At 61.1% G+C, this 115,343-nt stretch carries 92 protein-coding genes and 1 tRNA gene (2 of these 93 running past the window's edge); 40 read left to right on the top strand and 53 right to left on the bottom strand.

Going from position 1 to position 115,343, the window contains the following annotated elements; translation table 11 throughout:
• The 14 genes from ACI2KB_RS11690 to ACI2KB_RS11755 all read right to left on the bottom strand — a co-directional run.
• Window positions 1-903, bottom strand: the 5' portion of a protein-coding gene (locus ACI2KB_RS11690) for an ABC transporter substrate-binding protein (RefSeq protein WP_404634585.1). The gene continues 117 nt to the left of window position 1, outside the view; 903 of the gene's 1,020 nt are visible here — the first part of the coding sequence; it begins with the start codon at window positions 901-903; its stop codon lies off the left edge, out of view.
• A 32-nt stretch (window positions 904-935) separates the two neighbouring features.
• The gene (locus tag ACI2KB_RS11695) at window positions 936-2,036 is read right to left on the bottom strand and encodes an ABC transporter ATP-binding protein (RefSeq protein ID WP_404634587.1); all 1,101 of its coding nucleotides are present in this window, start codon (window positions 2,034-2,036) and stop codon (window positions 936-938) included.
• Window positions 2,037-2,199: 163 nt separating this feature from the next.
• Entirely contained in the window at window positions 2,200-3,459 is a 1,260-nt protein-coding gene (locus ACI2KB_RS11700; RefSeq protein WP_404634589.1) for an aspartate aminotransferase family protein, read from the bottom strand.
• Window positions 3,456-4,520, bottom strand: coding sequence for a phosphotransferase (locus tag ACI2KB_RS11705; protein ID WP_404634591.1), 1,065 nt, complete (start codon window positions 4,518-4,520; stop codon window positions 3,456-3,458). Before ACI2KB_RS11705 ends, ACI2KB_RS11700 begins: the two co-directional genes overlap by 4 nt.
• Window positions 4,513-5,247 (bottom strand): SDR family NAD(P)-dependent oxidoreductase, encoded by a 735-nt coding sequence (locus tag ACI2KB_RS11710; protein WP_404634593.1) that lies wholly within the window; start codon window positions 5,245-5,247, stop codon window positions 4,513-4,515. Before ACI2KB_RS11710 ends, ACI2KB_RS11705 begins: the two co-directional genes overlap by 8 nt.
• Before the next feature lie 82 nt (window positions 5,248-5,329).
• On the bottom strand, window positions 5,330-6,010 hold the full coding sequence (locus ACI2KB_RS11715; protein WP_404634595.1) for a GntR family transcriptional regulator: 681 nt from the start codon (window positions 6,008-6,010) through the stop codon (window positions 5,330-5,332).
• A 91-nt stretch (window positions 6,011-6,101) separates the two neighbouring features.
• Window positions 6,102-9,731 (bottom strand): transporter substrate-binding domain-containing protein, encoded by a 3,630-nt coding sequence (locus ACI2KB_RS11720; protein WP_404634597.1) that lies wholly within the window; start codon window positions 9,729-9,731, stop codon window positions 6,102-6,104.
• 8 nt (window positions 9,732-9,739) lie between these two features.
• Complete coding sequence (locus tag ACI2KB_RS11725) at window positions 9,740-10,366, bottom strand: response regulator (protein WP_404634599.1); 627 nt, start codon at window positions 10,364-10,366, stop codon at window positions 9,740-9,742.
• Between the two features lie 381 nt (window positions 10,367-10,747).
• On the bottom strand, window positions 10,748-11,146 hold the full coding sequence (locus tag ACI2KB_RS11730; RefSeq protein WP_404634601.1) for a response regulator: 399 nt from the start codon (window positions 11,144-11,146) through the stop codon (window positions 10,748-10,750).
• Window positions 11,147-11,420: 274 nt separating this feature from the next.
• Window positions 11,421-12,752 (bottom strand): deoxyguanosinetriphosphate triphosphohydrolase, encoded by a 1,332-nt coding sequence (locus ACI2KB_RS11735; RefSeq protein ID WP_404634603.1) that lies wholly within the window; start codon window positions 12,750-12,752, stop codon window positions 11,421-11,423.
• A gap of 84 nt (window positions 12,753-12,836) precedes the next feature.
• Complete coding sequence (locus ACI2KB_RS11740; RefSeq protein ID WP_404634605.1) at window positions 12,837-14,000, bottom strand: EAL domain-containing protein; 1,164 nt, start codon at window positions 13,998-14,000, stop codon at window positions 12,837-12,839.
• Window positions 14,001-14,121: 121 nt separating this feature from the next.
• Complete coding sequence (locus ACI2KB_RS11745) at window positions 14,122-14,463, bottom strand: hypothetical protein (protein WP_404634607.1); 342 nt, start codon at window positions 14,461-14,463, stop codon at window positions 14,122-14,124.
• On the bottom strand, window positions 14,460-14,846 hold the full coding sequence (locus ACI2KB_RS11750) for a phage holin family protein (protein WP_404634609.1): 387 nt from the start codon (window positions 14,844-14,846) through the stop codon (window positions 14,460-14,462). The genes ACI2KB_RS11745 and ACI2KB_RS11750 overlap by 4 nt, the downstream gene beginning before the upstream one ends.
• Before the next feature lie 5 nt (window positions 14,847-14,851).
• Window positions 14,852-15,166: a YqjD family protein gene (locus ACI2KB_RS11755; protein WP_404634611.1), complete on the bottom strand. Its 315-nt coding sequence runs from the start codon at window positions 15,164-15,166 to the stop codon at window positions 14,852-14,854.
• A 355-nt stretch (window positions 15,167-15,521) separates the two neighbouring features.
• On the opposite strand from ACI2KB_RS11755, the gene ACI2KB_RS11760 reads away from it, so the two are divergent.
• The 3 genes from ACI2KB_RS11760 (at window position 15,522) to ACI2KB_RS11770 (ending at window position 18,271) form a co-directional block, all read left to right on the top strand.
• Window positions 15,522-16,730: an ammonium transporter gene (locus ACI2KB_RS11760; RefSeq protein WP_404634613.1), complete on the top strand. Its 1,209-nt coding sequence runs from the start codon at window positions 15,522-15,524 to the stop codon at window positions 16,728-16,730.
• A 173-nt stretch (window positions 16,731-16,903) separates the two neighbouring features.
• Window positions 16,904-17,989 (top strand): acyltransferase family protein, encoded by a 1,086-nt coding sequence (locus ACI2KB_RS11765; RefSeq protein WP_404634615.1) that lies wholly within the window; start codon window positions 16,904-16,906, stop codon window positions 17,987-17,989.
• A gap of 42 nt (window positions 17,990-18,031) precedes the next feature.
• Window positions 18,032-18,271: a glutaredoxin family protein gene (locus ACI2KB_RS11770; protein WP_404634617.1), complete on the top strand. Its 240-nt coding sequence runs from the start codon at window positions 18,032-18,034 to the stop codon at window positions 18,269-18,271.
• 15 nt (window positions 18,272-18,286) lie between these two features.
• On the opposite strand, the gene ACI2KB_RS11775 is transcribed toward ACI2KB_RS11770, so the two are convergent.
• Window positions 18,287-18,553: a hypothetical protein gene (locus tag ACI2KB_RS11775; RefSeq protein ID WP_404634619.1), complete on the bottom strand. Its 267-nt coding sequence runs from the start codon at window positions 18,551-18,553 to the stop codon at window positions 18,287-18,289.
• 442 nt (window positions 18,554-18,995) lie between these two features.
• Between ACI2KB_RS11775 and ACI2KB_RS11780 the strand changes: the two genes are divergently transcribed.
• The gene (locus tag ACI2KB_RS11780) at window positions 18,996-19,889 is read left to right on the top strand and encodes a pseudouridine synthase (RefSeq protein ID WP_404634621.1); all 894 of its coding nucleotides are present in this window, start codon (window positions 18,996-18,998) and stop codon (window positions 19,887-19,889) included.
• 145 nt (window positions 19,890-20,034) lie between these two features.
• Here the strand turns inward: ACI2KB_RS11780 and ACI2KB_RS11785 are convergent, their stop codons facing one another.
• Window positions 20,035-20,631, bottom strand: coding sequence for a cupin (locus tag ACI2KB_RS11785; protein ID WP_404634623.1), 597 nt, complete (start codon window positions 20,629-20,631; stop codon window positions 20,035-20,037).
• Window positions 20,632-20,860: 229 nt separating this feature from the next.
• Here ACI2KB_RS11785 and ACI2KB_RS11790 point away from each other — a divergent pair, with 229 nt between their 5' ends.
• Both ACI2KB_RS11790 and ACI2KB_RS11795 read left to right on the top strand, forming a co-directional pair.
• On the top strand, window positions 20,861-22,198 hold the full coding sequence (locus ACI2KB_RS11790) for a PQQ-dependent sugar dehydrogenase (RefSeq protein ID WP_404634625.1): 1,338 nt from the start codon (window positions 20,861-20,863) through the stop codon (window positions 22,196-22,198).
• 289 nt (window positions 22,199-22,487) lie between these two features.
• On the top strand, window positions 22,488-23,369 hold the full coding sequence (locus tag ACI2KB_RS11795) for a DMT family transporter (RefSeq protein WP_404634627.1): 882 nt from the start codon (window positions 22,488-22,490) through the stop codon (window positions 23,367-23,369).
• Window positions 23,370-23,383: 14 nt separating this feature from the next.
• On the opposite strand, the gene ACI2KB_RS11800 is transcribed toward ACI2KB_RS11795, so the two are convergent.
• On the bottom strand, window positions 23,384-24,271 hold the full coding sequence (locus ACI2KB_RS11800; protein WP_404634629.1) for a DMT family transporter: 888 nt from the start codon (window positions 24,269-24,271) through the stop codon (window positions 23,384-23,386).
• A gap of 87 nt (window positions 24,272-24,358) precedes the next feature.
• Here ACI2KB_RS11800 and ACI2KB_RS11805 point away from each other — a divergent pair, with 87 nt between their 5' ends.
• Window positions 24,359-25,693: a PLP-dependent aminotransferase family protein gene (locus tag ACI2KB_RS11805; protein WP_404635032.1), complete on the top strand. Its 1,335-nt coding sequence runs from the start codon at window positions 24,359-24,361 to the stop codon at window positions 25,691-25,693.
• Window positions 25,694-25,868: 175 nt separating this feature from the next.
• A complete protein-coding gene (locus tag ACI2KB_RS11810; protein ID WP_404634631.1) occupies window positions 25,869-26,552 on the top strand; it encodes an ATPase in 684 nt (227 codons plus the stop codon).
• A gap of 63 nt (window positions 26,553-26,615) precedes the next feature.
• On the opposite strand, the gene ACI2KB_RS11815 is transcribed toward ACI2KB_RS11810, so the two are convergent.
• The 3 genes from ACI2KB_RS11815 to ACI2KB_RS11825 all read right to left on the bottom strand — a co-directional run bounded on the left by ACI2KB_RS11815 (window position 26,616) and on the right by ACI2KB_RS11825 (window position 30,169).
• Window positions 26,616-27,269, bottom strand: a complete 654-nt coding sequence (locus tag ACI2KB_RS11815) for a DUF1345 domain-containing protein (RefSeq protein ID WP_404634633.1) — start codon at window positions 27,267-27,269, stop codon at window positions 26,616-26,618.
• A 140-nt stretch (window positions 27,270-27,409) separates the two neighbouring features.
• Window positions 27,410-28,753 carry a glucarate dehydratase gene (gene gudD / locus ACI2KB_RS11820; RefSeq protein ID WP_404634635.1) on the bottom strand — a complete coding sequence of 448 codons (1,344 nt, stop codon included), beginning with the start codon at window positions 28,751-28,753 and terminating at the stop codon, window positions 27,410-27,412.
• Between the two features lie 66 nt (window positions 28,754-28,819).
• Window positions 28,820-30,169, bottom strand: a complete 1,350-nt coding sequence (locus tag ACI2KB_RS11825; protein ID WP_404634637.1) for an MFS transporter — start codon at window positions 30,167-30,169, stop codon at window positions 28,820-28,822.
• A gap of 341 nt (window positions 30,170-30,510) precedes the next feature.
• Between ACI2KB_RS11825 and ACI2KB_RS11830 the strand changes: the two genes are divergently transcribed.
• Window positions 30,511-31,224: a FadR/GntR family transcriptional regulator gene (locus tag ACI2KB_RS11830; protein WP_404634639.1), complete on the top strand. Its 714-nt coding sequence runs from the start codon at window positions 30,511-30,513 to the stop codon at window positions 31,222-31,224.
• A gap of 262 nt (window positions 31,225-31,486) precedes the next feature.
• Window positions 31,487-32,572, top strand: a complete 1,086-nt coding sequence (locus tag ACI2KB_RS11835; RefSeq protein WP_404634641.1) for a CdaR family transcriptional regulator — start codon at window positions 31,487-31,489, stop codon at window positions 32,570-32,572.
• A gap of 146 nt (window positions 32,573-32,718) precedes the next feature.
• Here the strand turns inward: ACI2KB_RS11835 and ACI2KB_RS11840 are convergent, their stop codons facing one another.
• Window positions 32,719-33,924, bottom strand: coding sequence for a diguanylate cyclase (locus ACI2KB_RS11840; protein WP_404634643.1), 1,206 nt, complete (start codon window positions 33,922-33,924; stop codon window positions 32,719-32,721).
• Between the two features lie 297 nt (window positions 33,925-34,221).
• On the opposite strand from ACI2KB_RS11840, the gene ACI2KB_RS11845 reads away from it, so the two are divergent.
• A complete protein-coding gene (locus ACI2KB_RS11845; protein ID WP_404634645.1) occupies window positions 34,222-35,358 on the top strand; it encodes a glycerate kinase in 1,137 nt (378 codons plus the stop codon).
• On the opposite strand, the gene ACI2KB_RS11850 is transcribed toward ACI2KB_RS11845, so the two are convergent.
• Complete coding sequence (locus ACI2KB_RS11850) at window positions 35,359-35,616, bottom strand: DUF2790 domain-containing protein (protein WP_404634647.1); 258 nt, start codon at window positions 35,614-35,616, stop codon at window positions 35,359-35,361.
• 323 nt (window positions 35,617-35,939) lie between these two features.
• Window positions 35,940-36,659 carry a cysteine hydrolase family protein gene (locus ACI2KB_RS11855; protein WP_404634649.1) on the bottom strand — a complete coding sequence of 240 codons (720 nt, stop codon included), beginning with the start codon at window positions 36,657-36,659 and terminating at the stop codon, window positions 35,940-35,942.
• 142 nt (window positions 36,660-36,801) lie between these two features.
• On the opposite strand from ACI2KB_RS11855, the gene ACI2KB_RS11860 reads away from it, so the two are divergent.
• Window positions 36,802-37,623 (top strand): helix-turn-helix domain-containing protein, encoded by an 822-nt coding sequence (locus tag ACI2KB_RS11860; RefSeq protein ID WP_404634651.1) that lies wholly within the window; start codon window positions 36,802-36,804, stop codon window positions 37,621-37,623.
• Here the strand turns inward: ACI2KB_RS11860 and ACI2KB_RS11865 are convergent, their stop codons facing one another.
• Window positions 37,624-39,153 carry an MFS transporter gene (locus ACI2KB_RS11865; RefSeq protein ID WP_404634653.1) on the bottom strand — a complete coding sequence of 510 codons (1,530 nt, stop codon included), beginning with the start codon at window positions 39,151-39,153 and terminating at the stop codon, window positions 37,624-37,626.
• Between the two features lie 227 nt (window positions 39,154-39,380).
• Here ACI2KB_RS11865 and ACI2KB_RS11870 point away from each other — a divergent pair, with 227 nt between their 5' ends.
• Window positions 39,381-40,256, top strand: a complete 876-nt coding sequence (locus ACI2KB_RS11870) for a LysR family transcriptional regulator (protein ID WP_404634655.1) — start codon at window positions 39,381-39,383, stop codon at window positions 40,254-40,256.
• Here the strand turns inward: ACI2KB_RS11870 and ACI2KB_RS11875 are convergent, their stop codons facing one another.
• The gene (locus tag ACI2KB_RS11875; protein WP_404634657.1) at window positions 40,257-41,111 is read right to left on the bottom strand and encodes an NmrA family NAD(P)-binding protein; all 855 of its coding nucleotides are present in this window, start codon (window positions 41,109-41,111) and stop codon (window positions 40,257-40,259) included.
• Between the two features lie 114 nt (window positions 41,112-41,225).
• Here ACI2KB_RS11875 and ACI2KB_RS11880 point away from each other — a divergent pair, with 114 nt between their 5' ends.
• Window positions 41,226-42,131 (top strand): LysR family transcriptional regulator, encoded by a 906-nt coding sequence (locus tag ACI2KB_RS11880; RefSeq protein ID WP_404634659.1) that lies wholly within the window; start codon window positions 41,226-41,228, stop codon window positions 42,129-42,131.
• Window positions 42,132-42,152: 21 nt separating this feature from the next.
• Here ACI2KB_RS11880 and ACI2KB_RS11885 read toward each other — a convergent pair whose 3' ends face one another.
• Entirely contained in the window at window positions 42,153-43,970 is a 1,818-nt protein-coding gene (locus ACI2KB_RS11885; protein WP_404634661.1) for a monovalent cation:proton antiporter-2 (CPA2) family protein, read from the bottom strand.
• 212 nt (window positions 43,971-44,182) lie between these two features.
• Between ACI2KB_RS11885 and ACI2KB_RS11890 the strand changes: the two genes are divergently transcribed.
• On the top strand, window positions 44,183-44,371 hold the full coding sequence (locus ACI2KB_RS11890) for a hypothetical protein (RefSeq protein ID WP_404634663.1): 189 nt from the start codon (window positions 44,183-44,185) through the stop codon (window positions 44,369-44,371).
• Window positions 44,372-44,684: 313 nt separating this feature from the next.
• On the opposite strand, the gene ACI2KB_RS11895 is transcribed toward ACI2KB_RS11890, so the two are convergent.
• Complete coding sequence (locus ACI2KB_RS11895) at window positions 44,685-45,569, bottom strand: LysR family transcriptional regulator (protein ID WP_404634665.1); 885 nt, start codon at window positions 45,567-45,569, stop codon at window positions 44,685-44,687.
• Window positions 45,570-45,614: 45 nt separating this feature from the next.
• Window positions 45,615-46,613: a GTP 3',8-cyclase MoaA gene (moaA, locus tag ACI2KB_RS11900; RefSeq protein ID WP_404634667.1), complete on the bottom strand. Its 999-nt coding sequence runs from the start codon at window positions 46,611-46,613 to the stop codon at window positions 45,615-45,617.
• 351 nt (window positions 46,614-46,964) lie between these two features.
• Here moaA and ACI2KB_RS11905 point away from each other — a divergent pair, with 351 nt between their 5' ends.
• From ACI2KB_RS11905 to ACI2KB_RS11920, 4 genes are all read left to right on the top strand, one after another.
• Window positions 46,965-49,292 carry an FdhF/YdeP family oxidoreductase gene (locus ACI2KB_RS11905; protein ID WP_404634669.1) on the top strand — a complete coding sequence of 776 codons (2,328 nt, stop codon included), beginning with the start codon at window positions 46,965-46,967 and terminating at the stop codon, window positions 49,290-49,292.
• A 131-nt stretch (window positions 49,293-49,423) separates the two neighbouring features.
• Window positions 49,424-49,927 carry a sigma-70 family RNA polymerase sigma factor gene (locus ACI2KB_RS11910; RefSeq protein WP_404634671.1) on the top strand — a complete coding sequence of 168 codons (504 nt, stop codon included), beginning with the start codon at window positions 49,424-49,426 and terminating at the stop codon, window positions 49,925-49,927.
• 49 nt (window positions 49,928-49,976) lie between these two features.
• A complete protein-coding gene (locus ACI2KB_RS11915; RefSeq protein WP_404634673.1) occupies window positions 49,977-50,981 on the top strand; it encodes a FecR family protein in 1,005 nt (334 codons plus the stop codon).
• Window positions 50,982-51,089: 108 nt separating this feature from the next.
• Window positions 51,090-53,558, top strand: a complete 2,469-nt coding sequence (locus tag ACI2KB_RS11920; RefSeq protein WP_404634675.1) for a TonB-dependent siderophore receptor — start codon at window positions 51,090-51,092, stop codon at window positions 53,556-53,558.
• Between the two features lie 103 nt (window positions 53,559-53,661).
• On the opposite strand, the gene ACI2KB_RS11925 is transcribed toward ACI2KB_RS11920, so the two are convergent.
• Window positions 53,662-55,566 (bottom strand): sigma 54-interacting transcriptional regulator, encoded by a 1,905-nt coding sequence (locus ACI2KB_RS11925; RefSeq protein ID WP_404634677.1) that lies wholly within the window; start codon window positions 55,564-55,566, stop codon window positions 53,662-53,664.
• A gap of 239 nt (window positions 55,567-55,805) precedes the next feature.
• Here ACI2KB_RS11925 and ACI2KB_RS11930 point away from each other — a divergent pair, with 239 nt between their 5' ends.
• From ACI2KB_RS11930 to ACI2KB_RS11975, 10 genes are all read left to right on the top strand, one after another.
• On the top strand, window positions 55,806-56,288 hold the full coding sequence (locus ACI2KB_RS11930) for an MSMEG_0572/Sll0783 family nitrogen starvation response protein (RefSeq protein WP_062387355.1): 483 nt from the start codon (window positions 55,806-55,808) through the stop codon (window positions 56,286-56,288).
• Between the two features lie 203 nt (window positions 56,289-56,491).
• Window positions 56,492-57,469 (top strand): Nit6803 family nitrilase, encoded by a 978-nt coding sequence (locus tag ACI2KB_RS11935; protein WP_404634679.1) that lies wholly within the window; start codon window positions 56,492-56,494, stop codon window positions 57,467-57,469.
• Window positions 57,456-58,538: an MSMEG_0568 family radical SAM protein gene (locus ACI2KB_RS11940; RefSeq protein ID WP_404634681.1), complete on the top strand. Its 1,083-nt coding sequence runs from the start codon at window positions 57,456-57,458 to the stop codon at window positions 58,536-58,538. Before ACI2KB_RS11935 ends, ACI2KB_RS11940 begins: the two co-directional genes overlap by 14 nt.
• 26 nt (window positions 58,539-58,564) lie before the next feature.
• Window positions 58,565-59,125: an MSMEG_0567/Sll0786 family nitrogen starvation N-acetyltransferase gene (locus ACI2KB_RS11945; RefSeq protein WP_404634683.1), complete on the top strand. Its 561-nt coding sequence runs from the start codon at window positions 58,565-58,567 to the stop codon at window positions 59,123-59,125.
• Window positions 59,118-60,146: a sll0787 family AIR synthase-like protein gene (locus tag ACI2KB_RS11950; RefSeq protein WP_404634685.1), complete on the top strand. Its 1,029-nt coding sequence runs from the start codon at window positions 59,118-59,120 to the stop codon at window positions 60,144-60,146. Before ACI2KB_RS11945 ends, ACI2KB_RS11950 begins: the two co-directional genes overlap by 8 nt.
• Window position 60,147: 1 nt before the next feature.
• A complete protein-coding gene (locus ACI2KB_RS11955; RefSeq protein ID WP_404634687.1) occupies window positions 60,148-60,468 on the top strand; it encodes an MSMEG_0570 family nitrogen starvation response protein in 321 nt (106 codons plus the stop codon).
• A gap of 174 nt (window positions 60,469-60,642) precedes the next feature.
• Entirely contained in the window at window positions 60,643-61,929 is a 1,287-nt protein-coding gene (locus ACI2KB_RS11960; protein ID WP_404634689.1) for an MSMEG_0569 family flavin-dependent oxidoreductase, read from the top strand.
• A gap of 218 nt (window positions 61,930-62,147) precedes the next feature.
• Window positions 62,148-62,879, top strand: coding sequence for a GntR family transcriptional regulator (locus ACI2KB_RS11965; RefSeq protein WP_404634691.1), 732 nt, complete (start codon window positions 62,148-62,150; stop codon window positions 62,877-62,879).
• 132 nt (window positions 62,880-63,011) lie between these two features.
• Window positions 63,012-64,301 (top strand): MFS transporter, encoded by a 1,290-nt coding sequence (locus tag ACI2KB_RS11970; protein ID WP_404634693.1) that lies wholly within the window; start codon window positions 63,012-63,014, stop codon window positions 64,299-64,301.
• A gap of 66 nt (window positions 64,302-64,367) precedes the next feature.
• A complete protein-coding gene (locus tag ACI2KB_RS11975) occupies window positions 64,368-65,213 on the top strand; it encodes an amidohydrolase family protein (protein ID WP_404634695.1) in 846 nt (281 codons plus the stop codon).
• Between the two features lie 134 nt (window positions 65,214-65,347).
• On the opposite strand, the gene ACI2KB_RS11980 is transcribed toward ACI2KB_RS11975, so the two are convergent.
• From ACI2KB_RS11980 to ACI2KB_RS11990, 3 genes are read right to left on the bottom strand one after another with little or no spacing between them, the layout of a single operon-like run.
• Window positions 65,348-66,772 carry an efflux transporter outer membrane subunit gene (locus ACI2KB_RS11980; protein ID WP_404634697.1) on the bottom strand — a complete coding sequence of 475 codons (1,425 nt, stop codon included), beginning with the start codon at window positions 66,770-66,772 and terminating at the stop codon, window positions 65,348-65,350.
• Complete coding sequence (locus ACI2KB_RS11985) at window positions 66,756-67,922, bottom strand: efflux RND transporter periplasmic adaptor subunit (protein WP_404634699.1); 1,167 nt, start codon at window positions 67,920-67,922, stop codon at window positions 66,756-66,758. The genes ACI2KB_RS11980 and ACI2KB_RS11985 overlap by 17 nt, the downstream gene beginning before the upstream one ends.
• Entirely contained in the window at window positions 67,912-71,148 is a 3,237-nt protein-coding gene (locus tag ACI2KB_RS11990) for an efflux RND transporter permease subunit (protein ID WP_404634701.1), read from the bottom strand. Before ACI2KB_RS11990 ends, ACI2KB_RS11985 begins: the two co-directional genes overlap by 11 nt.
• 208 nt (window positions 71,149-71,356) lie before the next feature.
• On the opposite strand from ACI2KB_RS11990, the gene ACI2KB_RS11995 reads away from it, so the two are divergent.
• Window positions 71,357-71,767, top strand: a complete 411-nt coding sequence (locus tag ACI2KB_RS11995; protein ID WP_404634703.1) for a hypothetical protein — start codon at window positions 71,357-71,359, stop codon at window positions 71,765-71,767.
• 174 nt (window positions 71,768-71,941) lie between these two features.
• Here ACI2KB_RS11995 and ACI2KB_RS12000 read toward each other — a convergent pair whose 3' ends face one another.
• The 7 genes from ACI2KB_RS12000 to ACI2KB_RS12030 form a co-directional block, all read right to left on the bottom strand.
• Window positions 71,942-73,333, bottom strand: a complete 1,392-nt coding sequence (locus tag ACI2KB_RS12000; RefSeq protein WP_404634705.1) for a sensor histidine kinase — start codon at window positions 73,331-73,333, stop codon at window positions 71,942-71,944.
• Complete coding sequence (locus ACI2KB_RS12005) at window positions 73,311-73,994, bottom strand: response regulator transcription factor (RefSeq protein ID WP_404634707.1); 684 nt, start codon at window positions 73,992-73,994, stop codon at window positions 73,311-73,313. The genes ACI2KB_RS12000 and ACI2KB_RS12005 overlap by 23 nt, the downstream gene beginning before the upstream one ends.
• A gap of 180 nt (window positions 73,995-74,174) precedes the next feature.
• Entirely contained in the window at window positions 74,175-75,116 is a 942-nt protein-coding gene (locus tag ACI2KB_RS12010; RefSeq protein WP_404634709.1) for a formate/nitrite transporter family protein, read from the bottom strand.
• 186 nt (window positions 75,117-75,302) lie between these two features.
• Window positions 75,303-75,953, bottom strand: coding sequence for a bifunctional nicotinamidase/pyrazinamidase (pncA, locus tag ACI2KB_RS12015; RefSeq protein ID WP_404634711.1), 651 nt, complete (start codon window positions 75,951-75,953; stop codon window positions 75,303-75,305).
• The gene (locus ACI2KB_RS12020; protein ID WP_404634713.1) at window positions 75,953-76,918 is read right to left on the bottom strand and encodes a D-2-hydroxyacid dehydrogenase family protein; all 966 of its coding nucleotides are present in this window, start codon (window positions 76,916-76,918) and stop codon (window positions 75,953-75,955) included. Before ACI2KB_RS12020 ends, pncA begins: the two co-directional genes overlap by 1 nt.
• A gap of 169 nt (window positions 76,919-77,087) precedes the next feature.
• Complete coding sequence (locus ACI2KB_RS12025; RefSeq protein WP_404634715.1) at window positions 77,088-79,511, bottom strand: glucose/quinate/shikimate family membrane-bound PQQ-dependent dehydrogenase; 2,424 nt, start codon at window positions 79,509-79,511, stop codon at window positions 77,088-77,090.
• 322 nt (window positions 79,512-79,833) lie between these two features.
• The gene (locus ACI2KB_RS12030; protein ID WP_404634717.1) at window positions 79,834-81,261 is read right to left on the bottom strand and encodes an MFS transporter; all 1,428 of its coding nucleotides are present in this window, start codon (window positions 81,259-81,261) and stop codon (window positions 79,834-79,836) included.
• Between the two features lie 115 nt (window positions 81,262-81,376).
• On the opposite strand from ACI2KB_RS12030, the gene ACI2KB_RS12035 reads away from it, so the two are divergent.
• The gene (locus ACI2KB_RS12035) at window positions 81,377-82,696 is read left to right on the top strand and encodes an Nramp family divalent metal transporter (RefSeq protein WP_404634719.1); all 1,320 of its coding nucleotides are present in this window, start codon (window positions 81,377-81,379) and stop codon (window positions 82,694-82,696) included.
• 134 nt (window positions 82,697-82,830) lie between these two features.
• Here ACI2KB_RS12035 and ACI2KB_RS12040 read toward each other — a convergent pair whose 3' ends face one another.
• On the bottom strand, window positions 82,831-83,289 hold the full coding sequence (locus tag ACI2KB_RS12040; RefSeq protein WP_404634721.1) for a DUF2214 family protein: 459 nt from the start codon (window positions 83,287-83,289) through the stop codon (window positions 82,831-82,833).
• Between the two features lie 156 nt (window positions 83,290-83,445).
• Window positions 83,446-84,387 (bottom strand): D-alanyl-D-alanine endopeptidase, encoded by a 942-nt coding sequence (gene pbpG / locus ACI2KB_RS12045; protein WP_404634723.1) that lies wholly within the window; start codon window positions 84,385-84,387, stop codon window positions 83,446-83,448.
• Between the two features lie 277 nt (window positions 84,388-84,664).
• Between pbpG and ACI2KB_RS12050 the strand changes: the two genes are divergently transcribed.
• Window positions 84,665-85,225 (top strand): hypothetical protein, encoded by a 561-nt coding sequence (locus tag ACI2KB_RS12050; protein ID WP_404634725.1) that lies wholly within the window; start codon window positions 84,665-84,667, stop codon window positions 85,223-85,225.
• 98 nt (window positions 85,226-85,323) lie between these two features.
• On the opposite strand, the gene ACI2KB_RS12055 is transcribed toward ACI2KB_RS12050, so the two are convergent.
• Together ACI2KB_RS12055 and ACI2KB_RS12060 are read right to left on the bottom strand one after the other, a co-directional pair.
• Window positions 85,324-85,506, bottom strand: coding sequence for a hypothetical protein (locus tag ACI2KB_RS12055; RefSeq protein WP_404634727.1), 183 nt, complete (start codon window positions 85,504-85,506; stop codon window positions 85,324-85,326).
• 255 nt (window positions 85,507-85,761) lie between these two features.
• On the bottom strand, window positions 85,762-86,109 hold the full coding sequence (locus tag ACI2KB_RS12060) for a hypothetical protein (protein ID WP_404634729.1): 348 nt from the start codon (window positions 86,107-86,109) through the stop codon (window positions 85,762-85,764).
• 225 nt (window positions 86,110-86,334) lie between these two features.
• On the opposite strand from ACI2KB_RS12060, the gene ACI2KB_RS12065 reads away from it, so the two are divergent.
• Window positions 86,335-87,147 (top strand): shikimate 5-dehydrogenase, encoded by an 813-nt coding sequence (locus tag ACI2KB_RS12065; protein ID WP_404634731.1) that lies wholly within the window; start codon window positions 86,335-86,337, stop codon window positions 87,145-87,147.
• 58 nt (window positions 87,148-87,205) lie between these two features.
• Here ACI2KB_RS12065 and ACI2KB_RS12070 read toward each other — a convergent pair whose 3' ends face one another.
• Complete coding sequence (locus ACI2KB_RS12070) at window positions 87,206-87,886, bottom strand: YceH family protein (protein ID WP_404634733.1); 681 nt, start codon at window positions 87,884-87,886, stop codon at window positions 87,206-87,208.
• 117 nt (window positions 87,887-88,003) lie between these two features.
• On the opposite strand from ACI2KB_RS12070, the gene ACI2KB_RS12075 reads away from it, so the two are divergent.
• Both ACI2KB_RS12075 and ACI2KB_RS12080 read left to right on the top strand, forming a co-directional pair.
• Entirely contained in the window at window positions 88,004-88,513 is a 510-nt protein-coding gene (locus ACI2KB_RS12075) for a DUF1993 family protein (protein ID WP_404634735.1), read from the top strand.
• Window positions 88,514-88,715: 202 nt separating this feature from the next.
• Complete coding sequence (locus ACI2KB_RS12080) at window positions 88,716-89,873, top strand: MFS transporter (protein ID WP_404634737.1); 1,158 nt, start codon at window positions 88,716-88,718, stop codon at window positions 89,871-89,873.
• Here the strand turns inward: ACI2KB_RS12080 and nhaR are convergent.
• A complete protein-coding gene (nhaR, locus tag ACI2KB_RS12085; RefSeq protein ID WP_404634739.1) occupies window positions 89,870-90,766 on the bottom strand; it encodes a transcriptional activator NhaR in 897 nt (298 codons plus the stop codon). The two genes, ACI2KB_RS12080 and nhaR, sit on opposite strands and share 4 nt — an antisense overlap.
• A gap of 127 nt (window positions 90,767-90,893) precedes the next feature.
• On the opposite strand from nhaR, the gene ACI2KB_RS12090 reads away from it, so the two are divergent.
• The gene (locus tag ACI2KB_RS12090; RefSeq protein WP_404634741.1) at window positions 90,894-91,658 is read left to right on the top strand and encodes a TerC family protein; all 765 of its coding nucleotides are present in this window, start codon (window positions 90,894-90,896) and stop codon (window positions 91,656-91,658) included.
• A 73-nt stretch (window positions 91,659-91,731) separates the two neighbouring features.
• Here ACI2KB_RS12090 and ACI2KB_RS12095 read toward each other — a convergent pair whose 3' ends face one another.
• Entirely contained in the window at window positions 91,732-91,908 is a 177-nt protein-coding gene (locus tag ACI2KB_RS12095) for a hypothetical protein (protein WP_404634743.1), read from the bottom strand.
• A 217-nt stretch (window positions 91,909-92,125) separates the two neighbouring features.
• On the opposite strand from ACI2KB_RS12095, the gene ACI2KB_RS12100 reads away from it, so the two are divergent.
• On the top strand, window positions 92,126-92,821 hold the full coding sequence (locus ACI2KB_RS12100; RefSeq protein ID WP_404634745.1) for a peptidase C39 family protein: 696 nt from the start codon (window positions 92,126-92,128) through the stop codon (window positions 92,819-92,821).
• 210 nt (window positions 92,822-93,031) lie between these two features.
• On the opposite strand, the gene ACI2KB_RS12105 is transcribed toward ACI2KB_RS12100, so the two are convergent.
• Complete coding sequence (locus ACI2KB_RS12105) at window positions 93,032-94,315, bottom strand: NAD(P)/FAD-dependent oxidoreductase (RefSeq protein ID WP_404634747.1); 1,284 nt, start codon at window positions 94,313-94,315, stop codon at window positions 93,032-93,034.
• A gap of 206 nt (window positions 94,316-94,521) precedes the next feature.
• On the opposite strand from ACI2KB_RS12105, the gene ACI2KB_RS12110 reads away from it, so the two are divergent.
• Together ACI2KB_RS12110 and ACI2KB_RS12115 are read left to right on the top strand one after the other, a co-directional pair.
• Window positions 94,522-94,598, top strand: a tRNA-Val gene (locus tag ACI2KB_RS12110).
• Between the two features lie 350 nt (window positions 94,599-94,948).
• A complete protein-coding gene (locus ACI2KB_RS12115) occupies window positions 94,949-95,545 on the top strand; it encodes a serine protease (RefSeq protein WP_404634749.1) in 597 nt (198 codons plus the stop codon).
• Between the two features lie 15 nt (window positions 95,546-95,560).
• Here the strand turns inward: ACI2KB_RS12115 and ACI2KB_RS12120 are convergent, their stop codons facing one another.
• The 5 genes from ACI2KB_RS12120 to ACI2KB_RS12140 all read right to left on the bottom strand — a co-directional run bounded on the left by ACI2KB_RS12120 (window position 95,561) and on the right by ACI2KB_RS12140 (window position 113,790).
• A complete protein-coding gene (locus ACI2KB_RS12120; protein ID WP_404634751.1) occupies window positions 95,561-96,769 on the bottom strand; it encodes an HlyD family efflux transporter periplasmic adaptor subunit in 1,209 nt (402 codons plus the stop codon).
• Window positions 96,766-98,928, bottom strand: coding sequence for a type I secretion system permease/ATPase (locus ACI2KB_RS12125; protein ID WP_404634753.1), 2,163 nt, complete (start codon window positions 98,926-98,928; stop codon window positions 96,766-96,768). The genes ACI2KB_RS12120 and ACI2KB_RS12125 overlap by 4 nt, the downstream gene beginning before the upstream one ends.
• A complete protein-coding gene (locus ACI2KB_RS12130; protein ID WP_404635034.1) occupies window positions 98,925-100,358 on the bottom strand; it encodes a TolC family outer membrane protein in 1,434 nt (477 codons plus the stop codon). The genes ACI2KB_RS12125 and ACI2KB_RS12130 overlap by 4 nt, the downstream gene beginning before the upstream one ends.
• Window positions 100,359-100,435: 77 nt before the next feature.
• A complete protein-coding gene (locus tag ACI2KB_RS12135) occupies window positions 100,436-112,975 on the bottom strand; it encodes a BapA/Bap/LapF family large adhesin (protein ID WP_404634755.1) in 12,540 nt (4,179 codons plus the stop codon).
• Window positions 112,976-113,340: 365 nt separating this feature from the next.
• Complete coding sequence (locus tag ACI2KB_RS12140) at window positions 113,341-113,790, bottom strand: hypothetical protein (protein WP_404634757.1); 450 nt, start codon at window positions 113,788-113,790, stop codon at window positions 113,341-113,343.
• Window positions 113,791-113,859: 69 nt separating this feature from the next.
• On the opposite strand from ACI2KB_RS12140, the gene ACI2KB_RS12145 reads away from it, so the two are divergent.
• Complete coding sequence (locus tag ACI2KB_RS12145; protein ID WP_404634759.1) at window positions 113,860-114,243, top strand: MerR family transcriptional regulator; 384 nt, start codon at window positions 113,860-113,862, stop codon at window positions 114,241-114,243.
• Window positions 114,244-114,442: 199 nt separating this feature from the next.
• Here the strand turns inward: ACI2KB_RS12145 and ACI2KB_RS12150 are convergent, their stop codons facing one another.
• Window positions 114,443-115,343: the 3' portion of an aldose epimerase family protein gene (locus tag ACI2KB_RS12150; protein WP_404634761.1), read on the bottom strand. It continues 245 nt past the right edge of the window; 901 of the gene's 1,146 nt are visible here — the last part of the coding sequence; its start codon lies off the right edge, out of view; its stop codon occupies window positions 114,443-114,445.

The following is a 115,343-nucleotide window of genomic DNA, read 5'->3' on the forward strand; positions in this document are numbered from 1 at the left end:
GTTCAGCAGCGCCAGGGTGCCTTTGTTGGTCGGGCCGTAAGGGATGGTTTCCGAGAACACTTTCTGCTGCTCGGCCTGGCTGACGAAGGCGATGTATTGCTCGCCCACCGCCTTATGAGGCGATCCCTTGACGATGGCCCAACTGTCGAGGTCGTAGAGGCTCTGGTCCCAGACAATGTTGAAGGCGTGACCTTCGTTCTGGGCACTGGTCACGCGACCGTTGTAGGCGGTGGTCATGACCACGTCACCGGCCACCAGCCATTGCAGCGGCTGGGCGCCAGCTTCCCACCATTGAATGTCGTGCTTGATCACATCAAGCTTCTTGAACGCACGGTCTACGCCTTCTGGGGTCGCCAGCACGGTATACAGATCTTGCGGTTTCACACCGTCGGCGAGCAGGGCGATTTCCAGGGTGAATTTGGCGCTCTTGCGCAGGCCGCGTTTGCCGGGGAAGTTCTTTGTGTCCCAGTACGCGGCCCAGCCGGTGGGGGCAGTTTTCAGTTTATCGGCGTTGTAGGTCAGCACCGTCGACCAGAAGTACATGCCAATACCGCACTCACTGACGGCGCTTTTTTCGAACTGTGCAGGGTCGCCGATCTTGCTCCAGTCCAGCGGCTCGAACAGGCCTTCGGCACAGCCTCGCACAAGGTCCGGACTCTCCACTTCAACCACGTCCCAACTCACCTGCCCGGTCTCGACCATGGCGCGGATTTTCGACATCTCGCCGTTGTACTCTCCGGCCTGGATCGTACCTTTGCCGGTGGCGTTGAAGGGTTGGTAGAACGCCTTGTCTTGGGCGACCTTGGCGGCGCCACCAAACGAAATAACGGTCAACGGTTCAGCAGCACTCACGGGGCCACCGAGAGCGATCAGTACGGTCATTGCAGCGAATGGCTTGAGCATGGCGAATTTCCTGAGGCATCGAGGTTGAGGGTTTACGCAGGCAAGGCGTCCAGCGCTGATGCATCAGCGCTATGCCAGCAGACAGAAAGGTGGTGGCCTTCACACCAGACCGGTTGCATCTGGGCGATCGGGACCTTGACGTTGAAATCGTTGTTGTCGCCGACCTGCAATCGAATGCGCACGTGGTCGCCCAGGTAGATGCATTCTTCGATGCGGCCGGGCAGGCGGCTGTCATAACGGGTGTCGCCGTCGAGGATGACCCGCTCCGAACGGATCGACAGCGAAGTGCGGTTGCCTTTTACGAGACCAGGCGTGCTGCGGGCGAAGACCTGCTGACCGGCATCCAGCCTGACCTGGCAGCGTTCGGCGCCCAGCGAATCAAGGCTGCCGGGCAAGACGTTGGTGTCGCCCATGAACGTGGCAACGAAGGTGTTGGCCGGGCGCTCGTACAGCGCCTGTGGAGTGTCGACCTGCTGAATTACGCCATCGTTGAAGATCGCGACACGGTCGGACAGGGTCAGGGCTTCGGACTGATCATGGGTCACGAACACCACGGTCAGGCCGAGTTCGCGGTGCAGGCGGCGAATTTCCAGCTGCATTTGTTCGCGCAGTTGTTTGTCCAGTGCACCCAGCGGTTCATCCATCAGCACCAGCTTGGGTTCGAACACCAGTGCCCTGGCCAGCGCGATGCGTTGTTGCTGACCGCCAGAAAGCTGGGCGGGGTAGCGGTTGGCGAGGTCCGAGAGACGTACCATCTCCAGCGCCTGTTTGACCTTGAACTGGATGTCGTGGCGATTCATCCGCCGTACCTCCAGCGGGAAGGCCATGTTCTGGGCGACGGTCATGTGCGGGAACAGTGCGTAGTTCTGAAACACCATGCCGATGCCACGCAGATGGGCAGGGACGCTCTCGATCGCCTTGCCTTCCAGGTAAATCTTGCCTTGGGTGGGGCTTTCGAAACCGGCGAGCATCATCAGGCTGGTGGTCTTGCCGGAGCCTGACGGGCCGAGCAGGGTCAGAAATTCACCTTGCGCCACGTCCAGATCGAGGTGCTTCACCACGGTCTTGAAACCGTCGTAACTTTTCTCCACGCCCCGGAAACTGACAAAGGCGTCTGCGCTGCTATGGGTCATCTCACATTCTCCCCTTTAGCTTTTAAAAACATGATGCATCATGTTTAAAGCAGGAACTGTGCCACTGATTTTTGCGTCGTTATCTGCGTTGCTTTGGTGTTTTCGGTCGTTGCCGTGCACCGCCGCTGTGCCGTGCGCCCCAGTTCGGGACGCGCGGGCGGGTTCAGTGCAGGTCGGTCAGGGTCGCGTCCAGCCGCTCAAGCAACAGATCGGCGTGCTCACGGTTGAACACCAGTGGCGGGCGAATCTTCAGGACGTTGCCGCGCGGGCCGGTGGCACTGATCAACACCTGTCTGCGGCGCATGCCGTTGACCACGGCCGTTGTAATCTGGGTCGCCGGAGCGCGTGTAGCGGGGGAGTCGATCAGTTCGACGCCGATGAACAGACCTTGACCACGCACATCGCCGATGGCCGGATAACGTGCGGCAAGTGTTCGCAGCCCGTGTCTGAGGTATTCGCCAATCGTTTGTGCATTGGCTTGCAAGTTTTCCTCGCGAAGCACATTCAGCACGGCCTGGGCTGCTTTGCAGGACACCGGGTTGCCGCCGTAGGTATTGAAATAGCGCTGCTGGCGACCGAACACATCGAATAGCTCGGAGCGGCCCACCACGCCTGCGACCGGATGGCCGTTGCCCATGGGTTTGCCGAGGGTCACCAGATCAGGGATCACGGTGTCGCATTGGAAACCCCAGCGTTGTGCCCCTGTGCGACCGAACCCCGGTTGCACTTCGTCGGCGATATACAGCCCACCGGCTTCGCGCATGAGTTGTGCGGCCTGCGCCAACTCGCCGTTGACCGGGCTGAACACGCCGTCGCTGGAGAAAATGCCGTCCACCAGCAATGCGGCGGGTCTGATTCCGTGTGCCTGAAGGTCGGCCAGTGCCGACTTCACACTGTGCACGAAGGTGTTGCCCCGATACGCGTCCGGTGCATCCACCAGCCGTACATGAGGCGCGGTGGGCAAACCGGTGGCTAAAGACGGGGAAAGTTGGGCCAGCACGCTGGACACGCCGTGGTAGGCCCAGCGGGTGACCAGCACGCCGGTTCCGCCGGTCACGCACTGGGCAATGCGCAGCGCCAGATCGTTGGCTTCGCTGCCGGTGCAGGTCATGGTCAGGTTGTTCAGCGGCGCAGGAAATTCGCTGAGCAGGTCCTCCGCGTAATCGACGATGGACGGGTGCAGGTAACGGGTGTGGGTGTTGAGTTGCGCGCTTTGTTCGGCGATGGCCTGCACCACGGCCGGGTGGCAATGGCCGATGGACGCCACGTTGTTGTAAGCGTCGAGGTAGGGGGTGCCGTGTTTGTCGTACAGCCAGACCCCTTCGCCACGGACCGGCGCAAACGGTTCCTCATAGAACAGTCGATAACTGGCGCCCAATGCCTGTTGGCGACGGGCGAGAAGCTGGGTGGTGTCAGGGTTCACAGGGCCTCCGGTTTGCAAGCATCGATCAGGCTTTGGGTCAGCACGCCGTCCGGCAGGGCCATCAGCCGTTGCAGGTTGCGCCAGGTGACGGGCAGGTTGCGCAGCACATACTCGCGGTTCTGTGGGTAAAGCGAAGCGCGCCATTGGGCGATGGTGATCGCCATGGCCATGCGCATGGCGATCAGGTCGCCCAGTATGTCCAGCTCCTGCGGTAGCAGCGGGATGTGGGCGTTATAGGCTGCGATGAACGCCTTGATTTGCCACAGCGGATCCGGCGCGCTGGCGTCGAACTGATAGGACAGCGCAGTGCCCAGTTCATTGACCAGCGGCGCATGCAGTGCGTCGCCAAAGTCGATGATGGCGGCCACGCGGGTGCCGGTCTCGGGGTCGAGGATCACGTTGTGCGGATTCAGATCGTTGTGAATCACCTGGCTTCTGAGGGTGGGCAGCAATGGCTTGATCTGCGCCTCATAGCGGTCAAGGAGGGTGGTGACAAGCGGGCGTTGCTCATCGTCCAGGCAGTGCAGGTGCGGGCGTACACGCTCGGCGTGGCCCACGTCCCACAGCAGATATCGGTGGGCGGCGGGGTGATGAAAGCCGTTCAAAGCGAGGTTGACTTGTGCCAGCGTGCTGCCCAGTTGATGCATCAGCGCCACGCTGGGGGTGCCGAGATTTTGCGAGATGCCGTCCAGATAGCTGACCGTTCGCAACGTAAGGATCTGTTCCCCGACTTGCACCTTGGGTTCGAACGCTCCGGTGTGTGCCGCCAGCACGCGGGGAACAGGCAAGTGGTTGCCGTGCTGCTCGATGAACAACAGCGCCTCAGTCTGAAACCGCGTCACCTCGGAGGCTTCGGCCGGGTTCACGAACTTCATCACGAAGGCGCCACGGTCATCGCGGATCAGGAAATTCAGATCGCGCTCGCCATTGAGCTGCTTGATCGGACCTCTCAGACTGTACTGCGTCAGGGCGATCTCCTGCGCTTGCTGGAGGCTGACTTCCGGCACTTCGGTGGTCATGAGCTTTGTGCAATGGGGTGTCGATGATGCCGTCTCAGACATGCTGACCACCGTTGACATGGATTTCTGCGCCGTTCACGTAGGACGCACCGCTGGTGCACAAGAAATAGACCAGTGATGCGACTTCTTCGGGTTTGCCCAGGCGGTGCATTGGCACCAGCCGCTCGACCATCTCTGCGGTGCCAGGGGAGAGGATCGAGGTGTCGATTTCGCCGGGGGCAATGGCATTGACGCGTATGTCATGGCGTCCGAAATCGTAGGCCATTTCCCGAGTCAGCGCTGAAAGGGCAGCCTTGGAGGTGGAGTAGGCGGCACCCGCGAATGGGTGGACCTTTGTACCTGCGATGGAGGTCACGTTAATGATGCTGCCCTTGGCGGCTTTCAATTCATCGAACAGGCCTCGGGCAAGGAGTGCCGTGGAAAACAGGTTGACGTTGAACACCTGCACCCACGTCGCATAATCGGTTTCCAGCACACCCAATCGGCTGCCTTCCGGACCTTTGGGCGAGACCCCGGCGTTGTTCACCAGTGCGTCCAGTCGTCCTCCCAGCCTTTCCTTGATATCGGCGAGGCTGTCGCTGACGCTCTGGATGTTCTCCAGGTCCAGGTGGATGTGGTTCAGCAAGCCTTCAGCCCAAGGGCACTCGCTCACCCAGTCGTGCCGTGAAGCGGTAAACACTTCCCAGCCTGCTGCATTGAAATGCTTGACGGTGGCATGACCGATGCCTCGGCTGGCACCGGTCAGCAACAGCTTCTTTTTGTCGCTCATGAGCACACTCACTGATTGTGAAGTTTGATGCATCATGTTTTTTGTAAGTGCTCGGTGTCAATAGGGTAGAGCAAGGGGACGTTTATTCGCAGAGGGCTTCCTGACTGACGGCGATGAATTCGAGCATCTTCTGATTGCCATCAAGGATGTCGGTCTGGATCGCGTGCCGTGCCGCCGCCGGGTCCTGATTGCGCAGGGCGTGAAGCACTTCTTGATGGTGTTCGATGGCCATTGTCAGCGAGAAGTGTGCGTAAGCCTGGGCGATCAGGGGACCGGCGCGCATCCACAGGCTGTCAATGTAGCCACGCAGCACCGGCATGCGGGCGGTATCGGCGATGAGGAAATGGAAATCGCTGTTAAGGCGCAGCGCCTCGGTCAGGTCATTGTTGTTGATGGCTTCAAGGTTCAACTGAATGTTGGACTCGACACGTTGAATGTCCGCGCTGGTCGCAGTGCGGGCAGCCGTTTCGGCCCCGAGCCCCTCAAGGTTAAGACGCAGTGTGCGGATTTCCAGATAGGCGGCGCTGTCCAGCACCGGTACGCGGATGTCTTTCGGGGTTTTCAGCACCAGTGCCTTTTCCTTGGCCAGTTGCAGGATGGCATCCCGCACCGGCGTCACACTGGTTCCCAACTGGCTGGCCAGTTCGCGAATGCGCAATCGGTCGTCGGGCTTGAGCCCTCCCGTGATCAGCGCATTACGCAACTGGGCGTATACGTTGCTACCCAGATAGGTGTGATTGATGGCATCGAGTGGGTAGGACATGGTTCACCGAGAGGAGTAGGCATTTCTCGGGGGACTATACAACATGATGCATTAACCATTGAACCACCCGGACTGACGAGCGTTGTGCCGGTCAACGAGGGTTGTGCAATAGTGCCTGTTCCAACGTCAGCATGGCGGCTTTCAACGCCTGCGCACATTGCTCGATAACAGCTGCAGGCACGCCGTTGTCACACCCTTGTTCAAGCTGCGTGCATAACTCGATGACTTCGTTGGCGCTGATGATCCGTGCCGCGCCCTTGATCTTGTGAGCGATGTCGTGGATCTCCTGACGGTTTGCGCGTGCAATGACCTCGTCCAGTTCTTTCGCATCGTCTCGGCAACTGCTGATCAGTTGCGTGATCAGGTGTTCGATCATTTCCGGCCTGTCCCCTGTCAATGCCAGAATACTGTCCATTTCAAAGGGGGAAGGTGTCACGGTGGTCTCCTTTTTCGAGGGGAGGAGCGCGATGCGAGACAGGCGCTCGTTGAGGGCGGTCAGGCTGATGGGCTTGAACAGGCAGTCATCCATGCCCGCTTCGCGACAACGTTGTTTTTCCTCGGGTTGAGCGTTGGCGGTAAACCCCAGTATCGAGCAGGGCGTCTGCCCGATGTGGCGCTCGTGTGCGCGGATCGCCCGCGTCAGGTCGTAACCGTTCATCACGGGCATGTTGCAGTCCACGATGACCAGATCGAAATGCCGCGCCTGCCAGCGCTCCAGCCCCTGAGCGCCTTGTTCGGCCACTTCGCAGCGATGCCCGAGAAACTCCAGTTGTTGACACAGCAGCAGACGGTTGGCGGGGTGATCGTCGACGACCAGAATATCGAGTGCGCCTTCGTGGTCATCGGTAGGATCCTTCGTGACGGGTGTGCTGACCAGTGGTTCCAGTGAGGTCAGATCGAACGTCATCTCTACCCGAGTACCATCGCCAGGCTGGCTGTCGAGGGTCAGGGTTCCTCCCATCATCTCGCACAGGCTGCGGCAGATGACCAGGCCTAAGCCGGCGCCGGTTCGCGCCAGTTGCCCGCCGTGGTCGGCCTGGGCAAAGGGGGCGAACAACCGCGCCTGATCCTCGTGACTGATGCCGATACCGCTGTCCTGGATGACGACATATAGCCGAATGTGTTGGTCGGTGGCAGCGTCATCGGCCTGGAGCGTGATGCGGACCTGCCCGCTAGGGGTAAATTTGATGGCATTGCTGATCAGGTTGGAGAGGATCTGCTTGAACCGCAGTGGGTCGATCAGGACGTCGAGATTGATTCGGCTGTCCAGGTCCAGTTGCAGCGTCAGGCCTTTTTGACGCGCCAATCCGTCGAATACTCGGACCACCGACTCCACGAGTTGTCGCAGATTGGCCCGTTCGGGGCTTAGGGTGAGGCGACCTGATTCAATCCGTGCGATGTCGAGGATGTCGCCAATCAGTTCCAGCAGATCCTTGGCCGAGCTGTAGGCAACCTCGATGGCAGGACGGTCCAGTTGGCCCTGATCGGCGCGCTTGAGCGCCAGCTCCAGCATGCCGATGACAGCGTTCATCGGGGTACGGATTTCATGGCTCATGGTCGCCAGAAAGGTACTTTTTGCACGGTTGGCGTCGTCGGCCTGCTGCTTGGCCGTTTGCAGTTCCTCAATCAGTTGTCGGCGCTCACTGATGTCGATCCAGCCGCCGATGATGCCCTGTACCTTGCCGAGCGAATCCTTGAAAGGCAGGATCCAGTGGTAAATCGTCAGCGACCGCTCGCCGATGTGGAGAGAACGGTCGAGAATCAGTGGTTCCCCGTCGGCCATGACCTGGTGATAGTCCTCGACATATTCTCTGGCCTCCTGGGCATCACTCAGGACCCCATCGAGAATGCTTTTTCCGATCACCGCTTCACGCTGTGCGGAAAACGCGGTCAGGTAGCTCTCGTTGCACATTTGCAACAGGCCTTCGCGATCCCGGACGTAGATCGGATGGGGCGTGCCATTGACCAGCGCGCTCATGAACTCGAACTGATCGTTCAACGCCCGTTCGGCCTTTTCGCGCTGCTTGATCTGGCGCCGCATCCAGGCGTTCCATGCCAGCGAACCCAGCAGGAGCAGGCCGGCACCGATGACGATCTGATAGACCAGCAGTTGGTAATCCTGCCAGGCGCCGCTACCGGCGGGCATGTAGGTGCGCCAACGATTGTTGATGACGGCGAGGTCTTCCGGCGCAATGCTCGACAGCGCCTTGTCGATGATGCTGCTCAGTTCGGTGGCGTTGCGGGACGTCGCCATGGCGATTCGGGCAGGGTCACGGCCCACGGTGACACGCATTTGCAGCGTATCCTGCGCGGCACGGGAAGCGATGAAGTAGCTGGCGCTGAACAAGGAGGTAATTGCCCCTTCGACTCGTCCGTGGGCGAGCATGTCCAGGGCCTGGACGGGGTTGTCTACCTCCACGGGATAAATGCGCGGATGGTTCTGTTGCAGGGTTTCCAGGATCGGGCTGCCGAGGGTGAGCGCGACGCGTTTGCCTTCCAGTTGGTCCAGGTTGGACGGGCCTGAAGGTTCCTTGCGTGTCACCAGGACGAAGGCATTGTCCATGTAAGGGCGGCTGAAGCTGAACCGGTTTTCACGCTCGTCGCTGGGCACCATGGCGCCGATCAGATCGGCTTGCCCCTGATTGAGCCGATTCATCATGTCCGCCATGCTGGGTGCATGGCGGACGTCGAAGCGAAGTCCGGTTCGCAGCCGGATCAGGTCCAGAAGGTCGGCTGTCACGCCGCGAAAGTTGCCGCTGGCATCGAAGAAGGTCAAGGGCGCGTACGCGTCATTGATCACCACGCGAACGGTCGGATGCTGAGCGATCCAGCGTTCCTCGCGTTGGGTCAGTTGCAGTTTCTGATCGGTGAGCAACATGTCTGCACCGGCACCCCAGCGTTTGGAGATCGCAATGCGTTCTTCGATGGGGATGCCTTTGAGTACCTGATTGATGATGTCCAGGAGTTGGGTGTTATCGGCTTTCACGGCAAAACTGAACCCGTTGGGTTCGTGTTTGCCGAAGTTGGCCATCTGTACGTTATTCAGGTAACCCTTGCTGATCACATAGTGTGTCGAAATCGCGTCGCCCAGGAATACGTCGGCCTGATTGAATGCCACAGCGTTGATGGCGCTCTGAAATGAGGGGAACGTTTGAAGTCGAGCCTTGGGATAGAGGGTGCTGATCTCCTCGGGCGGAAGGTAATGGTAAACCATGCTCAGGCGCAGACCGTTGAGGCCATCATTCAGTCCGCGCGTTTCACCGGTTCGGGTCACCAGAACGGGCTGATCCACGGCGTAGGGTGATGAAAGCCTGATTTTCTGGGCGGCGGCTTCGTAGCCATTGGCACTGCCGAGCAGGTCAATGTCGCCCTTGAGCAGTGCTTCGATGGCCTGATCTCGCGTGTCGTAGCGCAGCACCTTGACTGGAAGATCCAGCGCCCGGGCGACGATACCGATGTAATCAGCCGTGAAGCCCTCGTAATCGCGACCGGTCAGGGTCATGTCGAACGGCGGATAATCCGGTGCGGAAGTGCCCAGAATCAATTCGCGCTTGCTGCGTACCCACTGCCACTGAACCCGATCCAGCGTCACCTCCATGTGCGCAGGATTGGAGCGGCTCAGCAGGGTATAGCGTTCGGTCGCACCGGTTTCTGCCTGAGCGCCGAGGCTCAAACATGCCAGTACGACCAGTGTCCCGTAGTCCTTTAACTCTTTCGGCATCCTCTTTCTCACACTAGCGAGTTGCGTTTTGCCATCTCGATAAGTTCTACCAACGTTCTGGCTTTCAGTTTATGCATCAGGCGAGTCTTATACGTACTGACGGTTTTGTTGCTGAGAAACATTCCCTTGGCGATTTCCTTGTTTGTTCGTCCTTGGGCGAAGAGCTGAAGGACCATCAGTTCACGGTCATTGACCAGTTTGAAACGCTCCAGCTCGCTGGGGTCGCCACCCTGATGTGCGGACGCACCCAGTGCCTGGCTCGGGAAGTAATTGTAGCCAGAGAGGACAGCTTTGACCGAACTGACCAGTTCGCTGAGATCTTCCTGTTTGCATACATATCCCGCGGCCCCCGATTGCATACAGCGTATTGCAAATAAACTGGGCGCCTGCGCTGTGAGTACCAGAATCTTTGACGGAAGATTCATGGCGTTAAATCGGGCCAGTACTTCGAGTCCGTCCAGTTTCGGGATGCTGATATCGAGAATGATCAGGTCAGGCATGCACTCGCGCACCATCTGCATCGCGTCCACGCCGTTATCCGTTTCGCCGACGATCTCGTAGTTTTCATTCTCGAGCAGCATACGGATCGCGAGGCGAATGACAGGATGATCATCGATGATAAAAACTGAGTTCATAATTCAATCCATAGCAGGCAGCGAAGAAGACGCGCACCTTATCCCAGAAGCGTGAAGGTGCACATGAGCAGAACGATGCAGTGGTTATATATAGGAAACATCCTACAAAAATCAGAGTATTGCCGTACGCCAATACTCGGCCCGTTCACTGAGTGTTTAAAAAGCGGCACCGATTCTGAGCGAAAAAAGTTATAAGATAAAGTGCGTTTATTTCGATTGGGAATATTCCTACGTTTACATCAGTTTGGTACTACACGTAATAAACGCGGCGTTTTTTTGATGCGATGAACCCTGCCGCTGCTAACGGCATTTTATTAGGAATAAAGGCATCATTAATTGTCGCGGTTGCATTGCAACTGGCTATGAGATGTCAGGCAGGACTCAGCAGTCACTTGGTGAGAATGAAATAAGCCGCAATAGTTCAAGTGTATTCAATGGTTTGCTCAGGCACCCCAGTAATGGGAGGCCTCTTTCGAACGCTTCCCGCTGGATATCGACCAATTGAGCGTCCTCAAGGCCACTGAGTAACACCGCTTGGCGTACGAGATTGCGTCGACTGGCGATCTCGATCAGTTCGATGCCTTTCATGTCTGGCAAACGCTGATCGCAGAGGAGCACATCGTAAGGCTGTTCGCTTCGCTCCATGGCCGTCAGGGCGTCCTCGGCATTCAGGGCGGGGGTCACCCGGTACAATCCGTGGTTGTTGAGCAGGATCTGCAATGCGATGAGCTGAAAGGGATGATCCTCTACCAGTAGAATTCGAAGCATGTCTTTGGGCATCGGCAGGTTCCAGGCGAGGCGAAAGGGCCGGGCGCTTGTGCAGGGTGAGGCGCTCGGCGTATGCAGTGAAGGGCGGCTGCTGGGCGGTTGACGGATGTGCCTGCGCCGCGATGGGACGGGCGGATTATTCGTTAGAGGCCCGGAGGGGGCGATAGGACTTGTCTTGGTCGCGTGTAGGACGTTTCTGAAGATGCTGTTTTCTTTTCCGGAAGCGCTGAAAAGAAAAGCCCGATCACCCTTGGGATTTCGGGCCTGTCGCATTAGGTAAATTCGCTCAGACTGGGCTTGAACGGCCGGTCATCTCTCGGGCCATCTCGCTGGCGTAGCTGTCGGTCATGCCTGCGATGAAGTCGATGACCCGCAGAAACGACGTGTGCAGTGGCCATCCGGGATCGGGCGCATTGTTCCCGAGCAGGTCCAGGATGCGTCGGCTCTTGAACGACGGGGTATGTCCGCCGTATTGCTCCAGTGCGGCACCACAGAACGCGTTAAGCAGGATTTCCAGCGTGGTGTAGGCGCCGATTTCGTGCAGCGTTTTGCGCTTGTCCTGAAAGATTTTCTTTCGCGCCATGTCCTTGGCGCTCAAGACACATCGTTTGGCCGGGCCGTGCATGTGCTCCACCAGATCACCCTGCAGGGTGCCGGCGAGCAAGGCGTCCTGTTGCTCGACGAAAGCCCGGGCGGCGGCATTGGTCAGGTGCTCGATGGCTTTGCCCCGCAGGATGGCGAGTTTGCGGCGACGAGAATCGTCTGGCCCGAGTTGGCGATAGGTGTCCGGCAGGTCGTCCCCCACCAGCCCCAGAAGCAGCGACTCGACCTCCGGGTAGTTCAGCAGCTCCATTTCCAGGCCGTCTTCGAGGTCGATCAGCGCGTAGCAGATATCATCCGCCGCCTCCATCAAGTACACCAGAGGATGGCGAGCCCAGCGTTGTTCTTCGATTTGCGGCAGGCCGAGTTTGGTTGCGATCTGTTCAAGAATGGGCAGCTCGCTCTGGTAACAGCCGAATTTATGCTTTTTGTAGCCCAGTGAGTCGGCGTGGCGAGCGGTCCACGGGTATTTGAGGTAGGTGCCGAGCGTGGCGTAGGTCAAGCGTGTACCGCCTTCGAACTGGTGATATTCCAGTTGTGTCAGCACGCGAAAGCCTTGGGCGTTGCCTTCGAAGTTGAGGAAATCATTGCGCTCGACGTCGTTCATCGCGTCGAGCCAGCCGCGCCCGGCAGCCTGCTTGAACCAGTTTCGGATCGCGTCTTCGCCAGAGTGGCCAAACGGTGGGTTGCCAATGTCATGAGCCAGGCAGGCAGACTGTACGACCATGCCCAGGTCACTGGGATCGCACCAGTCGGGCAGGGCACTGCGCAGGGTTTCGCCGACGCGCATGCCCAGCGAGCGACCGACACAGCTGACTTCCAGTGAATGGGTCAGGCGTGTGTGAATGTGATCGTTGCTGGTGACCGGGTGGACTTGCGTCTTGCGCCCGAGACGACGAAACGCACCGGAAAAAATGATGCGGTCGTGGTCCTTGTGAAACGGGCTGCGCCCGAGTTCTTCCGGGCTGTGCAGGGTTTTGCCGAGGCGCTCGCGGGTGAGCAGGGTTTGCCAATCCAAGGCCGGTACTCCATCGGGTGATTACTGGCCTAGCTTCCCGTTTAGCTCCGCGTGCTGCAAGCAGAAGATGTCGGTCTCGCGCCGTCAAAAGCCTGCAGCGTCAACGTCAATCAGCAGCAGGCGTTTGCCGTTGTCGAAAAACTGCCCTGCCGTCAGGCAATACTGGTTGCTGGTGGCATCACGGTAGGTGTTGGACAGCGTGAGGCGGCGCTCATGCCAGCCTTCGGCGAGCAGGTGATAGAAGTAGGGGCGCCATGACCAGTTGTGGCCCAGATAGCGGGTATCCGCGAGCCAGGCCCCGTTGCGCCACTCCAGATTGGGGGTGAGTTGGGTGCCGTGACGATCGCATTGATAGAAGCGCAGCAACCAAGGGTAGTCCTGCACGTCCGGCAAGTCGCTCAGCGGAGCTTCGCCCTCGGCCCAGCCTTGCAGCCGATGCATGAGCTGACTCAACTGCTTGCGCAGGTTCATCAGGCGCTCTCGTTCCACGACTTTCTGCATCACGTACCGGTCGCGTAATTCAGCGAAGCGGTCGACGAACGCGTCGGCCGCAAAAAAGTCCTGCTCGGCCTGGGCAAAGAGGAATCCCTGTACATAGCGCGAGCCGCACTCCAGCGCGAAATGCAGCTCGGCTTCGGTCTCGACGCCTTCAGCGATGATCCAGCAGCCGGTTTTTTCGGCCATCTGCGCCAGCGCCTTGACAACGTCGCTGCTGGGGCCGCCTCTGGCCGCGGCCTGAAACAGCCGCATGTCGAGTTTGAGAATGTCCGGCTGCAACGCAAGGACGCGATCGAGTTGGGAGTACCCCGCCCCAAAGTCGTCGATGGCGATTCGTGCGCCAGCTTCACGATAGCGAGCAACGACGTCGCTCAGGCGCTGGCTGTCGCCGCCCAGTTCGGTGATCTCGAACACGATACGTTGTGCGGGAATGCCATGCTGTTGCAACTGCTTGAGACTGGGCAGCGATTGGCCCGGACGCAGGCGGCTGATCCAACGTGGAGAAATATTCAGACTTAAAAACCAGTCGCTCGGTGCTTCGTGCAAGCGACTGAGCGCATCGTCACGAATCAGACGATCCAGGCGGCGCAGTTCGATGGCCGGGCGCTTGGGGTCAGCGAACAGGGGACCGACAGACAGCAAGCGACCGTCCTCCTGAAACAGGCGGCCCAGCGCTTCTATACCTGCAATACGGCCGGTGGCGGTATCGATGAACGGCTGAAAGCACGCTAGCGGTTGCCCATCGATCACATGGCCTCCTCAGAAATTATTGGCTTTGTTGTTCAAGCAAAAAAACGCGCCCTGACTCGGTGTGACTATCGAGTCAGGGCGCGGGCAGGTTTGTTTGCAAGAATGCAGCCAAATGGCCAGCTCAGGGGCGGCGACCGGACGTTTGCAGAATCAATCTAATGATGGGCATGAGGCTTGCGCTCAGTTTGATCAGCCGTGTGACGCTGCCGCTGCGCTTGCTGCGCGCGCCTTTACCGGTGAGAAATCCCAGCAGCGAAACGATACCGATCCCCCAGAGCGGCGCGTGTTTGATGCCCAGCGAGCCGGGGAAATCGTGGGCCATGCCGCGCATGCGGTGCAGAGGGCGCATCAGATGGGCGGATTCGTGACGAATCTCTTGGCGATGCATTTCCATGCGCAGACGGATCAGTGCCTTGCGCAACTCGCGGCGATTATGGGTTTGAGGCGAATCAGGGTGGCTCATGGCATCAGTCGCTCACGATCATTGGCCAGTTCTTCCAGGGTGGAATGAAACGGCGAAGATTCATCGAAGATCGCAGACCTCAGCCGCAGAGCGCAGAACAGCGCGGCCAAGGTATAGAACACGCACAGCCCAATAATGCCCGTCAGGCGGTAGCTGTCCCACATCACGATCAATAGCAATGCGGAAAGGCCGATGAGCAGAAGCAGGGCAAAAACCAGTGCCAGGCCGGCGAACAGCAACAGGCTGACGGTGCGGGCTTTCTGCTCTTGCAGTTCAATACCGAACAACTCGACGTGGCTGTGCAGCAACCCAAGAAACGCTGCACCCAGACGGCGCGGCGATGAGGTGTGATCGCTCTCGGACGGACCTGTTTCCAACGTCATATCAGTCAGCGCCTTGTAGCCAGCAGACCCAGCAGGAAGCCCACGCCAGCGGCGATGCCCACCGACTGCCATGGGTTGTTTTGCACGTATTCCTCGGTCGCGACCACCGCTTCCTTACCGCGCTCACGCAGGGCGGCTTCGGCCAGGGCCAGGGTTTCCCGGGCACGCAACAGGCTGTCCTGAATCTGGTCGCGCAGTTCATCGGCCTGGTCTCCGGCCAGAGACGCCGTGTGCGCCAGCAGTTTTTCCGTGTCTGCGACCAGTGTCTGGAAGTCTGCCATCAAAATGTCCTGGGCTTTCTCTGCTGTCGGGCGAGCCATGGTGTTCTCCGTAGGGGTGGCAATAATGGGTTTCGAGTATGGCCTATTAATGAAGGTTCATTCCAATTGCTGTAACAGATGACGGGAATGGCTGGTACAGGTTTTGCTTTGTAGTGGTGCGCCAGGGAGGCGGAGCGCTCCAATGCGGAGCGTGCATGTCGGCGAACACGCCGAAACCTTGATCTAAAACCATAAAACCGAGAAAAACGCCTAGGCGTTCAGCTTTTCTGCCTGTCTGTGTGCGCCAAATCGGTTCGCGCAGTCTCGTCTTGCGCCTGTTTGGTGCTTTTGTCGTGAGCGGTCAGAAGGCTTGTCCTGCTTTGGTGCTTTTCATCACTTGCAGGCCTGCCCGTCGATGGAAAATGTGCAAAGTGCGGTGGACACCTTGGTCCATAGCTCCAATACCCTGTTTATCCTGATCGGTGCTGTCATGGTTCTGGCCATGCACGCCGGTTTCGCGTTTCTGGAAGTCGGCACGGTCCGGCAGAAAAATCAGGTCAACGCGTTATCGAAAATCCTCAGTGACTTTGCTGTCTCGACCCTTGCGTATTTTTTCGTGGGGTACTGGATTTCCTATGGTGTCAGCTTTTTGCAGCCTGCCAGTGTGTTAGCCACTGACCACGGCTACGGGTTGGTGAAATTCTTTTTCCTGCTGACGTTCGCGGCGGCCATTCCGGCCATCATTTCCGGCGGTGTTGCCGAGCGCGCGAAGTTTGCCCCCCAACTATGTGCGACGGTGCTGATTGTCGCTTTCGTTTACCCGTTCTTTGAAGGCATGGTGTGGAACGGCAATTTCGGTTTTCAGTCCTGGCTGCTCAAGTCCTTTGGGGCAAGTTTTCATGACTTCGCCGGGTCGGTGGTGGTACACGCCATGGGCGGCTGGCTGGCCCTGGCGGCGGTGACGTTGCTCGGCGCGCGCAATGGTCGATACCGCGACGGCAAGTTGATTGCCTATCCGCCGTCGAGCATTCCGTTTCTGGCATTGGGGTCGTGGATCCTCATCGTCGGCTGGTTCGGCTTCAACGTGATGAGCGCCCAGACGCTGGATGGCGTCAGCGGCCTGGTGGCCGTCAACTCGCTGATGGCCATGGTGGGCGGCACGGTGGCAGCGTTGATTGTCGGGCGCAACGACCCGGGGTTTCTGCACAACGGCCCGCTGGCCGGACTGGTGGCAGTTTGCGCGGGTTCCGACCTGATGCATCCAGTGGGGGCGTTGGTGACGGGCGTGATCGCAGGCGCCTTGTTCGTCTGGTGTTTTACGGCGGCGCAAGTGCGCTGGAAGATCGACGATGTATTGGGTGTCTGGCCGCTCCACGGCCTCTGTGGCGTTTGGGGGGGAATCGCCTGTGGCATTTTCGGCCAGACCGCGTTCGGCGGCTTGGGCGGGGTCAGTCTGATCAGTCAGTTGATAGGTAGCGCGTTGGGCGTGGTCATTGCGCTAGCGGGCGGCTTTCTTGTGTATGGCGGGGTCAAGCGGTGCCTGGGCCTGCGCCTGAATCAAGAGCAGGAGTATTACGGCGCCGACCTGTCGATTCACAAGATCGGGGCGGTCAGCCACGATTGAGGGGTGACGCAGGTTGGGCGCTGGTTTTAGCAACTTGCTGACCGGCCTCATTCGTCGTCAACCGTTGGCTATGCTTACTCGCAACCGAGTGGGCATGGCTGACGTTGTGCATGCCCCTCGACTTTCCTGTCTTGTCGTCACCCTTGGGTCGACGTCTGCTGTAGGAGAAGTCGATGGAGCGTATCTATTCCCTTCAGGGGCTGAGGGGCGTGGCGGTGCTAGGGGTGGTGCTTTTTCACATGACCGCCGTAGAGCACAAGTATTCGGGCGGTGACATTCTGTTGCCGCCATTGCTGGATTTCTTCCAGCTCGGGGTCGATCTGTTTTTCATCATCAGCGGTTTCGTGATGGTGATCGTCAGTCGTGGTCGCTTCCGGAAGATCGCTGAATCCAAGCGCTTCCTGTTCAACCGCGTATCGCGGATCTATCCCACCTACTGGCTGTACTACGGTCTGACCTTGGCGGTGGTGCTGGTGCAGCCAAATATGGTCAACAGCACGCACGGCTCGTCAAACCTGCTGATGTCGTTCCTGTTGCTGCCCAATGACAAGGTGCTGCTGGTGATGGTGGCCTGGTCATTAGTGTTCGAGCTTTGGTTTTATCTGGTGTTCACCGGGCTGATGCTGTTCCGCGAGCGCTGGTTGCCCGCGTTTCTCGCGCTCTGGGCGGTGCTGCTGGTGGCGTTCAATAGCGTTGAAAACTGGCAGGACTACAACGCCGCGTTACGCATTATTCTTCATCCCTATTCGCTGGAGTTCATCATCGGTGTGGCATTGGCGCTGTTGTTCTATAGCCGCCATTGCGCGCGGATTTCGACGCCGATGATTTTCGTGGCACTGGCGGTGGCGCTGATTCCAGGGGTGGGGCTGATCGGTTACTACCGGCTGTTCGATGACCAGGGGCTGGTACGCATGTTCTCGGTGGGGGCGGTGTTCGGCGTGCTGGTGCTGGGGTTGGCGTTACTGGAGCGACGCCACTATTTGCACATGCCGCCGTTTCTTGTCGCTGTTGGCGATATGTCCTACACCGTGTACCTCTCGCACCTGCTGGTGCTGGGTGTAATCGGGCGTTTCTGGCAGGTGTTCGGCAGTTGGTCAAGCAGCCTACTGGACAACGTGCTGTTCGCGTTGCTGATGATGATGGCTGTGCTGTGTTACGGCTGGGTCGGCTATCGCTGTTTCGAGAAGCCGATTCTGGACCGCTCCAACGATTTTTCCCGGCGCCGCTTCCGGCTCGACGGTATTTCCGGACGGGCCTAAACTGGCCGCACGTTCCGAAATCTGCCAACGGAGGTCTGCGCCATGCCGCCGGAATGTCAGCTATTCAGCACTGTGGGGTGTCATTTATGTGAGGTGGCCGAAGCCGAGTTGATGCCGCTGGTCGAGCATGGCCTGCTGATCGAGCTGGTGGATATTGCCCAGAGTGAAGCGCTGGCCGATGCCTATGGGTTGCGCATCCCGGTGTTGCGGCGCACTGACACCGGGGCCGAACTGGACTGGCCGTTCGACACCGGGCAGGTGGTGACGTTCTTGTGTGACTGAGCGCAGTCGCAGTCTTCAGAGGTATTGCGTGTCAACGACCATCGCTTTGGCGACGGCTTCTTTCTGCGCTTCGGTCATGCCGTCCCAGACGTGGACTTTGGCGTAGTAGCCAAGGCCTGCGACGATGTACAGGCTCAACGTGAAAACGATGAACACCGACATGAACGTCCAGCGACCGACATCGTGCTCGTCATCCGAGAACGATTGCGAATAGCTGTCTTCGCTTTCGGCGGGGGTGCCGGTGGACAGGCGTTTGATCCATTGAAACAGTTGAACCAGCATGGCGTAACCTCAAGTTTGAAAAACGAAATCTGTCGTGGGCCGTGGGCTGATCCGCGCCAACAGGGCCGACGTTGCATGTCCGGCGATTGCGCCTGGAGGCGCGTTACAAACGCTGAAAACGAAAAAAGCCCGTCGAGGACGGGCTTTCTTTTTATGAGTTCAGGTCTGGCAGACGTTTTCGAGTTCGATCACGAAGCATTTCGTGTCGGTTCGGATTCGCGCCTGCTTGCCGATTTCGTAACATTTTAGAACAAATCATTTTCAGCTTCTACTGCTGTCATGTAGATGTCAGACAACTGGTACGTCGGTGGCGTGCGACAAAACGTCGCGTGATCGTGTAACGACCGGAACAGAGCCTTTCGCGCTCATGATCATGCTCCTCGCGCACGAATAGACCCTGAGCGATAATGTCGTCCTTGTCGCATCCGACCCTGAGTGACCCATGTCCGATTCTGCCTTCATTCCCGCCAACAGTCAGGCCAGTACCCTGTATTTGCCGCCAGGCACCTGGCTGACGGTATTTGACTGCCTGTGCGAGCGCTTCAGCGCCATCAGCCGCGATCAGTGGGTGGACCGGTTTGCGCGAGGGCGCGTGCTGGATGGCGAAGGGCGGCCTGTTGCGCTGGATCGGGCGTACCGCGAGGGGATGCGGATTCATTATTTCCGCGAAGTGCCCGATGAGAAGCCGATTCCGGTGCAGGAGCAGATCCTGTACGCCGACGAGCATTTGGTGGTCGCCGACAAGCCGCATTTCTTGCCGGTCACGCCGTCAGGGGAATACGTCGAGCAGACGCTGCTGCGGCGTTTGATTCGTACGCTCGACAACCCGCATCTGGTGCCCCTGCATCGTATTGACCGTCACACCGCAGGGCTGGTGCTGTTTTCGGCCAACAAGGACAGTCGCTCGGCTTATCAGTCGCTGTTTCCGACCCGGCAGATCGATAAACGCTACGAGGCGATCGCCCGCGCATTGCCTGATCTGGAGTTTGCGCGGGTGCATAAAAGTCGCCTGGTGGACGGTGAGCCGTTCTTTCGCATGCAAGAGGGGGAAGGGCCAGCCAATACCGAAACCCGGATCGAGGTGTGTGAGCGCAACGGTGACCTGTGGCGCTACGGGCTTTATCCCGTCACGGGCAAAAAGCACCAGTTGCGGGTGCACATGGCAGCGCTCGGGGCCGCGATCTGTAACGATCCGTTTTACCCCGACGTGGTCAGGGATGCGGTCGATGATTATGACAAGCCACTCAAACTGCTGGCGCAGGGCTTGCGTTTCATTGATCCGGTGACGGGCCAGGAGCGATCCTTTGAAAGCAGCATCACGCTTGCGTGGACGTGAGCGCTCACGCGGTGCCCTCGTTGTAGCCGTATGACGTGCCTGCGGTGGCGTACGAAAGATCGCTACCGCCGGCAAGCCGGACAGCTACGGGAGTGGGGTGTTCACGCTGTAGTAGCAACGTCTGGCGTTTCCTCCCAGCGTCCCCTCAACCCTTAGGCCAATACGTCGTTAACGGCGGATGGCGCCCAGTCACCGGGTCGCTCTCCGGAAAGGGCAATGTGGCCATGCGTTCGATCATGGCTTCGGTGGGGGCTTCTCGGCAGATGTCCCAGTTCTGACCCGGCGGGTAGCCGCCCACCACCAGAAAATCGCTGCTGGCCGACAGACGACAATGGCCGGTTCCCGCAGGCAGGAGCACCACATCGCCTTTTTTAACAGTGACTTCATGCCCATTCGGCCCGCCCAGCATCAAACGCGCGCTGCCTGCGGCAAAGCCGAGTACCTCGTGGGCGGTGGAGTGGTAGTGGTGATAGTCGAACACCCCGTCGCGCCAGGCCGGTTTCCAGCCATTCTGCGTGAACAGCGCTTCCATGGCCGACGCAACGTCGCCCTCGGTGATCACGTCGCGGTAATGCAGCACGGGCAGGCGCGGGTTGTTGGGCACCCAGCCATTGCGTTGCAGGAGCAGTGTTCTGGGTGATTCCATGGTGTTGGCCTCTGCACGATGGGTCGGCAATATCAGTGCGCCTGCGCCGATGATCAATGCTCCATTGATGAAATGGCGCCTGTTCAATCTCGTCATGCTGATTCCCTCCCTTTGGCTAACCTGACCTCAGGTTGCCTGTTGCCGTTCCCCCGAATCCCGTTTGATTGAAACCTTGAACGCCCGCGACGGTCGGTTAATTCGTGCCCGCAGAACAAAGGTCATTTGTGCCTGCCATGCTGTTCGGCGTTGGGCGACACATCGATAATTTCGACGATTTTTGTGTGTCCAGATTCGGCCCATGGAAGGCTGACAAGAGGTTAGAACAATGATGGTGTTGCAACGCGTTGCCCTGCTGATGACCGCCGCGGCCTTGCTCAGTGCCTGCGGTGAAAATTCCAAGTTGCCGTTTCAGGCCGGTGTGGGCCCCAAGCCGCAATTGCCAGAACCGACCACGACGCTGATTCCGACGCTGAAGATTTCCAAGGCAGTGGGCTGGACGGGCAACGACATGCCCAAAGCCCCGGAGGGCTTCAAGGTTCAGGCCCTGGCCGAGAACCTTCAACACCCGCGCTGGTTGTACAAGCTGCCAAACGGCGATGTGTTGGTGGCCGAAAGCAACACGCCGCCCAAGCCCGAGGGCGCTACCGATGGCGGCACGGGGTTGATGGCGTGGGCCAAACGCACGGCATCGGGGATCGTCATGAGCCGCGCGGGCGCCAAGGCGGAGAGTGCCAACCGCATCACATTGCTGCGTGACGCTGACGGCGATGGCAAGGCCGAAGTCCACAAGGTGTTCATCAGCGGGCTGACTTCACCGTTTGGCATGGTGTTGGTGGGCAACGATTTGTTCATCGCCAACGCCGACGCGGTGGTCAAAGTGCCGTACAGCGAGGGCCAGACCGAAATCACGGCCACGCCGGTCAAGGTGACGGACCTGCCTGCGGGACTCAACCATCACTGGACCAAGAACATCATCGCCAACAGCGACGGCAGCAAGCTGTACGTGACCGTAGGCTCCAACAGTAACGTGGGTGAAAACGGTCTGGAAGCCGAAGAGGGGCGGGCGGCGATCTGGGAGGTTGACGCGAAAACCGGGCAGAAACGCCTGTTTGCCAGTGGGCTGCGCAACCCGAATGGTCTGGCCTGGAAACCGGGCAGTACCGAGCTGTGGACGGTGGTCAACGAACGGGATGAGATCGGTAGCGATCTGGTACCGGATTACCTGACGTCGGTGAAGGATGGGGCGTTCTACGGCTGGCCATGGAGCTATTACGGCAATCATGTCGACGTACGCGTACAGCCGCCGCGTCCGGACAAGGTGGCCAAGGCGATTGCACCGGATTACGCGCTCGGTACGCACGTCGCACCGCTGGGGCTGACGTTTTCCGATGCGCGCGGCATGCCGGAGAACTTCTCCAATGGGGTGTTCATCGGCGAGCACGGATCGTGGAATCGCAACCCGCAATCGGGCTACAAAGTGGTGTTCATCGGATTCGAGAACGGGCAGCCGACGGGCATGCCGATTGATTTTCTTACCGGTTTTCTGAACAAGGACGGTGAGGCTCAGGGGCGTCCGGTGGGGGTGATCCTCGATCAGCAGGGTGCGTTGCTGGTGGCTGATGATGTGGGGAACAAGGTGTGGCGGGTGAGCAAGGCTCATTAGAAATCAATGGTCGAGCGCCCCGTTTTTATCATGTGTGCTCTCGCTCCTGCCTTTGCTCTTCATACGCGACAGTCCAGACACCGCGTTGGAAGATCAAAATCAGGATCAACGCATTTTGAGTCTGTCACCCTTTGGGCGTTCTGGGGACGCAGCGAGCCCGTCGTAGTTTCATCGTTCGGTGGCGCGCTTGGGGCTGTCGTCGTCGCACCGGCACATTGGAGGCGAGGGCAACTTGTGCTGTACTGCGCGGCGTGCCTGTTGTCCTTCATCCTCGTCACCGGATAACCCCATGAGTGTTTCTTCCCGTTCCCACAGCCATGTGATCGGCATGTGGCTGATGGTCGGTGTGGCTTTCGTATTCGCCAGCCATGATGCGTTGTCGAAAACCCTGATTCTCACGCTGCCGGTCATTTTCGTGGCCTGGGCGCGCTATCTGATTCATACCGTGATCGTCACGCGGGTGATCGTTCGGGAAAAACGCGAAAATGCCTTCCGCACCCAGCGGCCCTGGCTGCACCTGCTGCGGGCGGTGTTTCTGCTGGGCGACAGCCTGACCTTTCTTTTTGGCCTGACCCACGTGCCGCTGGCAGAGTCGACCGCCCTGGTGTTTCTAGCCCCGGCCTTCGTCACCCTGCTGTCGCCGCTGCTGTTTGGCATCCGCGCAGACCGGTTGCAGTGGTTATCGGTGATCGTCGGTTTCATAGGTGTGCTGGTGGTGATCAACCCGACCAGCGACGGCTTTTCGCTGTGGATGCTGTTTCCGCTCGCTTCGGCGTTCTGCTTTGCGGTCTATCAATTACTGACACAACTGGCCGGAGAATCGGACAGCCCGTCGGTGTGCAGTTTTTACGTGGGTGTGTTCAGCACCGCGTTGCTGAGCCTGGTGGTGCCGTTCTACTGGGCTTCACCGACGCTGCTTCAGTGGGGGATGTTGTTGGTGCTGGGCGGGATGGGCATGTCAGCGCACCTGTTGATTTCCAAATCCTATGTCTATGCCTCGTCCTCGGTGCTTGCGCCATTGGGCTATCTGCAGATCCTCTTCGCGGCGGTGTACGGGGTGCTGTTTTTCGACAGTTACCCCGTGTTGTCGTCGGCACTGGGCATGGCGCTGATTTGCCTGAGCGGGCTGTTGGTTTACCTCAAGCGTCCTCCGATAGCTGTGGCGGAGTGACGGCGGGGGTGCCATCAGCGAGAAAACCGTCGCGCGCCCACCACGCACAGGATGACCGCCAGGGTCACCCCCAGCATGGCGATGCTAACCTGCTCGTGCAGCAGGGACGCGGCCAGCGCCAGTCCGAAGAACGGTTGCAGTAACTGAAGCTGACCGACCGCTGCGATCCCGCCCTGCACCAGCCCGCGATACCAGAAGACGAAGCCGATCAGCATACTGAACAGCGAGACGTAACCGAGGCTGATCCACGCCGGTACACCGATGTGAGCGAAAGAGGGCGGGGCGCTGAACCACGTCAGCCCCAGCATCAGCGGCAGCGCCAGCACCAACGCCCAGCAGATGACCTGCCAGCCCCCCAATGTGCGGGACAATTTCGCTCCTTCGGCGTAACCCAGGCCACACGCCAGAATGGCCAGCAGCATCAGCAGATCGCCCATCGGTGAGGCGCTCAGGCCCTGAGACACGGCAAAGCTCACCACCAGCGAGCTGCCCAGCAACGAGAACATCCAGAATGCCGGGCGAGGCCGCTCACCGCCGCGCCACACGGCAAACGTGGCCGTGGCCAGTGGCAGCAGACCGACGAAGACGATGGAGTGGGCGGAGGTCACGTATTGCAGAGCCAGTGCCGTGAGCAGTGGAAAGCCGATCACGACGCCAAGGGCGACGATGCACAGCGGCCATAGCTGAGCGCGGGTCGGGCGTCGTTCTTTGAGTAGCCAGAGCAAGCACAACGCCACAACTGCGGCAATGGAGGCGCGGGCGACGGTGAGGAAGAGCGGCGCGATGTCCTGTACTGCGATGCGCGTCGCGGGCAGGGAACCGCTAAAGATCACCACGCCGATGAGGCCATTGAGCCAGCCATTGGCAGCGTGTCGTTGGAGCAGGGGCGAGGTGTGTTCCATGGCGTTGCGTCCGTCCAGTCGTTGCGTTGAGCGAATCCTAGAGCGCAGAATCAAGACAATCAAAGAATTGTCATGGATACATTCAGCATGCCCCGTGCGCGCTACAAGACGCTGGTCGACCGTTTCGCCAACGACATTGCCTCGGGGGCGCTGCCGCCCGGCACCCGCTTGCCCACTCACCGGCAACTGGCCGAGCAGGAGGGGCTGGCGCTGGTGACCGCGTCCCGCGTCTACGCCGAACTGGAGACGATGGGGTTGATCAGTGGCGAAACCGGGCGAGGCACCTTCGTGCGAGAAATCGCCTTGCCCCTCAGTCATGGCGTCGATCAGCAAGCGGCCGTCGCAGGCGTGCTGGACCTGAATTTCAATTACCCCGCGTTGCCGGGGCAGGCGGAAACGCTGCGCACCGGGCTGCGTCAACTGGCGCTTTCAGGCGATCTGGAGGCCCTGCTGCGCTATCAGCCCCATGCGGGACGCGGCCATGAACGGGCCTGTATGGCCCGGCATGTGCGGGAGCGTGGGTTGCAGGTCAATTCAGATGAGCTGCTGATTGTCAGCGGTGCACAGCACGGTCTGGCGGTTACGGCCTCGGCGCTGCTCAAACCGGGTGATGTGATCGCCGTCGACGCGCTGACGTATTCGGGGTTCAAGGTGATCGCTGAAGCACACCGGTTGGAGATGTTGCCCATCCCGTTGACCGACGCAGGCCCCGATCTCGATGCGCTGGAAAAGCTTTGTCGAACGCGCCGGGTCAAGGCGGTTTATGCGATGCCGACTTTGCACAACCCCATGGGCTGGGTGCTGGGTTTGCCATGGCGTGAGCGTCTGGTGGTCATCGCGCGGGAGCATGACCTGATGTTGATCGAGGACGCCGCCTACGCTTTTCTGGCCAGCGAACCGCCGACGCCGTTGCGCACGCTGGCGCCAGAATTGACGGTGTATGTGTCTGGCTTTTCCAAGAACGTGGCCACGGGGCTGCGGGTGGGATTTGTCGTCGCGCCGATGCCGTGGGTGCCCGCCATCGAGCGCGCCATCAGAGCGACCACCTGGAATACACCGGGCGTGATGACGGCGCTGGTGTGCAACTGGATCGAAGACGGCACTGTGGCCCGGCTTGAGGCCGAAAAACGTCAGGACGCCATGCAGCGCCAGACACTTGCGCGCAAGGTGCTGGCCGGGCTGAGCATCATTGGTCATCCCGCCTCTTACTTCCTGTGGGTGGTGCTGCCCGAAGACGCCCGAGCCGATCAGGTGGCCATGGAATTGCTGGCCCTGAATGTCGCGGTGTCGACCGCAGACCCCTTTTCCATTTCAAACCCTGTCCCCCATGCGATCCGGCTGGCGCTGGGGTCGGTAGACACCGTGACCTTGTACGATGCGCTGCATAAAGTCCGCCAGGTTATTGGTAACTATGGGGGCTGAATTAGTCGGATTAAGCCTATGGGAAAGTTGTTTTATTCAATAATCGGTAAAGGACTCTTTCGGTGCACACACCATTCGTGAAATCGATAGTTAACATCATCAATCGAGAGTTCTTTTTTTTCAGTAAAGGAGCAGGATAGAGCCATACCGAATTGGCTTTAGAAGGACGCCCGCGATGAGAATTTCAACCCTGCTGACGCTTGTCGCCGTGCTGACCGGTGGTCTCATCGCTGCTGCTCCTGCCTCTGCCGCCGCCTCCGCTGCCGAGGAGCCGGTGTGCCACTTCATGCCGATGGCTGACAGCAGCATGGGCCTGAGAAAGTCGCAGTCCGTGGGTGTGCTCTACAGTGAAAACACCGTCAGCACCCTGCAGTACCTGGAGCAGTACCACGCGGTTGCATTGAAAGGCGTGAATAATGGTGCACTGGACTCGCGGATTCGCGAAGCCTTTGTCAACAGCTCCGATCCAAAACTGGCCATTGACTGGCTCAAAGGCTCGATCGCCAAAGAATTTGCCTCGGTCACGGTGTACGACAACCTCGACGCCTTGATGCAGGCCAAACCCGATGTGGTGGTCATGCTGGACACTTACAGCCAACTGGTGACTCAACGTAATAACAAGGTCGAAGCGCGGTTCGTCGCCAAGTTCTATGACGCGAATCTGCAATACATCGGCAAGGCCGAAGGCCTGGGTGCCAAAGAGCTGAATTCGGTCTGGGTCCATGACAAGGCGGCCCCTGAAATCGCGGCACAGATCAACCAGCAACGCGACCTGCAAGTCGATGCGCTGAAACAGTTCGACATGTCACTCAAAGCGCTGATGACGTCCGGTGAAGTGGCGCAAGTAGCAGGCAACTGACACGGGCACTGTCGGCTTGATCGTAAAAGGCGAGGTCAATCAGATGGCCTCGCCGATGTGCTTTCAGTTAAACAACCCCGCCGCGATATTGATGGAAAATCCCAGAATCGACGTGTTGAACAGAAAGCCAATCAACGACTGGGCCAAGACTACTTTGCGCAGGTTGCGGGTTGCCACGCCCACGTCTGACGTCTGTACTGCCACGCTGATGGTGAACGAGAAGTACAGAAAGTCCCAATAATCCGGGTTCTGCTCGCCATCGGCAAAACGCAATGCCGATTCCTCCCCGTCCCACGTGTAGAACATCCGCGCGTAATGCAGGCTGAAAATCACCCCGATCAACAACCATGAACCGACGATGGTCAGGCCGGTGAACGCGTAATGCAGCGCCTTGTCACTGGGTGCCATGTCCTTGATGCCCGCCAGCTCCAGCACGATGGCCGCAAGGCTGGCAATCGCCGCAACGCACACCAGCATCAGCACCAGCCCGGCGTTCTCATCCTCGACCTCGGCAATGCGTCGCACGTCTTCGGCGTTGGAGTTGGTGGTGCGCAACATGATCAGCACCATGTAGATCCAGCCCGCGACGTTCCAGGCGATCAGGCATTTGCTGGTCAGGGTGACGGCGGGGGCGAGCAGGGCGGCGGCAATACCGGCGACAAGGCCCAGGGCGATGGCGATGGTCAGGCGAGGGTGGGTCTGGGTCAGGCGCGTCATGGGTGGGCTTCACTGCACGAAGATGGGCAGAGCCTAGCACGACGTCATGAATAAAGCGGAAGGAAGAAAAACGGCGCGCAAGGGGTTACGCGCCGGTCGCCAGTTGGCAATTTACGTGGTTCTGTTCAAGCAGCTCGCGCTTACCGAACGAGGCAAGGCTGCTTGTTGTTGAACTTCCAGTTCGGGATCAGGAACTGCATGGCGACGCTGTCATCCCGCGCCCCCAGGCCCATGCCTTTGTACAGCTCGTGGGCCTTGGCCACTTGATCCATGTCGATCTCGATGCCCAGCCCCGGCTTCTTCGGCACCTTCACGTTGCCGCCGACGATTTGCAGAGGCGCCTTGGTCAGGCGCTGGCCGTCCTGCCAGATCCAGTGGGTGTCGATGGCGGTGATGTTGCCCGGTGCCGCAGCGGCGGCGTGGGTGAACATGGCCAGCGAGATGTCGAAATGGTTGTTCGAATGCGAACCCCAGGTCAGGCCCCACTCGTTGCACATCTGCGCCACACGCACCGAACCCTGCATGGTCCAGAAGTGTGGGTCGGCCAGTGGGATGTCCACCGATTGCAGCTGGATCGAATGGCCCATTTCACGCCAGTCGGTGGCGATCATGTTGGTGGCGGTGCGCAAACCGGTGGCGCGACGGAATTCGGCCATCACTTCGCGGCCCGAGTAGCCGTTTTCGGCGCCGCATGGATCTTCAGCGTAAGCCAGCACTTTGTGCTGGTCACGGCACAGGCGGATCGCTTCTTTCAGCGACCAGGCGCCGTTCGGGTCCAGGGTGATGCGCGCTTTCGGAAAGCGTTCGGCCAGTGCGGTGACCGCTTCGATTTCGGCATCGCCACTCAGTGCGCCGCCCTTGAGTTTGAAGTCTTCGAAGCCGTAACGCTCGAACGCAGCTTCAGCCAGACGCACGACACGCTCAGGCGTCAGCGCTTCCTCGTGACGGACGCGGAACCAGTCGTTGTCGGCGTCTTCCTCGGTGCGGTAGGGCAGGTTGGTTTTCTTCTGGTCACCAACGTAGAACAGGTAACCGAGCATCTTCACTTCATCGCGCTGCTGGCCTTCGCCGAGCAGGGCGGCAACGGGCACTTCCAGGTGCTGGCCGAGCAGGTCGAGCACAGCGGCTTCGATGCCGGTGACGGCGTGGATGGTGATGCGCAAATCGAACGTTTGCAGACCACGGCCCCCCGCATCACGCTCGGCGAAGGTGCGGCGTACATCGTTGAGAATTTTCTGGTAGTTGCCGATCGTGCTGCCGACCACCAGCGAGCGGGCGTCTTCCAGGGTCTGGCGGATCTTCTCGCCGCCCGGGATCTCACCGACACCGGTGTGACCGGCGTTGTCTTTCAGGATCACGATGTTGCGGGTGAAGTACGGGCCGTGGGCGCCGCTCAGGTTGAGCAGCATGTCGTCGTGGCCGGCGACCGGGATGACCTGCATGTCCGTGATGACGGGGGTGCTGCCGGAATGTTGTGTGCTCATGACTCAATCCTTGCGTTTACGAGGCGCCGCCATGCAGCGCCGAATGAAAGGTAGGGGCTGAAGTGTTCAGGAGTGGCTGTGGGTGACATCGGCGCTGGTGACAGGGACGGCACCCGGCTTGCGGGTCGTACGCACGGTGAACACCAGAATCGCAGCGATGATTGACGTGGCGGTCAAGCCATACAGGCCGCCCTGAATCGAGCCGGTCTGTTGTTCGAGGATGCCGAACGCGGTCGGTGCCACGAAGCCGCCGAGGTTGCCCAGCGAGTTGATCAGGGCGATGACACCGGCCGCGATGCGCGCGTCCAGATAGCCCTGCGGGATCGGCCAGAACAGCGACGAAGCCGATTTGAAGCCCAGCGCCGCGAAGCAGATGGCGACAAAAGCGAACACCGGACCGCCCGTGGTAGACATGAACATGCCCGATGCGGCGATGAGCAGGGCGCAGGCGACCCACGCTTGCTGGTGCTTCCACTTGGCCGAGACCGAAGCGAAGCCGTACATGGCCACGATGGCGATGAACCAGGGAATCGAGTTGAACAGGCCCACCTGGAAGTCGGTGAGGTCGCCCATCTTCTTGATGATGCTCGGCAGCCAGAAGGTGGCGGCGTAGATCGTCAATTGAATGAAGAAGTACATCAGGCAGAACAGGATGATCTGCGGGTCCTTGAGCAATTGGCCGATGGACAGTTTCACCGGACTGGCCGCTTCACGGGCGCGCTGCTCGTCGTCGATGGCGGTGTTCAGTGCATCTTTCTCGGCTTGAGTCAGCCACTTGGCGTCCTGGGGTTTTGAGTCCAGCCAGAACCAGACAAAGAAGCACAGGCCCACCGAGAACATGCCTTCGATGAAGTACATCCACTGCCAGCCATGCATGCCCAGGCCTTCGATCTGCAACAGCAGGCCGGAAAGAGGTCCGGAGATCAGCGAGGCGAATGCCGAACCGCTGAGGAAGATGGCAATGGCTTTACCGCGCTCGACGCTTGGCAACCAGCGGGTGAAGTAGTAGATCACGCCTGGGAAGAAACCGGCCTCCGCCACACCCAACAGGAAACGCAGGATATAGAAGTGGGTTTCGGTCTGGATGAACGCCATGCCGGCGGCGACCAGGCCCCAGGTGAACATGATGCGGGTCAGCCAGAGCCGTGCACCGACTTTCTGCATGAGGATGTTGGAAGGGACTTCGAACAGCGCGTACGCAACGAAGAACAGCCCGGCGCCGAAGCCGTAGGCGGCTGCGCCGATGCCCAGATCATGCTCCATGTGACTACGCACGAAACCGATGTTGACCCGGTCGATGTAGTTGACGATGAACATGATGACGAACAGGGGCAGGATATGACGTTTGACCTTGGACACCGCCGACTGCAAGACGGAATCGCTGGCGTCATCCACTCGTGATGAGGATGTGTTCACTCTGGTTGACTCCCACTGATTATTTTTATGCGGGTTGTTGCTTGTGTGTGTGACAGGGTGTCGCACCCTGTTGCCAGTCATCATACAAGTAATGATGGCGTCCGCAACTGGTTTTGCTGGGCTTGTAGGAAAATTTTCAGCACCATAAGCTAGCTTGTATGACAAGTTGGATGAGTGTGTTTATCCTCACCGAAGCCGGGAATTGTCGAGGCATGAAGCGAGCATCCGGGTTGCGTTGATGCGATTGATGGCTGCAGCGCTCGACCTGTCGAGGCTAAAAATACAAGTGCCGATGGACGAAGACGACCCTCGGCATTCACCACTGATAGGACAACTTCCCCATGCAGACACCTGCACGTGCCCCGAGCAAACGACGCCAGCACAACCTGGCCACGGACCTTGTGACAGACCTGAGCCAGCGCATCCTTTCCGGGCATATCGCGGTGGGGGACAAGCTGCCGTCGGAGAACGAAATCGTCCGCGAGCACGGCGTCAGCCGCACCGTGGTGCGTGAGGCCATTTCAAAGTTGCAGGCGTCGGGGCTGGTGGAGACGCATCAGGGCAAAGGCACGTTTGTGTTGCCGCGTTCGGAATCCAGCGGGTTGCACTTGAAGGTCGAAACGGTGTTCAGCGTGCGCCACATCATCGAGTTGCGCATGGGGCTGGAAACCCAGGCCGTGGCGTTGGCGGCGTTGCGGCGCACGCCCGAGCACCTCACCGCCATGCGCCTGGCCCTTGATGACTACCAGGATCTTTTGGCCAAGGAGGACAGTTGTGTCGAGGCCGACCGGCGTTTTCACCTGCTCATTGCCGAGGCGACGGGCAACCCGTACTTCCTCGACATCCTGCAAAACCTGGGGCAAGCGGTGATCCCGCGCAGCCGCATTGCGTCCAGTGAGCGGGCGGGGGCGAGCCTGACCCACCACGCGTATCTGGCAAATCTGGAGCACGAAGCGATTCTGGCTGCGATCCGACGCCAGGACCCCGACGCCGCCCGCGCGGCAATGTGGACCCACCTGAGCAACAGCCGCGAGCGGCTGGCGCCGGGGGATTGAAACGTGCTTTTGTGTCACGCGCGCTCTTGCTTTTGCTCTTCATACACAAATCATGAAGAGCAGGTGCTTGGGCTATTTGCGTATGAAGAGCAAAAGCAGGAGCTAAAAAAGCGAATGCTCACCCTGTGGGCGTCACCAGGGCATCACCATACCCATCGCCATGGGAGAACCCAGCGCAAAAATCAGGCAGACTCCCGTTACCTAAAAAAACAATACGTGATGTGTATGCCTCTTCTTATTCCCCAGCTTTCGGACGTCCCCTATGTTCGCCCTTGATCACGCGCTAGCGCAGGACATCGTTGACCGCGCGATGGCGATTTTGCCCTGCAACGTCAACGTGATGGATTACCTGGGCATCATCATCGGCAGTGGCGAGGCCGAGCGCCTGTATACCCGGCACGAAGGTGCGCAACTGGTGCTGGCCAACCGTCGGGTGGTGGAAATCGACTCCCATACCGCCAAACAACTGAACGGCGTGCGGCCGGGGGTGAACCTGCCGTTGATGCTGGATCAGCAACTGGTCGGCGTCCTGGGCATTACCGGCGATCCGGAGCAGGTGCGGGTCTATGCCGAGTTGGTGAAGATGACCGCCGAAATGTTGATGGAGCATCGTCGTCAGCAGGCCGATCAGCAATGGCGGCATCAGCGCAGTGAGGATTTGCTGGCGCGCCTGCTGTTGGGGGACAGCGCCGGGCATTTGATCGATGAGGCCGAGAAATTGGGCTTGCAGCCACATTTGCCGCGTCAGGCCGTGTTGATCGAACTGCCTGACGATGCCGCATACGCCGGGCAGTTGGCGGCGTGGCTGAACGGACGCTACGCCAACAGTTGGTGCGTGTCGTGCGAGCCTCGTCTGATTCACTGGTGCCGGGCGGCGGGCAAGGACCGTAATGATGCGTTGCTGCTGGAGCAGTTTGACGAACAGGGGTGGCCGGTGGTGCGCATGGCGACGGTTGATCCGTCCAGCGATTTGAGCGACCTGCGCCATGCCTGCGCGGCAGCGCGGGATCTGCTGGATTACGCCCGTCAGGTGCAACCGCAACAGCGGCTGCTGCGGCTGGCGAATCATCGTCTGGCGGTGTTGTTCTGGCGCAACCGGCACGACTGGCTGGCCGAAGGCGTCGCCCAACCGCTGCTGGGGCTGCAAGGGCAGGGGCAATTGCTCGAGACCTTGCGCGCCTGGTTCGATTACAGCGGCGAGAGCCAGGCCTGCGCCGACGCGTTGGGCATTCATCGCAACAGCTTGCGCTACCGGCTGGAAAAGATCGCCGAACTCAGCGGTTGTGATCCTTACCGGACGGACGAGTTGCTGCGCCTGTATCTGGGGATGCAGATGATGCCGCGATAGCGTTTTATCAGTAGCGGTCGGGTTTCAACCCTGTGGGAGCGAATTCATTCGCGATGCGGTTGTATCGGCGATGCATCTCTGTCGCCTGGACGATTTTTCGCGAATGAATTCGCTCCCACAGGGGCAGTGGTGGTCTCAAGCAAAGATTAAAGGTCCACCGCCTCAACCACCTCAACCCGGCCACGCACCTGCTTGGCCCGGTACAGCGCCTTGTCGACGGCGCGCAATAATGTCTCGAAATCCTCGCGACTGTTCATGGCTGCGGTTTGCACGAGCCCGGCACTGAACCCGATCTGAAAGGGCAGCTCAGCGGTGCGAGGCCAGTTATCGAGGGCGTCGCGCAAGCGCTTCATGAAGGCCTGCGCCTGCTGCACGTCCGTGCCGGGGAACACCAGCAAAAACTCCTCGCCACCCCAGCGCACGAACACATCGTCCTTGCGCATCAGGCGCGTCACGGTCTGGGCAAACACTTGCAGCGCGTTGTCGCCCACTGAATGCCCATATTGATCGTTGATGCGCTTGAAATTGTCCAGATCGACCATCGCCACGGACAGCGGGTAACGCCGTGAACCGCTCTGGCGCCGCTCTTCCTGAAGAATGGTCGACACCGCGCCGCGCCGGTTCAGCGCGCCGGTCAGGGTGTCGGTGATACTCAGTTGCACCACTTGCTGGCGTAACTGTTCTTGCAGCATCAGGGCAAAGCTCAGGGTGAAGAGAAACGAAACCATGAAATCCATCGCCAGCGCGGGCAGGGAGAACATGTCCGGTTCATCGAAGCTCAAGGGCGGCGGAGGGGCGAGTGCGAGAGTGATCGCGTTGTCGGCGTGGAAAATCAGCAGCGCGACATGCCCGGCCAACAGCGCCCAGGCGCCGCGAAAACGCCGACGCAGTGGCCAGGTCACGCAACATTGCAGGCCGATGGTCAAGACGCAGAACAGGAAGAACCACGACAGCATGTAGACGTTGTGCAACAGCACACTGGCACCCATGGCGTAGGCCAGCACGGGCGTCAACAGCATGCGCAGGTGCCACGCGATGCTCCGTCGGCGGTCGGCCAATTGATGCAGCGCCAGGGTATGGCAACTGATGGCCAGCAACAGGCCGCCTGTGTTGGCAATGAACGCCGTCTGCGGGGCCAGCAGCCCCAGCCACTCATAACCTGGGGAAACGACACCCGGTTGCAGCAGATCGACGGCACGATAGGCGGCCAGCACCAGGTCTCCGGCGATCCACCAATGCAGCGGCGCACGGTGACGGCGGGTACCCACATACGACAGGCACAGCATCAGCGTGGTCATGAGCCCGAAGGGGATGATGATGAAAAGCAGGGTGACCGGATCGTTCAGAAGCATAGGACTGCGGCTTTCATCATGAGGGGCGACGACCGACGTGGGCAGCGGTCACGCAATCGCCATAGACCCTAAAAAAATAGTGGCTATATAGTGTCATATTTGCCGGGGCAGGTGGCTGAATCGTCCGCGCCACAGATGACGTTATAGAGAACCGCGCCCAAACCGTCGACCGCCGTCCATGACCCGCCGCGTTTTTGTTCGGATGAACAACCCGTGGCGGGTGCGATTGTGCGAAGGGCTGGCGGAAAATCCCGACAGCCGTGCGAAGATCGCGACTATCGAACAAGGAGAATAACCATGAATATCGTCATCGCCCCGGATTCCTTCAAGGACAGCCTCAGCGCCCAAGGGGTGGCTCAGGCGATTGCCAGTGGTCTGCGCGACGTCTGGCCCGATGCGCGGTTGGTGGAGTGCCCGATGGCTGATGGTGGCGAGGGCACCATCGAAGCGGTGCTGGCGGCCTGTGGCGGGCAATGGATGACGAATTCGGTCAGTGGCCCACTGGGGCAGCCGGCTCAGGCGCAATGGGGCTGGCTGGCCGACACCCGCACCGCAATCATCGAAATGGCCATGGCCAGCGGCCTGCAAATGCTGACCCTGGAGCAGCGTGACGCCACCATCACCACGACTTACGGCACCGGACAATTGATCGCCGCCGCGCTGGACGCGGGCGCGCAACGCATCATTCTCGCCATCGGCGGCAGTGCCACCAACGATGCGGGCACGGGCATGCTGTCAGCGTTGGGTGCGCGCTTTCTGGATGCCGACGGCCAGTCACTGCCACCGGGCGGACTGGCGCTGGCGCGTGTTGCGCACATCGACCTGACGAAACTGGACAGCCGCTTGAGCGACGTGCAGTTCGAAGTCGCCGCCGACGTCAACAACCCGCTGTGCGGCCCTCAAGGCGCATCGCATATCTTCGGCCCGCAGAAGGGCGCTTCCCCTGAACAAGTGCTGGCGCTGGACGCTGCGCTGGGGCACTTCGCCGACGTGTCCGCCCAGGTGCTGGGCAAGGACGACAGCGAACACCCTGGCAGTGGCGCGGCTGGCGGAATGGGCTTTGCGGCCAAGGCTTACCTCAACGCTTCATTCCGTCCCGGCGTCGAGGTCGTTGCCGATCTCACGGGGCTGGCCGAAGCGCTGGAAGACGCTGATCTGGTGATCACGGGCGAGGGCCGTTTCGACGCTCAGACCCTGCGTGGCAAAACCCCCTTCGGCGTGGCGAAGATTGCTCGTCGCAAGGGCGTGCCGGTGATCGTGCTGGCCGGGACGTTGGGCGACGGTTATGCCGAGCTCTATGAGCACGGCATCAGTGCTGCCTTCGCGTTGACCAGCGGACCGATGACACTGGAACAGGCCTGTCAGAATGCGGCGTCGCTGTTGCATGACCGCGCGCGGGATCTGGCGCGGGTGTGGCAACTGGCAGCGCGCTGATCAGTTGTCGCCCAGACAGGTGTTGCCGCTGGTTTCGTAACGCAAAGTGTGGGCTTTGCCCATGTGATCGACATAACCGAGATCGACCGGGCGCACGCCGCAGAAGTTCAGGTTCGGGGTCTTGGTGACTTCTGCGATGTCGACCTTGCTGCCGTAGGTGTATTCCTCGACCTGCGGCATGTTTTTTGTCCCGGCGTGGGCGGTCAGGGCAACACTGCTCAGGGCGGCCAGGGTCAGGGCGATCAGGGTGGTTTTCATGGTGGGCTTCCTCATAACGGGTCAATGACTTTCTTGAGCCCGTATGACGAAGCCCGGGGAGGGTTATTCCCTCGGCCTGGAAAATTCAGCCAGGCCACGTCCTGCGCAGAGCCTTTGGGAAATTCTATTCTGGTTGGCAACCGCTTTCGCCACCAAGGCGGCTCCCACAAGAATTGCATCGAGTTCAATTCCTCTGTTCGACGCTTAACCAGTGGGAGCCGCCTTGGTGGCGAAAGCGTAGGGCAAGACGCCGCCATTGTTTGCTGAGAGACCGATTTCGCCAGCGGCCGACTCCCACAGGCATGGTCAACCGCCAAAGGCTGTTACGGATTCTGCAACCGCTCCACTACCTGCTCAGTCGTCCACAGCGCACTGGCAATGAACCGGTAGTTGATCAACGCCGCGTGATAGCCATCGCCCTCGGGAATCTGCGGCGCCGCCGTCGCATCGCGCACCACGATCACCTCGAAACCCTGTTCCACCAGATCCCGCAAGTGCGACTCGACGCACAGGTTGGCCGCCATGCCCGCCAGAATCACCTGCGACACGCCCTTTTTGCGCAACTGCAAGGTCAGGTCATTGGTTTGCGGGCCGTAGACCTTGTGCGGTGAGCAGATGATGGTCTTGCCATCGAGGATGAACGGCTTGTACTGCGGCATGAAGTCGGCGCCGGAGCCGTCGAACCCGCTCAGGTCCAGTGGCGAGGCTCGGTCGAACATGCCGATGTCGTGCATCATTTTTTCCAGCGGCCCGCCGTGCTCCCACTGGTGATCGCAGGGGTAGTAATAATGAGGTGAGACGGCTACGGTAATGCCGGCATTTTTCGCGGCCTCGAACAACTGCCCCAGATGGCCGACAACGCCGTTTTCTGTGACGCTGTTGCCCACCAATGCCCACGTCACGCCGTTGGGGCTGAGAAAATCCACTTGCGGGTCGATCACCACCAACGCTGTGCGTGACAGGTCCAGCTTCAGGCCGACGTCAGGCAGTACGGCGTTTTCAGGGTCGCGATAAATCGCTTTGATGCTCGAATCGGTGCTCATTGTGACGCTCCTCGGATTGGAATAACCTCTTGCGGGCGCGGCCTGCGGGGTGCGCCGGGTGGCCTGCAAGTGAGGCTATCCTCGTCCTTTGCGCCGATGCGGTTTTGTCCCGGCGTCCGCCTTTTTTGCCTGAAGAGACTCAATGGACGCGTTATCTGAGTTTTTCGAACGCATTCACATGAACGGTCGACTGTTTTACGCCGGGACGGTGTTTGACACCCTGGACATCAACAAGCCGGACGGCACGGCGTTCATTCACATCGTGGAGAACGGCGGGCTGGACCTGATCCGCCCCGGCCACCCGCGCATCGAACTGGACGGGCCGACCGTGCTGCTCTGTCCGAGCACCTGTCGCTACGCGTTGCAGCCCACGACCGAGCAGGGCGCCGACATCATCTGCGCCACCTTCGAGTTCGGTGTGAGCCTGAGCCGTTCCTTTCCGCTGGGCGTCACTGACACGCTGGTGTTCCCGTTTCGGGACATCGATCCGCTGGTGCCGGTGATTCAGGCATTGCTCGCCGAATACCGCACACGGGGCGCGGGGCATCGCAAGGGACTAAGCGTGCTCTTTGAGTACATCTTGATTGTGCTGGTCCGGCGTGCAATCGAAGAGGGCATGATCGCCCGTGGCGGGTTGAGCGCGATCCTCGACCCGCAATTGGGCAAGGCGATCAACGCCATTCATCTCAATCCGGATCAGGAATGGACCCTCAAGCAACTGGCGGAACTGGCCTGCATGTCGCGCAGCAAATTTTCCGCGCAGTTTCTCAAGGTGGTGGGCGTTTCACCGATTGCCTACCTCACCGCCTGGCGCATGAAGCTGGCCCGGGACTTGATGAAGCAAGGAGTGAAACTCAAGATCGTCGCTGCTTCGGTGGGCTACAGCTCCCAGGCCGCGTTGAGCAAGGCGTTCACTCAGGAAATGGGACTGCCGCCCGGCGAGTGGCTCAAGCGGCAGAACTGATCAGGCGGCCTGCAAGCGCACCACAGGGATCGGTTTGCGCATCAACGTCCCCACCACCAGCGCGGCCAGCAGGCCGACACACCCGGCCACCCACAGCACCGAACCGAAACCGCTGACAAACGCCTGCTGCGCCAGTGGCTGGACGACCTGGCGAGCGCTGACGTCCAGGGTTTGCAGGGCGGCTGTCATGTCCCCGGCCACCACCCGCGAGGCCATGTATTCAGCGCGGTCCAGCCATTCAGGCGCGTCATGTCGCAGATTGACGTTCAACGCGCTGAGGGTGTGGCTGGCCAGCAGCGCGCCGTAGACGCCCACCGCCAGCATGATCGAGCTGAACCGCATGGTGGTGCTCATGCCCGACGCCATGCCGGTGCGCTCGCGAGGCACGCAGGCCATGATGTTTTTCTGGGTGTCGCCATTGAGCAACCCGGCGCCTGCGCCCGTGATCGCCATGGCCAGCGCAAAAGCGGGATAGCCGCCGATGGCCGTGGCCCACGCACACAGCAGATTGCCCAGACTGACCAGTGTCAGCCCCAACGCCATCATGGCCGCAGGCGAGAGATGCCGAGACAGCCGTGGCCCCAGGCGCGGGCACAGCAGCATGGTGATCGCGAAGGGCAGCATCCCTAGTCCCGAACCGATGGCGCTGAAACCCAGACCGTTTTGCAGGTAGAACGGCAGCAACGTCATCATCACTTGCGCGCAGCCTGCGTAGGCGAACATGCCCAGCAGGGCGCCAATGAAACGCGGGTATTTGAATAGGTGCAGATCCACCATCGGGCGACGCTGCACACGTTCCGCCAGCACAAACAGGCCCAGCAATAGTGCGCCGCCTGCCAGCCGGGTGAAGGTCAGCGGGTTGTCCCAGCCAATGCGGTTGGCTTCGATCAGGCCCCAGATCAGGCTCAACAGGCTGGCGCTGAAAAACAGGCTGCCCGCCGGATCAAGACGCGCTGACTGTTCATTACGCGACTCGCCGATGTGGCGCATCACCAGGCCCAACAGCGCCAGACCGACCGGCAAGTTGAGAAAGAAAATCCAGCGCCAGCCCACCCCTTCAGCGATCAGGCCGCCGATGGTGGGTGCAGCGGTCATGGCCACGCCCATGCACGCACCCCAGAACGCCCAGGCCTTGGCCCGCTCGGTTTCGTCATGAAAGACATGGCCGATGGTTGCCAGTGCCGAGGTCAACAGCAACGCCGCCCCGACGCCCTTGATGGCCCGGGCGATGTCGAGAAACAGGATATTCGGCGCGGCCCCGCAGCCGATGGACGCGAGAATGAACAGCACCAGGCCTGTGAGCAGCATTTTCTTGCGGCCGAAGCGGTCAGCCAGGCTGCCTGCGGGCAACAACAGTGCAGCAAAGGCCAGCATGTAGGCGCTGACCACCCACTCGATGTCGGCGAAACCGGCACCCAGGTCCCGGGCGATACTGGGCAAGGTCACCGCGACGATGTTGGTGTCGAGCACGATCAGCGAGCACACGCCAGAGGCGGTGAGCAAGGTCATGCGGGGGGAGGGGGATGACATGGCAGGCTCCGGAAAGCGTTAGATCAAAACTAATGGAAACCGCAAACCTGTAGGAGCGAGCTTGCTCGCGATGGCGGTGTGTCAGTCGATAGACATGTGACGGATCAATCGCGATCGCGAGCAAGCTCGCTCCTACAGAGGGTTTGTTGAGGCTTCAGAATATCGCCGGAAGGCGTATGCTTCGTTAGCCGACCTGAACGAATTCATTACCTGAAAGGTAACGCATCATGGAAATCCGCCATTTCCGCTACTTCCTCGCCGTCGCCCGACACCGGCATTTCACCCGTGCCGCTGAACAGCTGGGCATTGCGCCGCCCACGCTGACACGGCAGATCCAGGACCTGGAAAGTGCATTGGGCACGCGGCTGTTCGTGCGTGAGCAGCGAGAGGTGCGTTTGACCGACGCGGGCCGGGCCTTACAAATCGAGGCTGAGTTGGCCGTCCGCCAATTCGAGACCGCGCAGTACAACGTGCAGCGCGCCGGGCGTGGCGAAGCGGGGAAAATCGAATTGGGGTACGTGGCGTCAGCGGTGTTTTCCGGGGTGTTGCAGCGCCAGGTCGGCGACTTTCGCCAGCGCCATCCCGACGTGGATTTCGCCATCACCGAACAGTTGATGCCGTCGTTGCCCCGGATGATCGAAGAGGGACGGCTGGACGTGGGCTTCATTCGTTCGCCCATGACCCTGCCGGATTCAGTCAGCGCCGTGAAGCTGCTGACCGAAGGCTTCGCCCTCGCGCTGCCGGACACGTCCTGGCTGTGCAAGCTGGTCAGCATCAACGCCGTGCACCTGCAAAACGAGACGTTCATCCTGCCCGAACAGATTTCCGGCACGCTGGATGTCGCGGCCCAGGGCGGGTTTGCCCCGACCCTGGGGCCACAACCGGGCAGTCTGGTCTCGGTTGTGGCCTTGGTCAGTCTGGGGCAGGGCGTGGCCGTGGTGCCCGAATCGGTGGTCGACCACATCCGCTTGCGCAACGTGCTGTACCGGCGCATCGATGACTGCCAGCCCACCTCCTACCTGTCGCTGATCCACCGCCGTTACGAAAAGGCACCCGTGGTGATGCGTTTCATCGAGCACGTAAAACAGTCGCGGGAGGCGTGATCACGCCTGTCGCGCCAGCAAGCCCTGCAACACGGTCTTCAAAACGACCTTGCCCTGGCGGGGCACACCTTCGAAACGAATCCAGCCCTCGTTGAAACCGTCGAGCATTTGCATGCGTGGCAAGGGATTGCTCATGCCCTGAGCCGTGAACAGCGCCTGCCACGTCTCACGCGGCACCGCTTCAGTGGTCACCGGTTTGCCCAGCAGTTCGCTGAAGGTGTTGGCGATGTGCAGCGGCGTCACGTGTTCACCCTCCAGTTCGACGATGCGTTTGCCGAACCAGTGTTCCTGCAACAATTCAGCGGCCACCCGTCCAACGTCGGCAGTGGCGATCATCGGCACGGCTTTGTCGAGGGGCTGGAGGAAGCTGGGAATCACACCTTCGCGCACGGCAGGCTCGATGTCCCACAGGCAGTTCTCCATGAACCAGCCGGGGCGCAGAAAGGTCACCGGCAATGCCAACGTGCTCAGGCTGTTTTCCAGCAGTTGCAGTTGGTTGAGCAGATTCGGCTGCGTGGCCTGGGCGCCAATGGTCGAAATGCACACCACTTTGCCGGGCTGCGCCGTGGCCAGCGCTTCGTGCAGATGGGCGATCACCTGACGGGTTTCCGGGAAACCTTCGGACGGGGAAAAATTGGGCGGCAGGAGAATGAACATCGCCGTACTGTTCTGAAACGCCTCGGTCAGCGCCGACACATCGTTCACGTCAGCAATGGCCACCTCACAGCCACGTTCTGCCCACACCTGGCCTTTCTCGGTACTGCGCACCACCGCGCGCACCGGCTTGCCCGCGGCCAACAATTGGTGCGCCACTGCGCTGCCCACCTGTCCGGTCACACCCATGATCGTGTACATGAACCCGTTCCTCAGTCTGAGGCGACCGTGTGTCGCCGTTGCAGAAAGAGTGCGTCAGCACTGACGATTCTTCGATAGCATGAGTGTCATTGCATTCATGCCGGAGAATCATCAATGAGTGTCGATGGACGTTTGGTCAGTGGTATGGGCGTGCTGTCGGCGGTGGTCGATACGGGCAGTTTTGCCAAGGCCGCCGATGCGCTGGACATGACCCCGTCCGGGGTCAGCCGCGCGGTGAGTCGTCTTGAATCGCGGTTGGGCATTCGTCTGTTCGATCGCACCACGCGCTCGGTCAAGTTGACCGATGAAGGGCGGCGTCTTTACGAACAAATCGCCCCTCTGCTCGCGGGGCTGGAGGACGCCGCAACGTCGGCATCCGGCAGCGCCGCAGCGGTGCGCGGGCGTTTGCGGGTCAATGTCGATCCGTATTTCTCACGCCTGATCCTGGCCCCGGCGCTGGGGGATTTCATGGCAACCTACCCAGAGCTTGAGCTGGACCTGATCACCCGTGAGCAGATGGGCGACCTCATCGCCGACGGGGTCGATCTGGCCGTCCGCTTTGGTGAACAGCCCTCGTCGTCATTGGTGGGGCGCCAATTGCTCAAGACCCGGGTGCTGACTGTCGCGTCCCCGGCGTACTTGAAAAAACACGGCAGACCGCAGCACCCGAGCGAGCTGGAGAGCCCTGAGTATGTCTGCATCGATTTCCGTGACCCGCAGAGCGGGCGTCCCTTCGCGTGGGAGTTTCATCGCGGCAGTGAGCGATTGTTCGTTAACACCCGTGGGCGCTTGATGGTCAACGATGTAGGCACCATGCATCGCATCTGCGAGCAGGGGCAGGCGGTGGCGCAGGTGCTGGAGCTGGGCGTGGAAGCGGCGATTCGCGACGGGCGTCTGGTGGAGCTGTTTCCAGATTGGCAGGACGAGCACTTTGCGCTGTACGCGGTGTACCCGTCCCGGCACTTGCCCCCGGCGAAGGTGAGGGCGTTTCTTGAGTTTGTCGTCGCGCTCAGCCGTTAGACCGAGCGGTCGAAACGCCTGTCAGCCTTTGGCGGCCTGCTCGGCTTCCTCGTCCATGCGGTCGGACTCGAACAGTTCGGCCAATTCCTTGCGCGCCTCCAGCGCACTTTGCATGACCTTCGCGGCGTCGTCGTAGATCACGTGCTGGCGATTGAGCACCTGCTCGTCGTGACGCTTGAAGCGGTTGATCCGCGCCGCGGCCTGGGCTTCGCTCAGGCCCAGCCCGATCAGCGTGCGACGGGTCATCTCAAGGCTGGAGTAGAAGGTTTCCCGCACGGCTTGCGCATCCAGGTCCATCAGGCGATGCACGTGTTGACGGTTACGGGCGCGGGCGATGATCTTCAGGTGCGGGTACAACTTGCGCACCAGCTCGGCGGTCTTGATGTTGGTGTCCGGGTCATCCGTGGCAATCACGAAGTACTCGGCCTGATCGACCTTGGCTGCGCGCAGGATTTCCGGGCGCAGCGGGTCGCCGTAGAACACCGGCACATTACCGAAACTGCGGGTGAACTCGATGGTTTCAACCGAGGTGTCCAGCGCAATGAACGGGATCTTCTGCGCACGCAGGATACGCGCCACGATTTGCCCCATCCGGCCCATGCCCGCGATGACCACACGCGGATCGTCAGACTCGATCTCCTTGTATTCGTCGGGCACTTCCTTGACCACCGGCTTGGGTTTCAGCCAGCGCGACATGATCAGCAACAGAGGTGGCGTCAGGGCCATGGACAGGGTGATCGTCAGCACCAGCGTGTCGTACAGACCGGCGTCGAACAGGCCCTGATCGCGACCGATCTTGAACACCACGAAGGCGAATTCACCGCCCGCGGCCAGCACCAGGCCCAGACGCAACGCACTTTGTGCGCCCAGCCCACCGGCCATGCGGCCAACGAAGAACAGCAGCGGCAATTTCAGCGCGATCAACAGCACCGTCAGCGCCAGCACTGTCACGGGAGAACTCAGCAGCAGGCCAAGGTTGGCACCCATGCCAACGCTGATGAAGAACAGGCCCAGCAGCAAGCCTTTGAATGGCTCGATCTGCGATTCCAGCTCATGGCGGTATTCCGAATCCGCCAGCAGCAAACCGGCGAGGAAGGCGCCCAGGGCCATCGACACGCCCACCAGATCCATCAGCCAGGCGGTGCCGATCACCACCAGCAACGCGGTGGCGGTGGACACTTCCTGCAGCTTGGTCTTGGCGACGATACGAAACACGGGGCGCAGCAGATAGCGTCCGCCGATCACCACCACCGCGATGCCACCGAGCACTTGCAGACCGTGACGCAGCGAATCGCTGGACGACGCGTCGTGGTCACCACCGGCAAGCATCGGGACCAACGCAATCAGCGGGATTGCGGCGATGTCCTGAAACAGCAGAATGGCAAACGCCAGACGGCCATGGGGCGCGTTCAATTCCTTGCGCTCGGCCAGGCTCTGCAAGCCAAACGCCGTGGAAGACAGCGCCAGACCCAGGCCCAGAATCACCGCGCTGTTCAGCGGCTGGCCAAAACCGAGCAGGGCCACGGTGCCGATCACCAATCCGGTCAGCAGCACCTGCGCCAGACCCACGCCAAACACCGATTTGCGCATCACCCACAGGCGTTTCGGCGACAGCTCAAGGCCAATGATGAACAGCAGCAGGACCACGCCGAGTTCGGAAATGTGAGCGACGCTCTGCGGGTTGCCGATCAGACCCAGGCCTGACGGGCCGATGATGACCCCCGCAATCAGATAGCCGATCACCGCTCCCAGTTGCAGGCGCTTGGCCAGCGGGACGGTCAAAACGGCGGCGAGCAGAAACACGACTGCGGCCTGTAGCAGGCTGCCTTCATGGGGCATTGGGGACTCCTTTCAACGACAGGGAAATTTCATACGTGAAGCGTAATGTGCCGGTATTAAACCACGGCGATGTGTCAAGGTTTCGCAGGCGAGACGCTTCGTCGCAGTATCGGGTCTGCATGAGCGGGGTGCTATCACCTTTGTGACGGCGTAAGATGGCGCACGCATTTGCCCTCGTGCAAATGATCTTTACCCGTTTTCAGGACCCCGCAATGACCCACAAACAGCGTCTTATTTATTCGATCGCCATCGCCCTGAGCGTTCTGGTGATCATGCTTGGCCTGTCGCACCTACAAACCATTGGTGTGCTGGACCAAAAGACTTTCCAGTACATCGCCATGTTCATCGCCGTCGTTGTGGTGGTGCTTAACGGCATTCTGCGGCGCAAGGTCAAGCGCTGAACACTGAACCTCGCTGATCGGCGTCATGCGTGCGCCGATCAGAGAGGCAAACAGGCATCTGATCCGTATTTTTCTCCAATATCTGGCGCTGTATTGAAACAGACCGAAAGCCCACAATGAACGCCATCCCCAGCCTCAATCACGAGGCGGGCCAACGCAGTTGGACGATTGAGTCGTCTGTATCGCGAACCTTGAGAGGTGATTTTCATGGGCAAGATGACGCTGTTTCTACTGGGCTTTCTGGCGCTGACCATCTCCATCGGCCTGCTGGCGACCATTCCGCCGGGCTGACGAGCACGGACCCGAACGCGCTTCACTTTTGGTAAAACGCGCGCGCCTCGGCATAGCACTGTTCGGCAATGGCCGAGCGCGGTTCGGTGGCGCGCATGACGATCCCTAGCGGCGTGAGAATGCCCGCGTCGGGCAGTTTCATGAACGCCAGGTGGTTGTCACCGGTTTCGATACCGCTGTCCATCGGCATGACTGCGCAACAAAAGCCCGCGCTCACCGCTTGCAGCAACTGGAACGTCGAGTCGCTTTGCAACACGGCGCGCGGATGCAAACTGCGGCTGTGGAAGCTCAGGTCGATGGATTTTCGGTAGTGCATGCCATCGGTGATCATTCCCAGTGGCAGTTCGGCGGCGGCCTGCCAGGTGATTTCGTTGCCCTCGAACTGGAAATGGCGCTGGTCATACAGCAAGCCCACTTGGGTCGAACCCGCTTCGAAGAACGCAAAGTAGTTGCGATTGACCCGGTCCAGGTAGCAGATCCCCAGATCGAGCTGGTTGTTGGCCAGCCCTTCGATGATCTCGTCGCTGCTCAGCGATGACACCGAAAACGTCAGCTCCGGGAACACCGACGCCAAGTGTTGCATGCAGCCGGTCGGGTTGAAGCTGCTCAGCGGCACCATGCCGATCCGCACGTTGCCCACCAGTTGCCCGCGACAGGCCGCGACTTCGGCGAACAGGCCGTCATGCGCGGCGAGCAGCGTTCGCGCCCAGGCCAGCACCCGTTCACCGGTTTCGGTAAACCCTTCGAAACGCTGGCCGCGATTGACCAGCACCACGTCCAGTTCCTCTTCCAGATTGCGCAAGCGCATGGACAGGGTCGGTTGAGTGATATTGCAGCGCGCAGCGGCCTGCCCGAAATGCCGCGTCTCTTCCAGCGCAAGCAGGAATTTGAGCTGTTTGATGTCCATGCGGAGCCTGTCTGGAAAGGGGGGAGTTGTCGCGGGGTGTCGGGATCAGCCACCGGTCATGTTCATGAAACGAACCAGTTGCACCTCATCATTGAGTTTGAAGTCATGACGATACGGTTTGAGTTTCATGGCTTCTATGATCGCCCGCTCAAGCGGTTCCGGTTGATGAGGAAAGTTGCGAAGTACCTGTTTAAGGTCGGCAGAGTGTTCATTGCCAAGGCATAACAACAGGCGACCTTCAACGGTTAAACGAACACGGTTGCACGTGGCGCAAAAGTTATGACTGTGGGGCGAAATGAAACCGATTCGAATATGCGGCGCATCGGCAGGGCGACAATAACGGGACGGACCGCGAGTGGTTTCAGCGGAGTCAAGCAGAGGGTATTTCTGCTCAATTGATAGACGAACCTGATCACTGGAGAAAAATGCTTCTTTACGGCTGTGTTCGTGGATGATGCCCAGCGGCATTTCCTCGATGAAGGTGATGTCCAGATGTCGGTCGATGGCGAACTCGATCAGGTCGATGATCTCGTCATCGTTGCGGCCTTTCATCACCACGCAGTTGAGCTTGGTCTGCCGGAAGCCCGCATCCCACGCGGCGTCCAGCCCGGCGATGACCTTGTGCAAGTCACCCGTGCGGGTCAACTCGCGAAAGCGCGCAGGGTTCAGGCTGTCCAGGCTGACGTTCAGGCGTTTGACGCCTGCTTCTTTCAGCGACCCGGCCAGTTTTTCCAGCTGCGAACCGTTGGTGGTCATGCACAGTTCCTGTAGGCCGGGCAGGGCGGCGATGCGTTCGCACAGTTCGACGATGCCCGGCCGTACCAGCGGCTCACCCCCGGTCAGACGGATTTTGCGGGTGCCCAGTGCGACGAAGCTTTGCGCCACCTGGAACAGTTCATCCGTGCTGAGTACTTGCTGGCGCGGCAGAAATGTCATGTCCTCGGCCATGCAGTACACGCAGCGAAAATCGCAGCGGTCAGTGACCGACATTCGCAAGTAGTCGACCTTGCGAGCGAACGTATCGGTGAGCGTGGGATGAGACATGGCCGCCTCTCGGTGATGCCGGAAAGATGGATCAGGCGTTCAGAATAATCAGGGGGTGCAGGCGCGTCCAATCACTACGAATGACTGGACGATAAGTAACATCTATCACGCTATCAATATAAACATTTATATATAGCGACTCATCCCGATGTATAGGTGTCAGGTGATGATCGATATCGCTTATCGTCTGGTCGTTAATAGCGATTGGACAGTCTTTTCAACGGGGCTTAGTGTTTTTGGCACACCGCAGATATTCCGTATTTCTCGAATATCGCTGAGTTATTCCTACCGTGATGTATCCCTTTGAAAGTGGCTGCGTTGAGCACATGTCCGTGGCCATGGAGAATCAAGATGAGCCAGGTCGAACGTTACAAGCCCTACAAAGGCGCTGCCGCCGGTTGGGGGGCGTTGATTGCCGTGACCAAAAACTGGGTCGGCAGCAAGAACGCCTTCAAGAACATTCGCGCGATGCTCAAGACCAACCAGAACGGTGGCTTCGACTGCCCCGGTTGTGCGTGGGGCGAGTCGCCGGAAAACGGCATGGTCAAGTTCTGCGAGAACGGCGCCAAGGCAGTGAACTGGGAGGCGACCGGGCGTCATGTCGATCCGGCATTCTTCGCGAAACACAGTGTCAGCGCGCTGCTGGAGCAGACCGATTACTGGCTTGAATACCAAGGCCGCCTGAGCCATCCGATGCGCTACGACGCCGCCACCGATCATTACGTGGAAACCAGCTGGGACGAGGCCTTCGCGCTGATCGCTCGTCACCTCAAGCAACTGGACTCACCCGATCAGGCCGAGTTCTACACCTCGGGCCGGGCCAGCAACGAAGCCGCGTTTCTGTATCAGTTGTTCGTCCGCGCCTACGGCACCAACAACTTCCCCGACTGCTCGAACATGTGCCATGAGGCCAGCGCGGTGGGGATGTTCGAATCCATCGGCGTGGGCAAGGGCACCGTGGTGTTTCACGATCTGGAGAAGGCCGACGCGATCTTCGTCATCGGCCAGAACCCCGGCACCAACCACCCGCGGATGCTGGAACCGCTGCGCGAAGCGGTCAAGCGCGGCGCTCAGGTGATTGTTTTCAACCCGCTGAAAGAGCGCGGTCTGGAGCGTTTTCAACACCCGCAGCATCCACTGGAAATGCTCAGCAACGGCTCTGAACCCACCAACACCGCGTACTTCCGTCCGGCGCTGGGTGGCGACATGGCTGCGATCCGCGGCATGGCCAAATTTGTTCTGCAATGGGAAATGGAAGCGCTGGCCACCGGCGGCGAAGCGGTCTTCGACCGCACCTTCATCGCCGAACACACCTCCGGGCTTGAGCAATACCTGAGCGCGGTGGAAGCCACGCCCTGGGAGCAGATCGTCGAGCAATCCGGCATGACGCTGGCCGACATCGAACTGGCGGCGCGCATGTACTGCAAGGCGAAGAACGTGATCATGTGCTGGGCCATGGGCCTGACTCAGCACACCCATTCGGTGCCGACGATTCAGGAGGTGATCAACCTGCAACTGCTGCGCGGCAACATGGGCCGTGAGGGGGCAGGGGTGTCGCCCGTGCGCGGCCACAGCAACGTGCAGGGCGACCGCACCATGGGCATCAACGAGGTGCCGTCCAAGGCGCTGCTCGATGCATTGGAAAACCGCTTTGCGTTCAAGGTGCCTCGGGAAGAAGGCCACAACACCGTGACTGCCATCAAGGCGATGGAAGACGGCCGCTCGAAGGTCTTCATCGGCCTGGGTGGCAACTTCGCGCAAGCGACACCGGACACGCCACGCACCCACGCCGCGCTGCGCCGTTGCGACCTGACCGTGCACATCGCCACCAAACTCAACCGCAGCCATCTGGTGACTGGCAAGGACGCGCTGATCCTGCCGTGCCTGGGCCGCACCGACATCGACATGCAGGCCACCGGCCCGCAGGGCATCACCGTCGAAGACACCTTCAGCATGGTGCACATCTCACACGGCCAGTTGCGCCCGAGATCGAAACACCTGCGCTCGGAACCGGCCATCATCGCGGGCATCGCCCACGCGACATTGGGCGATCATCCCATCGACTGGAATTGGGTCATCGAGGACTACAGCCGTATCCGCAACCTGATTGCCGACGTGATCCCCGGCTTCAAGAACTTCAATCAGCGCCTGCTCAATCCGGGTGGCTTTCACCTGGGCAACAGTGCAGCTGACCGGGTCTGGAAAACCACTACGCAGAAAGCGCGCTTCATCCCCAGCCGTTTGCCTGAACAGCTGGTCAACGCCTCGATTCGCAGCCTGAAAGAGACCCCGGACCTGATCCTCCAAACCATGCGTTCCCACGACCAGTACAACACCACGTTGTACGGCCTCGATGATCGCTATCGCGGGGTGTACGGCATGCGTGAGGTGGTGTTCGCCAACGAGGAAGACATTCGCCGCCTGGGGTATGAGCCGGGTGACAAGGTCGACATGATTTCGCTCTGGGACGACGGGCGCGAGCGTCGGGTGAGCGGCTTCACGCTGCTGGCCTACGACATTCCCAAAGGGCAGGCTGCGGCGTATTACCCGGAGACCAACCCGCTGGTGCCGCTGGACAGCTACGGCGACCGTACCTTCACGCCCACCTCGAAGTTCATTGCCATCAAGTTCGCCAAGGCGACCCTCGATAGCCGTTTGATTACCTCCGCTGTGGCCTGACGCAGCGGGCGCTCGTTCGGTAAGGCCGTCCCTTGAAATGTGGGCGACGGCTGAGTCGGGATGGTAGATTGCGCCAGATAGTAAGAATCATTACTATTCGCGACTCCTTCCCCCCCTCATTCCCGTTCCCCATGTCGCTCAAGCTGCCGCGAAGCAAAGGCTTTCTTGATCATTACGAAGAGCTCGTGGGCACGTGGACCCGCCGTCTGAAGAATCGTCATCAGGCCGAGGACCTGACCCACGATGCCTTCGTACGGGTGCTCGAATCACCGGGAGGGACAGAAATCGAGCAGCCACGGGCGTATTTGCACCAGACGGCCCGCAACATCGCCGTCGACACCTGGCGGCGCGAAGACCGCCGCGCGGAGCTTGAACTCGAATCCGTCGACAGCACAGCCGGCCACGCGGGTGACCCGGAGGCGTTCATGCATGCCGTTCAGCTGGCTGATTCCATCGAGCGTGCGCTGGCCGAGTTGCCGCTCAATTGTCGCAAGGTGTTCGTCTGGCAGAAACTCGAAGGGCTGACGCAACTGGAGATCGCCGAGCGCCTGGGGTTGAGCAAGAACATGGTGGAAAAGTATATGATTCGAACGCTTCGCCATTTGCGCGACCGACTGGATGATTCGGCGCCATGAAGCTTCGTTATCGGGAACAGGCCCGCCCACTTTCTGCTCAGGAATTTTCATGACGACGGACCGTGAATGCCCATGTGGCATCGAAGCTGTACGGGATCAGGCGGCCTTGTGGTTTGCCCGTTCGCGGGACAATGATCTGCCCGCCGGGCAGCGTGCCGACTTTGAAACATGGCTGGCCGAGCATGACCAGCACGCCCATGAGTTTCGTCTGCTCCAAAACCTCTGGGGCGCCGCGGACCTTCTGCCCAGAGCGCGCCTTGAGGCGCTGCTCGAACCCGACGCGCCGACTCCCCTCAAAGCGCCGCCATCCAATGCCCGTCGTACGTTTGTACGCTACGCCGTGGCAGCGAGCCTGATGGTGGCGGTGGTGGGCAGCGGGTTCTACTTCGGTCTGGACAGAGGACCCGAATACAGCGCCGAATTCGCCACCGTGCTGGGCGAGCGCCGCCAAGTCGCGCTGCCGGACGGCTCGGTAATCGACCTCAACGGGCGCACGCGCCTCAACGTGCATTTCTACGACGCCAGTCGACAGGTGGAATTGGTCGAAGGCGAAGCCATGTTCAGCGTCCAGCACGACACCTCCAAACCGTTCGTGGTGCAGACCGGCAACGGTTCGGTCACGGTCACTGGCACCCGCTTCGACGTGCGCCGCGACCCGACCCGAACGCTGGTGGCGGTGGAATCCGGGACGGTGAAGGTCAAGGGCAAGGCGGATGAGCAGGGCAATCGGGTCACCCTGACAGCCGGGCTAGGGTCGAGTATCGACGTCAGCGGTAAAGTCACCCCGGCATCGGCCGTGAACACTGCTGCCATTACGGCCTGGCGCGGCGGCAAACTGGTGTTCAACGACGCGTCCCTGCGTGACGTGGCGCTGGAAGTGTCTCGCTACCGTGAAAAGCCGCTGCGCGTGGCGGAAGGCAAGACCGCCAATCTGCGCTTGACCAGCGTGTTCAAATCTGATGACACGGACGCGCTGCTCCGGGCCTTGCCGAGCATCTTGCCGGTGGCCGTGCGGACCTTGCCGGATGGCAGCCAGGAAATTTTTTCAAGATAGATTCAGGTTTTTTGTCCGCCCTTCGTCTTCTTGTCCAACTGTGATTGCTTAGCATTCAGAACAGCGACGCAGTGCCCGCATTCTGGAACCCTCAGGACAAGACCCGACGTGAAAAACAATAGACTCAACACGCTCTCTCTGGCTGTCAGCCAAACGCTGCCGCCTTCCTCCCGCTGGTTGCCCTGGGCACTGGCCCTGGCCGTCAGTGCGGGCGTCAGCCATGCCCACGCCGAAGGTGCGCCAACGGCCATTCACATTCAGGCGCAATCGCTGGGCGCCGCGTTGAGTCAATTGGGCCAGCAGACGTCCCTGCAAGTGTTCTTCAGCCCTGATTTGGTCGCAGGCAAACAAGCCCCGGCGGTGGATGGCAACCTGTCGCCGGAAGCGGCCTTGCGTTCACTGCTCCAGGGCAGCGGACTGGATTACGAAATCTCGGCGGACACCGTGGTGCTAAAGCCTGCGGGCGTGAGTGCGTCGGCCACGCCAGGCAGCCTTGAAATCGCACCGATGGAAGTCAAAGTGGTGGGCGACTGGCTCGCCGATGCCGATCAGGCGGTGGTGCAGAATCACCCCGGTGCACGGACGGTGGTGCGCCGTCAGGCGATGGTCGAGCAGGGCGCGCAGAATGTGGGCGACGTGTTGCGCCGTGTGCCCGGCGTGCAGGTGCAGGAATCCAACGGCACCGGTGGCAGTGACATTTCCCTCAACGTCGGCGTGCGTGGCCTGACGTCGCGCCTGTCGCCACGCTCCACGGTCCTGATCGACGGCGTGCCCGCCGCATTTGCGCCGTACGGTCAGCCGCAGTTGTCGATGGCGCCGATTTCCTCGGGCAACCTGGACAGCATCGATGTTGTGCGCGGTGCAGGTTCGGTGCGCTACGGGCCACAGAACGTGGGCGGGGTGATTAACTTCGTGACCCGCGCCATCCCGGAAAAACTCACGGGCGACCTGTCCAGCACCCTCGAAACCAGCCGTCACGGTGGTTACAAGAACATGGAGACGATGTTCATCGGCGGCACAGCTGAGAACGGTCTTGGCGCTGCGCTGCTGTACTCCACCGTCAATGGCAACGGCTATCGCTCCAGCAACAATGACAACGACATCGACGACGTGCTGCTCAAGACCCACTGGGCGCTGACCGAGCAGGACGACCTGTCGGTGAACTTCCACTACTACGACGCCACGGCGGACATGCCGGGCGGTCTGACCCAGAAGCAGTTCGACGGCAACCCTTACCAGTCGGATCGCGATTACGACAACTTCACCGGGCGCCGCAAGGACGTGTCGATCAAGTACAAACGCCAGATCGACGAATCGACCCAGGCCGAAGTGCTGACCTACTACACCGACAGCTTCCGCGGCAGCAACATCGCCGCCCGCGATCAGAAAACCCTGGGCTCATTCCCACGCAGTTACCACACCTTTGGCATTGAACCGCGTGTGTCCCACGTGCTGGACCTGGGGCCGACCACTCAAGAAGTCAGCGTCGGCGCGCGTTACTTGAAAGAAGCCATGCACGAACAGGCGTCGCGTCTGGGGCTGGTCAACAACACCCCAGTGGCGATTCCCGGCTCCGATGGCCATGTGTACCAGGATCGAACCGGCGGCACCGAAGCCACGGCGTTCTACATTGACGACAAAATCGACGTGGGCAAGTGGACCATCACGCCGGGCATTCGCTTCGAGCGCATCAGCACCGACTGGCACGAGCGCTCGGTGCTGGGCACCAACGGCGTGCGGGTGCAGGAGAAGGACCGCAGCGTCAACAACAACGAGCCGTTGCCTGCGCTGAGCGCGATGTATCACCTGTCGGACGAGTGGAAACTGTTCGCCAACTACGAGACCTCGTTCGGCAGCCTTCAATACTTTCAGGTGGCACAGGGCGGCATCGGCAATGACACCGCCAACGGCCTGCAACCGGAAAAGGCCAAGACCTATGAACTGGGCACCCGCTATGACAACGGCACCTGGGGTGGCGAGCTGACAGCGTTTTACATCGACTTCGACGACGAACTGCAATACATCAGCAACGACGTGGGCTGGACCAATCTTGGCGCGACCAAGCACCAAGGCATCGAAGCGTCAGCACATTACGACCTGAGTGCGCTGGACGCGCGTTTGGCCGGTCTGACCGCCAACGCCGGGTTCACCTACACCCGCGCCACGTACGAAGGGGATATTCCGGGCTTCAAAGGCCGCGACCTGCCGTTCTATTCCCGCCAGGTGGCGACGGTTGGCCTGCGGTATGAGATCGATCGCTGGACCTACAACATCGACGGCTACGCCCAGTCCAAGCAACGCGCACCGGGCACCGGCACCAACGCGGACGGCAGCTTCAACGGCAACTACATCACCGAACCGTCCGCCGATGGCCAATATGGCAACATTCCCGGTTACGTCACCTGGAACCTGCGCGGCGCCTATGACTTCGGCAAACAGATGTCCAACCTGAAACTGGGTGCGGGGGTGAAGAACGTCTTCGATCACCAGTATTTCACCCGTTCCAGCGACAACAACTCGGGGATTTACCTGGGCCAGCCAAGGACGTTCTTTGTGCAGGCGAGTGTGGGGTTTTAAGGATGCTACCGGATCAGACTTCATATACAGCTGCTCTTGATTCTGGCCGCTCCTACGCCTTCGGCAGAATCAAAAACAGATCAGCACACGGTCAATCATCGATTCAATTCACCTCAATCCCCAACCGCTTGAGCCGCGACGCCAAGGTCGTCGGCTTCACGCCCAGCAACTCCGCTGCGCCGCCTTTGCCAAACAACTTGCCCTTGGCGGCCTTGAGCGCTGCCTGCACGTTACTTCTTTCCAAGTCGTGCATCTGCGACTCGGTGAGAAAGCCATCGCCCGGCAAGGAACTGCCCGATGAGGCACTGGCGGTTTTTGGCTCGTCGGGCAAATCCAGGTTCAAATCCGCGCCGGTTGAGGTGATCAGCCCGCGCTCGATCACGTTCTGCAATTCCCGAATGTTGCCCGGCCATGAATAGTTTTGCAGCCGCTCGATGTCACTGTTGCGCAGTCGCCGCCCCGGCATGTTCAGGCGCTTGCCCACCTGTTTGAGAAAGTGCGCCGCCAATGGGGCGATGTCCATTGGCCGGTCGCGCAGAGCGGGGGACTGGATCGGAAAAACGTTGAGGCGAAAGTACAGGTCCTCACGAAAATGTTTGGCCCCGACTTCCTGCCGCAAATCGCGGTTGGTCGCGGCGATGATGCGCACGTCCACCTTGCGCGTACGCTCTTCGCCCACCCGCTCGAATTGCCCCTCCTGCAACACCCTCAGCAATTTGCTTTGCAGCTCCAGCGGGATTTCGCCGATCTCGTCGAGAAACAGCGTCCCGCCATCGGCCAGCTCGAAGCGTCCGACGCGATCCCTGACGGCGCCGGTGAACGCGCCGCGAATGTGGCCGAAGAATTCGCTCTCGAACAGTTCAGTGGGAATCGCCGCGCAGTTGACCCGAATCAGCGGGTGCGCGCTGCGACGGCTGGCCTGGTGAATGGCGCGGGCGATCAGCTCTTTGCCGGTGCCGGACTCACCGTTGATCAACACGCTGGCGTCGGTGGGCGCGACCACGTCGATCTGTTTGATGATTTTCAGGATCGGCGCGCTCTGGCCGACGATTTCTCGGAAGTTGTGCTCGATGTGAATCTCTTCCTGCAAATAGGCGTTCTGGTCTTCCAGGCGCTGTTTGAGCACCTTCAGTTCGTCCAGCGCGGTTTGCAGTTGGGATTCGGTGCTGCGCCGTTCGGTGATGTCGCGAAACACCACCACCGCGCCCGCAATGCGTCCATCGGCAATCACCGGGGTGCTGGTGAATTCCACCGGGAAGAAACTGCCGTCGCGGCGCCAGAACACTTCCTGACGACCTTCATGCACCACACCGTCGTGCACGGCCTTGTAGATGGGGCAATCTTCCACCGGGTAGTGGCTGCCATCTTCATGGCTATGGTGATGAATGCGGTGGATGTTCTTGCCGATCATGTCTTTCACTTCCCACCCCAGCATGCGCGCCCCGGCCGGGTTGACGAAGGTGGCCAGCCCCTCGCTGTCGATGGCGTAGATGCCGTCGCCCACCGAGCTGAGCAGCAGCTGATTGTCGCGCTCGGACTCCTGGAACAGGTTGAGGATGTTGCGCCACTCGATCAGCCCGCCACGCATGGTGCGCTCGGTGTGTGCCTGGTCTTGCTGGTATTTCTGCTGACTGGCTTCGCGCATCACCAGAATCAGTTGCGGACCGCCCTTGATCTGCAAGGTGGTGGCGGAAATTTCCAGCTCGATGCGCTCGCCGGTCTTGATGTTGCAGCTCAAGTCATCGGTCCAGCCGCGGCCCTTGTCCATGACCGCTTGAGTGAACACGATCAGGTCCGGCAGTTGATGACCGAACAGCTTGCTCACTGGCAACTCCAGCAACTCCTGACGCGGGTAGCCGAGCAGCTTGCAGGTGGCGATGTTGAGGTCGCCAAAATGGTCGGAGAACGGGTCGAGCAGCGCGATGGCTTCCGCACAATGCTCGAACACCATGTGCCGCGAGGAGTAGGCCAGGTCGGCCCAGCCAATCAGCGAGTCCGGTTCGTTCATGACTACGAAATCTCGTGGTTTATCGGTACGAATATTCGTAGTTCTACGGGAATGCGTAGTGCTCGCAAAGCATCAGACGGTCGCCAAAAAGCCGGATCAGATAATGATCTTCTGCGAAATCAACAGGTTAGGCTTTGAGTCAAAACAGTTTTTATTTCTGGCACGGCGTTCGCTCCTGTCCTTGCGTCACCCGGTGATCGATTCAGACCACCGAACACACCCTAGAACGGAGCGACGATATGCCAAGCGTAGACATCAACCACTATCAAGACGGCGACTTCCTGGTCAATTACGAAGAGAAGGTCTTCGAGGACGTCAAAGCCGAGCCGGGTGAGAAAGCCCTGCTGACCTTTCACACCATCGCGTTCGAAGGGTCGATCGGTCTGGTCAACATGCTTCAGGCCAAGCGCCTGCTGCGCAAGGGCTTCGAGACCAAAGTGCTGCTCTACGGACCGGGCGTGCAACTGGGTGTGCAGCGCGGCTTCCCGACCCTGGGCGCCGAAGCGTTTCCGGGCCATCTGGCCGTCAATAACCAGATTAAGGCGTTCATGGCTGAAGGCGGTGAGGTGTATGCCTGCCGCTTCGCTCTTCAGGCGCTGTACGGCCAGACCGAAAAGGCCCTGATCGAAGGCATCCGCCCGATCAACCCGTTGGACGTGATGGACCTGCGCCTGCTGATGCGCCGCGAGGGCGCGATGATCATCGATACCTGGACGGCGTAAGGCAGGTGTTCAACCCCGACCCTGCAGGCTAACGCATATCCATTGTGGGAGCCGGCTTGCTGGCGAAGGCGGTGGGTCAGTCACTGCTTGATTGCCTGACACTCCGCCTTCGCCAGCAAGCCGGCTCCCACAGCGATCGCGTCCGGCGACACATCGATGCACGCCCGGTGCCAACGATCAACGTACTATCAGGACACCCCGACATGACCACCATCCGCGCCGCCGCCGTTCAGTTCAGCCCCGTGCTGTATTCCCGCGAAGCCACCGTCGCCAAGCTGTGCCGCACCTTGCTCGATCTGGGTCGCGAGGGGGTGCAATTTGCGGTTTTTCCGGAAACCGTGGTGCCGTACTACCCCTATTTTTCCTTCGTTCAGGCGCCGTTCGCCATGGGCAAGGAGCACCTGCAATTGCTGGAGCAATCCGTCGTCGTGCCATCCGATGTGACCCGGCAGATCAGCGAGGCTTGCCGTGAAGCGGGCATCGTCGCCTCCATCGGCGTCAACGAGCGCGAGGGTGGCACGATCTACAACGCGCAACTGCTGTTCGATGCTGACGGCACGCTGATCCAACACCGCCGCAAGATCACCCCGACCTACCACGAGCGCATGGTCTGGGGGCAGGGCGACGGGGCGGGCCTGCGCGCCGTCGACAGCGCGGTGGGCCGCATCGGCTCGTTGGCCTGCTGGGAGCATTACAACCCGCTAGCGCGCTACGCCTTGATGGCCGACGGCGAACAGATCCACGTGGCGATGTTCCCTGGCTCACTGGTGGGCGACATTTTCGCTGAACAGATCGAAGTCACCATTCGCCATCACGCCCTGGAATCAGGCTGCTTCGTGGTCAACGCCACCGCCTGGCTCGACGCCGATCAGCAGGGCCAGATCATGCAGGACACCGGCTGCGCGCTGGGGCCGATTTCCGGTGGCTGTTTCACCGCCATCGTCTCGCCGGAAGGCAAGTTACTGGGCGAGCCGCTGCGCAAGGGTGAGGGCTGGGTCATCGCCGATCTGGATTTGAAACTCATCGACAAACGCAAACGCATGATGGATTCGGTCGGCCATTACAGCCGCCCCGAATTGCTCAGCCTGCTGATCGACCGCACGCCCACCGCCACGCTGCATGAGCGCAGCGCACACCCGATGCTGCCGGTTCGTGAGGAGTTGACCCATGCAAACCAATGAGCTGCTTGCCGAACTGCAATGCCACGGCGTGCGCTGGCCCGCCGCGCAAAATGGCCTGTCGCGCAAGGGTGGGGCAGGTCCGTCGGACCACAAGGCGCTGACCGTGGGCGGTCGGACCATGATGGTGCCAATCCTCAATCAGGCCTCGCAAAGCTCGCCCTATCAGGCGCAACCCAGCGCCGATGGCAGTCTGGCGTTGATCTTTCGCGAAGGCCTGCAAGTCGGTCAGGTGAAGATGCCCGGGGTGCCGAATTTTTACAGCCGCAGCACCGCCGACGGCATCCCCTACTGGAAGATCGCCACGCTGCACAGCGCTGATGTGCTGGCGACCACGGTGTTGCAGCACTGCATTCGTTTCAATGATCGCAGCACGTCTTGCCAGTTCTGCGCCATTGGTCAGTCGCTGGCGGCGGGCAAGACCATCGCCCGCAAACGCCCGCAGCAACTGGCCGAAGTGGCGAAGGCAGCTGTGGAACTGGACGGCGTGAAGCACATGGTGATGACCACCGGCACCCCGCAGACCCCGGACCGGGGCGCGGCGATTCTGTGTGAATCAGCGGCGGCGGTGACCGCAGCGGTCGACCTGCCCATTCAGGCCCAATGCGAGCCACCGGATGACGACATCTGGTTTCAGCGTCTAGCCGACAGCGGCGTCGTTTCGTTGGGCATGCACCTGGAGGCGGTCACCGACGAGGTGCGCCAGCGCATCATGCCGGGCAAGGCCGAGGTGCCGTTGAGTCGCTATTTCGAGGCCTTCGAAGCGGCGGTCAAGGTGTTCGGTCGGGGGCAGGTGAGCACTTACATCCTCGCCGGGTTGGGCGACAGCGAACAGGCGATCACCGACATGAGCGAGCGCCTGAGTGCCATGGGTGTGTACCCGTTCGTGGTGCCGTTCGTGCCCATCGACGGCACGCCACTGGCCCATCACCCCAAACCCGACAGCGCCATGATGGCTCGGCTCTACCCGCAGATCGGTGCCAGCCTGCGCCGCCACGGGTTGCACTCGGAAAACATCAATGCGGGCTGTGCGAAATGCGGCGCGTGTTCGGCGTTGAAGAATCATGAGTGAGCCTTCTGGCTCACGGGAGACGGATCATGCAAAACCTGGCCTTTGCCCTCGTCGATAGCACCTTCGAGCCCTTTCGTGCCGGTGACCTGGTGGTCAAACCGGCCACGGAAAACTGGGAGAAGCAGGCGTACTTTGCCTTGCGCCGCGCGGTGTTCTCCGATGAGCAACACCTGCTGCCCCAGGACAAGGACAGCCATGACTTTCAGGCCATCGCCATTGTTGCGCTGGCGGGCAGTTGCGGGATGGCCGATCAGGTGGTGGGCGCCGTGCGCATCTACCAGCCGGAACCGGGCCTGTGGTTCGGCGGCCGTTTGTGCGTGGCTCAGGCGTACCGGCGTCACAGCATGATCGGCAAAGCACTGGTCAACGAAGCGGTGTCGCGGGCCAAAGACCTTGGCTGCGAAACCTTCCGTGCCACCGTGCAGGCGCCCAACGAAGCCTATTTCCATGGCCTGCACTGGCAAACCCTCGACCAACTGGAGCTATTGGGCCAACCGCACTGCTTGATGCAGGCGGATCTGGCGAGTTACCCGTTGATGCCCCGCCAAGTGTCGCTGCGCCCGTTGAAGGTGGCCCGTCATGGCTGATGTCATCGATCTGAATGCGCTGCTCGACACCCTGCGCAACACCCCGGCGATGCGGTCCAAACAGGCGATTCAGCAGCCCGCCAAGGTCATTGGCGCGATTGAAAAGCCGCTGACCCGGGCCGAACTCTACGCTTTGCCCGGCGACGACACGGCGGCGATTGCCTGTGGCGATCACTTCCAGTTGCTGGCCATCGAGGGCATGTTGCCCGGCTTCGTCAAAGCCGCCCCGTGGTTCGCAGGCTGGTCAGCGGTGATGGCCAATGTCAGCGACATTACCGCCATGGGCGGACGGGCGACGGCGGTGGTCAACGCCTATTGGCACCACGACGACGCGCAGGCACAGGAAATCCTGTCCGGGATTCGCGCAGCCTGTGATGCCTACGGCCTGATGCTGGCGGGCGGGCACACCAGTCTGGCGGCGCAGAACCCGACCGCGCTGGCAGTGGCGATCACGGGTGTGGCAAGCCGTCTGCTGTCGACCCTGCACGTCAAACCGGGCCAGGTCATCGCCATGGCCGTTGACCTTGAAGGGTATTGGCATGCTGACACCGCCTACTGGAAAGCCTTCGAAGGCGTGCCCGCCGAACGTCTGCGCAGCAAGCTGGAAGTCCTGCCGCGTCTGGCCGAGGCGCAGTGGCTGCATGCTGCCAAGGACATCAGCAACGCCGGAGTGCTGGGCAGCCTGTTGATGTTGCTGGAAACCACGGGTTGTGGCGCCGACATCGATCTGCAACAGCTGCCGTGCCCCTCAGACGCCGATCTTTCGCGCTGGCTTCAGGTGTTCCCCAGCTACGGCTTCCTCATGACTCTGGACGAAGCCGACTGGCCCAACGTGCAGGCCGCGTTCGCCTTTGAAGGCCTGCGCTGCGAGCGCATCGGCCGGGTCACCGACAGTGCCGAACTCAGCGTCCAGCACGGCTTGCAACGACGCACCTTCTGGGATCTCAACGCGCAGCCCTTCACCGGGTTCAGCTATTCCCATCTCGACCTTTCACCTTTGTCCGCACACAAGGAGCACTGACATGCCCGCCGTCAATTTCAGGATTCGCTGGCCCAACGGCAAAGAGGCCGCCTGCTACTCGCCCTCGACCGTGATCTATGAGCATTTACAGGAAGGTGCGAGTTACCCGCTGGCTGATTTCCTTCAGCGTGTGGAAGGTGGGTTGAACAACGCGTCGGAACGGGTGAAGCAGGTCAAAGGCTTCTACTGCAGCTCGGCGATGGACACCCTCGGCATGCTCAAGGGCCAGGCGCAGGTTCAGGAGGAGGGGGCGGTGGAAGTGCTCAGTATGCGCACCGAAGGCGGTGGCCGGGTGACCGGGGCCGGGTGGAGTTCTTTTTGATTCAACGCCGACACGACACTGATTCAAACATTGAAACGCGAACCCCCTGTAGCAGTCCGGTTTGCCGGCGGCAGCGGTTTATCAGGTGTTGATGTATGGCCTGACACACCGCCACCGCCGGCAAGCCGGGCTGCTACAGAAAACTTATCTGCATGCACCACCGGAGACATCATCATGCCCAGCTCAATCACCCCCATCAAAACCCCGCACCACAGCGTCATCATCGTCGGCGGCGGGCAGGCCGGTCTGTCGGCCAGTCATTACCTGCAACAGCAGGGCGTCGACCATCTGGTGCTGGAAAAACACAGCGTCACCCACACTTGGCGCAACCAGCGTTGGGATGCGTTCAGTCTGGTCACGCCGAACTGGCAATGCGCATTGCCGGGTTATCGCTACAGCGAAGAGCATGGCGGCCAAGACCCTCACGGCTTCATGAAAAAGGACGAAATCAACGACTACCTCGCAGGCTTCGTCAAAGCCGTCAATGCCCCGGTGCGTGAGGGCGTGTCGGTCAAGCGCGTGGTGCCGCGCGCAGTGGGTGGTTTCGAGGTGCATACCTCCCAGGGCGATTTCACCGCCGATCAAGTGATCTGCGCCTCGGGTGGTTATCACACGCCGATCATTCCGCGTCTTGCCGAACGTCTGCCTGCCGGGATCACCCAGATTCATTCCGAGCAATACCGCAATCCCCAGGCGCTACCGCAAGGCAACGTGCTGGTGGTCGGCTCCGGGCAATCCGGTGCGCAGATCGCCGAAGACCTGCATCTGGCCGGGCGCAAGGTCTATCTGGCCGTGGGCGACGCGCCGCGCTGTGCCCGTTTTTATCGTGGCAAGGACGTGGTCGACTGGCTCGCCGAGATGGGCTACTACCAGATCGGCGTCGATACCCATCCGCTGCGTGAAGGGGTGCGGGATAACACCAACCATTACGTCACCGGGCGCGATGGCGGGCGCGACATCGATCTGCGCAAATTCGCGTTGGAGGGCATGGAGTTGTTCGGGCGTCTGGAGGGGCTTTCGGGCGATGTGCTGCAATTCTCTGGCAACCTGAGCGACAGCCTCGACAGCGCCGATGCGGTCTACAACCGGATCAACGGCTCTATCGACAAGTACATCGCCGAGCAGGGCATCGACGCGCCTGCGGGTGAACGCTATGAGCCTGTCTGGACGCCGACTCAAGAGCGCGGCGAGTTGAATCTGGCTGAGGCGGGCATCACCAGCATCATCTGGTGCATCGGCTTCACCCCGGATTTCAGTTGGGTCGATGCGCCGGTGTTCAACGGTCGTGGCCATCCGGGCCATGTGCGCGGGGTCACGACACAACCTGGCTTGTACTTTCTGGGCCTGCCGTGGCTGTACACCTGGGGATCGGGGCGTTTCTCGGGCGTGGCGCGGGATGCGGAATATGTGGTGGAGCATATTGTGGGGGCGTCGATGGCACGGAAATTGGCCATGCGGTAAACCCAGTTCCTGTAGCAGTCCGGCTTGCCGGCGGCAGCGACCTTACGGACGCCACCGCCGGCAAGCCGGACTGCTACGGACAAGAGCTACAGAGAGGTGAGGGCGGCACCGCTCATCAGACAACCTCGCTCCTCACCCTTGACGATCAAATGTAACGGGACAATACTTCGCTCAGATTCATATAGATGACTAGATAACTACAACAGCGAAGCACCGACATGAACCGACTCTCCAGCGATGTCCGCCTGCCGCTTTATCAACGTTTGCGCGATCAATTGGCCGAACAGATCGCCAATAACCGTTGGCGTCCGGGCGAAGCCATTCCCACCGAAGCTGCGTTGTCCAGCGAGTATTGCCTGTCCACGGGCACCGTGCGCAAGGCCATCGACATGTTGGTCAGCGAGAACATTTTAGAGCGCCAACAGGGACGTGGGACCTTCATTCGCCGTCCGCAGTTCCAGTCTTCGCTGTTCCGTTTTTTCCGTTTTCAAAGCGTGTCCGGCGAGCGTCAGGTGCCGGAAAGCCGCATTTTGTCCATCGAGCCGGTCAGCGCGCCGTCCGCTGTCTCCCAGGCCTTGGGGCTGCCACTGGATGCGCCAGTGATTCGCCTGATTCGCCTGCGTCTGCTCGATGCCCAGCCGGTGCTCGCCGAAGAAATCTGGCTGCCGCAGGTGCAGTTCCAGACCTTGCTGGAAACCGACCTGAGCAAACAGGGCCCGCTGCTGTACCCGATCTATGAAGAGCTGTGTGGTCAGGTCGTGGCCTACGCCGAAGAAACCCTCACCGCCGAAGCCATCAGCGACGTGCATGCGCGCCTGCTGCAAGTGCCGGTGGGCAGCCCGGTGGTGGTGATCGAGCGCCTGGCCCGCAATTACGCCGGGCAGCCGCTGGAGTGGCGCCGCTCGCGAGGGCATGCCAGCCATTTCCGGTACAGCGTGGATATTCGCTAGCTCGACACGATTTATCGCCCGCCGCTGATCCCCTGTGGGAGCGGCGGCATTCGCAAGAACAGATTCAGCCAAGCCCGCCAACCAGAGCAGGCCTCACAACAACTGCCGCACACACGTATAAGGACAAGAAGCATGTTCAATTGGTATCGCCAAGTCACTCCCAAGGAGCGCAAAACGTTCTGGGCCTGTTTCGGCGGATGGTCGCTGGATGCCCTTGAAGTCCAGATGTTCGGTCTGGCCATCCCGGCGCTGATCGCCGCCTTCGCGTTGAGCAAAAGCGACGCGGGCCTGATCAGTGGCGTGACGCTGGTCACCTCGGCACTGGGCGGCTGGCTCGGCGGTACGCTGTCGGACCGCTACGGTCGCGTGCGCACCCTGCAATGGATGATCCTCTGGTTCTCCGCGTTCACCTTCCTGTCGGCATTCGTCACCGGGTTTTACCCGCTGCTGATCGTCAAGGCGCTGCAAGGCTTCGGTATCGGTGGTGAATGGGCGGCCGGTGCGGTGTTGATGGCCGAGACCATTAACCCGAAATACCGCGGCAAGGTCATGGGCACCGTGCAGAGCGCCTGGGCCGTGGGCTGGGGGCTGGCGGTCGGTGTGTTCACCCTGATTTATTCGTTCGTGCCTGCCGATATCGCCTGGCGCGTGATGTTCCTGGTGGGGCTGTTGCCGTCGCTGCTGATCATCTGGGTGCGCCGTAACGTCGAGGAGCCGGACAGCTTCCAGCGTCTGCAAAAGAACAACGCCATCCCGCAGAGCTTCTTCAAATCCCTGGCCGGTATCTTCCGTCCGGAACTGCTGCGTGTGACTCTGCTCGGTGGCCTGCTGGGCCTCGGCGCCCACGGCGGTTACCACGCGGTCATGACCTGGCTGCCGACGTTCCTGAAAACCGAACGTAACCTGTCGGTGCTCAACTCCGGCGGCTACCTGGCAGTGATCATCTTCGCCTTTTGGTGTGGCTGTGTGGCCAGCGGTTTCATGATCGACCGCATTGGTCGTCGCATGAACATCGTGCTGTTCGCCCTGTGCTGCGTGATCACCGTGCAGTGCTACGTGTTCCTGCCGCTGACCAACACCCAGATGTTGTTCCTGGGCTTCCCGCTGGGCTTCTTCGCCGCCGGTATTCCGGCCAGCCTCGGTGCGTTGTTCAACGAACTGTACCCGGCTGACGTGCGCGGGGCAGGGGTGGGCTTCTGCTACAACTTCGGCCGCGTGCTGTCCTCGGTGTTCCCGTTCCTGGTGGGCCACATGAGCGAGTCGATGTCCCTCGGTTCGGCCATCGGCATCGATGCCGGTATTGCCTACGGCGTCGCGGTGATCGCTGCCCTGTGCCTGCCGGAAACCCGTGGTCGCAGCCTCGAAAGCAGCGCCTCGGCGGCGCAGAGCTCGACCTCGCGCAACGAGACCGCCAGCGCCTGATGTTTTTCCAGCGCGGCGGCCCCGGAGTTCAGGGCTTCCGCGCGTTTTTCTCGACAGATGAGTCCCATGTCCGACACTTTTCCCGCGTCGATCCTCGGTATCGACGGCCACGCACACGTATTCAGCAGGGAGCTGGATCTGACATCGGCACGACGCTATTCACCGGATTACGACGCCACCCTGGCGATGTATCAGCACAACCTGCAAAGCCACGGTTTGAGCCACGGCGTGCTGGTGCAGCCGAGCTTCCTCGGCACCGACAACAGCTACCTGCTCGACGCGTTGAAGCAGGCGCCGCAGCAGTTACGGGGTGTGGTGGTGGTCGAGCGTGACATCAGCCGCGCCGAGCTGGACACGATGGATCGATCGGGCGTGGTCGGCATTCGTCTGAACCTGATGGGCAAGGCGCTGCCGGATTTTTCCGAGCCTGAATGGACAGTACTGTTCGGGCATATCGCTGAACTGGATTGGCATGTCGAGCTGCATCGCCATGTGGCCGACATCCCGACCCTGATTCGCGGCCTGATGCCGTTTGGCGTGAAGATCGTTATCGACCACTTCGGTCGCCCTGATGCGCGTCTGGGCCTCGATCAATCGGGCCTGCGCGAGATGCTGGAGCTGGGTCTGGGCGGTCAGGTGTGGGCGAAGGTCTCGGGCATTTATCGGCTGGAAGGCAGCGAGCAGGAAAACCTCGACTTCGCCTGTGACCTGTTGCCATTGCTGGTCGAAAGCTTCGGGCCGCAGCGTCTGGTGTGGGGCAGCGACTGGCCGCACACCCAGCATGAACAGCGAATCACCTACACATCGGTGGTCAAGCAGTTGCAGGCGCTGGGTTGCACGCCGCAAGTGATGCGCTCGCTGCTGATTGAATCGCCGCAGGTGCTGTTTGATTTTTCGGTGGTTGAGGCTTGAGATAAAACCTCTCGAACAACGCAAAAGCCCGTTGGAGCCGGCTTGCTGGCGAAGGCGGTGTGTCAGACATCGCTGCATTGACTGACACCCCGCCTTCGCCAGCAAGCCGGCTTCCGCAAGGCTGATCAATTCATTCAACCGCCGGATTTCCACCCCCCACCCAACGCCACCGCCAACCCGACGCTGGCCTGCAACCGACTGGTGTCGACTTCCTGCAACCGCCGCTGCGCCTGCAACGCATTGGTCTGCGCCGTCACCACGTCCAGATAATTCACCGCACCCGCTTCATAGCTGCTGGTGGCCATGCGTTCGGCGCTTTGCGCGGCCTTCACGGCGGCTTGCTGGTCCTGAGATTCCTGCTGCAAGTCACGCAACTGGCCCAGGTTGTCTTCCACTTCACGCACGGCTTTGAGCACCTGACTGTGGTATTGCGCGGCGGCTTCTTCGAACTCGGCCTTGGCTTGACGCTCGTTGGCGCTGCGGCGGCCGCCGTCGAAGATCGGCAGGTTGACCAGCGGCCCCAGCGCCCAATAGCGGTTGGCCGCCGCCAGCAGGTTGCCGCTGCCTTGAGTCTGGCCGCCGAGCAGGCCGGTCAGGCTGAAATCGGGATACCACGCCGCTTTTGCCACGCCAATGTTGGCGTTGGCGGCGAACACGCGACGTTCGGCGGCGGCGACGTCGGGCCGCTGTTGCAGCAGACTGCCGGGCAGTGCCTGGGGAATGTCCGGCTGCTTCAAGGGTTCGGCGTCATGGACGAGAGCGAAATCGCTCGGCAGCACGCCCACCAGTTCGGCGATGGCATGCTCACTCAGGTTGCTCTGGGCCTTCACGTCGTCCAGTTGCGCCTGGGCTTCGGCCAGTTGGCTCTGGGCACGGGTCAGGTCCAGTTCCGAGGCGATCTTGCCTTCGTAGCGGTCGCGGGTCAGTTGCAGGGCCTGGGTGTAGTCGTCCAGCGAGGTTTGCAGTATCCGGCTCTGGGCATCCAGTCCGCGCGCCTGCACGTACAGCGTCGCCAGTTGCTTTTGCAGGCTCAGGCGCGCGACGACCAGATCGTCTGCCGAGGCTTGGGCCTGTGCCTCTCCGGCGGCGACCTGGTTGCGAATCTTCCCCCACAGGTCCGGGTCGAAACTCAGGCTGAAACCGGCGGTGTCGCTGTTGTACACCGACGGTTGAGTGTCGCCGCGTAATGGCCTGCGATCCGACTGGCGCTGGCGCACCGGCGCGACACTGGCGTTGATCTGCGGGAACAGCCCGGCGTGCAACTGGCTGGCGTAGGCCACCGACGCATCGTAGTGGGCCAGCGCGGCGGCGAGATCGGGGTTGGCCTTAAGCAAGCGCTGTTGCAGGTCATTGAGCTGTTTGTCCTGAAGCACGCTCCACCATTGGCGTTGCAACTGATCAGCAGGTTTCGCCGGATGCCACGGCCCGGCGTCTTCCTTGAAGTGCTCAGGCATCGGCACGGCGGGCACCTTGTACGTTGGCGCCAGCGAGCAGCCTTGCAACGTCAGTGCGCCCGCCATGACCAGCGCGAGCGCCAAACCTTCAAGCCTTGGGCGCATGGGCACCTCCGGCATCGGCCAGTTGCACCGGATCGTTTTCACGCAGCGCATCGGGCGGGTTGTCGATCACCTTGTCCGCCGCTTGCAGGCCTTGATCAATCACCAACCGGTCGCCCAGATCCATGGCGATGTGGATGTTACGCAGGTGCACGTGACCGCTGCTGTCCATGGTTGCGACCTGTGTGCCCTTGGCCCGGAAAATCAGCGCGCTGGCCGGAATGCTCACTCCGTGGCTGCCCGCCGCGACCGGCAAGGTGGCGTCGGCGTAATCGCCGGGGAGCAGGGCGCCATCGGGATTGTCGGCAACGAACTGTGCCAGCAGCGTGCCCGAGCGCGGATCGACTGCCGTGGAATCGCCCAGCAGCGTGGCTTTGTAGGATTGGCCCGCGTGCTCGGGTACGCTCAACTGCACCGACATGCCGGGATGAATGACGCTGGCGTAGTTCTGCGGAATCGGTACATAGAGCCGCAAACGATGGGTGTCGGCCATGCTGAACAACGGCGTGCCGCCGCCATCGTCGGCCTTGATCAACTGGCCGATGTCGGTGTTGCGCGCGGTGATGGTACCGCTGAACGGTGCGCGAATGGTCTTGTACGCAGCCAGATCGGTCAGGCGCTGATAGTCCGCTTCGGCGGCCTGTACGTCGGCTTTGGCAGCCGTGGCGGCGGCGACTTTTTCATCCACTTCCTGCTGTGACACCGAGTGCGTGGCAAGCAGGTGTTGCCAGCGCTCGGCGGTGGTCTGGGCGATGCGCGCGTTGGCCTGTTGCTGAGCCAGATGAGCGCGGGTCTGCGCCAGTTGCTGGTCCAGTTCCGGGCTGTCGATGTGGGCCAGGACCTGACCGGCCTTTACCTGTGTACCAATATCCGCAGTCCAGTCTTTCAGGTAGCCGCTGACCCGGGCGTTGATCGATGCCTTGCTCCAGGCGTCGAGACGGGCGGGCAGTTGCAACGTATCGCCTTGGGCATTCTGTGATGGCGAGACCACGGTGACGACCGGCACGGACTGGCTTTCGGTCCAGGCCGCGACGTCGTGGCTATGACGGGTGCGTGCCGCCAGACCGTTGGCGACCAGCAGCGCCGCCAGGGTCAGGCCGCCGACGCCGGTCAGCATCAGGCGTTTGCGCGAAGGGGTGTTTTCAGACGACATGGGGTGTTTCTCCATCCATTGCACGTGTGGCGGCAGCTTGAGGTTTCGAATGACGGTGCACGAGGCTGAACACGACTGGCACGAACAGCAGGGTGGCGGTGGTGGCGAAAATCAGCCCACCGATCACCGCACGGCCCAGCGGCGCGTTTTGTTCTTGAGAGAGGGCCAGCGGCAGCATGCCGATGATCATCGCCAACGCGGTCATGCACACCGGACGGAAGCGCGTATAGCCGCCTTCCAGTGCCGCGAGCAGAGCGTCGCCGTGTTCGGCCAGACGCTCCCGGCAGAAGCTCACCACCAGAATCGAGTTGGCGGTGGCCACCCCCATGCACAGGATCGCGCCGGTCAGCGCAGGCACCGACAATGAGGTGCCACTGAGGAACAGCATCCAGACAATCCCGGCCAGGGCGGCGGGCAGGGCGGTGATGATCACGAACGGATCGATCCACGACTGGAAGTTGATCACGATCAGCAGGTAAATCAGCACCACGGCGCCGAGCAGGCCGAAGCTCAGGCCGCTGAAGGCTTCGTGCAACGCATCGATCTGGCCGTGCAGGCTGATCACCGCGCCTTTGGGACGCAAGTGGGCCATGCCGTCGATGACCTTTTGCACGTCCCTGGCCACACCGCCGAGGTCGCGGCCCTGCACGTTGGCGAACAGGTCCAGGGTCGGCTGGATGTTGTAGTGCGTGACCACGGCCGGGCTGTCGACCCGCTTGATGGTCGCCAGGCCGCCGAGGATCTGCGACTGGCCATCGCTGCCGGTGATCGGCAGGGCTTCCAGCGTCGGCAGGCTGTCGAGACGGTATTGCGGGGTCGCTGCGACCACCGAATACGACACGCCGTTTTTCGGGTTCAGCCAGTAGGTCGGCGCCACTTGCGAAGTCCCGGCGAGCGAGGCGCCGAGGCTGGTGGTCACGTCTTTTTCGGTGATGCCCAGTTGTTTGGCGCGCAGGCGATCGACGTTCACTTGCAACGACGGGTAACCAGTGGACTGCTGAATGCGCAGGTCGGTGATCCCGGCAACGTGTTGCAGACGGCGCTGCAATTCCAGCGCGTAAGCGCGGTTGGCGGCATCGTCGTGGCCGGAAATCTTCACGTCCAGCGGCGCCGGGTTGCCGAAGTTGAGGATCTGGCTGCTGATGTCCGCAGGCAGGAACGCGAACTGACTGCCGGGGAAGCTTTGCGGCAGGGCTTCGCGCAGGCGTTTGACGTAATCGGCAGTGGGCGCGTGGCTTTCTTTGAGCGTCACTTGAATGTCGCCATCCTGTGGGCCAACGGTGCCGCTGCTGCTGTAGGCCATGTCGATGCCACTGAGCGGGATGCCAATGTTGTCAATCACCGTGTTCAGTTCATTGGCCGGGATGATCTCGCGGATGCGTTGCTCGATGCGGTCGAACGCGGCGGCGCTTTCCTCGATGCGTGTGCCCAGCGGTAGACGCACGTGCATCGACAGGGCGCCAGCGTCGGTGGCCGGGAAGAAGTCTTCGCCCAGGCTCGGCAGCAGCGCGAAGCTGGCCAATACGCAGGCGAGGAAGCCCGGCAGGAAGGCTTTACGGCGTTTCAGCGCCAGCCCCAGCAGCCCGTGATACACGTCGCGAATGGCCGAGAAGCGTTTTTCGAAACCCTGTTGGAAACTCAACGCCGCGCGCAGGATTGGATTGCGCTGGCGACCATGCTGATCGCCTTCATGGTGGTTGATGAAGGCGTCTTCCGGGTGATGGCCGGGGCCGCTTTCCAGGCCGTGGGGTTTGAGCAGAAACATCGCCAACGTTGGCACCAAGGTGCGCGACAGCAGGAACGAGCTGCCCATGGCGAAGATCACCGCCAGCGCCATCGGCCGGAACAGGTAACCGGCGATGCCTTGCAGCATGAACATCGGCACGAAAACGATGCAGATACACAGCAGCGAGACGAACGCCGGGCCGACGATTTGCCGCGCACCGTCCATGATCGCGTCCTTCACTGCCTTGCCTTGTTCCAGGTGCCAGTTGATGTTCTCGATGGTCACCGTGGCGTCGTCCACCAGAATCCCCACCGCCAGCGCCAGCCCGCCGAGGGTCATGACGTTAAGCGTCTGGCCGGTGAGCGCAAGCAGGGCAATCGCTGACAGCACTGCCAGCGGAATCGAGGCGGCGATGATCAACGTCGAGCGCCAACTGCCGAGGAACAGCAGGATCATCACGCTGGTCAGCAGGGCTGCGATGATGCCTTCCCGCGCCACGCTGCCCACGGATTCCTTGACGAACACCGAGGCATCGCCCAGCAGCGAGGTTTTAAGCTCCGGCGGCAGGGTTTCGTTGATCAGCGGCAGCATGTTGCGGATGTCATCGACGATCGACAGGGTGGAAATGTTGCCGTTCTTCAGGGCAGGCATCAGCACCGCACGACGCCCATCGACCCGCACGATGTTGGTCTGCGGCGGCGAGCCGTCGCGCACGTGCGCCACCTGGCCGATGGTGATCAGCGCGCCGTCGACGTTCTTGATCGGCAGGTCATTGAGCTCGTCGATGGCCTGCGGGCTGTTGTTCAGCAGCACCGTGTATTCGTCGGTGCCCATTTTGGCGGTGCCCACCGGGATGATCTGGTTGCCCGCCGCCAGCGCGTTGCCGACATCTTGCGCGGACAGGCCCTTCGCGGCCAGCGCCTGCGGGTCAAGGTCGAGGGTAATTTGGCGCTGCTTGCCGCCCATCGGCGTCGGCATGGCCAGGCCCGGTACCGCGCTCAAAGGCAGGCGAATGCTGTTTTGCACCAGGTCGCGAATCCGCGCTTCCGACAGGGTCGGGCTGGAGAAGGCCATTTGCAGGATCGGCACGGTCGAGGCGCTGTAGTTGAGGATCAACGGTGGGGTGATCCCGGCGGGCATCTGTTTCAGCACGGTTTGTGACACCGCCGTCACTTGGGCGTTGGCGGTGCGGATGTCGACACCGGGCTGAAAGAAGATCTTGACGATGCCCATGCCGGGCAGCGATTGCGACTCGATGTGCTCGATGTCGTTGACCGTCGTGCTGAGCGAGCGCTCATAGGTGTAGATCACACGCCCGGCCATGGCGTCCGGTGACAGCCCGGCGTACTGCCAAACCACTGCTACCACGGGAATGCCGATGTCCGGAAACACGTCGGTGGGCGTCTTGAGCGCCGCCAATGGCCCGACGATACAGATGAAAATCGCCAACACGATGAACGTATATGGTTTGAGCAATGCAGTCTTGACCAGCCCGAGCATGCCGACAGCCTCCTATTTCGAATGAGAGGCAGTCTTGGGGCCGGGACATAACAGGCGGCTTTCACCTAAATGAACAAATCGTTAGTGAGGCGCACAAGGAGCTTTCATGGGGGATTCATTTGTTGTTCACGTGGGGCGGGCGCACGCTGAATCCATCGAAAACCACCCTGCATAACGGGGATCTTTTCAACTCGCTGAGGATCGTGTCATGAACGCCAAATCGTTATTGCTGGTACCCATGTTGGGCGTAGTCGCCGTGTTGTCGGCCTGCGCAGGCCCGATGCCCAAAGCCGACCCCGCCGAAGCGTGGATCGGCTTGCAAGAAGAGCCGTCCGGGGTGTTGATGGCCGAAGACGTGGACGGTCACCGCCTGAATGACGGCCGTTATTTCGACGTCAAACCTGGCGCTCATAAACTCGATGTCGATCTGATCGTCGAAGGCAGCGGTGATGATGGGCAGATGAACTGTGAGGCGGGCATCAAGTTCAACCAGTTCAAGGCGGGCGAGCATTACAAATTGGTGGAATCGAGCCTGGGCGAAGAGTACAGCGTGAAACTTGAGGACTCTCAGGGCCATCAGTTGGGCCACAGCAAGGATTTCACCTGCATGCCCGGTTGAACCGAACCTCCCTTCATCAACGTCTTCTGTTGAAGCCCACGGTTGAAAGACCGTGGTTTTTTTGTGTCAAACGCTTGCGGTGGCCGTTTCTGCCCGACGGGCGCAGGAGCTGCCGGGGTGGGACGCCACCCCGGCAGCTCCTGCGCCCGTTGGTCAGAATCGACAGCCTGCGACTCACCCCAGCGCCAACACCTGCCGACACTCCAGCACCAGGCTCGCGCCGCCAGAAGGGCTGTTACCGATGCGCAGCTTGAACCCGTGCAGGTTGACGATGGCCGCAACGATCGACAATCCCAGGCCGAAGCCGCTTTGCTGGTTGCCGGTTTCGCTGCGATAGAACCGTTTGAACACCGCTTCGCGCTCGGCGTCTGGGATGCCGGGACCGGTGTCCTGCACTTCCAGGAACGTGGTGTCGCCCTCGGCGCGGGCGATCATCAGGACCTGGCCGCCCGGCGGGGTGAATTTGATCGAATTGCTCAACAGGTTCGACAGTGCTTCGAACAGCAGCGCCCGGTCGCCCACCAGTGGCGGAAGGTCATCCGCGACCTTCAGCTGCATCGAAACACCGCCTTCCTCGGCCAATGGCAAATAGAAGTCGTGAAGCTCTTGCAGCAAGGGCTTTGGATCAAGCTGGCCAAAAGCAGAGCGCCGTTGATGGTCTTCCAGTTCGGAAATCCGCAACAGCCCACGAAAGCGCGCCATTAATGTGTCAGCGTCGGCAATGACCTGTGCCATCTGCTCCCCTTGCGGCGAGTCCTCCGGCGATTGCTGCTGAATGCGGTACAGCTGCGCGCGCAGGCGGGTCAGGGGTGTGCGCAGGTCATGGGCGATGTTGTCACAGACGCCTTTGACCTCATTCATCAGCCGTTCGATGCGGTCGAGCATGGCGTTGACGATGTCCGCCAGCATGTCGATTTCGTCCCGACGGTCCGACACCGGCAGGCGCTTGGTCAGATCGCCGGTCACGATGGCTTCGGCGCTGGCCTGAATTGCACCGATGCGCTGCAACGGGCGACGACGCAGCAAGTGCCAGCCGAAGGCGCCGGGAATGATGGTCAGCGAGATGCCCCACAACAGCGCGCGCAGGATCAGGGTGGTCACTGCGAACAGCGAGCCATTGTCGCGCACCAGGATCAGCCAGCGGTTATCGAGGGTATGAATGGCCACCGCGTCGCAACTGGCGCGAGGCAGACTGGGATCGTCGGTGTCGATGCAGGTGTCCAGTTCCTGAATTTCCCCGGTCAGCTTCATGCCGTCCGGGATCTCGCGCACCGGCCCGCTGATGGGCTTGAGGTCCTTGTCGAACAGGCCGTAGGCATCGACCGAACGGATGTCGAACTTGTCGCTGGTGCGCAGGGCGTCATCCAGTTGCGCGCCTTCGAAGCGCGAAAACAACTGTTGGCGCTGCATCAGCGAGTGGCGGGCGAGGGTGTTGAGGTAACTGGTGACTTCCCAATACAGCACCCCCAACAGAATGCTGCTCCAGGCAACGAACAAGAAACTGTAGAGCGCCAGCAGACGGCTGCTGGAGGAGCGCCAGCCCTTAGACGGGTTCGGCAATGACATAACCTGAGCCTCGAACGGTACGTATCAGCGGCGTCAGGGTAGGGGGATCGATTTTCTTGCGCAAGCGGCCGATGTGCACGTCGATGAGGTTGGTGCCGGGGTCGAAGTGATAGCCCCAGACTTCCTCGAAAATCATCATGCGGGTGATGATCTGCCCGCTGTTGCGCATCAGGAATTCCAGCAATTTGTATTCGGTGGGCAGCAGATTGAGTGGCTGACCGGCACGGCTGGCTTCGCGGGTGATGAGGTTCAGTTCCAGGTCACTGACCTTGAGCATGGTTTCCGCCTGGGTGACTGGGTTGCTGCGGCGCAGCAGGACTTCGACCCGCGCGGCCATTTCGTCGGACGCAAAGGGTTTGGACAGATAATCGTCGCCACCTGCGCGCAGGCCGCGAACGCGTTCGTCGACATCGGACAGGGCGCTGATCATCAGGATCGGCGTGGCAATGCCCAGCGCGCGCATGGTGGTGACAATCGCCAGACCGTCGACTTCCGGCAGCATGCGGTCCAGGGTGATCAGGTCGTAATCGCCACTGACGGCGCGTACCAGGCCTTCGCGGCCATTGTCGACCCAATCGACGGAAAGGCCATGACTGCTTAACTCGGCGACGATTTCCTTGGCGGTGACGGCATCGTCTTCGATTGTCAGAATTCGGGTCATTGGATTACCTGAACCATGTTGCGGCGGGAGACTTTATTCTGCCTTTAAATTTAGCCGGAATTTCTTAAAAATAATTTAAGTACACCCGTCTGCTTTGATTCGTGCGCACGGTTGTGGCCCCCGTGGGGTTTGCTTCGCCGCTGGAACAGACTCATGCACGAATCTCCTGTGGGCGCGAATTCATTCGCGATTGGCAGGCATTTCAGACGCATTTCTGTCAGGTATACGATTTTTCGCGAATGAATTCGCTCCCACAGCAGGTGTACGTGTATCGCCTGATTTCTTCGGCACCCCGCTCTCACTGCGAATCTGCGCATGACTGATCAGCGCGAAGATAAAGCTGCCGCCGATGATGTTCCCCGCCAGCGTCGGCCCGGCAAACACCTGCCAGAACTCGCGCCAGGTCAGTTCCCCGGCGAACACCAGATAAGAGACCTCGGCCGATCCGACGACGATGTGGGTGAAGTCCCCCAAGGCCATCAGGTAGGTGATCATCAGGATGATCCACATTTTCGCGTTTTCCATGGACGGGATCATCCACACCATGGTCGCGATCATCCAGCCGGAGACGATGCCCTTGGCGAACATCTGGGTGGTGTCGTTTTCCATGACCTTGCGGCCAATTTCCAGAAAAGCTGCGTCGGTTTTTGTGTCAAAAATCGGCAGCTCCAGCATCACGTAGGCCACTAGGAGCGTGCCGCACAGGTTACCGACCAGCACCGTGGTCCACAGCCGCAGCAGGCGACCGAAGTTGTTCAGGGTCGGTTTGGTCATCACCGGCAAAACAGCGGTCAGGGTGTTTTCGGTGAACAGTTGCTGGCGGGCCAGAATCACGGCGAGAAAGCCCGCGCTGTAGCCGACGCTGGCAATCACCTTGAACGCTTCGCCATCGGGCAGTCGGGAGTTGAGCAACCCCATGGCCATCAGCGACAGGCCCATGGTCAACCCGGCGGCCAGCGCCGACCAGAACAGCGCCGCCACGTTGCGCTCCAGCTCCTGATCGCCCTGCATGCGAATGGTCTCGTGCAACACCGCAGCGCGAGGGGGCTGGTTTTCGTCGATGTCGCGCTCTTCTTCGGGGGTGAGGCCGGGGGTCTTGCCGTCTTCGTGTTCGATGCTCATGGCGGGATCTCGCGCAGTGTCGTGCTGATGCTTGAGACACGCGGCGATGGCGGTCGTTCGATGGGTAGGTCTAACCACGATTCCCTTTAGGAGTGAGCTTGCTCGCGATGGCGGTGTGTCAGTCAACACCTGCGGCGCTGATGTACCGTTATCGCGAACAAGCTCACTCCTACAAGGGCTCGGCGGTCAGGCTGTCAGATCGGCGCTATCGATGCGCACGACACCGGCTGCCGCCAGATCCTGCCACGCCTTCTCCAGCGATCCACCCAGGTCGATGGCTTTGCAGGCGTCAGCGATGATCCAGGTGTTGAACCCCGCCGCCCGCGCATCCAGCGCGGACCAGGCCACGCAGAAGTCCAGTGCCAGACCGACCACAAACACACTGTCGATGCCACGCTCTTTGAGGTAGCCCGCCAACCCGGTGTGGGTCGTGCGGTCGGCTTCGACGAACGCCGAGTAGCTGTCGATCCCGGCGTTGCAGCCTTTGCGCAACACCAACTGCGCATGGGGAAGGTCGAGATCGGCATGCAGTTCAGCGCCATGACTGCCCTGAATGCAGTGGTCCGGCCAGAGGGTTTGCGGGCCGTAGGGCAGCGTGATGCTGTCGAACGGTGCTCGCCCGGCATGGCTTGAGGCGAACGAAATGTGCCCGGCCGGGTGCCAGTCCTGCGTAATGACCACATTGCGAAACTGCGCGCCCAGCCGGTTGATCAACGGCACCAACGCATCCCCTTCTGCCACCGCCAGCGCGCCGCCAGGCATGAAGTCGTACTGCATGTCGATGACCAGCAGAACTGAACGCGGGTCAGAGGGCTGCCGAGTGAGAGGCGCGGTCATCAGGCGAACACCCGAATCGGCGTGCCCGCGTACCAGGCCTGGATGTCCTCGATCATCTGACTGAAGAACATGCGGTAGTTGTTTTCAGTGACGTAGCCCACGTGCGGCGTGGCCAGCAGGTTGGGCAGCGTACGGAACGGATGCTCGGCGGGCAGAGGTTCGACGCTGTAGACGTCCAGTGCGGCACCGGCGATTTTCTTCTGTTTGAGCACCTCGACCAACGCGTCTTCATCGACAATCGGCCCGCGCGCGGTGTTGACCAGGTACGCGGTGGGCTTCATGCGGTTCAACGAGTCAGCGTCCACCAACCCTCGGCTGCGGTCGCTGAGCACCAGGTTGACCGAGATGATGTCCGATTGCTCGAACAGTTCCTGTTTGCTGACGTAGGTGGCGCCATGCTCGGCGGCGCGTTCAGCCGTGAGGTTTTCGCTCCAGGCGATGACCTTCATGTCGAACGCCAGCGCGTAGCGTGCGATCTTCTGGCCAATGCTGCCCAGGCCGACAATGCCCAGGGTCTTGCCGTACAAGTCGCTGCCGATGCCGATCTGCCAGTTGCCCGCGCGCAGGGAGTTGGCTTCATCGACGATGTTGCGGGTGACGCCCATGATCAGCGCCCAGGTCAGTTCGGGGGCTGCATATTTATAGCTGTCGGTGCCGACGACCGTGATGCCCAGACGCGACGCCGCCTTGAGGTCCAGCGCTGCATTGCGCATGCCGCCAGTGACCAGCAGCTTGAGGTTGGGCAACTGGCTGAGCAAGGCGTCGTCGAAGATCGTGCGTTCGCGCATCACGCAGATCACGTTGAAGTCTTTCAAACGCGCGACCAGGGTCGCGGTGTTGGCCGGGTAGTCATGAAGAAAGCTGACGCTGCCAATCGGGTCGAGGGCGGTCCAGTCCACCACGTTTTGGGCAACGGATTGCCAGTCATCGAGCACGGCGATTTTCAGCACGGAACCCTGGGTCATGTCAGTCAGGCCTCGTTCAAGGAGCACATTGGATTTGTGGGCGCCAACATACGCTTGCCCGGGGCAGAGTGGAACCCTGAGACGCGACACACTCGCCGGGATCCCGGCAGGCAAAAAAAAAGCCGCTGTCACCCCATGAGGTGGCAGCGGCTTTTTGGGTGTGGCCGTTTTACTTGCTGTCAGGCAGCGCGTAAGCGATCACGTAGTCGCCACGGTCTGCAGACTGGCGAGCGCCGCCTGCGGTGATGACGATGTACTGTTTGCCAGTCTTCGGCGAGACGAAGGTCATCGGGCCGCCCTGGCTGCCGACCGGCAGACGGGCTTTCCAGGCTTCTTCACCGTTGGCGCTGTTGAAGGCGCGCAGGTAGTAGTCCTGAGTACCGGCGATGAAAATCAGGCCGCCCTGGGTGGAAAGCGTGCCACCCAGAGTTGGCATGCCGATCGGCAACTGCATGTGCATCTTGATGCCCAGAGGGCCGGTGTCCTGCACGGTGCCGACCGGCACTTGCCAGGCGATCTTCTGGGTTTTCATGTTGATGGCGGTCAGGGTGCCGAACGGCGGGGCCTGGCACGGAATACCGGCGACCGACAGGAAGCGGTTTTTGTTGACCGCATACGGCGTGCCTTTGAGCGGCACCGCGCCCATACCGGTGTTCAGCGCTTCGCCACCGCTCGATGCCTTGGCATCTTTCTGCTGCGGCACCATCTGGCTCCACAGGCCCAGACGCATGTCGTTGACGAAGATGAAGCCGTGTACCGGGTCGGTCGACAGGCTGCCCCAGTTCATGCCACCCAGCGAACCGGGGAAACTCAGCGAAACGTCTGTGCCAGGCGCGGTGTACAGGCCGTCATAGCGCATTTTCTTGAACGAAATCCGGCACAGCAACTGGTCGAACGGCGTGGCGCCCCACATGTCCGATTCGGTCAGGGTCTGCGCGCCGATTTCCGGCATGCCCACCGATTTGGGTTGGGTCGGCGAGTACGGCTCGTTCGGGATGTTCGAAGCCTTGACCGGCACTTCCTTGACCTCGGTCAGCGGTTGGCCCGTGTGGCGGTCCAGCACGTAGATCTGGCCTGCCTTGGTGCCGATCACCACGGCTGGAACGCTGCTGCCGTCCTTCTTGGTGAAATCGATCAGGCTTGGCTGCATCGGCAGGTCGAAGTCCCACAGGTCGTTGTGCACGGTCTGATAGACCCACTTCTGTACGCCAGTGGTCGCGTTCAGCGCCAGCAGCGAGGCGCCATAGGTGTGATCGAGTTTGGTGCGTTCAACGCCGTAGATGTCGGTGGACGAACTGCCCATCGGCAGGAATACGGTGTTCATCGCCGGATCGTAGGACATCGGCGCCCAGCTGTTCGGCGTGCTGCGCACGTAGGTGCTGCCATCGGCCGGGGCTTTCTTGTCTTCGGGGTTGCCTGGGTCGAAGGCCCAGCGCATTTCACCGGTCACCACGTCGAAACCACGAATCACGCCGCCAGGCATGTCGGTTTGCACGTTATCCGCCACACGGCCGCCGACCACAACGGTGGTCCCCGCCATCAGCGGTGCCGACGACAGTTGATAGTAAGAATCCGGCACGTTACCCAAACCGGCTTTCAGGTCGACTTCACCGTTTTTGCCGAAGCCTTGACACAGCTCGCCGGTGTCGGCGTCGACGGCAATCAGGCGCGCGTCGATGGTGTTGGTCAGCAGGCGACGCTGGCAGTTGGCGCCCGCAGGCACACTGACCGGAGCCGCCGGGGTGCTGCCATCCGTCGGCTGGGCGACGGCGGCGGTGGCGTCGAAGTACGCCAGACCACGGCAGCGCTGCCAGACGGCAGACTTGGCGTTGGTCTCGTGCTTCCACAGCTGTTTGCCGGTGTCGGCGTCCAGTGCGATGACGTTGTTGTGCGGGGTGCAGATGAACACTTTGTCGCCGATTTGCAGCGGGGTCATCTGGTCTTCGGCGCCGTTGCCGTCACTGATCGCGACGTCACCGGTGTGATAGGTCCATACCGGCACCAGCTTCGACACGTTGCTGCGATTGATCTGATCCAGCGCCGCAAAGCGACTGCCGCCTTCGTCATTACCGTAGTGCGCCCAGTCTTTTTGCGCCTTGGCCGGATCGACCTTAGTCAGCTCCGGGCCGTTACCGGTTGGCGAGACCGACGCGTGGGGCTGGAACATGCCCCAGAAGCCAGCGGCCATGGCCACTGCGAGCACGGCGCTCAGGGCGTAGCCACCGCGACCGGCTGCCAGGCCATTGGCCTTGCGCAGTGTCGGGTAGACCAGCGCCACCAGCAGGCTCAATACGCCGAGGGCGAACAGGCGGGACACCAACGGCCAGAACACCAGACCGGCGTCGACGATGGCCCAGATCAGGGTCAGCACCATGACGGCGGTGAACAGCCAGGCGCCGATCAGGCGTCGTTTGAAGAGCAGGGCGGACGAGGCGATCAGCCCCAGGCCTGCGAGCAGAAAGTACCAGCTGCCGCCGAGGGTGACGAGGTAGCCGCCGCCCGCTGCGAAAAACAGGCCGAAAACCAGCACGCCGAGCGCGACGACCCAAATGGGCCAGCGGCTGACGGATGCCGTAGGTCGAGACGTTGTCATGTTGCGTGATCCTGCTGACGCCGAACGTTGTGCGAACGCGTGGCGTGGGTGGGAAAGAACGGTTTGCCAAACGACGGTCCCGCAAGCCAGAGAGTGCGGCACTGTCGAATACGTAATTAACCAGTTAGTTAATTGCGCAACGATACCAAAAAATCCCGTCGCTGCGGCAAATTGTCCTGCGACAGAAAGGATAAACACTGTTGTGGGATTGGTAACAATTCAGGCGAGCGCGCCGAGAACACGCGGGAGCACAGGCTGCTTCGGTGGCGCAAAACGATGTGTCCGTCGGTCACATCGTTTTGCCTTTGGCGAGGTGAGGGCGTCAGCGGTGGGCGATGTCTTCCAGCGCAAGATTTCGCGTTTTCGGCCCGAACCCGCCGATGGTGATCATCACGATCAACATGCTGATGACGATGAACGTCAATACCCCCGGGGTTCCGAAGTGGTCGAGGAACAGGCCGATCAGCAGGCTGCTGAACACCGTCGACAAACGACTGAACGAATAGCAGAAACCCACCGCTCGGGCGCGGATATTGGTGGGGAACAACTCGCTCTGGTAGGAGTGATAACTGAAGCTGAGCCAGGCGTTGCAGAATGTGATCATCACTCCGCAGACAATCAGGCCCGCAGCGGTGCTCTGCTGGGCGAACAGGGTGCCGAAGATCATCGCGCCAAGGGCCGAGCCGACGATCTGCCATTTGTTTTCGAAGCGGTTGGCGAATTTCACGAACAACAGCGGCCCCAGCGGATAGGCGAGGGTGATGATGAACGCGTAGGCCAGGCTGTGAGTGACGCTGACCCCTTGGCCCGACAGCAACGCAGGCAGCCAGTTGCCGAAGCCGAAAAAGCCGATGGCCTGGAACACATGGAACACAATCAGCATCAGCGCCCGGCGGCGATAGGGAGGCTGCCAGATGTCGGCAAAGCGGCCTTTGCCTTCGACGGCCACATCATGGGTTTGCGGCGCGTCGAGCGGTTTGCCATAGTCCTTTACACAGCGCGCCTCCAGGTCGTCCATGATCTTCTCGGCCTCGGCGAAACGTCCGTGCTGTGCCAGCCAGCGTGGTGATTCAGGCAGGCGAGAGCGCAGCCACCAGATGAACAGTGCGAACACCGCGCTGGCAATCACCACCCAACGCCAACCAGCAACGCCGAATGGGTCCTGTGGCACCAGCCACCAGGACATCAGCGCCACCGACGGCACCGAGAGAAATTGCACGAAGAACGCGAAGGCGAACGCCGAGCTGCGCATGCGCTTGGGCACCAGTTCCGAGAGGTAGGCGTCGATGGTCACCAGTTCGATGCCCAGGCCGATCCCCACCAGAAAGCGCATGCAGATGATGCCCAGCGCCGAGGTTTGCAGGCCCATCAGGACAGTGGCGATGGTGTACCAGACCAGCGCGAAGGTGAAAATCGCGCGGCGGCCAAAGCGATCGGCAATCGGACTGAGCAGGCTGGCGCCGAGAAACAGACCGAGAAAGGTCGCAGAGGCGAATGCGGCCTGATCGGAGAACCCGAACACGCCCTGCGCACCCGTGGCGAACAGACCATCGCGAATCAGCCCGGGGCTGATGTAGGCGGTCTGAAACAGGTCGTAGAGCTCGAAAAAGCCGCCAATCGACAACAGCGCCACCAGCTTCCAGATCGTGGCAACAGCGGGCAGGCGGTCAATACGCGCGGAAATGTGCGCGGCGCGGAGCGGGTCGACGCCGTCGAGCGGGGCGTCAGTCGTAGGGGAAAGCGAGGACATTATTGTTTTCCGTTGGCGAGGAACGACGCATGGTAGAGCTTTTGCAGAGATTCAAGACAAAATATTTCCATGCGATTAAGCTTCATGGCTGTTCGCAATCACCCGCCGGATTCCCGTGAAATACAGACTCCCGACCACGGCCACCGCGCCGTTCTGCCCCTCTGCCGTGACCGACAGTGTCGCGATTCCGGCCAATGCCTCGTTCCTGCGCAAGCTGATGTTGTTCGTAGGCCCCGGCTTGTTGATTTCCATCGGCTACATGGACCCCGGCAACTGGGCCACCGCCATCGAGGCCGGGTCGCGCTTTGGTTATGCGTTGCTGTTCGTGGTGGTGCTGGCGAGCCTGTCGGGCATGGTCCTGCAAAACCTGTGTTCACGGCTGGGCATCGCTACCGGGCGCGATCTGGCGCAACTGTCCGCCGAGCGCTACAGCCATCGGGTGGGCATGGGGCAGTGGATCCTTGCCGAATTGTCGATTCTGGCCACCGATCTTGCTGAAGTGCTGGGGGCGGCACTGGCTTTTCATTTATTGCTCGGTGTCTCGATCACCACCGGGGTGGCCCTGACCGCCTTCGATACGGTGATCGTGCTCGCCTTGCAAGGCGCCAATTTTCGGCGTCTGGAAGCCATCGTGCTGGGGTTGATCGCCACCATTGCCACCTGTTTCTTCATTGAGCTGGTGCTGATCAAACCGTTCTGGCCGGACGTGGCGGCGGGCCTCAAACCGTCGTGGGACGTGCTCAGCCAGCAGGAGCCGCTGTACATCGCCATCGGTATTCTCGGCGCGACGGTCATGCCCCATAACCTGTATCTGCATTCCTCGGTGGTGCAGACGCGGGTCAATGGCACTTCCCTAGAAAGCAAGGCCAGCGCGATTCGCTACGCGCGGATCGACACCATCGCCTCCCTGAGTATGGCGCTGGTGATCAACGCGGCGATTCTGATTCTTGCGGCGGCTGCTTTTCATGGCACGGGCCACGCGGATGTGGTGGAAATCCAGGACGCTTATCACTTGCTCGATCCGCTGGTGGGCGGGGCCTTGGCCAGTGTGCTGTTCGGCATCGCGCTATTGGCGGCGGGGCAGAGTTCGACGTTCACCGGGACCATCGCCGGTCAGGTGGTGCTGGAGGGGTTTCTCAATGCCAAGATCCCCTGCTGGCAGCGCCGCCTGATTACCCGAGCATTGGCATTGATCCCGGCGTTGGTCGGGGTGATCTGGTTCGGCGACGGGGCGGTGGGCAAGATGCTGGTGCTCAGCCAGGTGGTGCTCAGCCTGCAACTGCCGTTCGCCCTGTGGCCGTTGATTCGCTTTACCAGTGACAAACAGTTGATGGGGCCGTTCGCCAACAACACCGTGACCAAGGTGCTGGCCTGGGGGCTGTTTGGCTTGATCTCGGCAGCGAACGTGACGTTGATGGTGTTCTGGGTGATGTGAGGCAAACGCTCTCGATGTTGTGGGAGCCGGCTTGCTGGCGAAAACGGTGTGTCAGCCACCCTGTATGTTTCTGACACGCCGCCTTCGCCAGCAAGCCGGCTCCCACACTCACTGCGTTGGGTTCATGGCTTCGTTCAGCTAATCAATATCCCCCGCGCCATACCCGTGGCGGCGACGACGATAATCACCATCAACGCCGCCTCCATGTGGCTGATCCGCGCAAAGCGGCGGGAGAGGGAGGTGTCGAAGGTCTGTTGCTTCTTGAACGCGATGCGCCATTTGATCAGGGCGAACATCGGCACCACTTCCAGGGCGAGAATCGCCACGAACGCGGTCATCTTGAGGTGAAAGAGTGGCTGATGCAGGTAGTAGAACGAGCCTTTTTCAAACCCGCCAAACGCGCGAAAGGCGCCGGTAATCAGCAGAATCCCTGCTGAAACGCCCCAGATATTGTCGACCACGAACACATCGCGGAACGAGCGCGGGTCGTCCGTGCGCAACCGCCGCAACGCTCGCCCCCGAGCCAAAATCGCCGCCAACGCAAAGCCGAAAGCCAGTAAATGCAGCGCAGCCAGTATCCACTTGACGACCATGGTTCAACTCCCCCGAGCGTGTCTGAAGCGAGCGTCAACACTGCAAGCTTAGCGGGTCGTCGGGGTTCTGCTGTGTGACAAGGATGAAACTGTTGTCAGGGAGCGGAGGGCTGGCCATCTGAATGGATGGCCAGCCGGGGGACAGTCAGGCGAGGGTCATTCCGAGGCTTGCAGGCCTTTCTGTTTCATCACCAGATTTTTTTCCTTCTTGTATTGCAACGCGACTTCCGGCGCAGGGCCGCTTTTGCCGGTCTCCATCCACAGGCGCATGCGGCTGGCGTCGGCGAAGTGGGTGTACTTGCCGAAAGCATCCAGAATCACCACCGACACCTGACGGTTGGCCATGCTGGTCAGCAGCACCAGGCAATGGCCGGCCTGGTTGGTGAAGCCGGTTTTGGTCAGCTTGATGTCCCAATTGGATTTACGCACCAGATGATCAGTGTTGCTGAACCCTAGGGTGTAGGTGGGTTTGCGGAAGGTCACGGTCTTTTCCGGGGTGGTGCTCAGTTCGCGCAGCATCGGGTAGTTGCGTGCCGCCAGCGCCAGTTTGGTCAGGTCGCGGGCGGTCGAAACGTTGTACACCGAAAGGCCCGTAGGCTCCATGTACACGGTATGGCTCATGCCCAGCGCCTTGGCTTTGGCGTTCATGGCCTTGATGAACGCCGGATAGCCGCCCGGATAACTGTGGGCCAGGCTGGCGGCCGCGCGGTTTTCCGAGGACATCAGGGTGATCAGCAGCATGTCGTGACGATTCAGCTCGCTGCCCAGCTTGACTCGGGAAAACACGCCTTTCATTTCGGCGGTCTGGGAGATGTCGACCTTGATCATCTCGTCCATCGGCAGCTTGGCGTCGAGAGTGACCATGGCGGTCATCAACTTGGTCACCGAGGCGATGGGCACGACGACGTCCGGGTTGCTGGAGTAGAGGACCTGGCCGGTTTGCAGGTCAGTGATCATGGCGCTGCCGGAGGCCAGATGAAGATTGGCCGGGTCACGATTGAAAGCGGCAGCTTCGTTCGCAAGGGCACCGGTGGAAAGTGCCGCGCCTGCGAAGGCAAAAAACAGGCTGATGAGGGATGTGCGAATGTTCAAGAGCAAAGCTCACTTATGGATTGAATAGCGCAGGGAATGTCGGGCTTTCTTCAAGAACGACAACAAGATCGGCGCATTTTAGGAGCATGTTTCTAGGCGTGTCGATGGGGTTTGTAGGACGTTTCCGTAATAAAAGCAGCTTGTATGGCATTCGTTCAGGTTAAAGATGCAAAAAGCCTGTATTTAAACGGGTGGTGTCGATATTCATGGCACTCCGACCCGCCACCGATTAGCATTCCACGCCATCGATACCCTTCATTTGAATTGACCTAGGAGTTGCGCAATGCCCAAAGGGTTTATCAGCAAGGACTACGCTTCGGTGGTGTTCGTCGCGGCAGTCGTTGCGGTGCTCTTGCTCGTGGCGGGCTTGTTCGTTCGGCCCTCGGACTGGGCCGGCTGGATTCAGGCGATTGGCCTGATCGTCGGCCTGATGATGGCGATTGCCGTACCCGCCGTTCAAAAACGTCAGGACCTGGCGTTTCAGCAAAAGCAGGTGCGCGATCGTGAAACCGGTTATGCGCGACGCATGCAATACCTGTGCGGTGAGCTCAACGAATTGCTGGCCAAGATCACGGTCAATCTGGTGCACCTGCGCGCCGCCGACCGGCACCGTTTGCAGCGCACGCTGGAAGACTATCTGCACCGATTGTTCGAATCCCACAAACTGGACCAGAACGATGATCGTGTGGTGATCGCGCATGAGCTGCGTCTGGTGGCCAACGACTTGATTGAAGAGCTGGAAAGCGGCCGTTCTGATCGCGTGGTGCTGGGCGCTTTGGAAAAGCGTCTGCAGAAACTGGCCCATCGTTGCCAGGTCAACGCCACTCAGGCCGAACGGATCTAGCAAGGGCTGACGGCAGGCAAAAAAAAGCCCGCGTCAGGGGATGCGGGCAAAGGGAAGTGCGGAGCAACGCACGATTACAGGGAAGAGCGAATAGGGTCTCAGCTGTTGAATTTGCGGGATTCCAGCTGCTGCGACAGGGCTTGGGCCGCTGGCAGCGACGACAGAGGACCGCTGACCGGTTCGCCGTCTTGCATCAGATACCAGCATGCCAGCAGGCCGCGCTCACGAAGCTGTGCGGGAACTGCGCTGCCGACTACCGACATGATTTGAACCTTGGTCATAAGTGCCTCCATCAATCTATGGCGCTACTTTACGGCGCGATGACAACGGGCAGAAATCACTGCTCTCGATAGTCGTCATTGATGGTGCAGAGGTTGGGATTTTGCACGGAAAAAAGGCAGGAAGTGTTCAGGGCTTCATATTCTGAGCAGGCTCGGCCTCAAGAAATCCGTCAAGGCGACGAGTTTAAGTCCCAAACGAAAACCCCGCCTGTTGAGCGGGGTTTTTTATTCAGTGAACTCACGCAAGGCCTGCTGTTACCAGCGACCGCCACCATGGTAGTAGCCTGGTGGTGGGCCGTAGTAGCGTGGCGGGCCATAGTAGCGGGGGCCGTACACGACTGGACGCTCAACCACATAAGCCGGTTGGACGTACACGGGCGGTGGTGGTGGCGGTGCGTAGTATACCGGGGCGGGCGCCGCATACACCGGAGCCGGTGCCACATAAGTCGGGCCGGAAGCCACGGCCGCACCCACTACGCCGCCGACGACTGCACCAATTACTGCCGCTCCACCCCAGCCTGGACCGCCGCCATGGGCTTCAGCCTGGCCTGCGAGGGCGAGGGCACCTAACAACAAGGCAACCTTGGGGATGTGACGAATCATGACTGTTCCTCGGTGTTCAGTCCCGTTGTCGCGGGCCTGCGTTACGCTCAGGCACTGCCACGGGATAACTGATCAGACAACGAATTTCGGAAATCTGCGAAGCCGTTGCGTAAATTTTGTGTAAGGTATTCGATAACTTTGATGAAGACGGCTGCGCTTACAGCCGCAAGCACCTGAATTCTACGCCTTTCTCGGGGCGTTACCTAATACCGTTCGGGAGATTTCATGTTCGTGACACCCAGCAAAGAAACCCTGCTTTGTATGTCCCTGGCAGGACGCCCTGGCAACTTTGGTGTGCGTTTTCATAATCATCTGTATCAGCAATTGGGGCTGAACTTCTATTACAAAGCTTTTTCGCCGAGTGATCTTGCAGCGGCGATCGCCGGGATGCGCTCGTTGGGCATTCGTGGCTGTGGCGTTTCGATGCCGTTCAAGGAGGCCTGCATTCCTTTGATTGATGAAATGGACCCCTCAGCAGCGGCCATCGAGTCGATCAACACCATCGTCAACACCGACGGCCATCTGAAGGCCTACAACACTGACTACATCGCCGTGGCTCAATTGATGCAAACCCATGCTGTGCCTCGCACGCGGTTTGCTTTGCGTGGCAGTGGCGGCATGGCCAAGGCCGTGGCCTGCGCCCTGCGTGATGCCGGGTTTACCGATGGCTTGATCATTGCCCGTAATGAAGCGGCAGGCAGGGCGCTGGCGAAAACCTGTGGGTTTAAGTGGCAGTCTGACTTGGGCGCAGAGAAGCCGCCGTTGTTGGTGAACGTGACGCCGTTGGGCATGGCGGGCGATCAGGCCGATACGCTGGCGTTCGAAGCATCGGCGATCGAAGCGGCCGACACCGCGTTCGACGTCGTCGCAACGCCTGCGCGCACACCGTTCATCGTGCATGCCGAGAAACACGGCAAGCGTGTGATCACAGGCGACCAAGTGGCCGCTATTCAGGCCCTTGAGCAGTTCATTCTGTACACCGGGGTGACGCCGACCCAAGAGCAATACCAGGCAGCGGCAGCGTTTGCCCGAGGTTAAGAGATTCACACTGGGCCTGTAGCAGTCTGGCAAGCCGGACTGCTACAGGGATGGGGCATCACCCCTCCAATCTCGCCAACCGCTCTTCCAGCGCCGCAATTCTGGCCTCCAGCTCCTCAACCCGCTCAGCCAACGCCGAACTGCCACCACTGGAGCGCTCGACCGGGTTCTGTCGCGCTGCCAGAATCGCTTCGAGGTCGGCCGGATCGCCCATGGCGTGAGTGTAACGGTCTTCACGCTGGCCGGCCTGTTTCGGAATCAGCACCGCCAAGCCGCGCCCGATCAGCCGTTCAAGCTGGTGAACCACGGCATCAGCGTCGTCGAAATCGTGCATGCGGCTGCTGCGGGTCAGCAGTTCGTTGACTGTCTGCGGACCGCGCAACAGCAACAGTCCGGTGAGAATCAACTGCGCCGGGACCAGCTCCAGTGCCTTGTCGACCCGTTGTTCCCAGCGATCGGCACGGCTGCCCATGACCAGCCGCGCCAGTTCCAGACTTTCCAGTGCCCGCAGGCTCTGACCGACCTGGCCAGGTGTGAGGTTCATCACCGGCTCGCGGCTGGTTTTCTGGTTGCAGGCCAGTACCAGCGCATTGAGAGTCAAGGGATAGGTCTCGGGGTTGGTGGCCTGTTTCTCGATCAGGCAGCCCAGAATACGGACTTCAGTGCTGTTCAGTTGCAGGGTGTCTTCGTTGTCGGCGTTGTTCTCGCCATTGTTATCAGAATCCAGCTCGGTGGACATGACCTATCCCTACGTGTTGAAAAGGCTATGAGGGTAGGGGCTGGATGAGGTAAAAGACAAGCCGCGTTCGCATGCTCATCATGCCTATCAATGCGACTCACTCAATCAGGAACTGCCATGACCATTTCTCTGTACGCCGCTTCGATTCCTGTCTTCAAACAAATGCTTACCGCGCTGAGCGCCGTGCTGGCCAAGGGCGAAGCCCACGCCACCGCCAAAAACATCCAGCCTGATGCATTGCTGCAGGCGCGCCTGTACCCGGACATGTTCCCGCTGGTGCGTCAGGTACAGATCGCTGTCGACTTCGCCAAGGGCGCGGGGGCGCGTCTGTCGGGTATCGAGCCGCCGAAATACGAAGACACCGAAACCACCTTTGCCGAGCTGCAAGCGCTGTTGAGCAAGGTTCTGGCCTTCCTTGACACCATCAAGCCTGAGCAGGTCAACGGCCACGAAGACCGTGAGATCGTGCTGCGTCCGGGCACGGATAAAGAGAAGCGCCTGAACACCCAAGCCTATCTGCTGCATTATTCCCTGCCGCAATTCTTCTTCCACGTCACTACCGCTTATGACCTGCTGCGCCATAACGGCGTAGAAGTCGGCAAGCGCGACTACATCGGCAGTTTCTGATCGGCACGTTCCGATCGCGACGGGCTGATCGTCGGATAAGAATGAACGCCTGATTCACAGCGCCGTCCGAATGGCTCGGACGGCGGTTTCGCTTTCAAGGGCAGTCGAACGCCCTTTGTCTGTTACCATCCGTCCCTCGCTCAATGCACCCCGATTGGCCGCTCCGCAAGGACCGGTCGTTTCGTCGTTCTCTGGAGATTTCATGTTTTTCCCCATCTACCTGTTGTCAGCCGCCGGTTTCACGGTCCTGACCACAGAGTTCGTCATCGTCGGCCTGTTGCCTGCCATTGCCCGTGATCTGGCGGTGACCATCCCTCAGGCGGGCCTGTTGGTGACGTTGTTCGCCTTCACCGTGGCCTGCTTCGGCCCGTTTCTGACGGCGTATTTTTCCCGCTTCGAGCGCAAGCGCCTGTTCATTTCGGTGTTGATCATGTTCGGCGTGGCCAACGCCGTCGCAGCGCTGGCGCCGAACATCGGTGTGATGGCCATTGCCCGGCTGATCCCGGCGCTGGGCTTACCGGTGTTCTGGGCGCTGGCCAGCGAAACGGCAGTGGACATCGTCGGCCCTGACCACGCCGGGCGCGCCATCGCCAAAATCGGCTTTGGCATCGTCTGTGCCACGGTGTTCGGCATTCCGGTGGGTACGCTGATTTCCGACGCGTTCGGCTGGCGCAGCGCGTTTGCCATTCTGTCGGTGGTGGCCTTCGCCAAGGCGTTGCTGCTGTTCATTTATCTGCCGCAGAGCGTGCACAAGCATCAGGCCTCGTTCAGCAGCCAGTTCGGCATCCTGCGCAGCCGGTTGATGCAAGGCCATGTGCTGCTGTCGGTGCTTGTGTTTAGTGGCATGTTCACGGCCTACACCTATCTGGCGGACATGCTCGAGCGTCTGGCCGGTTTCAACGGTACGGTAGTGGGATGGTGCCTGATGGGTTTCGGCGCCGTCGGTTTGTTGGGCAACTCGCTGGGCGGTCGTCTGGTGGACCGGCATCCGCTGATCGCGAGTCTGACGTTCTGCACCTTCATGATCGGAGGCATGGTGATGGTGGTGCCGAGCATGCATTCGCTGCCCGCGCTGGCGTTGGCGTTGACGGTGTGGGGCGTGACGCAGGCCGCCTTGTTTCTGGTCAGTCATGTGCGTTTGATGAAAGCCGCGCCTCAGGCTCCGGCGTTTGCCGCTTCGCTGAACATCGCTGGCGCCAACCTGGGCATCGGTATCGGCGCAATCATCGGTGGGCGGGTGATCGATCATTTGGGGCTGGGCAACCTGGGCTTTGCCGCCGCAGGCATCATCTTGCTGTCGATCCTGCTGGCGTTGCTGTTGATGGCCGCCAGACCCCGTCAGCCAGCCTGTAATGCCTAATCCGTGAACAACTGGCGTCGTGCGCCCTCGGCGATGGCGACGATACCGGGGTGCTTGACCTTGCGCTCCACGGAGATGGCGTAGAACGACTCGGTCACTGCATCGGTCTGGCCGATCAGCTCGACGTCGTATTGCGCCATCACTTCGTCGGCAATCACGCTCGGCGCAATGAAAATGCCGCTGCCGGACTTGCCGAAGGCTTTCATCAAGGCACTGTCATCGAACTCGCCAACAATCTTCGGCTGTACGTTCTGTTCGGCGAACCAGCGCATCAGGCGGGCGCGCACCACGGTCTGCTGGCCCGGGATCAACAGCGGTGCGCCTTGCATGCCATGGGGAAAATCCTGCCCGTAGGTTTGCGCCAGCGCGGCGGTGGCAAAAAAGCTGATCCCGCATTCGCCCAGTTTCTGGCTGTAGCCCTTGATGTCCAGATGGGAGGGCATGGGACTGTCGGAAATCACCAGGTCCAGCCGCTGGATCGCCAGATCCGCCAATAAACGCTCCAGTGGGTCTTCACGGCAGGTAATGCGGATCGGTTCGCTCAGTTCCATGGTCGGCGCGATCAGTCGGTAGACAATCGACTTGGGTACCACGTCCGCCACACCGACGCGAAACAGAACCTGTTGTTCGTCCGGCTGCGCACGCAACAGGGCTTCCAGTTCGCCACCCAGTTGAAACATCTGCTCGGCGTAGGGCAAGGCAATGCGCCCCATTTCGGTCAGTTCCAGTTGGCGTCCGACCCGTTTGAACAGCTCCACGCCATAGGTTTGCTCCAAAAGGCTAAGCTGACCACTGATAGTTTGTGGCGTCAGGTTCAGTTGCTCACAGGCGCGCACGATGCTGCCGGTCTTTGCCACGACCCAGAAATAGTGCAGTTGTCGGTAGTTGAGCATGATGGTCTCGTGCTTAAACACTTCGGTAAAAACGAAGTATACGCCTGAAAAATACGAATTTTACTGAAGTGTTTCCGTCTCTAGAATGCCGCCTTGTCTCCCCAATACGACGCTGGATCACTGACCCATGGAATACCTTTTAGAACTGGCGGTAAGCCCTACGGCATGGATTGCTCTTGCGACGCTGGTCGTCATGGAAATCGTCCTGGGTATCGATAACCTGATCTTTATCTCGATCCTGACCAATAAACTGCCCGTGCATCAGCGCACCAAGGCGCGTCGCATCGGTATCAGCATGGCGTTGATCCTGCGTCTGGGCCTGTTGACCACGGTGGCCTGGATCGTTCAGTTGACCGAGCCGGTCATTGAAATCTTCGGCCAGATGTTCTCTTGGAAGGACATGATCCTGATTGCCGGCGGCTTGTTTCTGGTGTGGAAAGCCACCACGGAAATCCATCACAGCATGGACACCAAGAGTGAAGAAGAGAAGGCCGTTTCCAGCACTGTCGCGCTGGGCATGGCGGCGGCAATCGGTCAGATTCTGATGCTCGACCTGGTGTTCTCGATCGACAGTATCGTGACCGCCGTGGGCATGACCGAACACTTGCCGATCATGGTGATCGCGGTGATCTCGGCGGTGATCGTGATGCTGGTGGCTTCCGAGCCTTTGGCCAAATTCATCAATGACAACCCGACGGTGGTCATGCTGGCGCTGGGCTTTCTGATCATGATCGGCATGACCCTGATCGCCGAAGGCTTCGGCGCTCACGTACCGAAAGGTTACGTCTACACCGCGATGGCGTTCTCGGCCTTGATCGAGGTGTTGAACATGATGGCCCGACGTTCGAAGCAGAAGCGTTTGGCGGCCGAGGAGAGTGCACAAAAAGGCTGACGCAACGCTTCACATGAAAACGGTCGGGAATGGGATCACCATCACCGACCGTTTTTTGTCTCAGTGAGAAGCGTCAGTGCGCAGCAGCATGACGCTGTTTACGGCCGTGGGGCCGGACAGGTTTCGCTGTTTCGGTGGTCCGATAGTGCGGATGGTGACGACGGGAAATTCGCATCACCCCCCACAACATGGCGCCGGCAACGGCCAGCCAGGCAGCGATCAACATCACAATGGTCATTCCGAGGCTCATACGTTCCTCCGGCTCTTCGCGCTTCGTACTCTTTGTAACCGACAGTCTAGTCTGTCGGATGTTTCTGAAAATTGACCGTTGGTATAAAAGCATGACTGTTTTGTTCTATTGCGCGCACCGAACTGCGCATTGAGGCTATACCGCAGGTGAGGACCGCTCTATGATCGGCGTCCAGACCGGGTCGCGGGTTGCCCGGCACCAGACAAGTGAGTGAAGAATGTCTCGATTGGGCCTCTCTGGAACCAAACGGAAGTGGTACGCGCTGGCGATGGCGCTCATGTTGGCGGGGTGTGCGGATCCTCACGCCTACAAGCCCGGTTACCCGGCGCAGTACAAGAGCCTGCCGGACCGGGTCGAAATCAACGCAGTGCCTTTTTTTCGCGGTAAGGACTTTCAGAGCGCGCCGAACGCGCTGGCCAGCATGCTGACCGTCCACGGCGTACAAATCACGCCGGGGTTACTGGAAAAGCCGCTGAAACTGCCGGGCGCCGAAGACAAACTCGACCAGAGCATGCCGAATCTGGCCCGCGAATATGGCTTTGTGGTCTACCCGGTCGATCATCAATTCACCGACCTGCTGGCCCAGGTCTCCGCCGGATACCCCGTGCTGGTGCGTTTCAACGACGGGTCGCTATGGTGGAAAGAGCAGCGTTATGGCGTGTTGGTCGGCTTCAACCAGAACAAGCGTACCGTGTTGATCTACAGCGGGTTGGGTCGGTTGACGGTCAGCTTCGATGAGTTCACCTCGGACTGGAACAGCGCGGGTAATTGGGCGGTGCTGGTTCAGAGTCCACGTCAACTACCTGCTCCTGTGGATCGCGAGCGCTGGCTCAAGGCCGCGAGTGATCTGGCCCAGGCCGGTCAGGAGCAAGCAGCGGGCGAGGCGGTGAAGGCGATCAATAACGGACGGTGAGGCGGCTCGTGCGACGCTGCACGTCGGGTTCAATCCTTGTGGGAGCCGGCTTGCTGGCGAATGCGGAGTGTCAGTCGAATCATATGTCACAGGTAAACCGCTTTCGCCAGCAAGCCGGCTCCCACAGAGGTAGCACCGAATCCATATCTCGTTTTCGATGCCGAATTTGCGGGAGTCAGCGGGTGTGCTGAATGTAGCTGACCAGCAGAATCAAAACCCCAACTTGTCCCGCAGGCTGTAATACCACGCACCCAATGCTGTCAGCGGCGTGCGCAGCAATTGGCCGCCGGGGAACGGGTAGTGCGGCAACCCGGCAAACGCATCGAAACGTTCAGCCTGGCCGCGCAAGGCTTCGGCCAACACTTTGCCCGCCAGATGGGTGTAGGTCACGCCATGGCCGCTGCAACCCTGCGAGTAATAGATGTTGTCGCCCAAACGGCCCACTTGCGGCAGGCGCGACAGGGTCAGCAGGAAATTGCCGGTCCAGGCGTAGTCGATTTTCACGTCTTTCAACTGCGGAAACGCCTTGAGCATTTTCGGACGGATGATCGACTCGATGTTCGCCGGATCGCGCGCGCCGTAGACCACGCCACCGCCGAAGATCAGACGCTTGTCACCCGAAAGGCGGTAATAGTCCAGCAGGTAATTGCAATCCTCGACGCAATAATACTGTGGCAGCAGCGTGCGAGCCAGTTCGTCGCTCAGCGGCTCAGTAGTAATCACTTGAGTTCCGCAGGGCATCGACTTGGCGGCCAGTTCCGGCACCAGATTGCCCAGATACGCGTTACCCGCGACGATGATGAATTTCGCCCGCACCTTGCCTTGCGCGGTATGCACCACCGGGTTGGCGCCGCGATCGATCTTGATCGCCGCTGATTGCTCGTAGATCGTACCGCCCAGCGATTCCACCGCAGCGGCTTCGCCCAGTGCAAGGTTGAGTGGGTGAATATGGCCGCCGCTCATGTCGAGCACACCACCGATGTATTGATCGCACGCCACCACTTCACGAATACGCCGTTGATCCAGAAGTTCCGATTGCGTATGACCGTAACGCTCCCAAAGCTTCTTCTGCGACTCCAGGTGGCCCATCTGCTTGCTGGTCAGCGCGGCAAACACGCCGCCATCTTTCAGGTCGCATTGAATCTGATATTTGGCCACGCGTTCGCGGATAATGCGCCCGCCTTCAAAGGCCATTTGCCCCATCAACTGCGCGTGTTTCGGGCCGACGGTGCGCTCGATGACATCAATGTCGCGGCTATAGCTATTAACGATCTGTCCGCCGTTACGACCCGATGCACCGAAACCGACTTTTGCCGCTTCCAGCACCGTGACCTTGAAGCCGTTCTCCAGCAGGAACAACGCGCTCGACAGTCCGGTGTAACCGGCGCCAATAATGCACACATCCGTTTCGACCTCACCTTGCAAGGCAGGGCGAGCAGGAGCGGGATTGGCTGATGCGGCGTAATAAGACTGCGGGTATGCGGTGTTCGTCATCCTGAAGGCCCTTGTTTAATATTCTTGACGAGTGCGCCGATGCTACCCGAGATAAAACGCGGCCACCAGCGGAATCGTAGAGAGTGGGTGTCTTAAATATTTATCGGTTGGGTGGGTGAGATTGTAAAAGATCAGAATTTTCAGTGGGTTATGAAAAATAGCCGATTGACACGCTGTTGAATATCCGTAGAATGCCGCCCCACAGCAGGCACGTAGCTCAGTTGGTTAGAGCACCACCTTGACATGGTGGGGGTCGTTGGTTCGAGTCCAATCGTGCCTACCAAACAAATCCGCTCTGCTGGGCGGTAACGAAAAGGGGCGATCCGAGAGGGTCGCCCCTTTTCGTTTCGCGCTGCCGGTTATCCCCACCGGACCGCTCACGACTTCATCGGCGAAACCGCCATTGCGATCGCCTTGAAACGTGTCCGCTGAATGACGAAGAGGCCATTAAACCTAGCCTTGGATCCAATAACCTCACTCCATCGCCACTAGACCGACGGTAGTGTGAGTCTATTGAAAAGGTGATATCACAATGACATATTTCCTCCGTCATTCACTGCCCCTCCGTGTGCAAAAATGCGACCCATATTGTCTCTCGTTGCAGCCTGTGCGCTGCTCAGCGGGTGCAATGGAATGCCAACCGCGTTTACCCAGGACCCCGTTTACGATCAAGCCATCCTCATCCATTCGGGTGGACCCTTGCCCTATATGCTGATGGGCACGGCCGTGCAGTGGAACGAAGATTACGCTGTCACCGTCAAGCACATTCCTTACGTTCCCGGCGCAGTTTTTCAGGGCCAGGGCGACGTTCAGTTCTTCCGTCACAAGGCCAATGGCGTGCCATTGTGGCGCACGTATCGGCCTGGGGAAGCGGTAACGGCGGTGGGTTACAACTCGCTGTACATGTCGGTCAAGGGCAGTGGTCACGCGATGTCGGCGATGGTGCGTCTGGACACCAAAGAAGGCAACGTGATGTACGGCACCCATGATGGCCCGACGGCCAAGGGCATGTCAGGCGGGCCGGTGTTCGCCGAAGACGGCAAGGTGGTGGGGATCACCGTGGCGTTTCTGACCCAGAGCGATCTGGCCGCTATCAAGCGTCCGGACCTGGCCAACCAGCCGCGGGTCAGCATCTTCATGCCTTACGCCGAGATCAACCGCGAGTGGAACCGTTATCTCGCCCAGGCCAAGCCCGCGACGCCTGAGCCGACTCACCTCGCCAGCCGTTGATCCACTCACGGCCGATCAGCGTTCGCGCAGTGCTTCGCGGGCGCGGTTAAGAGGTTTGATCAGGTAGTCGAGGACGGTTTTCTCACCGGTACGGATGTCCACCGTAGCGATCATCCCCGGGACGATGGCGAACGTCTTCCCGGCCTTGTTGCGCAGCACGTCGGAATCGGTTCGGATGAACACTCGGTAATAGAAAACTTCCGGTTTGGCCTCGTCTTGAATCGTGTCCGGGGAGATGGTCACCACCTTGCCGTCGAGGCTGCCGTAAATCGAATAGTCATAGGCCGTAATCTTCACCTTGGCCGCCTGGTCGGGATGAATGAAGGCGATGTCCCGCGGCGAGATGCGGGTCTCGATCAGCAACTGTTCGTCCTGCGGCACGATTTGCATCAACTGGCCGTTGGGCGGAATGACGCCGCCAATGGTGGTCACCTTGATGTCCTTGACGATGCCGCGCACCGGCGAGCGGAGGGTCAGACGCGACAGCGAGTCGTTGCGTCCTCGGATCACCGCCACCAGCATCTGCGCTTCAGCGTTGGCTTTGGCCAGATCCTCCCGCGCCCGCACCATGTAATCCGAACGGGCCTCTGTGGCTTTCAGTTCCAGTTCCGAACGCTGGCGATTCAAACGCAGCACTTCGACCTTGCTGGAGGCGCCGATCTTCGCCAGGTTTTCCGTGATCTCCAGTTCGCTGCGCACCAGCTTCAGTGAGCTTTGAATGCCTGCCAGCGTGTCGTCCAGCCCTTTGCGGCGTGTCTTGTACAGCTCGGTTTCAGCGCGAATCAGCTCGGGTGAATCGTTCAGCGCCGGGTCGAATTTCAGCGGCTGATCACTGACTTCCGCCTGCAAGCGGTTGACGCTGGCCAACGCAGCTTTGTATTTGGCTTCGCTCTCGCCGACGTTGGATTCGTTTTTCACCGCGTCCAGTTGCGCCAGCACCTGACCACGCTCAACCATGGCGCCTTCGGTGACGTTCATCTGCTGGATGATCCCGCCCTCCATCGATTGAATCACCTGTTCCCGCGAACTGGGAATGACCTTGCCGGTGCCGGTCGACACTTCCACCACCTCAAAAAAAGCGGCCCAGACGAAAAAGCAGGCGAGCATCACGGCGCAGCCCCAGATCACTCGCGTTCCGCCGACGAGACTGCGCTGGTCGCTGCCATCCAGATAAGAAGTCTGATCGGGCAGGCGCGGGGTCTGGTCGATGATCACAGCGTTCATGCCGGTGCTCCCTGTGGCTGACGCAGCCGGGCGAGGGCGGCGTCGCGGTGGTCATCGATGACGATGCGGCCGTTGTCCAGCACGATGATCCGTTCCACCAGTTGCAGCACGCTGACCCGGTGTGTAGCGACGATCAAGGTGCGGCCCTGACACCAGGTCGCCAGTTTTTCGAGCAGAAAACGTTCGGTGATGTCGTCCAGCGAAGCGGTGGGTTCGTCCAGCAAGAGCACCTGCGGCTGGCGCAACAACAGCCGCGACAGCAGCAGGCTTTGGCGCTGGCCGCCGGACAGGCCAAGGCCGCCTTCGAGCACCAGATGGTCCATGCCCTTGGGCAACTGGCGAACAAAGTCCAAGGCTCCGGTGACCGCCAGCGCCGCAATGATTTCCTGATCACTGGCCTGGCCCGCGCCGAGGGTGATGTTGTCGCGCAGGGTGCCGTGAAACAGCCGCGCCTGTTGTGCCATCAGGCCGACGTCGCGGCGCAGGTCAGCGGGGTCAAGGTGGGCGAGGGCGATACCGTCCAGCGTGGTTTCGCCAGTGGCCAGGTCCATGCCCCCGGCCAGTGCGTGGAGCAGTGTGGATTTGCCCGCGCCGTTGCGACCGAGAATGGCAATGCGCTCGCCGGGGCGGATTTTCAGGTTGATGTCGCTCAGCGCTGGCGCCGCTTCTTCGTTGTAGCGAAAGCCGGCTTGACGCAGTTGAAACTCGCCGCGAATCGCCGGTACGTGCACCCGTTGGCTGCCTTCGGGGTGATCCACCGGCATCTGCATGATGCGGTTCAAGCCTTCCAGTGCCACCTTGGCCTGTTGCCAGCGGGTCAGCACATGGGTGACTTGGGCCAGCGGCGCCATCATTCGCGACGACAGGATCGATGCTGCCACCAGGCTGCCTGTGGTCAGGTCTCCAGCAATGACCATCGGTGCGCCGAACACGATGACCACGGCGAACACCCCGCCCTGTACGCTTTGGGTCCAGGCCACCAGGCTGTTGGTCAAGGTGCGCAGGCGCAGGCTGCTGTCGGCAGAGGCCGCGTTGTACTGGTTCCATTGCTGCTGGAAGCGCGGCTCGGCCTGCAAGGCCTTGATATCGTCCAGCCCTTGTATGCTCTCCACCAGCATGGCGTTGCGCAGCGCCGCTTCGCGCATCGAGGCGTTGGCCAGTCGCGCCAGCCGCCGCTGCGAGAGAATGCCGGGCAGGATCATCAGCACCACCGCCAATAGCGGCACTAACACCAACGGCCCGCCGATCAGATAGAAGACCAGCAGAAACAGCAGGAAAAACGGCATGTCGGCCAGCGCGGTCGCGGTGCTGGAGGTGATCAGGTCGCGGATCTGCTCCAGCTCCCGCAACTGCGAAATGAACGAGCCGGTGGATTTCGGCCGAGCGGAGTTGCGCAGGCGCAGGGCGTGACCAAACACCAGATCGGACACGCGCAGGTCGGCGCGCTTGCCCAGTACGTCGGTCATGCGCAGGCGCATGATGCGCATCACGAAGTCGAACAGCAGCGCCAGCAGCACACCGCCGAACAGCACATACAGGGTCGGTAGCGATTCGGCGGGAATTACCCGGTCGTAGACCTGCATGGAAAACAGCACCCCGGCCATGCCCAGCAGGTTGGCCACCAGCGAGGCGATCATGACGTGGGTGTAAGGGCGCAGGTCGCTGAGTACGATGCGCCGGAACCAGTGCTCGTCGTAGGGCTTGATGTAGTCGTTGGTGCGAATATCACTTAGCGGCTGGGTCGGGCGCAGAATCACTGTGCGCAGCGCCTGTTCGGCCAGGGTCGCGGGCTCGATACTGCTTTGCAGGCCTTGATCGCCGCTGAACGCGATGCCCAGTTCGCCCGCCTCGCTGATGCTTTCGATCACCCCGACCTGGCCGTCGCGCATCTGCACCACCAGCGGCGTGCGCCAGCGGGTCAGGCTTTTGTGATCGTAGGTGGCGAATTTCACGCTCAACCCGGCCTGACGGGCCATGTACCGCACCACCTCTTCGAGCCGACCTTCGTTTTGCAACGAGGCCAGACGAATGCTTTCCGGCGACACGTCCAGTCGATAGTGGCGGGCGACCTTGAGCACGGCCTCCAGCCACGGTGCGAAGTCCTGCCGGGCGCTGCCGTTTTTGGCGGCGTCGTGGGGGATGACGATGGGATCGCTCATGGCAGGATCTCCACGTGCTGAATGGTGCTGTGGTCGATGCCGAAGGCCCGACGCAAGCCGCCGCTGTTGTAGAGGCAATCGATTTGCAGGCGGCGCAGGTCGGCCTGGGTGTTGGCCAGGTCGAAACGCGATTGGTGGATTTCCTGCTCGGCGTTAAGCAGGTCGAGCAGCGGGCGGGTGCCCAGTTCCAGGTACTGTTTGCCGTACAGTTCGCGGGCTTCGGTGATGCTGTTCTGCCGAAACTCCAGCGAGTTGAGACGACGGGTCAGACCCGAAGTTTGCGCCTGAGCTTCGGTCAGCCCCTGACGGGCTTGCAGTTTGGCGGCGTCTTCGGCGGAGTCGGCTGCGGTCAGGGCGTAACCGGCGGCGCGGCTGCGGGCGCTGATGGCGCCGCCCTGATAGATCGGCACTTCCAGATTGAGGAAGATCGCCGCCTGAGTGCGATCGATGGCCGGGTTCTGGTCGTCGTAGTTGTTGTCCAGGTACTGGTTGAGCGAGGGCTGCAAGGACAGCGTCGGATAAGCTTCGGCCTTGGCCTGCGCCAGTTCGGCCTGAGCCTGGGTCCGCTGTGCCACCGCTTGCAACACGCCCGGCAGGGCGTCGGTAATCACCGGGGCGTTGCACGACTGGTTCAGCGAGGTGGCGAAATCATCCGTCACCCGTGGCGTGCTCTGCCGCCCGAGCAGGTTGGACAGGGTCTGCTGCCAGCGCGCGTATTGCGCTTTGTATTCCTGCAAGGTGGCGATCGCGCCATCGACCCGAGATTGCGCCTGAACCACGTCGGAACGGGTGCTAGCGCCCATGTCGCTTCGCTGTTTGGCCAGCTCGACGATGTCACCGACGCCCTGGATCTGCTCCCGCGCGATGTCCAGTAGGCGTTGGTAGCGTTGCACTTCGATGTAGGCGAACGCGGTGTCGCGGCCCACTTGGTCGATGGCCAGCAGGATACTCGCCTGACTGCGCGCGGCTTTGGCCTTTGCCGCTTCTACGGCGTTGGACACCTTGCCGAAATCGTAAAGCATCTGTTTGAGGGAAATACTCACCGACTGGCTCCCTGCATCGCTGCCGTACCCGCTGCTGTAGCCGCCCTTGATGCCGCCGGAAATCTGCGGGTAGTAACCGGCCTCGGCGACGTTGATGCCCTCGGCCTGTTGGTACAGAGTGCCGATGGCCTCGGCGATGCTCGGGTGCCAGTCCACGGCCAGACGCACGGCCTGTTGCAGCCCCAGGGTTTCATCGCCTTGCCCAGTGACGTCATTGCCCGACACCGAGGGGGCGCTGGCCGCTGTCGAACGTTTCTTTACAGTGTTGCCGTGGGCCTTGTCCGGCTGGCTTTGCAGCCGGGAAGGGCTAATGCTGCGCAATGCCGGATCGATGTAATCCTCGGCCAAGGCTCCAGTAATGCTTCCCTGATACAGGCCGAGGGTCAGGACGACCCACGGCCAGGTGCGACGACGAGCAGACTTCACATCATTCCCTTACTGTCGGTTGCTGGCTGTCCGTTGCTTTAAACGACGTGTACACCGTTCTGTACCCACAAATGGTGGCTCGGATCCTCCTGTGAGTTGTATTGGGTATAGTCGATTCCATCCAATTGGTGGGTGCCGTCGGTGGTCCAGGTGTCGGTCATGTGCACGCTGTCGTTGCTGTCGCCCTTGATCACCAGGGTGTTGTTGTCCGAAGAGGTGATGGCCAGCACATCGGCCAGATTCAGTGTCAACGCCACTGAGCTGGTGTGGTTCAGGTCGAGGATCTCGATGTTGTGAATCCGGCTTTGCAGATCCCCCAGATTGATCGCCGCATCGCCCCCGGCCCAGAGCAGGGTGTCGGTCCCGGTGCCGCCGTCCACCGAGACGAATGTCTGGTCGGCGATGATCAGCGTGTCGTTGCCCGCACCGCCGTCGAGGGTGATCGCGCCGCCGTGGGAGCCGTCCAGCGTGTCGTTGCCATTGGTGCCGTGGATCGTCTCGGTGCTGGTGGTCGTGGCGGCGACCAGCGCGGTGGTGTGATCCTCGGTGGTGGTCGTGGCGACTGCTGACAGCGCACTGAAGGACGTGGTCGCCACGGCGCTGGCCTGATCGAGATCAATGGTCAGGGTCGCGGTGTCGGTGGTGCCGTTAGGGTGGGTCAGTTGATAGGTGAACACGTCGGCGTGCCCGACGACAGCGCTGGTCAGGCCGCTGTTGAGGGTGTACGTGTAGCTGCCGTCGGCATGCACCAGCAGCGACCCGTAGGTTCCGGTGATCGTTGTGCCGTTGTAGCCCGGCGTCACGTAGCTGCCCGCCACCAGCACGCTGAGCACGGTGTACGGCGAGCCCAGCATGTCGACGCCACCCCCTGCGGTGTCGGTCAGCAGGTTGCCTGCAACCGGTGTGTAGCTGCCGACCACGAACTGGTTGGTGGAGGTCGCCGTGTTGATCAGGCTGGTGTTGACGGTGCTCAATATGCCGAGACCGCCGACCACGACTTTCACCTGATAGGTCCCGCTGGTTTGCCCGTCGAAGTTAATGCCGTAGTTGCCACTGCCCAGGCTCAACAGGGAACTGCCGCCGTAGGATTTCACCAGCACGTACTGGCCGGTGGTGGTGTTGAGCTTGTACAGGCCGACGGTCATCGAGCCGAGCAGGCTCAACAGGTTGCTGGCGTTGAGCACCACCGTCAGGCTGCTGGTGGTGTTGGCCGCGACGCTGGTGGTGTAGGTGCCACTGCCGCCGCCGAGCGACACGCTGAAGCTGCCCAGCGTCGAGTTGGTGGTGGTGACCAGGTTGGTCAGGGTGATGGCCGAGTGCGCGACGTCATCGGTGGCGTCGACCAGCGTGGCAGGGCTGGCGAGGTTACTGTCGCTCCAGATCTCGGTGGCCTGCGGGCTGTCGATGCGCACATAGAGATTGGCGGTCGCGCTCAGGCCGTTGGCGTGCAGCAATTCGTAGCTGAAGACATCGACTTTGCCGACACTGCTGACGCTGCCATTGCTGGTGTAGGTGTAATGGCCGGTGGAATCGATGGTCAGCGTACCGTACAGGCCTTGCACCGTGGTGCCGCTGCCCGCCGCCACGTAACTGCCGCCTTTCATGATCAGCAGCACGGCGCCATTGTCCGGACCGGTCTGGTCGGCCTGGCCGTTGGTGCCAACGTCAGTGATGACGTTGCCAGTGGTCGCGACGCCGGCTGTGCCGTTGAATTGGGTCAGGCTGGTGATATCCAGTTCCAGCGTGGTATTGACCGTCGTCAGGATGTTGACCCCGGTATTGGAGACGACCAGTCGATAATCCCCGCTCAGCAAGTCTGGCAGGTTGACGCGCACGCCAACGCCTGCGAGACCGATGACGTCGAGCAACCCGCCACTGCCGCCGGTGCCGAGCGTGACCCAGACACCGCTGGCGTTCTTGACTTGCAAGGTGTAGGTGAGCGAGCTGAGCACGCCGACCAGGCTTGGCGAATTCAAGAACAGTGTCGGGTCAACACTGGTTCCTGCGTTGACCGTAAAACTGTAGGTTTTGGTCGCGCCCAGCAGCAGTGAGCTGAACGAATCGGTGTAGTTCTGCACCGTGACTGCCGGGGCAATGTTCACCGTGGCGACGGCGAGGTTATCGCTGGCGGTCACGGGGGCGTTGGCGTCGATGTCGGGGGCCGTGACGTTGGCGCCTACCGAGACGTTGCCATGGGTGTCAGTAAGACTGACCACCAGTTTCTCGCCGTTGATCTGCGCGGCATTCAGGGTGACGCTAAAGACGCCGGTCCCGCTGACGACGCCCGTGCCCAGAACCACGCCAGTGGCCGATTTGACCGTGACCGTTGCCCCCGCTTCGCCGGTACCGCTCAGGCTCAGCCCATCGCCGCTGACGACGAGTGTCGCAGCCGCCGCCGGTGGCGTCAGGTCCGGTGCAGTAGCGCTGGCGCTGACTGAGACGTTGCCCGCCGCATCGGCCTGGGTGACGGTGAGCACTTCGTTGTTTATTTGTGCCGTCGACAGGGCCACCGAGAAGGTGCCATTGGCGGCCACGGTTGCGGTGCCCAGCACCAGACCTGCCGCGCTGCGCACACTGACGGTGGAACCTGCGACGCCGGTGCCGGTGAGCACGGTGCCGGTGGCGTTCACCGTAACGCCAGTCGGTGCTGCCGGAGCCGTGGTGTCCGGTGCAGTGAGAGTGCCTGCCACCGAGACATTGCCTGCGGCGTCCACCAGCTTGACGGTCAGGGCCTGGCCATCGAGTTGCGCGCTGTTGAGGTTGAAGCTGAACGTGCCGGTCAGGCCGACAGTGGTGGTGCCCAGCAATGTGCCGGTCGGGCCGTACACGTTGACCGTCGCACCGGCCTCGCCAACCCCGCTCAGAGTGAGGCCGTTGGCGGCCAGCAACAGCGCGGTCGGAGCAAGCGGGGCGGTGACATCGCCGGCGGTCAGGTGAGCGACGGGCGACAAGTTGCCCGCTGCATCGCTTTGTTGAATGTTCAGCACCTGGCCATTGAGCTGGGCGCTGTTCAGGGTGGCGGTGAAGGTGCCAGCCGCGTTGACCACGGCGGTGCCCAGCAACGTACCGGCGGCGTTGGTGATTCTGACGGTTGCACCGGCCTCGCCGGTACCGCTGACGAGCAGCCCTGCGCCGGTCAGGGTCAGGTTGCTCAGCGCGGCAGGCGGTGTGATGTCGGTTGCCGTGAGGTTGGTGGCGGCCGAGAGGTTTCCGGCTGCGTCCGCTTGCGTCACGCTCAGGACCTGGCCGTTGAGCTGCGCCGCGCTGAGGTTCACCGAGAAGGTCCCGTTGGCCGCAACCAGCGCGGTGCCGAGACTGGCACCGCTAGCATTGCGGACCGTGACTGTCGCACCGGCTTCACCCAGACCACTGAGCACCAGACCGGCTGTATTGAGCGCAAGCGCAGTCGGCGCGGCAGGCGGGGTGATGTCCGGGGCGGGGACGGTGATCGTAGCGGAGACGTTGTTGGCGGCGTCGGTCTGGTGCGCGCTGAGAATCTGGCCGTTGATCTGCGGCGAATTGAGCAACACGCTGAAGGTGCCGTTGGCGCCCACCACGGCCGTGCCCAGCACCGCGCCGCCGGCTGCGTTGATGGTGACAGTCGCGCCGGCTTCACCGCGCCCGGTGACCAGTGTGCCGACGGCATTGACTGCAAGATCGGTGAGGGCTGCGGGCGGTGTGGTGTCGGCCGCCACCACGGTGGTCGGCAGTGAGACACCGCCAATGGTGGCCGTTGCCGTCACTTGCAGGCTCTGGCCGTTGGTTTGCGCCGTACCCAACGTCACGCTGAAGTGCCCGGTGCCGTCGGTGGTGGCCGTACCGAGCAGGGTATTGCCGCTGCCGTACACATTGATGACGGTGCTGGCCGCTGCGGTCCCGGTGAGGGTCAGGCCGTTGGCGGACAGCACCACGTTGGTAGGCGCATCCGGCGCTGGGGTCGTAGGCACGGTCAGGGTGGCGCTTGGCGAGGCATGCAGGGCCGCGTCGGTCTGAATCACCGTGAGGACCTGATTGGCGCTCACGGTGCCCGTCAAGGTGATGGTGAACGTGCCATCGGCGCCGACGGTGCCTGTGCCCACCGGCAGGCCGCCAGCGGTGACGAGCACGGTCGCGCCGACTTCGCCATGGCCCACCAGTTGGGTGTGCGCGGCGTTGATCACTAGCCCGGTCACGGCATCGGGTGCGGTGATGTCAGGCGCGGTATACGTCAGGATTGGCGATGTGTTGTTCGCGCCGTCTTTGGCCACGATAGTCAGCAGTTCGCCGTTTGCCTGCGCAGGGTTGAGAGTAATGCTGAATGACCCGTTTACATCAGCGCTGCCCGTGCCCATTACCGCGCCGCTGGCCGAGGTCACGGTGATGCTGCTGCCCGCTTCGGCGTTGCCTGTGAGCGTCGTTCCGTTTGCCAATGACAGATTGGTTGGCTGTGCCGGTGGCGTGGTGTCCGGCGCGAGAACCGGCGTGGCGGGCGAAACATGGAGCGCCGCATCCGTTTGCACCACCGACAGCGACTGGCCGTTGAGCTGGGCGCTGGAGAGGGGCACGCTGAACGTGCCGTTGGCGGCGACGGTTGCGCTGCCCAAGACTGCACCGCCCGGGCCGGTGACCGTGACCGTGGCGCCCGCTTCGCCATTGCCGGTCAGGGTCAGGCCGTTCAGGCTGACCGCCAGATTGGTCACGGCGACTGGCGCGGTGACGTCGGGAACGGTGTAAGTGAGGATGTCGGAGCGGTTGGTCGCCGCATCCGTCTGGGTCAGGCTCAGCACCTGGCCGTTCAGTTGAGCGGACGACAGGCTGACACTGAACGTGCCATCGACGCCCACTGTGGCGGTGCCGAGCAGGGCGCCGCTGGCGCTGGTCACGCGCACGGTGGCGCCGACTTCCCCGGTACCATTCAGCGTCAGGCCATCAGTGGTCAACAGCGTGACCACTGGCCGGTCGGGTGCGGTCATGTCGGCGGCGGTCACACTGGCAGCGGACGAGGCATTGCCTGCCGCATCGCTTTGCACCACGGTCAGCACCTGACCGTTGAGCTGGGCGGTGTTCAGGGTGACGACGAAGTTGCCATTGGCGCCGACCGTACCGGTGCCGAGGGTCACCCCCGCCGCGTTGGTGATCAGCAGGCGCGCGCCGACCTCGCCCGTGCCACTGAGAATGAGGCCCGTGCTGTCCAGGGCCAGTTGTGCCACCGGGGCAGGCGCGGTGGTGTCCGGGGCTGTCACGCTGGCCGCAACCGATGCATTCCCGGCGGCGTCGGTGAGCACCACGTTGACCTGTTCGCCGTTATGTTGCCCTTGTGTCAGGTTAATCAGGAAAGTGCCCGTCGCACTGACGGTCCCGGTGCCAATCACGGTGCCGTCGGCCAAGGTGATCCGCACGGCGGCGCCCACTTCCCCCGAACCGCTGATCACGTCCCCCGCCGTATTGAGCAACAGGTTGGTGGCGGCTGAAGGCGGGGTCAGGTCCGGCGCGGTCACGGTGACCGGTGCACTGATGTTGCCGGGTGGATCGGCCTGCTGAACGCTGAGCACCTGATGATTGAGCTGGGCCGAGCTGAGGGTCACGCTAAAGGTGCCATTGCCCAGCACCAGCGTGGTCCCCAAAAGAGTGCCACTGGCGTCCTTGACCGTGACAGTGGCGCCCGGTTCGCCGTTGCCGGTGACGGTCAGGCCGGTGCCGTTGATCGCCACGTTGCTCAGTGGGTCGGGGGCGGTGGTGTCCGGCGCGCTGAGGGTTGCACTGGGGGACACGTTGCCCGCGGCGTCGGTCTGAACCAGGGTCAGCAGTTGCGCGTTGGTCAGTGGAGTGGGCAGGACCAAGGTAAACGTCCCGGTGCTATTGACCGTCGCCGTACCCAGTGCATTGCCCAGGCTGTCAGTGACCGTCACCGTCGCGCCGGCTTCGCCGTGCCCGGTCAGGGTCTGGCCGTCGCTGGAAATGGCGAGTTGAGTCAGCGCTGTCGGGGCGGTGGTGTCCACCGACGTGAGGTTGCCCGCCACCGAGGTGTTGCCGGCCGCGTCGGTCAGGGTCACCGACAGCACCTGGCCGTTGGCCTGTGGCGTGGTCAGGGTGACCGAGAACCCGCCGTCGATGCGCACGACCCCGGTGCCCACCAGCAGGCCAGCCGGGTTGTAGACGTTGACGATTGCCCCCGCTTCGCCGGTACCGGACAACACCGTACCGTCGCTGGTGACCGCCAGTGCCAGCGGGGCGCTGGGCGCGACAAGATCTGGCGCGGTGAGATTCACGCTGGGCGATTCATTTCCACTGGCGTCGGTCTGACTGAGGTGGAGCGTCTGGCCTGCGATTTGCGCGGTGCCGAGGGTCACGGTGAACGTGCCGTCGCTGTTCACCACAGCGGTGCCCAAGGCCACGCCGCCAGTGCCGGAGACGGTCACGATGGCGCCTGCCTCACCGCGCCCGGTCAAGGTGAGGCCGTTGGCCGCCAGCACCAGATTGCTCAGGGCCGATGGCGCCGTGACGTCCGCTGCGACGTAGGCGGTGGCCACCGAAAGGATGCCATCGCTGGACGTCGCGAGGGCAAACAGGTGTTCGCCGTTCAGTTGCGCGGCGCTGAGCGTCGCGGTGAAGGTGCCGTCGCTGCCCACCAGCGCGGTACCGAGTATCGCGCCTGAAGCGCTGCGCACGGTGACGGTACTGCCAACGGTGGCGTTGCCGGTGAGGGTCAGGCCGTCGGCGCTCAGGGTCAGGTTGGTCGGTGCCGGTTCGGCGAGGGTGCCGGGGGCCGTGACCGATGCGCTCGGAGAGGCATTTCCGGCAGCGTCGGTCTGGATCACGCTGACCGCGACCCCGGTGGCGACTGGGGGTGACAGTGTCACGCTGAAAAGCCCGTTGGCGTCCACGGTGCCGGTCCCGATCGCGTTGCCGCTGGCATCGCGTACCACGACGGTGGCAGCCACCTCGCCATGCCCGGCCAGGGTCGCGCCGTCGGCGGTGATCGCCAGGTCGCTGACCGCCAGCGGGGCGGTGGTGTCTGCGGCGACAATCGCTGTGGCGGGGGAATGGTTGCCCGCGGCGTCAGTGGCGGTGACGCTCAGGGTCTGGCCGTTGAGCTGTGCACTGCTCAGGGGCACCTGGAAGGTGCCGTTGGTGGCCGTGGTGGCGGTGCCCAGCAGGTTACCCGCCGCATCCCGAACGGTCACGGTGCTGCCCGCTTCCGCGCTGCCACTCAGCTGCAGGCCGGTGCCGTTGAGGAGTAGCGAGACCGGCGCGTCAGGTGGCGTGAGGTCCACGGACACCACGGTAACGGCGGTGGAGACGTTGCCCGGTGGGTCTTCCTGAGTGACCGTCAGCACCTGCGCGTTGAGCTGTGGTGCGTTCATGGTCAGGGTAAAGGCGCCGTTGCTGGCCACCTGGGCAGTGCCCAGCAGGGTGCCGTCGACACTGCGCACGGACACCGTTGCCCCCGGCTCGCCATGGCCGGTCACGGTGATGCCGTCCGCGTTGACGGCCACTTGGGTGAGCGTGGCTGGGGGGCTGATGTCGGGTGCCGTGACGGTGATCGACGGTGAGACATTGCCACTTGGGTCAGTCTGGTTGACATCCAGGGTTTGCCCGTTATTCGGTGGCGGCGCGAGCGATACGATGAAATGCCCGTCGGCGCCGACCACTGCCGTGCCCAGCAATGTGCCACTGGTGTCGGTGACTCTCACCGTGGCGCCGACTTCCCCGGTGCCGCTCAGACTGGTGCCGTCGCCACTGATCTGACTGATCTGCACCACTGTAGGTGGGGTGCTGTCGGTGGTCAGCAGGCTGGCATCGGGCGAGACGTTGCCCGCCGCGTCAGTCAGGGTGATGTGCAGCGCCGCGCCCGTGGTTTGGGCTGCTGGAAGGGTGACCTGGAAATGGCCGCTCAGGTCCACCGTCCCGGTCGCAAGCACCGTGCCCGCCGCATCGCGAAGGGTGACGGTAGCACCGGCTTCGCCCAGGCCGCTGACGACAGTGCCAACCGCGTTGATGCTCAAACCGGTTGCGGCAAGCGGGGCGATCAGATCCGGTGCGATCAGGCTGACGGGTTGCGACACGTTTCCGGCAGGGTCGCTTTGGGTCGCGACCAGTACCTGCGCGTTGTTTTGCGGGCTGCTCAGCGTCACGTTGAAGCTGCCATCGCTGGCCACCAGCGCGGTGCCCAGCACGGTCCCGGCGCTGTTGGTGATGCTCACCGTCGCACCGACTTCGCCTCGGCCCGAGACTACGCTGCCAATGCCATTGAGGGTGACGTTGGTCAAGGCGTCCGGCGCCGTGGTGTCAACGGCAATGACGGTGGCAGGCACCGAGGTGTGACCAGCACCATCGCTGGCGGTGACATGCAGGGTTTCGGCATTCAGTCGGGCGAAGTTCAGGCGAATGCTGAAATGCCCCGTACTGTCGACGGTGGCGGTTTCGGCCGGGCTGCTGCCCACGACGGTGATCGTGCTGCCCGGTGTGCCGACGCCGGTCAGGGTCAGGCCGTCTGTGCTCAGCGCCAGGTTGGTCGGGGTGGCGATCTGCGTGCCGTCCGGGCCTGCGAGCGTGACGGGCGGTGAGCCGTTGCCCGCCGTGTCGGTGCTGACCACGCTCAGCGAGCTGCCGTTGGCGGCAGGCGTTGTGAGGATGATGACGAACGTGCCGTCGGCGCCGACGGGGCCGCTGCCGAGCACGGTGCTGCCGTCGCGGACGGTCACGGTCGTGCCGGGTTCGGCGGTGCCCGATACGCTAGTACCTTCCGGGTTGATAACCAGATTACTCACGGGAAGGGGGGCAGTGGTGTCTGGAGCGGTCGTCGTCGAGGGCAGCGACGTATTGACCCCGTCAGAAGCCACGACCTGTAGCGTTTCACCGTTGGTCAATGCGGGAGTCAACGTGAAGCTGAAGGTGCCACCCGCACCAACGGTGACGACGTCCAGTTCGGTCCCGCTGGCGTCGAGCAGGTGAACGATACTGCCCGCCTGAGCCGTACCCGAAACGGTCGTGCCGGTGGCGTCCACGATGACGCCGGTGGGGGTAGGCGGTGCCGTGACGTCCGGTGCCGTTACATTGCTCACCGGAGAGGAGAGGGTGCTCGCATCGGTCTGAGTGACGCTCAGCACTTGGCCGTCCAGTTGGGGCGTGCTCAGGTTCACACTGAACGTGCCATTGGCGGCGACCACGGCGGTGCCCAACAGATTGCCGCTGGCGTCGTGCACCGAGACGGTGTCCCCCGCCTGCCCATTGCCGGTGACCACAGCGCCATTGCTGCTGATGGCCACGTTGGTCAAGGCCGGTGGTGCGGTGGTATCCGGTGCGGTGAATGGGGTATTGGGCGAGACATTGTTGGCCGGGTCGCTCTGATTGACTTGCAGCAGCTGGCCATCGTTGAACACCGAGCCCAGTGAAACGGAAAAGTGCCCGGTGCTGTCCACCAACGCACTGTTCAACAGCACGCCCCCAGGCCCATACACATGCACCGTCGCACCCGGTTCGCCCGTGCCGCTCAAGGTGTCACCTGCGCTGTTCAGCGTCAGGTCGCCTGGTGCAGCAGGGGCTTGCAGGTCAGGTGCGGTCAGGGTCACCGGGGTCGAGCTGTCCGGCGCACCATCTGCCTGACTCACGCTCAGGGTCTGGCCGTTGGTTTGCGCGGCGGTCAGCGTGACTTCAAAACGTCCATTGCCGCCCACCACTGCCGAGCCGAGCACATGGCCTTGATCGTCCCTGACTGTGACCGTAGCGCCCACCTGACCATTACCGGTGACCACCAGGCCGTTGGCCGACACGGTCACGGCGGTTACCGGATCAGGCGTCGACAAGTCGGGCGCCGCAACAGCAGCGGAAGGGGACACGTTGCCTGCTGCATCCGTCTGGGTCACCTGCAGAATCTGCGATTCGGTCTGTGGCGTGGTGAGCGTCACTGAGAACTGACCGTCGCTCAGCACTTGGCCGGTCCCGATGACGGTGCCCAGTGGATCGCGTACCGTCACGATCGCTCCGATCTCGCCCGTACCGGTCAGGACAATGCCCGCCGCGTCCAGCGCCAGGCCGGTCAATGGCGCGGGCGCTTGGGTGTCGGGGGTGATGAAACTGACCGCAGGCGCGGCATTACCTGCCCCGTCGGCGGCGTTGACCAGCAGAGTCTGGCCATTGTTCTGCGCGCTGCTGAGGTTGACGCTGAAATGCCCATCCGCGCCCACGGTGGCGGTGCCGAGCACGGTGCCGGAAGCGCTGGTGACGGTGATGGTCGAACCCGCTTCGCCCTGACCGCTGAGGACCAGACCGTTGCTGCTGACACTGAGATTTTCCGGCTGCAGTGGGCCGTCCAGATCGGGTGCGCTGACCCCGGTGCCCGCCGATGCGTTACCCACGGTGTCCGTCAACACCACGGTCAGCGGCTGGCCGTTGGTTTGTGCGGCGGAGAGCGTAACGGTGAAGCTCCCGGTCACCGCCACGATGGCGGTGCCGAGCACGTTGCCCTGAGCGTCGGTGACCGTCACCGTCGCACCCGCTTCGCCGCGTCCAGAAACGGTCAGCCCATTGTTGGCGACCGCCAGATCAGTGGCCTCGGCAGGGGGCGTGATGTCCGCTGCGGTGAACGGAACGGTGACCGAACTGACGTTGTTGGTGCCGATTGACACCACGTCAATGACCTGACCGTCCAACTGTGCAGACGACAAGGTCACGGTGAACGAGCCATCGGGTGCGGTGGTCGCGCTGCCGATGACGTTGCCGCTGGCGTCACGCACTTCGATGGTGGAGTTGGGGGTTGCGGTGCCGGTGAGGTGGGTACCGCTGGCATCCAGTGCCAGATTGGCCGGTGTGGCCGGGCCTGCAGTGCTGGGCACGATGACGGGTGTGTCCGGCGACGGATTGCCCTGAGCATCGGTCTGGGTCACGACAACGGTGTCACCGGGGCTGACAGCGGTGTTCAACGTGGTCTGGAACGTCCCGTTAGCGGCCACTATAGCGGTGCCAAGCGGGGTGCCATTCGCACTGACGACAGTGACTGTAGCGAGCGGTTCGCCATGACCCGAAATTTGCAAGCCATCGGCACTAATCACCACGTTACTGACGGCGGCCGGAGGTTGCGAGTCGTTGGCGGTATACACCACCGACGCTGAGTTGTTGCCGGATGCGTCGGTAGCACTGACGTCCAGATGTTCACCGTTGATCTGCGGTGAGTCGAGCGTCAGGCTGAAGTTACCCTGGGTGTCCGCGCGGCCTACGCCGATGACACGGCCGGCCACGTTGCGCACATACACCCGAACCCCTGCGGCGGCATGACCCGACAACGTCAGGCCGTCAGCCGACAGCGTCAGATCCGTTGGCGCCGAGGGAGGCGCGAGGTCGTAAGCCTGTACCGCGACATTGGGGGACACATTGCCCGCTGCGTCGGTCAGGGTCACTTGCAGCAGCTGGCCGCCGACCTGCGCCGGGGTGAGGGTGACACTGAAATTTCCGTCTTGCCCGACGACCGTGGTGCCAAGAACGGTGCCGTTGGCATCGATGACCGTGGCTGTGGCGCCGACTTCGCCGTGGCCGGTAATCAGTGTGCCGCCGTGGTTGATCGCGACATTTGTCGGTGCGTCGGGAGGGCTCTGGTCTGGCGTGGTCGGCGTATCGATGTCTGGAGCCTGGGTCTGGGCCGTTGACGAAAGATTGCCAGCGGCGTCAGTGGCGCTCACGGACAGTGTCTGACCGTCGGTTTGCGCAGGGTTCAGGGTCAGCGTGAACGTGCCGTCCGCCGCGACGATCCCGCTGGCGAGGAGCGTACCGTCGGCGCTGCGCACTTGAACGGTCGCACCCGGCTCTGCGGTCCCGGTGAGCTGTGTACCGTCGGCATTGACCTGCAAGTTGCCGGGGGCGTCCGGTGCCGTGGTGTCACTGGCGGTCGTCGTGCCGGGTGCGGAGGTATTCCCGGCGGCATCGGTGAGGGTGACGTTGACGGTCTGGCCGTTGGTCTGCGGGGTGTTGAGCGGGACGTCGAAACGGCCGTCGCTGCCCACTGTACCTGTACCGATCACATTGCCGTTGGCGTCTCGTATCGTCACCAGCGCGCCGACTTCGCCAAACCCGCTCAGCAACAGGCCATTGCTCGAAATCAGCAGATCCGTCGGTGCATTCGGGGCTGTGGTGTCGCTCGGCGTGTCGCCACTTCCGCCGCCGCCACCGCCGCCACTCGCGGCGCCCGTCGCCGCTGCCGCACCTCCCGCGCCCAACAAGCCCAGGCCCGCGATCGCCCAAGCGGACGTTGCACCGCTGACTACGCCAGTCCCTGCAATCAATTCGTCAATTGAGGCGATTTCGTCGAACGTGAACCCGCTGAACGACTGTGCGCTGTACTGCGCCTGCCAAAGCGTCCCGTCTTCTCCCTGAAACACCATATCGCTGGTGAATCCTTGCGGGTTGCTGACGAAGAAATTGGAGACCTGAATCTGCTCGCCATTCTTGAGGTTAACGATCAGGTCCTGACCGTTGCGGCTGACCGACGCGACCTGGCTGGGCGACACGGGCATTTGCACGACGGCGGGGTCTTTGAGTTGCAGATTGCCCCAGGCACGGGCATCGATTTGAGAGGTTATCTTGTCCGCGACGACGATGTTGTCCATTTCCAAATCCCTTTTTTATTCGCTTTTTCAAGAAACAACGACGCGACAATTCTTTGGGCGTTGGTGTGTTCCAAAAGCGGCAAACCGCTTGCGTCCAACGGCGTTTTGTTGAGCCGAAGCAGGCGCGTACCTGCCCCTGTATGCGGTTGGATTCCCCAACCTTAGTTTGGATCCATGCGAGTTCAATGCAGGGGTTTTGACGTTTCGGCAAAACGCGATAATGAGCGATTGCAACTCACTGAGCAGCAATGCGTCCTTGGGGGGGAACGATGAAAATGCCAGTAGTCGAATAGCGTGAAAATAATTCCACGACCCCTTCGAACGGAGGGGCGGGTGCGACGTAGCGCACCCGGAGAGTTTCGTATTCAGGTGACGGAAGAGGGCTGAGACAACGGCGCTGAGGCCGATTGTCGTGTCGACGCAGTGTGGATGGGGAGCGCCTGCGCCACGGCAAATATCACCTCGAAAAAGGTGAAACCGAGCAGTAGAAAACTCGCGCCTTGTTTCACCGCGTACAGTTGCCAGAGCGCAAACAGGACGCGCGCTGCCGCGTCGAACAGCCCGACCTGTCGACTCGGCTGTTTGAGCCGCCACATCGACCAGACCACCACAATGCTGCCCAACAGATTGGCGAAAAGCATCGCCGTGACATCCGGTATGGGCACCGGGCGTTCCAGCGCCAGCGCGTTCGAGAGTGTCGCGAAGCCTTGCAGGCACAGCGCTGCTGTCCACGGCGTCATGAAGGGGGCCGTGACCAGCAGGTCGTACAGGGCGCTGGCGCGGACGATGCGCAAATTGCGGTTTACGTTAAGCATGTCGATCCCTCACAGTTTGAACCGGCAGGCTAAAGCCTGGAGCAAGGTCCAGAGTCAAGGTGAACGAGGATGAGTATGAGAATCGGCGAAGTGGCGAAACACACGGGTGTTTCCGTGGATGCGTTGCGCTTTTATGAAGAGAAAGGCTTGATCAAGCCTCAGCGCACGGCCAATGGCTATCGACTCTACCCCGCGCAGACCGTTGACTTGGTTCGGTACATCAAACTGGCCCAGCAACTGGGTTTTTCATTGGCGGAAATGGGAGAGAATCTGCCGCTGTTGTGGAACGATCAAACGGCCTCCACTGAGGTCCTGGCGCGATTGTTCGCCGAAAAAATCGCCTTGCTCGATGAGCGTATTACCCAGATGCAGGGGTTGCGGGAGGCGCTGGCGGCACGAGCGAAGCAGATTTGCCCGCTGCGGATCATGCAAACACCTGAGACCGAAGCCTAGGGTGAGCCGACCGGATGTTGCCTGAGCCCGCCAACATTCTGCTCCTGCTCCTCATACACAAACGGCCCAGACACCGCCGACCGCGACTTGGGTGCAGGCTGAACGCAAGTCGCGCTCGGCGGTGTCTGGGCTTTCGCGTAGATCAAGATCAAGGGCGGAAGTAGAAGCTCGGCGTTTTTCGGGATTGACTCGGTCGCGTTTACTGGCTGGAAAACTTGAACACGGTCGTCTGGCTATACGCCTTGCCCGGATCCAGGCGTGTCGACGGGAAGTTTGGCTGGTTCGGCGAATCAGGATAATGCTGAGTCTCCAAGGTGAACGCACCCCAGTGAGGGTAGATTTTCCCGGCTTTGCCTTTCACGGTGCCGTCCAGGAAATTGCCGGTGTAGAGCTGTACGCCCGGCTCGGTGGTGAACAGTTGCAGGCGGCGACCTGACTTGGGATCGACGACATCGGCTGCCAGGTTCGACACTTTGCCTTTGTTGTCCAGCACCCAGTTATGGTCATAGCCGCCCTGTGTCGGCTCGGCGAATTTGAGTTGCGGATTGTCCTCGCGAATGCGTTTGCCAAACGCCACGGGTTTGAGGAAGTCCAGCGGCGTGCCTGTGACGGAGGGCAGCTCACCCGTCGGGATCAGCTTCTCGTTGACCGGCGTGTAGTGGCTGGCGTGGACGATGGCGACTTGATCGAGGATGTCCCCGTTACCCGCGCCCGCGAGGTTGAAATAACTGTGGTTGGTCAGGTTCAGCACCGTCGGTTTGTCGGTGGTGGCGTGGTACTGAATGCGCAGCTCGTTCTTCTCGTTGAGGCTGTAGGTGACTTCGGTTTTCAACGTCCCAGGGAAACCCATTTCGCCGTCGACGGAAACGTAGCTCAGCTTGACGCCCACCCAACCCTTGTCCTTGATGGGCTCGGCTTTCCAAACCTGCTTGTCGAACCCCTTGGGGCCGCCATGCAGGGCATTGGTCTTGTCGTTCTGAGGGACTTGATACGTTTTGCCATCGAGGGTGAATTGACCACTGGCCAGGCGATTGCCGAAGCGGCCGATGGTGGCGCCGAAGTAGGAGGTGCCGCTGAGGTAGCCCGCCAGATCATCGAAC

It is taken from the genome of Pseudomonas sp. NPDC088444 (genome assembly GCF_044900175.1).
Classification (GTDB): Bacteria; Pseudomonadota; Gammaproteobacteria; order Pseudomonadales; family Pseudomonadaceae; genus Aquipseudomonas.

Bases quoted from the DNA above. Each gene is read 5' to 3' on its own strand.
- ACI2KB_RS12140 (WP_404634757.1), bottom strand. From the start codon at position 113,790: ATGCTTAACGTAAACCGCAATTTGCGCATCGTCCGCGCCAGCGCCCTG.
- ACI2KB_RS11910 (WP_404634671.1), top strand. From the start codon at position 49,424: ATGTCGCTCAAGCTGCCGCGAAGCAAAGGCTTTCTTGATCATTACGAA.
- ACI2KB_RS11765 (WP_404634615.1), top strand. From the start codon at position 16,904: ATGGAGCGTATCTATTCCCTTCAGGGGCTGAGGGGCGTGGCGGTGCTA.
- ACI2KB_RS11935 (WP_404634679.1), top strand. From the start codon at position 56,492: ATGACCACCATCCGCGCCGCCGCCGTTCAGTTCAGCCCCGTGCTGTAT.
- ACI2KB_RS11730 (WP_404634601.1), bottom strand. From the start codon at position 11,146: ATGCCCAAAGACATGCTTCGAATTCTACTGGTAGAGGATCATCCCTTT.
- ACI2KB_RS11930 (WP_062387355.1), top strand. From the start codon at position 55,806: ATGCCAAGCGTAGACATCAACCACTATCAAGACGGCGACTTCCTGGTC.
- ACI2KB_RS11805 (WP_404635032.1), top strand. From the start codon at position 24,359: ATGCCCCGTGCGCGCTACAAGACGCTGGTCGACCGTTTCGCCAACGAC.
- ACI2KB_RS11695 (WP_404634587.1), bottom strand. From the start codon at position 2,036: ATGACCCATAGCAGCGCAGACGCCTTTGTCAGTTTCCGGGGCGTGGAG.
- ACI2KB_RS11975 (WP_404634695.1), top strand. From the start codon at position 64,368: ATGTCCGACACTTTTCCCGCGTCGATCCTCGGTATCGACGGCCACGCA.
- ACI2KB_RS11955 (WP_404634687.1), top strand. From the start codon at position 60,148: ATGCCCGCCGTCAATTTCAGGATTCGCTGGCCCAACGGCAAAGAGGCC.
- ACI2KB_RS11770 (WP_404634617.1), top strand. From the start codon at position 18,032: ATGCCGCCGGAATGTCAGCTATTCAGCACTGTGGGGTGTCATTTATGT.
- nhaR (WP_404634739.1), bottom strand. From the start codon at position 90,766: ATGCTCAACTACCGACAACTGCACTATTTCTGGGTCGTGGCAAAGACC.
- ACI2KB_RS11950 (WP_404634685.1), top strand. From the start codon at position 59,118: ATGGCTGATGTCATCGATCTGAATGCGCTGCTCGACACCCTGCGCAAC.
- pncA (WP_404634711.1), bottom strand. From the start codon at position 75,953: ATGACCGCGCCTCTCACTCGGCAGCCCTCTGACCCGCGTTCAGTTCTG.
- ACI2KB_RS11795 (WP_404634627.1), top strand. From the start codon at position 22,488: ATGAGTGTTTCTTCCCGTTCCCACAGCCATGTGATCGGCATGTGGCTG.
- ACI2KB_RS11750 (WP_404634609.1), bottom strand. From the start codon at position 14,846: ATGACGTTGGAAACAGGTCCGTCCGAGAGCGATCACACCTCATCGCCG.
- ACI2KB_RS12120 (WP_404634751.1), bottom strand. From the start codon at position 96,769: ATGAACGCTGTGATCATCGACCAGACCCCGCGCCTGCCCGATCAGACT.
- ACI2KB_RS11925 (WP_404634677.1), bottom strand. From the start codon at position 55,566: ATGAACGAACCGGACTCGCTGATTGGCTGGGCCGACCTGGCCTACTCC.
- ACI2KB_RS11855 (WP_404634649.1), bottom strand. From the start codon at position 36,659: ATGAGCACCGATTCGAGCATCAAAGCGATTTATCGCGACCCTGAAAAC.
- ACI2KB_RS11915 (WP_404634673.1), top strand. From the start codon at position 49,977: ATGACGACGGACCGTGAATGCCCATGTGGCATCGAAGCTGTACGGGAT.
- ACI2KB_RS11990 (WP_404634701.1), bottom strand. From the start codon at position 71,148: ATGCTCGGGCTGGTCAAGACTGCATTGCTCAAACCATATACGTTCATC.
- ACI2KB_RS12000 (WP_404634705.1), bottom strand. From the start codon at position 73,333: ATGTCATTGCCGAACCCGTCTAAGGGCTGGCGCTCCTCCAGCAGCCGT.
- ACI2KB_RS11850 (WP_404634647.1), bottom strand. From the start codon at position 35,616: ATGAAAACCACCCTGATCGCCCTGACCCTGGCCGCCCTGAGCAGTGTT.
- ACI2KB_RS11810 (WP_404634631.1), top strand. From the start codon at position 25,869: ATGAGAATTTCAACCCTGCTGACGCTTGTCGCCGTGCTGACCGGTGGT.
- ACI2KB_RS11895 (WP_404634665.1), bottom strand. From the start codon at position 45,569: ATGGACATCAAACAGCTCAAATTCCTGCTTGCGCTGGAAGAGACGCGG.
- ACI2KB_RS11755 (WP_404634611.1), bottom strand. From the start codon at position 15,166: ATGGCTCGCCCGACAGCAGAGAAAGCCCAGGACATTTTGATGGCAGAC.
- ACI2KB_RS11775 (WP_404634619.1), bottom strand. From the start codon at position 18,553: ATGCTGGTTCAACTGTTTCAATGGATCAAACGCCTGTCCACCGGCACC.
- ACI2KB_RS11710 (WP_404634593.1), bottom strand. From the start codon at position 5,247: ATGAGCGACAAAAAGAAGCTGTTGCTGACCGGTGCCAGCCGAGGCATC.
- ACI2KB_RS12100 (WP_404634745.1), top strand. From the start codon at position 92,126: ATGTCTCGATTGGGCCTCTCTGGAACCAAACGGAAGTGGTACGCGCTG.
- ACI2KB_RS11985 (WP_404634699.1), bottom strand. From the start codon at position 67,922: ATGTCGTCTGAAAACACCCCTTCGCGCAAACGCCTGATGCTGACCGGC.
- ACI2KB_RS11715 (WP_404634595.1), bottom strand. From the start codon at position 6,010: ATGTCCTACCCACTCGATGCCATCAATCACACCTATCTGGGTAGCAAC.
- ACI2KB_RS11980 (WP_404634697.1), bottom strand. From the start codon at position 66,772: ATGCGCCCAAGGCTTGAAGGTTTGGCGCTCGCGCTGGTCATGGCGGGC.
- ACI2KB_RS11745 (WP_404634607.1), bottom strand. From the start codon at position 14,463: ATGAGCCACCCTGATTCGCCTCAAACCCATAATCGCCGCGAGTTGCGC.
- ACI2KB_RS11830 (WP_404634639.1), top strand. From the start codon at position 30,511: ATGCAGACACCTGCACGTGCCCCGAGCAAACGACGCCAGCACAACCTG.
- ACI2KB_RS11890 (WP_404634663.1), top strand. From the start codon at position 44,183: ATGACCCACAAACAGCGTCTTATTTATTCGATCGCCATCGCCCTGAGC.
- ACI2KB_RS12070 (WP_404634733.1), bottom strand. From the start codon at position 87,886: ATGTCCACCGAGCTGGATTCTGATAACAATGGCGAGAACAACGCCGAC.
- ACI2KB_RS11800 (WP_404634629.1), bottom strand. From the start codon at position 24,271: ATGGAACACACCTCGCCCCTGCTCCAACGACACGCTGCCAATGGCTGG.
- ACI2KB_RS11705 (WP_404634591.1), bottom strand. From the start codon at position 4,520: ATGTCTGAGACGGCATCATCGACACCCCATTGCACAAAGCTCATGACC.
- ACI2KB_RS12040 (WP_404634721.1), bottom strand. From the start codon at position 83,289: ATGGTCGTCAAGTGGATACTGGCTGCGCTGCATTTACTGGCTTTCGGC.
- ACI2KB_RS11965 (WP_404634691.1), top strand. From the start codon at position 62,148: ATGAACCGACTCTCCAGCGATGTCCGCCTGCCGCTTTATCAACGTTTG.
- ACI2KB_RS11790 (WP_404634625.1), top strand. From the start codon at position 20,861: ATGATGGTGTTGCAACGCGTTGCCCTGCTGATGACCGCCGCGGCCTTG.
- ACI2KB_RS12005 (WP_404634707.1), bottom strand. From the start codon at position 73,994: ATGACCCGAATTCTGACAATCGAAGACGATGCCGTCACCGCCAAGGAA.
- ACI2KB_RS11725 (WP_404634599.1), bottom strand. From the start codon at position 10,366: ATGAACTCAGTTTTTATCATCGATGATCATCCTGTCATTCGCCTCGCG.
- ACI2KB_RS11880 (WP_404634659.1), top strand. From the start codon at position 41,226: ATGAGTGTCGATGGACGTTTGGTCAGTGGTATGGGCGTGCTGTCGGCG.
- ACI2KB_RS12095 (WP_404634743.1), bottom strand. From the start codon at position 91,908: ATGAGCCTCGGAATGACCATTGTGATGTTGATCGCTGCCTGGCTGGCC.
- ACI2KB_RS12065 (WP_404634731.1), top strand. From the start codon at position 86,335: ATGTTCGTGACACCCAGCAAAGAAACCCTGCTTTGTATGTCCCTGGCA.
- ACI2KB_RS11995 (WP_404634703.1), top strand. From the start codon at position 71,357: ATGAACGCCAAATCGTTATTGCTGGTACCCATGTTGGGCGTAGTCGCC.
- ACI2KB_RS11785 (WP_404634623.1), bottom strand. From the start codon at position 20,631: ATGACGAGATTGAACAGGCGCCATTTCATCAATGGAGCATTGATCATC.
- ACI2KB_RS12090 (WP_404634741.1), top strand. From the start codon at position 90,894: ATGGAATACCTTTTAGAACTGGCGGTAAGCCCTACGGCATGGATTGCT.
- gudD (WP_404634635.1), bottom strand. From the start codon at position 28,753: ATGAGCACACAACATTCCGGCAGCACCCCCGTCATCACGGACATGCAG.
- ACI2KB_RS11945 (WP_404634683.1), top strand. From the start codon at position 58,565: ATGCAAAACCTGGCCTTTGCCCTCGTCGATAGCACCTTCGAGCCCTTT.
- ACI2KB_RS12080 (WP_404634737.1), top strand. From the start codon at position 88,716: ATGTTTTTCCCCATCTACCTGTTGTCAGCCGCCGGTTTCACGGTCCTG.
- ACI2KB_RS11760 (WP_404634613.1), top strand. From the start codon at position 15,522: ATGGAAAATGTGCAAAGTGCGGTGGACACCTTGGTCCATAGCTCCAAT.
- ACI2KB_RS11960 (WP_404634689.1), top strand. From the start codon at position 60,643: ATGCCCAGCTCAATCACCCCCATCAAAACCCCGCACCACAGCGTCATC.
- ACI2KB_RS12055 (WP_404634727.1), bottom strand. From the start codon at position 85,506: ATGACCAAGGTTCAAATCATGTCGGTAGTCGGCAGCGCAGTTCCCGCA.
- ACI2KB_RS12060 (WP_404634729.1), bottom strand. From the start codon at position 86,109: ATGATTCGTCACATCCCCAAGGTTGCCTTGTTGTTAGGTGCCCTCGCC.
- ACI2KB_RS12025 (WP_404634715.1), bottom strand. From the start codon at position 79,511: ATGACAACGTCTCGACCTACGGCATCCGTCAGCCGCTGGCCCATTTGG.
- ACI2KB_RS11970 (WP_404634693.1), top strand. From the start codon at position 63,012: ATGTTCAATTGGTATCGCCAAGTCACTCCCAAGGAGCGCAAAACGTTC.
- ACI2KB_RS11870 (WP_404634655.1), top strand. From the start codon at position 39,381: ATGGAAATCCGCCATTTCCGCTACTTCCTCGCCGTCGCCCGACACCGG.
- ACI2KB_RS11845 (WP_404634645.1), top strand. From the start codon at position 34,222: ATGAATATCGTCATCGCCCCGGATTCCTTCAAGGACAGCCTCAGCGCC.
- ACI2KB_RS12075 (WP_404634735.1), top strand. From the start codon at position 88,004: ATGACCATTTCTCTGTACGCCGCTTCGATTCCTGTCTTCAAACAAATG.
- ACI2KB_RS12010 (WP_404634709.1), bottom strand. From the start codon at position 75,116: ATGAGCATCGAACACGAAGACGGCAAGACCCCCGGCCTCACCCCCGAA.
- ACI2KB_RS12050 (WP_404634725.1), top strand. From the start codon at position 84,665: ATGCCCAAAGGGTTTATCAGCAAGGACTACGCTTCGGTGGTGTTCGTC.
- ACI2KB_RS11860 (WP_404634651.1), top strand. From the start codon at position 36,802: ATGGACGCGTTATCTGAGTTTTTCGAACGCATTCACATGAACGGTCGA.
- ACI2KB_RS11865 (WP_404634653.1), bottom strand. From the start codon at position 39,153: ATGTCATCCCCCTCCCCCCGCATGACCTTGCTCACCGCCTCTGGCGTG.
- ACI2KB_RS11905 (WP_404634669.1), top strand. From the start codon at position 46,965: ATGAGCCAGGTCGAACGTTACAAGCCCTACAAAGGCGCTGCCGCCGGT.
- ACI2KB_RS12020 (WP_404634713.1), bottom strand. From the start codon at position 76,918: ATGACCCAGGGTTCCGTGCTGAAAATCGCCGTGCTCGATGACTGGCAA.
- ACI2KB_RS11840 (WP_404634643.1), bottom strand. From the start codon at position 33,924: ATGCTTCTGAACGATCCGGTCACCCTGCTTTTCATCATCATCCCCTTC.
- ACI2KB_RS12135 (WP_404634755.1), bottom strand. From the start codon at position 112,975: ATGGACAACATCGTCGTCGCGGACAAGATAACCTCTCAAATCGATGCC.
- ACI2KB_RS11815 (WP_404634633.1), bottom strand. From the start codon at position 27,269: ATGACGCGCCTGACCCAGACCCACCCTCGCCTGACCATCGCCATCGCC.
- ACI2KB_RS11875 (WP_404634657.1), bottom strand. From the start codon at position 41,111: ATGTACACGATCATGGGTGTGACCGGACAGGTGGGCAGCGCAGTGGCG.
- ACI2KB_RS11835 (WP_404634641.1), top strand. From the start codon at position 31,487: ATGTTCGCCCTTGATCACGCGCTAGCGCAGGACATCGTTGACCGCGCG.
- ACI2KB_RS11940 (WP_404634681.1), top strand. From the start codon at position 57,456: ATGCAAACCAATGAGCTGCTTGCCGAACTGCAATGCCACGGCGTGCGC.
- ACI2KB_RS12125 (WP_404634753.1), bottom strand. From the start codon at position 98,928: ATGAGCGATCCCATCGTCATCCCCCACGACGCCGCCAAAAACGGCAGC.
- ACI2KB_RS12145 (WP_404634759.1), top strand. From the start codon at position 113,860: ATGAGTATGAGAATCGGCGAAGTGGCGAAACACACGGGTGTTTCCGTG.
- ACI2KB_RS12105 (WP_404634747.1), bottom strand. From the start codon at position 94,315: ATGACGAACACCGCATACCCGCAGTCTTATTACGCCGCATCAGCCAAT.
- ACI2KB_RS11780 (WP_404634621.1), top strand. From the start codon at position 18,996: ATGTCCGATTCTGCCTTCATTCCCGCCAACAGTCAGGCCAGTACCCTG.
- moaA (WP_404634667.1), bottom strand. From the start codon at position 46,613: ATGTCTCATCCCACGCTCACCGATACGTTCGCTCGCAAGGTCGACTAC.
- ACI2KB_RS12030 (WP_404634717.1), bottom strand. From the start codon at position 81,261: ATGTCCTCGCTTTCCCCTACGACTGACGCCCCGCTCGACGGCGTCGAC.
- ACI2KB_RS11885 (WP_404634661.1), bottom strand. From the start codon at position 43,970: ATGCCCCATGAAGGCAGCCTGCTACAGGCCGCAGTCGTGTTTCTGCTC.
- ACI2KB_RS12115 (WP_404634749.1), top strand. From the start codon at position 94,949: ATGCCAACCGCGTTTACCCAGGACCCCGTTTACGATCAAGCCATCCTC.
- ACI2KB_RS11720 (WP_404634597.1), bottom strand. From the start codon at position 9,731: ATGCCGAAAGAGTTAAAGGACTACGGGACACTGGTCGTACTGGCATGT.